This window comes from Clostridium chrysemydis, from assembly GCF_015234215.1.
GTDB lineage: Bacteria > Bacillota > Clostridia > Clostridiales > Clostridiaceae > Clostridium > Clostridium chrysemydis.
This window is the reverse complement of record NZ_JADEKP010000007.1, coordinates 1-93,012: the sequence shown is the minus strand read 5'-3', so window position 1 is coordinate 93,012 and position 93,012 is coordinate 1. Positions and strand designations below refer to the sequence as shown.

Annotated in this window: 87 protein-coding genes, 3 tRNA genes, 2 rRNA genes, 3 pseudogenes and 1 other annotated feature; of the genes and pseudogenes, 9 read left to right on the top strand and 86 right to left on the bottom strand. The window is 29.5% G+C overall.

Features of this window, described 5'->3' with window-relative positions:
* Window positions 1–515 (top strand): annotated as a pseudogene (locus INR60_RS14595) (hypothetical protein); the annotation flags it as partial.
* A gap of 292 nt (window positions 516–807) precedes the next feature.
* Here INR60_RS14595 and INR60_RS14590 read toward each other — a convergent pair.
* The 5 genes from INR60_RS14590 to INR60_RS14570 form a co-directional block, all read right to left on the bottom strand.
* Entirely contained in the window at window positions 808–1,227 is a 420-nt protein-coding gene (locus tag INR60_RS14590) for a YrvL family regulatory protein (protein WP_194192230.1), read from the bottom strand.
* A gap of 177 nt (window positions 1,228–1,404) precedes the next feature.
* A complete protein-coding gene (locus INR60_RS14585; protein ID WP_194192229.1) occupies window positions 1,405–1,623 on the bottom strand; it encodes a hypothetical protein in 219 nt (72 codons plus the stop codon).
* A gap of 324 nt (window positions 1,624–1,947) precedes the next feature.
* Window positions 1,948–2,430, bottom strand: a complete 483-nt coding sequence (locus tag INR60_RS14580; protein ID WP_194192228.1) for a DUF8426 domain-containing protein — start codon at window positions 2,428–2,430, stop codon at window positions 1,948–1,950.
* Window positions 2,431–2,538: 108 nt separating this feature from the next.
* The gene (locus tag INR60_RS14575; RefSeq protein ID WP_194192227.1) at window positions 2,539–2,964 is read right to left on the bottom strand and encodes a hypothetical protein; all 426 of its coding nucleotides are present in this window, start codon (window positions 2,962–2,964) and stop codon (window positions 2,539–2,541) included.
* Between the two features lie 126 nt (window positions 2,965–3,090).
* Entirely contained in the window at window positions 3,091–3,420 is a 330-nt protein-coding gene (locus INR60_RS14570; RefSeq protein ID WP_194192226.1) for a hypothetical protein, read from the bottom strand.
* Between the two features lie 404 nt (window positions 3,421–3,824).
* Here INR60_RS14570 and INR60_RS14565 point away from each other — a divergent pair, with 404 nt between their 5' ends.
* On the top strand, window positions 3,825–7,349 hold the full coding sequence (locus tag INR60_RS14565) for a polysaccharide lyase 8 family protein (protein ID WP_194192225.1): 3,525 nt from the start codon (window positions 3,825–3,827) through the stop codon (window positions 7,347–7,349).
* Window positions 7,350–7,393: 44 nt separating this feature from the next.
* Here INR60_RS14565 and INR60_RS14560 read toward each other — a convergent pair whose 3' ends face one another.
* From INR60_RS14560 to INR60_RS14525, 8 genes are all read right to left on the bottom strand, one after another.
* The gene (locus tag INR60_RS14560) at window positions 7,394–8,071 is read right to left on the bottom strand and encodes a TVP38/TMEM64 family protein (RefSeq protein ID WP_194192224.1); all 678 of its coding nucleotides are present in this window, start codon (window positions 8,069–8,071) and stop codon (window positions 7,394–7,396) included.
* A gap of 202 nt (window positions 8,072–8,273) precedes the next feature.
* Window positions 8,274–9,575, bottom strand: coding sequence for a HAMP domain-containing sensor histidine kinase (locus INR60_RS14555; protein ID WP_194192223.1), 1,302 nt, complete (start codon window positions 9,573–9,575; stop codon window positions 8,274–8,276).
* Window positions 9,572–10,249, bottom strand: coding sequence for a response regulator transcription factor (locus INR60_RS14550; protein WP_194192222.1), 678 nt, complete (start codon window positions 10,247–10,249; stop codon window positions 9,572–9,574). The genes INR60_RS14555 and INR60_RS14550 overlap by 4 nt, the downstream gene beginning before the upstream one ends.
* A gap of 1 nt (window position 10,250) precedes the next feature.
* Window positions 10,251–10,799, bottom strand: a complete 549-nt coding sequence (locus INR60_RS14545) for a class I SAM-dependent methyltransferase (protein WP_194192221.1) — start codon at window positions 10,797–10,799, stop codon at window positions 10,251–10,253.
* Between the two features lie 86 nt (window positions 10,800–10,885).
* A complete protein-coding gene (locus tag INR60_RS14540; protein ID WP_194192220.1) occupies window positions 10,886–11,707 on the bottom strand; it encodes an alpha/beta hydrolase in 822 nt (273 codons plus the stop codon).
* Window positions 11,708–11,757: 50 nt separating this feature from the next.
* Complete coding sequence (gene trpS / locus INR60_RS14535) at window positions 11,758–12,747, bottom strand: tryptophan--tRNA ligase (RefSeq protein ID WP_194192219.1); 990 nt, start codon at window positions 12,745–12,747, stop codon at window positions 11,758–11,760.
* Between the two features lie 384 nt (window positions 12,748–13,131).
* Complete coding sequence (locus tag INR60_RS14530; RefSeq protein WP_194192218.1) at window positions 13,132–16,530, bottom strand: FtsX-like permease family protein; 3,399 nt, start codon at window positions 16,528–16,530, stop codon at window positions 13,132–13,134.
* Between the two features lie 10 nt (window positions 16,531–16,540).
* Window positions 16,541–17,242: an ABC transporter ATP-binding protein gene (locus INR60_RS14525; RefSeq protein ID WP_194192217.1), complete on the bottom strand. Its 702-nt coding sequence runs from the start codon at window positions 17,240–17,242 to the stop codon at window positions 16,541–16,543.
* A 216-nt stretch (window positions 17,243–17,458) separates the two neighbouring features.
* On the opposite strand from INR60_RS14525, the gene INR60_RS14520 reads away from it, so the two are divergent.
* Window positions 17,459–18,016, top strand: a complete 558-nt coding sequence (locus INR60_RS14520) for a TetR/AcrR family transcriptional regulator (RefSeq protein WP_194192216.1) — start codon at window positions 17,459–17,461, stop codon at window positions 18,014–18,016.
* A 22-nt stretch (window positions 18,017–18,038) separates the two neighbouring features.
* Here INR60_RS14520 and INR60_RS14515 read toward each other — a convergent pair whose 3' ends face one another.
* From INR60_RS14515 to INR60_RS14220, 61 genes and pseudogenes are all read right to left on the bottom strand, one after another.
* On the bottom strand, window positions 18,039–18,596 hold the full coding sequence (locus INR60_RS14515) for a DUF6512 family protein (protein ID WP_194192215.1): 558 nt from the start codon (window positions 18,594–18,596) through the stop codon (window positions 18,039–18,041).
* A 105-nt stretch (window positions 18,597–18,701) separates the two neighbouring features.
* A complete protein-coding gene (locus tag INR60_RS14510) occupies window positions 18,702–19,529 on the bottom strand; it encodes a cysteine ABC transporter substrate-binding protein (RefSeq protein ID WP_194192214.1) in 828 nt (275 codons plus the stop codon).
* Window positions 19,530–19,549: 20 nt separating this feature from the next.
* On the bottom strand, window positions 19,550–20,278 hold the full coding sequence (locus INR60_RS14505; RefSeq protein ID WP_194192213.1) for an amino acid ABC transporter ATP-binding protein: 729 nt from the start codon (window positions 20,276–20,278) through the stop codon (window positions 19,550–19,552).
* A gap of 12 nt (window positions 20,279–20,290) precedes the next feature.
* Window positions 20,291–20,968 (bottom strand): amino acid ABC transporter permease, encoded by a 678-nt coding sequence (locus INR60_RS14500; RefSeq protein ID WP_194192212.1) that lies wholly within the window; start codon window positions 20,966–20,968, stop codon window positions 20,291–20,293.
* Window positions 20,949–21,614, bottom strand: coding sequence for an amino acid ABC transporter permease (locus INR60_RS14495; RefSeq protein ID WP_194192211.1), 666 nt, complete (start codon window positions 21,612–21,614; stop codon window positions 20,949–20,951). Before INR60_RS14495 ends, INR60_RS14500 begins: the two co-directional genes overlap by 20 nt.
* Window positions 21,615–21,678: 64 nt before the next feature.
* Window positions 21,679–21,894 (bottom strand) — a binding site (T-box leader).
* A gap of 151 nt (window positions 21,895–22,045) precedes the next feature.
* Complete coding sequence (locus INR60_RS14490) at window positions 22,046–22,393, bottom strand: DUF1048 domain-containing protein (RefSeq protein WP_194192210.1); 348 nt, start codon at window positions 22,391–22,393, stop codon at window positions 22,046–22,048.
* Between the two features lie 13 nt (window positions 22,394–22,406).
* Window positions 22,407–22,766, bottom strand: coding sequence for a DUF1048 domain-containing protein (locus INR60_RS14485; RefSeq protein ID WP_194192209.1), 360 nt, complete (start codon window positions 22,764–22,766; stop codon window positions 22,407–22,409).
* Window position 22,767: 1 nt separating this feature from the next.
* Window positions 22,768–23,091, bottom strand: coding sequence for a PadR family transcriptional regulator (locus tag INR60_RS14480; protein WP_194192208.1), 324 nt, complete (start codon window positions 23,089–23,091; stop codon window positions 22,768–22,770).
* Between the two features lie 149 nt (window positions 23,092–23,240).
* Entirely contained in the window at window positions 23,241–24,116 is an 876-nt protein-coding gene (locus INR60_RS14475; RefSeq protein WP_194192207.1) for an ankyrin repeat domain-containing protein, read from the bottom strand.
* 205 nt (window positions 24,117–24,321) lie between these two features.
* Window positions 24,322–24,945 carry an ankyrin repeat domain-containing protein gene (locus INR60_RS14470; RefSeq protein ID WP_194192206.1) on the bottom strand — a complete coding sequence of 208 codons (624 nt, stop codon included), beginning with the start codon at window positions 24,943–24,945 and terminating at the stop codon, window positions 24,322–24,324.
* Window positions 24,946–24,992: 47 nt separating this feature from the next.
* Window positions 24,993–25,559, bottom strand: a complete 567-nt coding sequence (locus INR60_RS14465; protein WP_194192205.1) for a hypothetical protein — start codon at window positions 25,557–25,559, stop codon at window positions 24,993–24,995.
* 25 nt (window positions 25,560–25,584) lie between these two features.
* Window positions 25,585–26,106, bottom strand: a complete 522-nt coding sequence (locus tag INR60_RS14460) for a hypothetical protein (protein WP_238480460.1) — start codon at window positions 26,104–26,106, stop codon at window positions 25,585–25,587.
* Between the two features lie 13 nt (window positions 26,107–26,119).
* Complete coding sequence (locus INR60_RS14455; RefSeq protein ID WP_338015017.1) at window positions 26,120–26,980, bottom strand: CbrC family protein; 861 nt, start codon at window positions 26,978–26,980, stop codon at window positions 26,120–26,122.
* 65 nt (window positions 26,981–27,045) lie between these two features.
* Window positions 27,046–27,414: a hypothetical protein gene (locus INR60_RS14450; protein ID WP_194192203.1), complete on the bottom strand. Its 369-nt coding sequence runs from the start codon at window positions 27,412–27,414 to the stop codon at window positions 27,046–27,048.
* 27 nt (window positions 27,415–27,441) lie between these two features.
* A complete protein-coding gene (locus tag INR60_RS14445; RefSeq protein ID WP_194192202.1) occupies window positions 27,442–27,939 on the bottom strand; it encodes a hypothetical protein in 498 nt (165 codons plus the stop codon).
* 218 nt (window positions 27,940–28,157) lie between these two features.
* The gene (locus INR60_RS14440; protein WP_194192201.1) at window positions 28,158–28,391 is read right to left on the bottom strand and encodes a hypothetical protein; all 234 of its coding nucleotides are present in this window, start codon (window positions 28,389–28,391) and stop codon (window positions 28,158–28,160) included.
* Between the two features lie 104 nt (window positions 28,392–28,495).
* Window positions 28,496–28,651 (bottom strand): hypothetical protein, encoded by a 156-nt coding sequence (locus tag INR60_RS14435; protein WP_194192200.1) that lies wholly within the window; start codon window positions 28,649–28,651, stop codon window positions 28,496–28,498.
* A 27-nt stretch (window positions 28,652–28,678) separates the two neighbouring features.
* Window positions 28,679–29,365, bottom strand: a complete 687-nt coding sequence (locus tag INR60_RS14430; protein ID WP_194192199.1) for a hypothetical protein — start codon at window positions 29,363–29,365, stop codon at window positions 28,679–28,681.
* Window positions 29,366–29,373: 8 nt separating this feature from the next.
* Window positions 29,374–29,907 carry a DUF4303 domain-containing protein gene (locus tag INR60_RS14425; protein ID WP_194192198.1) on the bottom strand — a complete coding sequence of 178 codons (534 nt, stop codon included), beginning with the start codon at window positions 29,905–29,907 and terminating at the stop codon, window positions 29,374–29,376.
* Window positions 29,908–30,013: 106 nt separating this feature from the next.
* Window positions 30,014–30,403, bottom strand: a complete 390-nt coding sequence (locus INR60_RS14420; RefSeq protein WP_194192197.1) for a hypothetical protein — start codon at window positions 30,401–30,403, stop codon at window positions 30,014–30,016.
* 338 nt (window positions 30,404–30,741) lie between these two features.
* Complete coding sequence (rlmD, locus tag INR60_RS14415; RefSeq protein ID WP_194192196.1) at window positions 30,742–32,112, bottom strand: 23S rRNA (uracil(1939)-C(5))-methyltransferase RlmD; 1,371 nt, start codon at window positions 32,110–32,112, stop codon at window positions 30,742–30,744.
* Window positions 32,113–32,228: 116 nt separating this feature from the next.
* Window positions 32,229–32,357: a hypothetical protein gene (locus INR60_RS17580; RefSeq protein ID WP_274380452.1), complete on the bottom strand. Its 129-nt coding sequence runs from the start codon at window positions 32,355–32,357 to the stop codon at window positions 32,229–32,231.
* 210 nt (window positions 32,358–32,567) lie between these two features.
* Complete coding sequence (locus INR60_RS14410; protein WP_194192195.1) at window positions 32,568–33,110, bottom strand: NADH peroxidase; 543 nt, start codon at window positions 33,108–33,110, stop codon at window positions 32,568–32,570.
* A gap of 624 nt (window positions 33,111–33,734) precedes the next feature.
* Window positions 33,735–34,370, bottom strand: a complete 636-nt coding sequence (locus INR60_RS14405; protein ID WP_207729585.1) for an ABC transporter ATP-binding protein — start codon at window positions 34,368–34,370, stop codon at window positions 33,735–33,737.
* Between the two features lies 1 nt (window position 34,371).
* Complete coding sequence (locus INR60_RS14400; protein WP_194192194.1) at window positions 34,372–36,489, bottom strand: DUF1430 domain-containing protein; 2,118 nt, start codon at window positions 36,487–36,489, stop codon at window positions 34,372–34,374.
* Window positions 36,490–36,668: 179 nt separating this feature from the next.
* The gene (pyk, locus tag INR60_RS14395; protein ID WP_194192193.1) at window positions 36,669–38,087 is read right to left on the bottom strand and encodes a pyruvate kinase; all 1,419 of its coding nucleotides are present in this window, start codon (window positions 38,085–38,087) and stop codon (window positions 36,669–36,671) included.
* A gap of 50 nt (window positions 38,088–38,137) precedes the next feature.
* Complete coding sequence (gene pfkA, locus INR60_RS14390; RefSeq protein ID WP_194192192.1) at window positions 38,138–39,097, bottom strand: 6-phosphofructokinase; 960 nt, start codon at window positions 39,095–39,097, stop codon at window positions 38,138–38,140.
* A gap of 514 nt (window positions 39,098–39,611) precedes the next feature.
* Window positions 39,612–41,105: pseudogene (locus INR60_RS14385) on the bottom strand (helix-hairpin-helix domain-containing protein); the annotation flags it as partial.
* A gap of 619 nt (window positions 41,106–41,724) precedes the next feature.
* Window positions 41,725–43,803: pseudogene (locus INR60_RS14380) on the bottom strand (DNA polymerase III subunit alpha); the annotation flags it as partial.
* A 39-nt stretch (window positions 43,804–43,842) separates the two neighbouring features.
* Entirely contained in the window at window positions 43,843–44,793 is a 951-nt protein-coding gene (gene whiA / locus INR60_RS14375; protein WP_194192190.1) for a DNA-binding protein WhiA, read from the bottom strand.
* Window positions 44,794–45,355: 562 nt separating this feature from the next.
* A complete protein-coding gene (mgfK, locus tag INR60_RS14370) occupies window positions 45,356–46,723 on the bottom strand; it encodes a gluconeogenesis morphogenetic factor MgfK (protein ID WP_194192189.1) in 1,368 nt (455 codons plus the stop codon).
* On the bottom strand, window positions 46,720–47,598 hold the full coding sequence (rapZ, locus tag INR60_RS14365; RefSeq protein ID WP_194192188.1) for an RNase adapter RapZ: 879 nt from the start codon (window positions 47,596–47,598) through the stop codon (window positions 46,720–46,722). Before rapZ ends, mgfK begins: the two co-directional genes overlap by 4 nt.
* A 139-nt stretch (window positions 47,599–47,737) precedes the next feature.
* Window positions 47,738–48,838, bottom strand: a complete 1,101-nt coding sequence (hisC, locus tag INR60_RS14360; protein ID WP_194192187.1) for a histidinol-phosphate transaminase — start codon at window positions 48,836–48,838, stop codon at window positions 47,738–47,740.
* Window positions 48,839–48,866: 28 nt separating this feature from the next.
* The gene (locus INR60_RS14355; protein ID WP_194192186.1) at window positions 48,867–49,187 is read right to left on the bottom strand and encodes a hypothetical protein; all 321 of its coding nucleotides are present in this window, start codon (window positions 49,185–49,187) and stop codon (window positions 48,867–48,869) included.
* Window positions 49,188–49,564: 377 nt separating this feature from the next.
* Window positions 49,565–50,473: a UDP-N-acetylmuramate dehydrogenase gene (murB, locus tag INR60_RS14350; protein WP_194192185.1), complete on the bottom strand. Its 909-nt coding sequence runs from the start codon at window positions 50,471–50,473 to the stop codon at window positions 49,565–49,567.
* A gap of 76 nt (window positions 50,474–50,549) precedes the next feature.
* On the bottom strand, window positions 50,550–52,433 hold the full coding sequence (gene uvrC, locus INR60_RS14345; protein WP_194192184.1) for an excinuclease ABC subunit UvrC: 1,884 nt from the start codon (window positions 52,431–52,433) through the stop codon (window positions 50,550–50,552).
* 316 nt (window positions 52,434–52,749) lie between these two features.
* Complete coding sequence (locus INR60_RS14340; protein ID WP_194192183.1) at window positions 52,750–54,219, bottom strand: peptidoglycan D,D-transpeptidase FtsI family protein; 1,470 nt, start codon at window positions 54,217–54,219, stop codon at window positions 52,750–52,752.
* A 1-nt stretch (window position 54,220) separates the two neighbouring features.
* Window positions 54,221–55,435, bottom strand: coding sequence for an FtsW/RodA/SpoVE family cell cycle protein (locus tag INR60_RS14335; protein ID WP_194192182.1), 1,215 nt, complete (start codon window positions 55,433–55,435; stop codon window positions 54,221–54,223).
* 16 nt (window positions 55,436–55,451) lie between these two features.
* The gene (locus INR60_RS14330) at window positions 55,452–55,892 is read right to left on the bottom strand and encodes an FHA domain-containing protein (RefSeq protein WP_194192181.1); all 441 of its coding nucleotides are present in this window, start codon (window positions 55,890–55,892) and stop codon (window positions 55,452–55,454) included.
* Window positions 55,893–56,037: 145 nt separating this feature from the next.
* Entirely contained in the window at window positions 56,038–58,860 is a 2,823-nt protein-coding gene (gene uvrA / locus INR60_RS14325) for an excinuclease ABC subunit UvrA (RefSeq protein ID WP_194192180.1), read from the bottom strand.
* A 268-nt stretch (window positions 58,861–59,128) separates the two neighbouring features.
* Window positions 59,129–60,448, bottom strand: coding sequence for a WG repeat-containing protein (locus INR60_RS14320; protein WP_194192179.1), 1,320 nt, complete (start codon window positions 60,446–60,448; stop codon window positions 59,129–59,131).
* Window positions 60,449–60,535: 87 nt separating this feature from the next.
* Entirely contained in the window at window positions 60,536–61,195 is a 660-nt protein-coding gene (locus tag INR60_RS14315; RefSeq protein ID WP_194192178.1) for a Pr6Pr family membrane protein, read from the bottom strand.
* A gap of 109 nt (window positions 61,196–61,304) precedes the next feature.
* Window positions 61,305–61,904 carry a hypothetical protein gene (locus INR60_RS14310; protein ID WP_194192177.1) on the bottom strand — a complete coding sequence of 200 codons (600 nt, stop codon included), beginning with the start codon at window positions 61,902–61,904 and terminating at the stop codon, window positions 61,305–61,307.
* Between the two features lie 55 nt (window positions 61,905–61,959).
* Window positions 61,960–62,382 carry a hypothetical protein gene (locus INR60_RS14305; protein WP_194192176.1) on the bottom strand — a complete coding sequence of 141 codons (423 nt, stop codon included), beginning with the start codon at window positions 62,380–62,382 and terminating at the stop codon, window positions 61,960–61,962.
* Window positions 62,383–62,449: 67 nt separating this feature from the next.
* On the bottom strand, window positions 62,450–64,420 hold the full coding sequence (gene uvrB, locus INR60_RS14300; RefSeq protein ID WP_194192175.1) for an excinuclease ABC subunit UvrB: 1,971 nt from the start codon (window positions 64,418–64,420) through the stop codon (window positions 62,450–62,452).
* Window positions 64,421–64,548: 128 nt separating this feature from the next.
* Window positions 64,549–65,946, bottom strand: a complete 1,398-nt coding sequence (locus INR60_RS14295) for a PDZ domain-containing protein (protein ID WP_194192174.1) — start codon at window positions 65,944–65,946, stop codon at window positions 64,549–64,551.
* Between the two features lie 26 nt (window positions 65,947–65,972).
* Window positions 65,973–67,217 (bottom strand): S41 family peptidase, encoded by a 1,245-nt coding sequence (locus tag INR60_RS14290; protein ID WP_194192173.1) that lies wholly within the window; start codon window positions 67,215–67,217, stop codon window positions 65,973–65,975.
* A 134-nt stretch (window positions 67,218–67,351) separates the two neighbouring features.
* Entirely contained in the window at window positions 67,352–68,242 is an 891-nt protein-coding gene (gene ftsX, locus INR60_RS14285) for a permease-like cell division protein FtsX (RefSeq protein WP_194192172.1), read from the bottom strand.
* Entirely contained in the window at window positions 68,232–68,918 is a 687-nt protein-coding gene (gene ftsE, locus INR60_RS14280) for a cell division ATP-binding protein FtsE (RefSeq protein ID WP_194192171.1), read from the bottom strand. Before ftsE ends, ftsX begins: the two co-directional genes overlap by 11 nt.
* Window positions 68,919–69,055: 137 nt before the next feature.
* Entirely contained in the window at window positions 69,056–69,910 is an 855-nt protein-coding gene (locus tag INR60_RS14275; RefSeq protein ID WP_194192170.1) for a YitT family protein, read from the bottom strand.
* A gap of 82 nt (window positions 69,911–69,992) precedes the next feature.
* Window positions 69,993–70,835 (bottom strand): YitT family protein, encoded by an 843-nt coding sequence (locus INR60_RS14270; protein WP_194192169.1) that lies wholly within the window; start codon window positions 70,833–70,835, stop codon window positions 69,993–69,995.
* Between the two features lie 102 nt (window positions 70,836–70,937).
* Window positions 70,938–71,882 (bottom strand): transketolase C-terminal domain-containing protein, encoded by a 945-nt coding sequence (locus INR60_RS14265; RefSeq protein WP_194192231.1) that lies wholly within the window; start codon window positions 71,880–71,882, stop codon window positions 70,938–70,940.
* Window positions 71,879–72,703, bottom strand: a complete 825-nt coding sequence (locus INR60_RS14260; protein ID WP_194192168.1) for a transketolase — start codon at window positions 72,701–72,703, stop codon at window positions 71,879–71,881. Before INR60_RS14260 ends, INR60_RS14265 begins: the two co-directional genes overlap by 4 nt.
* 374 nt (window positions 72,704–73,077) lie before the next feature.
* Complete coding sequence (locus INR60_RS14255) at window positions 73,078–73,440, bottom strand: type II toxin-antitoxin system PemK/MazF family toxin (RefSeq protein WP_274380451.1); 363 nt, start codon at window positions 73,438–73,440, stop codon at window positions 73,078–73,080.
* Window positions 73,441–73,448: 8 nt separating this feature from the next.
* Window positions 73,449–73,676: a hypothetical protein gene (locus tag INR60_RS14250; protein ID WP_194192166.1), complete on the bottom strand. Its 228-nt coding sequence runs from the start codon at window positions 73,674–73,676 to the stop codon at window positions 73,449–73,451.
* A gap of 96 nt (window positions 73,677–73,772) precedes the next feature.
* Window positions 73,773–74,930: an alanine racemase gene (gene alr / locus INR60_RS14245; RefSeq protein WP_194192165.1), complete on the bottom strand. Its 1,158-nt coding sequence runs from the start codon at window positions 74,928–74,930 to the stop codon at window positions 73,773–73,775.
* Window positions 74,931–74,961: 31 nt separating this feature from the next.
* Window positions 74,962–75,600 carry a germination lipoprotein GerS-related protein gene (locus tag INR60_RS14240; protein WP_194192164.1) on the bottom strand — a complete coding sequence of 213 codons (639 nt, stop codon included), beginning with the start codon at window positions 75,598–75,600 and terminating at the stop codon, window positions 74,962–74,964.
* 59 nt (window positions 75,601–75,659) lie between these two features.
* The gene (locus INR60_RS14235) at window positions 75,660–77,159 is read right to left on the bottom strand and encodes an NAD(P)H-hydrate dehydratase (protein ID WP_238480461.1); all 1,500 of its coding nucleotides are present in this window, start codon (window positions 77,157–77,159) and stop codon (window positions 75,660–75,662) included.
* Window positions 77,160–77,172: 13 nt separating this feature from the next.
* Entirely contained in the window at window positions 77,173–77,544 is a 372-nt protein-coding gene (gene acpS, locus INR60_RS14230; RefSeq protein ID WP_194192162.1) for a holo-ACP synthase, read from the bottom strand.
* Between the two features lie 67 nt (window positions 77,545–77,611).
* A complete protein-coding gene (locus tag INR60_RS14225) occupies window positions 77,612–77,944 on the bottom strand; it encodes a DUF6514 family protein (RefSeq protein WP_194192161.1) in 333 nt (110 codons plus the stop codon).
* Window positions 77,945–78,297: 353 nt separating this feature from the next.
* Window positions 78,298–78,648 carry a single-stranded DNA-binding protein gene (locus tag INR60_RS14220; protein ID WP_194192160.1) on the bottom strand — a complete coding sequence of 117 codons (351 nt, stop codon included), beginning with the start codon at window positions 78,646–78,648 and terminating at the stop codon, window positions 78,298–78,300.
* Between the two features lie 116 nt (window positions 78,649–78,764).
* On the opposite strand from INR60_RS14220, the gene galE reads away from it, so the two are divergent.
* Window positions 78,765–79,751: a UDP-glucose 4-epimerase GalE gene (gene galE, locus INR60_RS14215; protein ID WP_194192159.1), complete on the top strand. Its 987-nt coding sequence runs from the start codon at window positions 78,765–78,767 to the stop codon at window positions 79,749–79,751.
* A gap of 18 nt (window positions 79,752–79,769) precedes the next feature.
* Here galE and INR60_RS14210 read toward each other — a convergent pair whose 3' ends face one another.
* Window positions 79,770–80,627 (bottom strand): YihY/virulence factor BrkB family protein, encoded by an 858-nt coding sequence (locus tag INR60_RS14210; protein WP_194192158.1) that lies wholly within the window; start codon window positions 80,625–80,627, stop codon window positions 79,770–79,772.
* A 199-nt stretch (window positions 80,628–80,826) separates the two neighbouring features.
* On the opposite strand from INR60_RS14210, the gene INR60_RS14205 reads away from it, so the two are divergent.
* Complete coding sequence (locus INR60_RS14205; protein ID WP_194192157.1) at window positions 80,827–81,705, top strand: aldose 1-epimerase family protein; 879 nt, start codon at window positions 80,827–80,829, stop codon at window positions 81,703–81,705.
* Between the two features lie 43 nt (window positions 81,706–81,748).
* On the opposite strand, the gene INR60_RS14200 is transcribed toward INR60_RS14205, so the two are convergent.
* Together INR60_RS14200 and INR60_RS14195 are read right to left on the bottom strand one after the other, a co-directional pair.
* Complete coding sequence (locus INR60_RS14200) at window positions 81,749–84,028, bottom strand: ATP-dependent DNA helicase (RefSeq protein ID WP_194192156.1); 2,280 nt, start codon at window positions 84,026–84,028, stop codon at window positions 81,749–81,751.
* Between the two features lie 58 nt (window positions 84,029–84,086).
* Window positions 84,087–84,686, bottom strand: a complete 600-nt coding sequence (locus tag INR60_RS14195; RefSeq protein ID WP_194192155.1) for a DUF1836 domain-containing protein — start codon at window positions 84,684–84,686, stop codon at window positions 84,087–84,089.
* Window positions 84,687–85,187: 501 nt separating this feature from the next.
* Between INR60_RS14195 and INR60_RS14190 the strand changes: the two genes are divergently transcribed.
* The gene (locus INR60_RS14190; RefSeq protein ID WP_024614332.1) at window positions 85,188–85,427 is read left to right on the top strand and encodes an AbrB/MazE/SpoVT family DNA-binding domain-containing protein; all 240 of its coding nucleotides are present in this window, start codon (window positions 85,188–85,190) and stop codon (window positions 85,425–85,427) included.
* Window positions 85,428–85,490: 63 nt separating this feature from the next.
* Here the strand turns inward: INR60_RS14190 and rsmI are convergent, their stop codons facing one another.
* From rsmI to INR60_RS14175, 3 genes are all read right to left on the bottom strand, one after another.
* Window positions 85,491–86,333: a 16S rRNA (cytidine(1402)-2'-O)-methyltransferase gene (gene rsmI, locus INR60_RS14185; protein WP_194192154.1), complete on the bottom strand. Its 843-nt coding sequence runs from the start codon at window positions 86,331–86,333 to the stop codon at window positions 85,491–85,493.
* Between the two features lie 5 nt (window positions 86,334–86,338).
* The gene (locus INR60_RS14180) at window positions 86,339–87,091 is read right to left on the bottom strand and encodes a tRNA1(Val) (adenine(37)-N6)-methyltransferase (RefSeq protein WP_194192153.1); all 753 of its coding nucleotides are present in this window, start codon (window positions 87,089–87,091) and stop codon (window positions 86,339–86,341) included.
* Window positions 87,092–87,288: 197 nt separating this feature from the next.
* Window positions 87,289–88,572: a C40 family peptidase gene (locus tag INR60_RS14175; protein WP_194192152.1), complete on the bottom strand. Its 1,284-nt coding sequence runs from the start codon at window positions 88,570–88,572 to the stop codon at window positions 87,289–87,291.
* Between the two features lie 424 nt (window positions 88,573–88,996).
* Here INR60_RS14175 and INR60_RS14170 point away from each other — a divergent pair.
* Window positions 88,997–89,072: transfer RNA gene (locus tag INR60_RS14170), tRNA-Pro, on the top strand.
* Window positions 89,073–89,110: 38 nt separating this feature from the next.
* Here INR60_RS14170 and INR60_RS17575 read toward each other — a convergent pair.
* Window positions 89,111–89,239, bottom strand: a complete 129-nt coding sequence (locus INR60_RS17575) for a hypothetical protein (protein ID WP_274380450.1) — start codon at window positions 89,237–89,239, stop codon at window positions 89,111–89,113.
* A gap of 92 nt (window positions 89,240–89,331) precedes the next feature.
* Between INR60_RS17575 and INR60_RS14165 the strand changes: the two genes are divergently transcribed.
* Window positions 89,332–90,684: a [Fe-Fe] hydrogenase large subunit C-terminal domain-containing protein gene (locus INR60_RS14165; RefSeq protein WP_194192151.1), complete on the top strand. Its 1,353-nt coding sequence runs from the start codon at window positions 89,332–89,334 to the stop codon at window positions 90,682–90,684.
* A gap of 107 nt (window positions 90,685–90,791) precedes the next feature.
* Window positions 90,792–91,457 carry an HAD family hydrolase gene (locus INR60_RS14160; RefSeq protein WP_194192150.1) on the top strand — a complete coding sequence of 222 codons (666 nt, stop codon included), beginning with the start codon at window positions 90,792–90,794 and terminating at the stop codon, window positions 91,455–91,457.
* A gap of 46 nt (window positions 91,458–91,503) precedes the next feature.
* Here INR60_RS14160 and INR60_RS14155 read toward each other — a convergent pair whose 3' ends face one another.
* The 5 genes from INR60_RS14155 to INR60_RS14135 form a co-directional block, all read right to left on the bottom strand.
* The gene (locus tag INR60_RS14155; protein ID WP_194192149.1) at window positions 91,504–92,250 is read right to left on the bottom strand and encodes a peptidylprolyl isomerase; all 747 of its coding nucleotides are present in this window, start codon (window positions 92,248–92,250) and stop codon (window positions 91,504–91,506) included.
* A 236-nt stretch (window positions 92,251–92,486) separates the two neighbouring features.
* Window positions 92,487–92,562, bottom strand: a tRNA-Ala gene (locus INR60_RS14150).
* A 15-nt stretch (window positions 92,563–92,577) separates the two neighbouring features.
* Window positions 92,578–92,653 (bottom strand) — tRNA-Phe (locus tag INR60_RS14145).
* A gap of 7 nt (window positions 92,654–92,660) precedes the next feature.
* Window positions 92,661–92,777 (bottom strand): 5S ribosomal RNA (gene rrf, locus INR60_RS14140).
* A gap of 109 nt (window positions 92,778–92,886) precedes the next feature.
* A 23S ribosomal RNA gene (locus INR60_RS14135) occupies window positions 92,887–93,012 on the bottom strand; the annotation flags it as partial.

The window sequence follows — 93,012 nt, the reverse complement described above, 5'->3', positions numbered from 1 at the left end:
CTCATATAGTTACAGCTATGAGACATACTAAGTTTTTAGAAAACTTTAAGGGGCAAAAGACTCCCCCCGTTTGCACTATTTCTAGAAGAAAAAATATCTTTGTAGCTACTACTATTAACAAAAATAACTACTCTCTAGCTAAGATATCCTTTGATTCTATGAGCCCTACAAAAGAATCTATAGAGAATTTATTAAATGAGTTTAAACCTGTATTTAACACTTACTTTTTACCAGGAAAAGATAGATTCTCTTATCTTGTATCAAAAAGATTAAACTACTCTCTTCATAAAAAGAAAGAACTAGAAATTTCTAGAGAAGAAAGTGAAATTTTACTTAGTCACTGCTCTGATTTTATATTAAATTTAAGAAGATGGCTTAGAAAATTTAGAAGCGTTGCAACAAAATATCTGCAAGTTTATTTAAATTGGTTCGTTTATATTTACGAAGGCTCCTATGAAAAACATACTGTTTTGTCTAATTTAATAAGTTCTATTTTTTGTGTAAAAGTGATTTAATTTTCCTTAAAATAACTCCTAATATAGATCTATTTTAATAGCTTGTCCCTCTGAATTCTACTTGTCTACTACAACAAAATTTTTATAGTTTGTCTAAATAATTTTTACTTGTCCAAAATATCAAAAATTTATAGCAATATAGCGAAAATCCCTTGTACCAATAATATTTCGTAACAATGGTGTAGTTTTTTTTATTTTTAATTTTTTTATTACTTATATCCTATTAGTTTTTTAAAATAGATAAGTAGTTTGTCCCTTTATTTCTTAATTAAACCCAATCTATAAAGTATACTTACTCATTAAAATCTTTTATTGATAAAAGTGCTATCATAAACGATATTACCAATATAGATAAATCTGATGCAGATACACTTCCCATAAAATAATCAATTAAAGACATTGTAAACATTGTTGACAGTGTGTCTAATAAAATGAATAACATCTTTGCCCATTTAATAGTAATCTTATCTAGTGCTAATAGTGCTTTAGGAATTACTATTGATAGAATTTCTATTGGAAATCCTGCTATGGCTACTATAATAAAAAATATAATAATACTTTTTATAGAAGTATACTCGAAGCCAAATATCCTCATTATTCCGCCTCCCACTATAGCAATAACAGAAATAACCGCTATTAAAATTATAGATATAAATGCATAGCCTATAATGGGTTTTAATATATTTTTTAGTTTATTTATTATGTTAATCATCCCTTTCTAAATAAAACTTCTAGTTATTTCGCTTTAAAACAATTACCGATTAAATAATTACATTTATCCTCTCTTTTTTATTTGAAAAATCCTATTTCAAATTTATTATAACTAAAATTTTATATTTTCTATACATAAAAAAAGATAGCTTCAAATTTAAAGCTACCTTATTAGTTCCTATCTCACATAACCTGAATTTGTATCTTTGCCTTGGGCAATGATTCTATAATTAGCGCCTCCGCTAATTACTTCTCTAACATTTCTCATATCTTCTCTGCAGTATATAGATTTAGAACAGCATTCGCTAGTATAGCACCATGATCTTTCTCTTACGTCCTGACCTCCACATGCAAAATTTTCAACTCTCTTATCACAATTAGAATTCATTTGAAACATTTCAATGCCCCCTTCTTTTAATATATTTTTATTTTTAAGTAATTGATTTTTATTATACAGTATATTCCAAATATTGTATATATGTTTTTGTATAGATTTTGAATATTTATTCAAAATAGTTATGTAGATACTTAAATTTTTAACTATTTATTCATATCACAGTATATTTCTTCTGTCAAGGAAATTGAATATTTTATAATTTATATAATAATTTTTTAACTAATCCTAATATTAAATCGTTGTGATTAATTAAAAAATTATAACCTAATAAAAAAAGATGATACTGTTTTGTATCATCTTTAATATATCCTAAAACTTATTTTTTTATTCTATTTCTTTATTATCTTCATGGTACTTTAGAAGTATTTCTTCGCCTTTTTTTATCATAGGGTTGTCCTCTTCTAATTTTTCAATTTTTTCTAAAGCACCAGGCCCTACTGCAAGAATTTCTTCCTTAGGTACATACCATTTAACTCTTCTACAATGCTGAAGACCTAACCCTTCAAGTTCAACATCTGAAAATACAGGTTCATATCTATAAGGTCCTAAAACCTCTCCTACTGCAACTATTTCTGATGTGTCTTCTGTATTTAATTTCTTCCTTTTTAAAATTAATCTATCACCTATTTTTACGTCTTCTGCAAAAGTTTTTACTACTTTGCCACTAGTTCCTAGGTCTTTATATAATATTCTATTATCGAAATAATCGCCGTAATCTCCTGGGCCTTGTAAAGCTACATTAAGCTTTATAAAAATATCTGATAGATCTACACTTCCATCCCCTGCTGATATTTGCCAATATTTCATTTAGATACACTTCCTTTTAAAAATCTAATTATTAATTTAATTTTATCACTTTAAATATTTATAGTACCAAACTTCAAAAATACTTTTTGAAACTTTTACAATTGTAATTTATTCTTTTATACTTCCGTCTAAAGAATAGATTTTACTGTATGAATTATTATCTGGGAAAGAATATCCGCCTATAACTTTACCTTCACAAATCATAACACAAACCTTAGTATTTACTTTAAAATCACTTCTTAAAATGTGATTATCAACAACAAAAACATATAACGAAATATCTTTATTTAAATATTCCTCTGCCTTTTCTCTTTGCACATTCCAAACCATAAATTCATGCATACTTTTTAGTTTTTCTTTAGTTAAGGTGTATTCATAGACTTTATTAGAACTTTCAACTATGTTGTATCCTTTAGTTTCTAAATACTCCTTTGCAGTATTAAAATCTTGACTTGTAGGTTTCACATTTCTCTCAGTACATCCAACTAATAAAAACATACTTATTCCAATTAAAAACAAAAGAAATTTCTTCATAAAATCTCCTCCTCTGTAAACCTTTTCTATGTTTATTATATCACATCCTTATTTAAAAAGCTGTCATATAATTATGAATAAAAGTTAAAAGGGACTTTCTCTAAACTTAGAGAAAATCCCTTTTTCTTATCCTATTCTTTCACAAGTATATTCGTTTAATAATGTCATTAATTTTCTCCAATTTATAGGATATTTATTGTTTCCTGTCTTCTCAATAAATCCACCATCCTTAGGCTTAATAGAAACGTACCATCTTGTTCCATCACAGCCACTTCTATCTCTTGCATCAGTATCCCATGAATCGATGTTTATTAAGTAGATTTCTTCAACAAAATCATTAAAAACTTCCTCATCAATTTCTACTTCCTTATAATAGACCTTAGGGTCATCATCATAATTCATGTAGTCTCTTGATAAATCAATTCTTATACCACCTTCTGTTCTTCCATATTTCAATTTTTTATCATCTGCTTTACCATCAAGGTAAATAAAATGGGATCTACCAAAGTACCCTCCCATATAAAAATTAAACGTTAACATAACTTTCCCACCTTTGTAACAATCTATCCACTTAATATTATATACCTCTTTATATTGTAAATTAACCTATTTACACCAAATTTATTAATTTTATAAAATTTATCTTACAATTTTTACAATTCTAAAATTTAGTACATATTTTAATATTTTATAATTTCATAGTGTCTTATAAATTTTCTTTTTATTGTGATTTAATTCTATTCTGTTATATGACAGTTATTATTAATTTCCCAATTAGTATGGCTACACTTCATTTGGTATATTTCTTGCTTTTAATATTTTAAATTACTAATTTATTAAATTTAAGGAGTGAATTTATAATGGACAAATACAAAGGAAAATGCCTATCAAAAACAATCTTAGCTATAATGATAGCGAACACTATAATTACAGCTTTCCCTAGCTCAACTAACGCTATAGAGTCTAAAAATAAAACATCTACTGAATCGCCGCATATAATTTCTGTAAACGATTATATAGATATTAACGGTGATTTTGAAAATACGCATGTTATAACAGATGCTTTTAAAGATTTTTGGAAAGATTCTATTAAGCCACAAAAATGGGATCTAAGACATCACACTTCAGCTCCAAATAATCCTTTAGGCGAAGTTATAAAAGATGATGTGACTTCAAACTCTAACGCTGTAAAAATTTCTTTAGATAAAGCAAGTGGTTTCTTACTTCAAAGCGTACCTGTTAGTGGTGGACGTAAGTATACCGTATCTGCAGATTTAAAAACAGAAAATTTAAGTATTGATAGCACTAATCAATCCAATACCCCTTTTGAATTTAGAGTAGAAGAACTTAAAGGAGATACTGTTTTAACTAGACATTCTATTACTAAATTAAAAGGAACTAATAATTATAAAACTTATTCAAAAGAAATAACATTAAATCCTGATACTACTTCACTTAAATTTGTTTTTGCTTTTGATACTTATACTAAACTTGGTGCCTTTGGAAATGTTTTTATTGATAACGTATCTTTAAAAAAGGACGAAATCAAACCTACTTCAATTTCTTTAGATAAGAGTGAAATTAATTCTTCTACAGGTTCTAAAGGTTTATTAAATTATTCTATAGAGCCAAAAGATTCAACTTCTAAAGATGTTGTATTCACTTCAAATAATCCAGATATAGTATCTATTAATAATTCGGGTGAGTTTACATCTTTAAAAGAAGGAGAAGCTATAATAACTGCATCTCTTAAGGATTATCCAGAAATAAAAACAAATTGCAGCATTAAAGTTTTTGATTTTCTTCCTATAGATAAGATAGATTTTGATAAAAAAGATTACTCTATAGATTTAGGTAAAAACCTTATTATAAATCCTAAAATTTCACCAAAAGATTCAAATGAATCTTACTACTTCGACTTTAGTAATCCTAGTATATTAGAATATAAAGATGAAATAATAAAAGGAATTAAGCCTGGAAAATCTATTGTTTATGCTAAAAATAGTAGTGGAGAGGTTGTAGGTAAATTTAACCTTACTATTAAAGATTATAAGGAAGATAAATTTGATAAATTAGTAAATAGATATTACGATTCACTTGTACCTAACAACCTTTTAGATAAAAATAATCCATCTGATATGGAAGCTGTAGAAAGCATTTCAAACCAAGCTAGCGAGTATTTAAAATCTATGAATAAATCTCAAGATAGAACTTCTCTTTGGGATGAGTTTGAAAGTACTACAGCTTCAACTAACATAACAAAGTCCTTTGAAAGACTTTGGACTATGGCTAGAGCATTTTCTTTAAAAGGATCTAACTTAGAAGGAAATACTACCCTTCTTAAAGAAACTATTTCAGGAGTTAACTGGCTACTTGAAAATAGATATGATGGAAAAAGTTATTATAATAATTGGTGGGACTTTCAAATAGGAACTCCTCAAAAGCTTAACGACATATTAGTTATGCTTTTAGATTATCTTTCTCCTGAAGAATTATCTAAGGCTTTTAACTCTATAGATTTTTATGTTCCAAACGCTAGAGACCAATGGAGAGGAAATACAACTATTCCTGGACAAGTCGTAACTCAAACTGTTGGTGCAAATAGAACTGATATGTGCTTAGTTATAGCCCTTAGAGGTCTTTTAGGAAAAGATGAGAAAAAGCTTAATGAAGTTGCCCCTGATATGATGCAAGAACTTAAATATGTAGATAAATTAGATGGATTTTACGAAGATGGATCTATAATACAACATACCGCTCTTCCATACACAGGAACTTATGGTGCTATTTTATTAAGTGGAATTGGAAAAGTTTCAAGCTTACTTTCTGGAAGTGAATATAACATTCCAGAAGATAAAACTACTATGATGTATGATATTATTGAAAAATCCTTTGAACCTCTAATGCATAAAGGTTTACTTATGGACTCTGTAAGCGGAAGAAGTATATCTAGAGCTTCAGGACAAGACATAAATAATGGTGAAGGTTTAATGAAAACTATAGTAAAATATTATATCCCAGAAGCCTCACCTAAAAAAGCTACTGAACTTAAAGAAATGATTAAATATTGGTTAGTTTCAAACGACTCAAAAGATATACTTCAAACTACTAATGATTTAGAATTTAGGGCTTTAGCAAAGAATATAGTTAATGACCCTAAGGTTAAATTAAGAGGCGAACTTTTAGGAAATTGGAACTACGCAAATATGGACAGAGTAGTTCAAAGAAGCAAAGGTTTCCAAGCTTCTTTAAGTATGTATTCAACAAGAACATTTATGCATGAAGGTGGAATGAATGGCGAAAATCTAAAAGGCTACCATACAGCAGATGGAATGCTTTATATATATAATGATGATTTAGAGCAATTTAATAAAAACTTTTGGCCAACAGTTGATCCAAATAGGCTTCCTGGAACTACTGTAGATAAAACTAATCTTAAGAATTCTTCTGGTGGAGACAAGCAGCGTGGAAACTCTGATTGGGTAGGTGGAAGTTCTCTTGGTGATTTTGGTGTATCTGGAATGCAATTAGATAAAAAGAATCATAAAGATCACGGCTCTATGGATTTAAATGCTAAAAAATCTTACTTTTTCTTTGATAACGAAATTGTTTTATTAGGTTCAGATATAAATAGCACAACTGATACTAACATAGAAACAATTATAGAAAATAGAAGGCTTATAACTGGGGATGAAAAAGTTACTGTAGATGGAAAAGAAGCTATAAAAAATTCTGGTGATTCTATAGTTAAAGAAGATGCAAGCTATGTTCATCTAAATGGATCAAAAGAAAATACTTCTTTTGGGTACTACTTCCCTGAAAAAACTACTATAAACCTTTTAAGAGATTATAGAACTGGTTCTTACAAAGATATAAACACAGGACAATCAGATTCTAAAGTTTCTAATACCTTTATAACTATGACTTTAGACCACGGAATAAAGCCTAAAGAATCTGGATACTCATATGTTATCCTTCCAAATGCAACTGAAAAAGAAACTAAGGATTATTCAAAAAAACCTGATATAAAAATATTATCTAATACTAAAGATATTCAATCAGTTAAAGATAAAAACTTAGATGTTACAGCTGCAAACTTTTGGAGTGAAAACGGAGGCAAAATAGATAAGATATCTGTAAACTCAAAAGCATCAGTTATATATAAAGAAAAAGACGGTGTTTTAAAGGTCGGAATATCTGATCCAACTATGAAAAATAATGGCACTATAAGACTTGAACTAAACAAAAAATTTAAAGAACCTATAAAGTTAGATAAAGGTATGACTTTAGTTCAAACTAATAATTCTAAAATAATTATCGATGTAGATATGTCTAACTCAAAAGGACAAACAAAAATCGCAGAGTTTAAACTTCATAAAAATTAAAATTTTAGGCTTCTAAAGTATTAAACTTTAGAAGCCTATTTAAATTAAAATGATATATTATCTGGGTCTGGTCCTATTCTATTTGATTTTTTACTAATAATTAATTTTGTAATTAGCATACTAATCAAAACAGTCCCTAAAAAAACTTTTATTAAAATACTATCTAAAGAGTAAGCAAACATAAATACTGTTAGTAATTTTGATAAAATTGCTAATATAATAAATTTATAAACCTTTATATTTGAAAACCCTGAACCAATACATATAACTTCGTCTGGTAAGATTGGAATTATAAATAAAAAAACTATTACAAGCGCTTGATTCTTTTCAATATATCTATTGAATTTTTCTAAGCTTTTATCCTTAATAAAATTTTTAATTACTTTCTCTCCTATGAATTTAGATATAAAAAACATAGTTATTATCCCAAATATAGTTCCTAAAAAACCCAAAATTGCACTACTAAAATTCCCAAATATAAGGCTTCCAGTCATAATTATCAAAGGTTCAGGTAAAGGTAAAATTATAGGCTGTAAAAAACATATCACAAGGTAAAGAAATCTAACATCTACCTTTGATGCAAGAATTAAATCTTTAAATTCATTAATATCTGTTATTTTTAAGTATTTATAGAGAACATATAATAATATCATTACTAAAATACTAATTATAAAAATTATAATTGCTTTTCTTTTGTTTCTATTTTTAATTATTTTATCCATAATCCACCCTGCCTTTATATTAATGCCTAATCTTTTTGAAGAAATAATAAGCTATAATGCTTATTGATAATACAGCAAAAATAATCATCTATCCACTTCCTTATATCCTTTTCTTTAATATAATTTTAAAAGTATATCTTTAATAATCTAATAGGAAAACTTTTAATTTTTCTTAATAAATAAAAAAAGCATAACTTTTAAGTTACGCTTTTTTTAATAAAATATTGAATTTTATATAATCATTTTCTTTTTTTACATTTAAACTTCCGTTGTGTAATTCAATAATTCTTTTAGAGATATTAAGCCCTAATCCTGATCCTTCGTTTTCACTAGATCTAGCCTTATCTAACCTATAAAACTTATCGAATATTTTTTCTAAATCAGAATCTTTTATACCTTCGCATTTATTTTCAAAAGATATATTTATAAAATCATTACTTTCTTTAACCTTAACCATAAAAGTTGTATTTAAATCGCTATATTTTTCTGCATTTTTAACTAAATTTTCTATAGCTCTTGTAAATAATTTGCTATCAATTTCTAAGTATAATTCTTTATAAGGATTATCTAAAAGAACTTCCATATTACGCTCGGAAAAGGAAAGTATACTCTCTCCTACTATCTGATTTATTATATTTGATATATTAAATCTCTCTCTGTTTATAACTATATCGCTACTTGTTAGCTTAGTGTATTCAAAAAGCTCATTTACTAATTCTTTAAGCCTTAAGCTTTTATTGTACGCTGTTTTAGTATATTTATTTTTAGTTTCTTCATCTAAATCAGAACTATCAAGTAGTTCTAAGTATCCAACTAGTGCTGTAAGTGGTGTTTTTAAATCATGTGATATGTTAGTTATAAGTTCGTTTTTCGTGTTTTCTATCTCTTTTTCTTTATCTATCTTTTTTCTAAGTTCTATAGACATATCATTTATACTTTGGCAAAGCTCACCTAACTCATCTTTTCCTTTTACTTCAAGTGTCTTTCCAAAACCCTCATCCTTAATTTCTTTAACTCCTTTTGTCATATATTTTATATATTTAACTTTTCTATTAATAAGGAGCATAAATGTTAGTAGAAACATTCCTACTATTCCTACCCACATTATGTAAAATGCATTTATCGATACAAAATAATTTGTTGCGAGAATATCATAAAACCCAGGGTATAGCTTAAAAACTATTATCCCCATTAACATTATAAATTCTACTGCGCAAAAAATTGAAACTACAACTGCTAATATTATATAGATACTTAATTTATTTAGGTTTATATTCCTAAATTTTTTAGTACAAAATATTATAACAGTTAAAAGAAATACTATTATAGCTAATACCTTAAAAAATATTTCTTCTCCTAAAATTGATGGTGCTTTAGTAATTCCATTTTGTTGCTCGTTTAATACCAGTAATGCATACCCTTCTGATATTACTAATTGAGCTAAAAAAAATCCTAAAATAACTCCTATAATTATGTTATATCTTAATTTAAATTTCAGTTTCATATCTTATATCCTACTCCCCATACGGTCTTAATAAACTCAGGGTTTTTAGGATCTTTTTCAAGCTTTTGTCTTAGTTTAGTAATGTGAACCATTATTGATGTATCGCCAACTGCATATTTATTTTTCCAAATATTTTCGTATATTTCTTCAACGCTAAATACTCTATTTCTATTTTTGCAAAATAACTCTAATATCTTATATTCTGTAGGAGTTAGGTTAACTTCCTTGCCCTTAACAGTAACTATATGCTTTTCTATATCTAAAAGTAAATCTCCAATATTTATTATTTTATTATCTAAATTATTAAATACTGTATACCTTCTAAGCTGCGCCTTTACTCTAACTATAAGTTCCATAGAACTAAAAGGTTTTGCTATATAATCGTCAGCCCCTAAAGTTAAACCCTTAACCATATCTATCTCGTCGTTTTTAGCTGTTAAGAAGATAACTGGCATCTTATATTTTTTTCTTATTCTTATTAATGTTTCTATTCCGTCTATTTTAGGCATCATTATATCTAATATAACTAAATCATATGCTTTCTCTTCTATTAAAGATAATGCCTCTTCTCCATCTGATGCCTTATCTACTATATAACCTTCTGCTTTAAGATATGCCTCTACTAGTTCTCTAATATCTTTATCATCATCAACGACTAATATATTTTTACTCATATTACTCTCCTTCACATTCTAAAACGTAAGCTGGCGGTAAATTAATAAATACTTTTTTAAACTGAATTTTATTAAAGTATTCTTTTAAGTACTTTAGCTTAAATAGAGAATATTGAAAAGTTATAAACTTTGAATCCTCTTTTAGTATTTCAGATGTCTTTTTTAATATCTTATTTGATACTTCCCTAGGTAAAGATGCAAAGGGAAGCCCTGAAACTATACAATCTACTTTTTCTATAGAATATCTTTTTATTATACTATCAATATTTTCAGCACTATCATTTAAAATTATTACATTCTTTTTATGACCATAAGTATTTTTAAGTGTATTATAGAATTCAGTATTTACTTCAATTAATATAACTAAAGTGTCTTCTTTTACTCTAGATAAAATTTTCTCTGTAAATACGCCAGTTCCAGGACCATATTCCACTATACAATTAACTTTTTCAAAATCTATACTATTAATCATCTTATTTGATAAATTTTTCCCGCTAGGAGATATCGCTCCAACTGTTCTAGGATTTTTTATATATTCTAAGATAAACATTTAAACACTTCCTTTAATGATTTTTCTTAAGTTTAAAGGAAAATATTTAATTCTTACTCTATCAATGTTTTAAGATTTCTTAATATTTAGCAAAATAAAAATTCTATCATTTTAGGGAATCTTTTTCTCCAAGATACCTCTGAATGTCTTCCACCTTCATCTAGCAAATAATATAATTCTTTATCGAAACCTATTTCTTTTAATTTATCTCTTGTTCTCTCGTTGCAATCCATATATATTTTAGGGAAATCTTTGTTTTCTTTATCGCTTGTTTCGTCTGTTCCCACATCTAAATAGATTTTCATATTTTTATTTTTCCCTGTATCTTCTAAAAATTTCATAAACTTTTCCTCACAGAAATATATAGCTGAAGAAAAGGCTGCTATTTTTGAAAAGATATCTTGATACTTTATTCCTCCACAGATAGATATAAGTCCACCCATAGAGCTTCCACAAATACCAGTATTCTCTCTTCCTTTTAAAGTTTTATAATTAGAATCAATATAAGGCTTTAAAGTATTTACTAAAAACTCTAAATATTCAAAACCATCTCCCCCTAAATTACCTGTAGCTTTTGCGTGAGGTAAATACTCTCCACCTATTTTGCTATTCCAAGGGGAATACTCTGCATACCTAAAGCTTTCTCCATTATCTATCCCTACAACGATTATTGAAACTTTATATTTTTCATATATCTCATCTAGTGCATTTTTAACATCCCAAATTTCACCAAAGGTAGATGTTTCTTTATGAAATAAATTTTGAGCATCGTGCATATATAAAACCGGATACCTAGTATCAGACTCATCATAGTTAGGTGGTAGATAGATTCTTAAAGTTCTATATCTATCTAATTCTGGCATATAAAAATTATTTATAACTTCTACTTTTCCCTGTGTTTTTCCCATAAAATCTCTCCTTTATATACAATATATAGTAATTATACCACCATCTAATTTTATATTAATATATTCATAGCACTTTTAACTTCTTTAACTGTTTCGTTTCCTATTTTGTTTGCCTTTTCACTTCCTGAAATTATTATTTCTTTAACCTCTGATTTATGATTTTCATAATAATTACGTCTTTCTCTAAATGGCTCTAAAAGATTATTAATTTTATCTCCTAATATCTTTTTACAAGAAACGCAGCCAATGCTCGCATTTTTACACATATCACAAATATTTTTATACTCACCTTCATTAAAAACTTTGTGATACTTACTAACAGTGCAGATATCAGGATTTCCTTTATCAGAAACTTTAATCCTGTTTATATCAGTTTTAGCCGCCCTAACTTTTTTATTAACTTCTTCTATGCTGTCTGATAAGTATATTGCATTACCTAAACTCTTACCCATTTTTGCATTTCCGTCTAAGCCCATAAGTCTTGAATTTTTACTTAATAATATTTCTGGCTCTTTTATTATAATTTCACCTTTTCCATAAAGGTCATTAAATCTTCTAGCTATCTTTCTTGATTGTTCTATATGGGGGATTTGATCGTCTCCTACCGGAACTAAATCTGCCTTACAAAAAGTTATATCTGCTGTTTGACTTACAGGATACCCTAAAAATCCGTAGCTTAAATCATCATATCCGTACTGTTTTGCTTCTGTTTTTATAGTTGGATTATGTCTTAATGAATTCACTGACACAAGCATAGAATAAAATATAGTAAGTTCTGCTATAGAAGGTATCTTTGATTGTTGAAAAATAGTCACTTTGTTTGGATCAAGCCCTACTGATAGATTATCTATAGCAACATCATATATACTACTATTTATAAGTTCTGGTCTTTCAAAATGTGTAGTTAAAGCTTGAATATCTGCAAGTAAAATAAATGTATCATAATCCTCTTGAAGCTTTACTCTATTTTGAAGACTCCCTACATAATGTCCTAAATGTAATTTTCCTGTTGTTCTATCACCTGTTAAAATTCTTTTCATAATAAATCTCTCCTCTTAATAAATTTTTCTTATAAATAGCACCACCACTCAACTTCCATAAAACCATCTCCTTTATAAATAAAAAAACTTCCATCCCAAAAGGGACAGAAGTAAAAATTTCTGTTTTGCCACCCGAAAATAAGCAATAATTAAAACGTACTAACATACGCCTCCATCATAACGGTTAGGATTTCCGTAAGCACCTACTTGCAAAAAAAGCTTTAAGCACTTCCCTCTTAAGTCCATTCAATATATATTAAAATGCTATATTCACACCAAAACTAATAGCTCTCTGAAATTTTAAATCAATATATTTACTAATCTTAATCAACGGTTTATTTATATTAATTGCAATTATACTCTTCTAAAATTTATTAGTCAATCTTACTCATTTGATTTTAAAGCATCTATCATATTAACTTTTTTAAGTTTAATATGCATAAGAAGCATAACTACAACTGAGAAAAATATTGTTATTAAACCTGCAAAAATATAGCTAGTAAAAGCAATCTTAGGGTACATCATCATAGTATCTGTTTCTGATGTTATTATTATAAATTTATGAAGTAAGTTTCCAAGCACTCCCCCTGAAATTACTCCAAGTAAAGTTAGTATAATATTTTCCCTTAAGATATACATAGTTACTTCATCATCAAAAAATCCTAATACTTTTATAGTAGATAATTCTCTTATACGTTCTGATACGTTTATATTATTTAAATTATATAGAACTACAAAAGCTAAGCTTCCTGCTGATAGTATTATAACTAGCATAACTACATTCATATTTGCAGCTGATTCCTCTGTTGTTTTTTTCATATCGCTTACTTCTGTTACGTTGATTACATTTTTACAATCCATTAGTTTTGATGAAATCTCATTTTCATCAATAATTGAAGGATTAAAATTTATAAAATCTGTATTGTAGGTAGGCTTTTCTTTAAATACCTTTTCGTAATAAGTATCTGACATATAAACTGAGTGCATAATATAATTTTCAAATACTCCACTCACCTTTACTTTATAAGAATTTTCATCATCATCTTTAAATTCTATAGTATCACCTTTAGTTACTCCTAAAAGTTTAGCTAACTTTTCATTTATCATAACGCCATCATCTGGCAATCTATAATTTTCTTTTGAAACTATATCATTTAATACTACAAAATCACTTAATTTATCAGAATCCTTAGGAACATAAAGGTTTGCTACTTGCTTATTCATTCCTTCTTTAGTAAATGAAATAGTTCTGTTACTCATCTCTAAATTATTCTCATAACCTTTTAAGCTCTTCAAAGTTTTGTTATACGTATCTATTTCTTCTTTGGTTTGATCATCACTAAATATAACCATAGTTTCGTATTTCCAAAGCTTATCGAATTGATTTGTAACTATACCGTTATTTGAATCTTTAAGTCCAAAACCAGTAACTAAAAGTGCCATACACCCAGCTATACCAAATATAGTCATAAACATACGTTGCTTATATCTAAATAGATTTCTAAAAGTTACCTTTTGATTAAAGCTTAACCTTTTCCATAAAGGAGTTATCCTTTCTAAGAATATCTTTTTCCCAAGCTTTGGTGCTTTAGGTCTCATCAAGTTACAAGGTTTATCTTTAAGTTCAACCCTCACTACAAACATCGCTGCACCTACTGTACAAAGGATTGATATAACTAAAGATTGTATTATATATAAAGGATAATAATGTGTTTCTAATTTAGGTAATCCGTACACACTAGTATAGGCATTACTTATTATACTTGGAATTATATTACTTCCCACAAGAAGTCCTAAAAGGCATCCTAGCACGCTTGCAAGTGAAGCATAAACTATGAATTTTAAGGCTATATCAAAGTTTCCATACCCTAATGCCTTCATAGTTCCAATTTCTATTCTCTTTTCTTCTACCATCCTAGTCATTGTTGTTAAACAAATTAATATTGCAACTATAAAGAAGAAAACTGGAAGTACCTTTGCTATACTGTCTAAACTATTTATAGAATCTTTATATCCTAAGTAACCTTGGTTGTCTGTTCTATCAAATACTATATATTTAATATCTTTAATATCGTCTAAAACTGACTTTTCCTTTTCTTCTATATCCTTTTTAGAACTAGCTATCTTTTCTTTATTTTCTTTTATAGCTTTTTCTCCTGAAATAAGCTTTCTTTCAGAATCTTCTAATTTGTTTTTAGCTTTTAAAAACTCATCCTCCCCTTTAGTTTTTCCTTTCTCTAAAGAGTTTTTTGCACTTTCTATCTCTTCTGATTTTAGTTCTATTTGGTTTTGCGCAATATTTATTTTTTCTTTTCCAGAGTTTAATTTGTTTAATCCCTTTTCGTATTCACTCTTACCTAGTTTATACTCATTAACTGAAATTAAAGCTTTCTGAAGCTTATTCTTATTAAAATCAACTACTTTAATCTTTTCGTTTAAAGTAGATTCTATTAAATAGGCTAACTCCTTATTTTTAGGATCTTTTTCTAGATTTTCAAAAGAAGAATTTAATTCTTTCAAACCTAAAGTATTCCCTATCTGTTTCCAATATAATATCTTTTCTTTAGGTATTTCTTCTCCTTCTTTTAAGTTGTCTACTGTGTTTTTAATATCCTTTGAAAGTAAATTTAACCCGCTAGATAGCTTATCTAAATTTTCTATATTACTTTGGATTTCTTTAGTATCAGAATCTGGATCTATTCCTGATTTTAAAAATTCTTCTTTTGCTTTATCTAAATTTTCTTTTGCTAAGTCTAAAGACTTTTCACTTTCTATTATTTGTTTGCTTTTGTTTTGAAGCTCATCTTTTCCGTCTTGTAGCTTTCTTTCACCATCTTTTAGCTTAGCTTCATTTTTTTCTATATTTTCTTCAAACTCTTTTTTGTTTTTATTATATTCTTCTTTACCTTTTTCTAATTTTTCTCTAGCTTCTTTTAAATCTTTTTCTTTTTTATTTAATAGCTTTTCATTTTTTTCTATTTCTTCGTATCCAGTTTTAAATTCTTTTTTTATATCAGATTTAACTTCCTCTTCTCTTAATGGAATCCTACCTTTAAATAACTCTTCTAAGTATTTATTGTTTTCTTCAGTTAAATCCTTATATTCATCACTATAAGCATCAAGCCCTTGTACATTTTTGAATCTAATATAAATCTCAGTATAAGGTTTTAATTTTATATCCTCACTATTTAAGACTCCAAAGTAATCTATAGTTCCCTTACCAACATTAGTTACTCCTCTTGATTCTTTTTCTATGTACATAGGATTTTTTACTTTTCCTACAATCTTATACTTTTCTTTTTTAAAGTTTTTCATTGTATCTTTGTCTGATTTTATTACAAAATTATCGCCTATTTTTAAATCCTTATTAAGCTTAAATGCTTTTTCATCTAATGCAATTTCACCTTCATTTTCTGGAAGGCGCCCCTCTAAAACCTCAAAATTATTTATATTATTATTCTTATCATATTCCATAAACCTTACTACATTACTCATATTAGTAAGGTTTGCATCTATAGTATGACTTCCGTAATAATCTAATACTTTATCATCATTTTTAAGTACATTTAGATCTTCCTCACTTAAACCTAAAGTTGATACAATTTTACTATCCATAAGGTTTTTATCTTCATAATACTTATTAATAGTTTTATTCATATCAGGTCCTGCTGATTTTATACCAGAATAAAATGCAACACCTAAAAATATGATAACCATAATAGAAAAGAATCTTGCTTTAGATGATAGAATTTCACGACCTATTGATTTTCTATCTGCTCTCATATCTTAACTCCTACCATTCAATATCTTCTACTGATATTGGATTTTTGTTTTCTAAAACTTCTCGAACCTTTGCATCATTTATTTTTATAACCTTATCTGCCATAGGTGCTATAGCTGAATTATGAGTTATTATAACAACAGTAGAACCCATCTTTCTTGATGCATCTTGAAGAATTTTTAAAATCTGTTTTCCCGTTTTGTAATCTAAAGCACCAGTTGGCTCGTCGCAAAGTAAAAGCTTAGGATTTTTAGCTATAGCCCTCGCTATAGAAACTCTTTGCTGCTCCCCACCTGATAACTGAGATGGAAAGTTATCTTTTCTCTTATCTAACCCTACCATCTTTAAAGTTTTATCTACATCTAATGCATCATCTGTAATTTGAATTGCAAGTTCTACATTTTCCTTTGCAGTAAGATTTTGAACTAAGTTATAAAACTGAAATACAAACCCTACATCATCTCTTCTATATTTAGTTAATTCCTTGTTATTAAAATTCGATATATCTGTTCCATCTATTATTATTTTTCCTGAATCTAAGCTATCCATTCCCCCTAAAATATTAAGAGTCGTAGATTTCCCTGCGCCGCTTGGCCCTAAAATAATAACAAATTCCCCTTTTTCTATTGAAAAGCTAACCCCGTTATTAGCTACAATTTCACTATCCCCTACTTTATATCTTTTGTGTATATTTTTCACATCTATATATGCCATAGTAACCCTCCTCTAGTTAATAATCCCCTAAATTATACTTTTAGTTATTAAATAGACACTTTGTATATTTAATACTATAATCAAAGTATAAATTATTAGTCTAACTTAGACAATAATCACATAATTTCTAACCGTTATTAAATGTACACTTTTTCATAAAATGTCTATTTAATAACATTTTATATTAAATTAACTAAATTTAGAGGAGAATTTTAAATGGCTGGTATTAAAGGAAATCGTAGAACAATCTATACAAAGAAAGTAATAAAAGAAAGCTTAATTGAACTTCTTAAAACTAAAGAGATTCATCAAGTTACTGTTACAGATATATGTAAAAAAGCTGATATTAACCGCGGAACTTTTTATACTCATTACAAAGATGCTTTTGATTTACTTAGTTCTATGGAAGATGAATTATTTACTCAAATACTTATTTATATAAGTGAAATTCCAGCTAAAGAATATAATAGCTTGCTTTTACTTAGAGTATTAGAATTGATTAAAGAAAATAAAGATCTTTGCAGAGTCTTATTTTGTAATCAAAGAGATAATAGTATTTTAAATAGAATAAGTGAAATTGCAAATGCTATAGATGTAAGTAAAGTTTTTAATAATAGTAATCTAGAAAATAAAACTTTAGCAAATTATTATATGAGATATTCTGTAGGTGGTTGTTTATCTATTATTGAAACTTGGCTTTTAAACGACTTACCTGAGTCTCCAAAGGAACTTGTAGTTATAATAAATAAAATAAATAAGATAAATCTAAAATAAAACTTCTAAAATTTTAGAAGTTTTATTTTTTATATTCTATCCCATACTTTTTAGTTATACTATCTCTAAACATTGGTATTTTAGGAGGCGATAGAGTAAGAAAAATATACCCTCCTATTATTAAAATCAATATTACGCTAACTAAATTATGGTTTATTCCTTTAGAAGAATATCTGTATATATGAAGAGCTAAACTTTGCCCAAAGGCTATAGCTAAAAATAAGATCAAAATATCACAAACTATACTCTCTATCCCAAAGGCAGAAGTATAAAAATAATACAGCATAGGTATTGAAATAATAGAAGTTAATAAGGACACTAAAAGACTAGTTAACCACTTGTCTTTGTTTATTTTGTGCTTCTTAGAGAAGACTAAATAATAAATTAAAAACCAAGCTATTATAGGAAGTAAAACCATTTTTGTATGTTCCCAAATACTTTCATTTACTGCGGCAAATAAGCCTACTAAAAATTTATTTCCTGTAAATTCATATATAGAATGCCAAAGTGAACCTATTATAAAAAGTACAGGTACTCCTATAATAATCCACCTTTCTTCTTTTAATAATCTTCTTTTCATAACTACTCCTTTAAATCTAAATTTAATTATAGTTATTATATGTATTCTACTATTTAAATATAAATTAAAGACATCATTAAACTAATTTAATGATGCCTCTATTTTTTAACTAACTATTATATCCTCAGCTTTTATTGAATCCCCATAAGCTGGTTTTAAAGTTTTTTCATAAGCTTCTTTTATAACTCCTTCTTTTTTAAGTTTAGTCAAATCTTCATTTATCCAATTTAATAATTCAGTGTTGCCTTTTCTAACTGCAGGTGCAATCATATCTTGCTCCCCTAAAGATTTAATTCCAACTTCATATCCTGGATTTTGTCTAGCCCAAGCTAAAACTAAAGTGTTATCGTGTGCTAAAGCATCGCCTCTTCCATCTAGTAAAGCTTGGAAAGTTTCTGTGTTTTGTTCAAACTTTAAAAGCTCTATATCTTTATAATTTTTAGTTAAATAGCTCTCTGCTGTAGTCCCTTTATTAACAAGGACCTTTTTACCTTTTAAATCATCTATTGATTTTACTTTTCCATCTTTAGATACTACCCCAAGACCTACTTTCATATATGGATCTGCAAAATCTACTTTTTCTTTTCTTTCATCTGTAACTGTGAAATTTGCTAAAATAACATCAACCTTATTAGACTCTAAATACTCAACTCTATTTGCAGCTTCTACTAAAACAAACTCTGCTTTATTTTCATCACCTAATAAATCCTTAGCTAACCTCTTTCCTATTTCAACGTCATAGCCTTGGTTTTCACCATTACTATCAACGTATCCAAAAGGCGGTTTGTCGCTAAACACCCCAATTCTTATCTTACCTTTTTCTTTTATTTCTTCTATAGACCCTGATTCCTTTGAATTACCACAACCTACAAAAGCTCCTGCAACTACACCTACTATTAAAACTAGCCCTAATAATTTTTTAATTTTTTTCATATTTAATGCCCCCTTTTTGTTTAATACTTAAAGATATTTAAAAAGCTTTTAGCTCTTTCACTCTTAGGATTTTCAAAAAACTCTTTTGGATTTGAAATCTCTTTAATTTCTCCCTCATCCATAAAAACTATCTTATCTGCAACTTCTTTTGCAAAGTTCATTTCATGAGTAACTATAACCATCGTCATACCGCTTTTTGCAAGTTCTAATATAACATCTAAAACTTCTCTAACCATCTCAGGGTCAAGTGCTGCTGTAACTTCATCAAAAAGCATTATCTCTGGGTTTAAACAAAGTGCTCTAACTATAGCTATCCTTTGTTTTTGCCCTCCCGATAGTTGCCTTGGAAAGGCAAGTTCCTTATCAGAAAGGTTAACTCTCTTTAAAAGTTTTAAAGCCTCTTTTAAAACTTCATCTTTATCTCTTTTTTGAGATTTTATAGGTCCTAAAAGTATATTATCTATAACATTTAGGTGCGGGAATAGTTCATAGCTTTGAAAAACCATCCCTATCTTCCCTCTTGCATTTCTCCAAGATAAATCTTTTCCAAGTTCTTTATCATCTAAAGATATTTTCCCACCTGAAAATTCTTCAAGGCCGTTTATACATCTTAATAAAGTACTCTTACCACAGCCTGAAGGCCCTAGCACTACTATAACTTCACCTTTTGAAACTTCTAAAGAAACATTTTTTAAAACTTCAGTGTCATCATACTTTTTTACTAAATTATCAATCTTTAATAAACTCATTAATCCCCCTCCTTAATATGCCCATCTTTTCTCTAATTTTTTTGATAACAATGATAGTGGATAACAAATCATAAAATATAAGAAAAATATAAATCCATACACCCAAAAGGTAGCCATAGGTGATTTAACTGCTGATACTTCTATTACTTGCTGTCCTACCTTTACTACTTCAACTACTCCTATCATTATTACAAGAGAGGTTGTCTTAATCATCCTAGTAGAAAGATTAATAGCAGATGGAGTTACTCTTTTTAAAGCCTGCGGAATTATTATATATCTATAGATTTGAGTTTTGTTTAGTCCTATTGCCATAGCTGATTCTTCTTGAATTTTAGGTATAGATTTAATTGCGCCCCGCATTAAATCTCCCATTTCAGCTATTCCCCAAAGTGAAAATACAACTATAGAAACAACAACTCCGTCTATATGAATATTAAATAATCTTGATATCCCAAAATATCCAACAAACAACCAAACTAAGATAGGTATTATCCTAATAGCCTCTAAATATATATTTGAAATAATTCTAATAACTTTAGACTTTGAATTCATAACTACTCCAAATATAGTTCCTAAGATTAATGCTATAACTACTGAAATAAAAGCAATTTCAGCTGTTACTAGTAATCCACCTAAAAGTCTTAGAAAGTTTTTTCCCTGAAATATTACATCATACCCCATATTCAGCATACCTTCCTCTCTTTTCTAGATATCTTATAAATATAGAAATCGGTAATAGTATTATTAGATAAGCTATAATTAGCATAACTAAAGCTTCGCTTGTTTTGTATTGCATACCTATTATGTCTTTAGTAACAAACATAAGCTCAGCTACTGCAATAGATCCAACTATAGAGGTTTCTTTTATTAAAAACAAACTATTAGCTCCAATAGCTGGTATTGCTATAGAAAATGCTTGTGGAAGAATTATTAGTCTAAATATTTGAAATTTACTAAGTCCTATGCTAATACCAGATTCAATCTGCCCCTTTGGTACTGCTTCAAGACCTGCCCTAATACTTTCAGACATATAACTTCCCCCTAAAAATGATAACCCTATAACTCCACACTCAAATCCTGAAAAACTAATTCCAAACTTAGTTAATCCGTAATACAAAAAGAATAATTGGATTAATAAAGGTGTGTTCCTTGAAAGTTCTATATATATTTTTGATATCTTACTTAAAACTGGGACTTTAAAATAAATTAAATTACTTGTTATTATTCCTATTATCAATGATAAAACTATTCCTAAAAAAGCGATTTCTAGAGTTATTTTCATAGCATCTAAAAATACTGAAATGTTTTTTATCATAAAATCTATGTCTAATCCCATTTTTATCCCCCCTTTTTATTTACTTAAAGCGAATTTTGGATATAAAAAAAAGCCTCGTCTCTTAATAAGAGACGAAGCTAAAACTCCGCGGTTCCACTCTAGGTTAGACAATATGTATTGTCTCTCTTTCAAGGCTATATAGGGCTCCCCTTATCTTCTACTACTATTTCAAAGATTAGCTCCAAAGTGCACTTCATATTTTTCTTCATCAAAGGTTCTCAGCTACTCCTTCTCTCTGTAGACTTCTAAAAAATATTACTCTCTTCTTCAACGCTATTATAACTATTCCGATAGGATTACTATGATTTATAGTATACAATATGGAAAATAATTGTCAATATTTTTTTATAACTATTTTTATTAATAATCTGTTAATAGGAGCTGTTTTAATATTCTATTTTACTTATTAATAGTTAAATCTATTGATAATTTTATTTATTGTCTTTCTTAGCATTATTTATAATTTCTTTATTTAATCTTTCAGCATACCTGTCAGTCCACTTTTTACTACCACTTAAAAGCTCATCTGAAAATCCAATAACATCATCCCCAGTTACCTCTAAAACCTTTTTACCTTCTAATGCACTATATTCAAATAAATCTAATAAGTCACCTTGTACTTTTAGCATTTCAGATCCGTCTCCTGAAGCAAATCTCCAAATATACTCTTGTATTTTATCAAAGACAAATTTATAATCCTCTGGTAATTTTTCTTTTCTTTCCATTTGATTTTTATATTCTTTTTTGTCATTGATCATTTTTTTAATAAATTTAATCAAAGTTACCCCTCCTTTATTTAAGTTTTTCTTTAATTTCCTTATTTATTTTTTCTTTTATAGTTTCTGAATTATCGCTAAAAGCTTCCATAAATTCATCACAAAACTTACTAACATCATTTCCTACAACCTCTGTCACAGGCTTTTTATCAAATGCGCTAGTTTGAAATAACCCGATTAATTCATTAAACATATTTAAGTCTTTAAATATGCTTATATCACCGTTTGGCGCTCCTACTGTGTACATATATTTTTGAATTTTCTTAAAGGCAAATCTATAGTCTTCCGGAAGTTCTTCAACTCTTTTCATCATCTGCTTGTATTCACGTTTTTCATCTAAATCACCAATTACTAATTTTATAAATTTATCAAACATATTAAATCCCTCCCTTTAGTTGATTTATCTTTCCTGAAACAAACTCCCACTTTTCCCAAAAGTTTTTTAATTCTTCTTTTCCTGCATCATTTAAGGTGAAGAACTTTCTAGGAGGCCCCATCTCCGATGGCTTTTTAGTAGTTTCTACTAATTTATTCTTTTCAAGTCTAACTAAAATAGTGTAGACAGTTCCATCTACAACATCTTTAAATCCAAGTGCATTTAGCCTCTTTGTAATCTCGTATCCATATATCTCTTCATGGCTTATTATTTCAAGGACACAACCTTCTAGTATCCCTTTTAGCATTTCTGTTATATTTTCCAAATAAATCACCTCATCATTTTTTCATTTTACTATTTAGTATTACTTACTACCTCTATATAGTATTACTAAGTAGTATGACTGTCAATATAATATTTTATTTAAACGAAAAAAAAGTGGCTTTAGCCACTCTGTATAATATCTATTTATTTTTAAAGTTCTCCAACTGGAATCCTTTTATTTTTATATTCTTCTATCAATTCTAAATTCTTAGCTATAAATGTATCTTCTGGATATTTAGAAAGTCGTTCCTTAGCATATTCATAAGGACTTAGTTTTGTTTTTTCAAGAGTAAGAGTCGTTACTACTCTTACAGGTTCCGTTTTAAAATCAGCACCAGCCTCAAGAAGAATTTTGATTGTTTCTCTTCTATCACCACGATTATCAAGCACTAAAGTATCGTGATAAAGTGACTTGTAAACACCCTTACAGCTTTTATACATCGAATCTAAATCAGCTCCCAGTTCTATTAGATAACTTATTGCTTTTGGTGCATTATAAATAATTGCAAAGCAAAGTGATTTATTTAAATTCGCTAAGTCTATGCCATTTTCCAATAAAAAAGCTATTGCATCACAGTTATTGGTTATCGCTGCATCTTCTAATAGGGGTGTCTTATCTACTGAAGTTGAATTAACTAAACATCCCTTCTCTACTAAAAACTCTGCAAAGTTTTTATCCCAAGCATATAGTATCAACTGACTTAGCGCATTTCTGTTTTGGCATCCCTTTTTATTAACATTTGCACCCTTTTCAATCAAATATTTCGCTATATCTAATTTTCTTTCTTCTATACAAGTAAGTAACGGACTATTTTTCATAAAATTCCCTTTTTCTATATCTGCACCAGCTGATAATAAAAGATCAATCGCTTCTATATTTCCATTTTTAGCAGCAGCATGCAATGGTGTACCTGTTTCTATAGTACTCTTTTTTAATTGAGCAGATGTTACACCTACTATTCTCTCTTTAATCAAATCCATATCATTTATATAGCATGCATAGAGCAAAGAGTTATCTTTTTCCATAATTAAACTCCTCTCTTAAACAAGACATCAAGATTTTTATCTATTTCCTCTTTACTCATTAAAGATACATATATTCAAACCTCATATTTATCATTGCCTCTCTATAAATATCACTATTTAAGTAGCCTCTTTTACCAATCTGATTTTTTATAGTTTGTATATTTCTCATAAAATCTCCTTCTAAATTTAGCAATCTAAGTACATATTATTTAAGCCTAGATATTAAATCTGAATATTTATTATTAATTAGGTTAAATATTTTTTCATAAGAAATTTTTAAATCTGATATATCTCCATCTGTTAGTAATTCTATTATTTCTATTGCTGTTATTTCTTTTAAGTTGTCATTTTTTAAAACAGTTACTACAGGTAGCAACTCATCATCATAATTATATTCTAATATAATTGCATGTAATATCTCTTTTGAATCTAACTTTTCTATTTTTGAGCATATATCCTCTATGTCCTCATTATATAAAAGCTCTTCTAATATATTTTCTTCATCCTTATTTAAGGTTAACCTTATAGCTCCCTTTGTTTCTGATAATATATCCGCAATTTTTTTATTTTTACGAGCAAAAAACCAAGGAGAATCTTCTATATTTTCGCTTTGAATATTGACCCCATTTTTAATTAATAACTCTACTACATCCACCCTTTTAAACTTTATAGCTTTTTTAAGTGCAGTATCCCCTAATTTATCTTTTAACTCTAAATTCGCACCAGCCTTTATTATAGACTCTATTGAATCTACTTGCTCTCTTTTAACTATTGAGTTTATAAGTAGAGTCCTTCCTCTACTATCTTTTTCATCTATATTTTTCCCCATAAATTTAATCTCCTATTATTTCAACCTCTATCATATATTCTGTTTAACTAATCAATATCTACAACCTTGAATTTATTAAGAAACTCTTGAGTATTATCAGCCACTATACCATATGGATTATCAGAAAATGTATCAAAATTTCCATATCCAAAATCTACCCATTCAAATTCTCCAGTATCATTATTGAAAAGAATGGATACTTGACCTATATTAATAAAAATTTCACCTACATATGCTCTATCTCCAAAGTCATTTCCACCTGTCCATTCTCCCCTAAATGCCTCGTAAATAAAGTCTAAAATATATTTTTCATTTGTTTGCTCTAAAAGACAAAGGGTAAACTCTGCATAACTGTTATTACTATTTGCATCATCTAGCCAGTTTTCTTTATTTGCATATCTTTTTACAAATTCAATGGGATTAAATTTTATTATTCCAGAAATAATACCTGATTTATTTTTACTGCCTAGTATTCTATTTTTACTACCTAGTATTCGTGAATAAAAGTCTTTTAGATTATCATGTAATTTAAAACCAATTTCCTCCTCAACTAAGTTCCAATCAAGCTCTATCGTTCCACCTGCGGTTTTTTGAAATTTATTCATTTTTGACATAGTTATACTCCTCTTAATATTTATATTAATACTCGCTAAGCATATTTTTTATCCACTCTTCCATCGGCCTAGAAATAATACAATTAGATTTTTTTATAACATCATTTTCTTTAAAAGTTCTCTTATACTGTGGTTCTCGTGTCCCTGCATTATAAAATTTTTTTAGTGTAGTATCATATATAGAATAATCAACAGAAAAACCTAACTCTTTTGAAATTTCCTCTTTTACACTATCCCAATCGTATATGCCAATAGAATTAAAATCATCTCTATATTGTGCTTCAATAGCTTCAGCACACTTTTTAAGAGAAATATCGTCTTTGTAAATATCATCAACCAAGAAATCCTTAAAACAGGGGCAATTAATTAATAATCCAAATAATTCTTTCATATTTTCTGCTATACGACCTATCTCTCCCTCTGAACTGTTGAAACCAATAGTTCCGTCTGATAACGAAACAAATTCACCACCAGCTGCATCAGATCCAAATGCCATTCCATCAATATTCCAAGTCATATGTCCAAAAATATCTTCAGGCTTTCTCATTTTATAGCTTCCGTTAATCCGCATCTACCCAAATTTGGTATTTGCCACAATGAAGGCAACGAAATAAATATCCACAAAGCGAGCCATCCTTTACCAGATATTCTTCAATACACTCAAACTCGTCTCGTGTAGCATACTCAGCAAAAACCTTATCGGCGATATCCATAACTTTTAGCTCCCTTGTTCCTACTGTACCTAAATAAGCGCAGTAATCGCCACAGCAGGAAAGCCAGTGTTCCCCCTGCCAGCTTAAATACCCTGGAGTACGGTTAAAAAGCTCATCATCCTTTTCGTTATCTATCTCACCTACCCACTCGGCATCTTGAACAAAGCTGGCATCATATTTTTTTGCTGCTTCGCCGTTTGCAATGCAAGTGGGGCAGAGGTATTCAACCGTTTCGATGCAATATGGCATGATGCAATAATAAACTGTGCTCTTATTACCACAACAAGGGCAAACTCTCGCCTCTCCCTCCTTAAAAACGCCTGTCCCAAGCGGATTAGGATGATATCGAAACTTTGGCAAGTGTTTTAATCGCTCCTTATATTCCGTTTGCTCACTTTCTATCTCAGAGCTTGGCAAAGCATATTTGTCACCATCACTTTTGCAGAGCTCTTGCAGTAGTGCAAGCTTTTTCATTTGTTTCTTATTACTTTGCTCTATAATAGTCAAAAATAAGAGGTACGCACTTTTCATCATTCCTAACTGTTGATAGACATCAACTAATACACTTTTTGCTTCTGTCCCCTCAATTACTGAAAGTCTGTCCTTAAATTCATAAAGTGCAAGCACACTTGTGCTATCCCCGCCCTGACGCTCGTAATTCTTTTTTAATGTTATATATTCTTTAAGGTACTTATTAATTTTTATCACCTCATTTTTTAGTTAAACATTTCGTAAAAAATCCTGATTTCACCTAATAATAAATTTTTACAAGTTTACTTTTCAAGTATAATAGAAAGCGATAATACATCCCCCATAATATCAACTTGCCCTTGAATATTAATACTTTTATCTGTTATTTCTAACGTACCTATAAAATCGTTGTACTCCATCATATAAAGGGAGACATCATATTTGTAGCTAAAATCTTCATCTATCATTATTTTTTTATCCTCATACGGAATATCATATAAATAAAATTTCGGAGGATATAACGCAAAGCTCCATTCGCTATCATAATCCTCTGTTAGTTTATCAAAAACATCTTTGTTCCCGTTAACCTCAAGACTCAATAGGCTTTTTTCAATAGAAAATTGAATATCACCTGTTGAAAATTCTGTATTTCCAATTTTAAAAGAATTCATAAAAATATCTCCTCTACTTCCAATTTGTTATAAAATCGGATAATACTTAAGGTCCATTGGCTTTTTATCAATATCTTTCATCATATTATAAGAAAGAAGTACTGTGTTTTCTTTTTTTACATCTGACCCATAATTACTTCCAATTAAAATACTATAAATATAATTAAAAGAAGGATTACAGAAGTTCTTTTTTGGAGAAACTACTCCACACATAGAGTCTTCCTCTGTTTTTCCAAACACTTTCCAGCTCCATCCATAACTAATTTTAAGTGAATGCCCATATAATGCGCCAAGTGCTATACATACTTCATCAAGGCTTTGGTATTCTTTTGGGAAATCCCCTGTTTCTAAAATTCTATCTATAAAGCTTCTTACTTCACTTGCAATGGTTTCACTATCATTTAAATCACTAATGCAAAAAGCTTTACCTGCAACTAATATCGTTTCTTCTAATACCTTTTCCGTATTGTCATCTAAATCTGCTATATACTCATAATATCTTTCATTTAAATCTACTTTACTCATAATATTCCTCCTAGTTTTTTTATTTTCACCTATTAATTTTTAGAAAAATATTCTTCAGGTAAACCTAATATTTTTCTAAGAATAATAGCATTATCACAAGTCATATCAATTCCTACTTTAGTATCAGTTATAAAAGGCTCTGTTCCCCATGATTCTAAGCCGCTGCAAGCTATTCCAACATAATTTGTGATATAACTTTCAAAGCTAAGTCCTAAGACCTACCCGTGCTCTTTAGCATCATCGTGACTAAGGTAAGCAACATTTGGATCCTCTTTATCGCTTAATAAATCAAAGGCTATTACATCACCATTACCAACACTCATAAGCCCTAGTTTGTTATGCCAAACCTTATCATAATCATCTTCTAGATTAGAGAAACATGTATTTATCCAATTTTCTTTATTATCCTCTGCATCTATAACACCTTCTAAACTTAAGTTTAATTCAAACAATCCAGTGTTAGCTAACTCCTTATTTTTTTCTAATTCTTTAAGTAATGTTTCATCAATGTCTATAAAAAAATTTATATCCTTAGATACAGTTAAAAAGAATTCTTTTAAGCTTCTAGGCAGTTTTTTCCAACCTCTCGTTCTGTTTCTTCAATTTCTGCCTTTGTTGCTGGAACGTCTACATTAAATAAAACTCTGCTCTTTGAAGAACTAAGATTTTCTTTAATTAGTTCTAATGATTTTATTAGTTTACTATAATTCATTTTACCCCCCTAAAATATAATATAAATTTATAAGTAATCAGAAATATTTATTTGATTTTCCTCTATATTATCTAAGTTATACCCTTTGTATTTTAAATCTGACCATTCCTTAGCTTTAGATGTAAATCCATAGCTTTCAAGGGATTTAAATCCTTTGATATATTCGTATTGTTCATCAGTAATTTTTGCAAAATTTATTAATTCATCATTTATAAACTCAGAAACAAATCCATAATTAAAACTACCACTATCATCTCGCATAAAGCCAAGAATAAATAAACTGTTTTTTTCAAAATCAAATTCAATATGATCTAATACTATAGAATCATCCTCTGTAAAAAGATATTTTACTACTTCAAAACTGCTTGTATCATATATCCCTAAGCGTGTTTTAAAGCTAGATATATTACGCTCTATATTGTAAAAATATTTACCATCTTTAGAAAAGCAAAAACCATCATCTTGTGAGTTACTTACCTTTGAAAAACGAAATTTACGGAGCAATTTTAATTCAACTAATGAATATATCGCAAGCATACCATTAGTTGATTTAACGACGAATATATCTTTACTCGGACAAAACATAGCCTTATAACCGTATTTGATATCTTTAAACTTAGCTATCTCTAAATCATTTTCATAAATATATACCGTTTGCCCTGTACACCCAACCGTAATATTTGATTTTTTTGCAATACCCCAAAACTTTTTCATTATATTAATTATCTCCTCCCATATCTCATTAAAAAATCTTTAGCCAAATCTTTAGGTGTCATTTTAATAACAGATTGGTTTTCTAACTCTTCCGCCATATCATCATCTGTCATAGATACAAAGAAAGTTATATCTTCTTTTGATTGTCCATACTGCTTAAAAATTTCTGAATCAGTACCAAGCACTGTTTTAGCAATGATTTCAACTATATTATCTTTATAATCAGATACGTTTTCCGTAGAATTTAGAAGCTTATAAATATGGTTAAAGTGCGAGTTACCATATTTGAATTCAGATAAACACCACCTGTAATAAATTTTATCTTCCTGACTGTTACATAGCCCCTCATTTTCCATATCGGTTATATGTTTTTTAAGGGATTCCTCTGTATTAATTGCAAGAAAAAGAGTACAAAAATCGCTATCTGTTCCAAACGCACAAGCATATACCTTTTCATTACTTATTTTTTCAAGAAGATTTTTGATATCGTTATAAAATTCCTGTCTAAATTTCTCTTCAAATTCCTTTAAAAAATTTATCATTATATAATTCTCCCTTGTTATATCTATACCATCTTAATTGTTCTTATTCAGCCCCATACTGTAAGCTTCTCACTTTACGTATTTACAACAGCTTTGATTGTACTATTTAAGTCTCGTCCATAAAAACATCTACTTTAATAATCTGTTTATCTTTTAAGAATAAATAGCCTTCAGAATTTCTTATATAATCAAAGAAGTTTCCACTAACCTCTTCACTCCATATAGATTCTGAAGGTAAATTGTTTCTTGTATCTATTTTATATCTAATATCTAAATGCAGCTGGATATATTCTTCATCTTCATTTGGGAACTGCCTAACTAATGAAAAACAAGTCCAAGACTTACCTGAAAATCCCTCTACTTCAAATAAGATCATATCCTCCTCTTCATCCACTCCATTGATTTTTATTTTACACATCTTTTCAAAGGCATTTACTAGTTCTACAAGATTCATCTTTTCTCTTTTTATACCTTTTAATAACTCTAAAATTTCCATAGTGCCCTCCGCACTTCATAACCTAAATTTAGAACTTTTCTTACTATGACTATATCATATATTATCTTTTCTATTTAAACTTATAACACAAGTAGTTATTTTAGATTTTAATTTTTATATAAAAAGACAGCAAATTAATAAATTTGCTGTCTGCTTTATTTATATCTATTTAATTTTAAAAACTATTAAGTAGTTTATTCTAAATTAATCGTCACTATCGTTCCTTGATGTGTGGAGTTACTGTTCTCAGCAGTAAGTTGATTCCAATCGCCCTTCTCTGTCGTTCGGCCTCTTGGTCAACTCTTGCATGGAACGTACTATATTACTTCTCTTCGTCACTATCGTTCCTCGACAAGCAAAGCTACGTTCTCAATGTGGCTTGTTTGTGGGAACATGTCTACGGGTTGTATTTCTTTAGTTTTGTAGCCTTGTGTTTCTAGTATTTTTAGATCTCTAGCTAGGGTGCTTGGGTCGCATGATACGTATACTACTTTCTTTGGCTTAACTTTTCCTATAGCTTCTAAAAGTTTTGCGTCGCAACCTTTTCTAGGTGGATCTACTACTATAACGTCAGCTTTTACTCCTGATTCTATAAGTTCTGGAATAACTTCTTCTGACTTTCCTACTAAGAATTCTGCGTTTTCTATTTTATTTATTTTTGCGTTTTCTTTTGCGTTTATTATTGCAGGTTCTATTACTTCTACACCGTAAACTTTTTTAGCTTTTTGTGATAGGAATAGTGTTATAGTTCCTGTTCCGCAATATGCATCAAATACTACTTCGTCTCCTGTTAGATCTGCGTATTCTAAAGTTTTTCCGTATAAAACTTCTGTTTGAATAGGGTTAACTTGGAAGAATGATAAAGGAGATATATTAAATTTAAACTCTCCTATATAGTCTTTTATAGTATCATTTCCATAAATAGTTTTGCAGTTATTGCTTAAAATAACGTTAGTGTCTTTGTTATTAACATTTAATATAACACTTTCTAAACCGCTTAATTCTTCTTTTAATCTATTAACTAAATCATCTAAATGAGGTACGTCTTCTTTAGTCGCGACTAAGACTACCATAACCCCACCTGTTTTAAAGCCTTTTCTTATCATTATGTGTCTAACTAAACCTTTTTTATCGAACTTCCCATCAACAAAAGCAGGTCTTATATTAAACTCTTCGATCCATTCTTTAGTTATCTTTGAAACTGTATCTGCATCTTCCTCTTGGATTAAGCATTTATCTATATCTATAATGTCGTGACTTCTCGGTGCATAGAATCCTACATTTACTTTTCCATTAACTAATCCTATAGGTAATTGAACTTTATTTCTATATCTATAAGGATTCTCTTCCATTCCTAAAGGATATTTAACTATACTTTCATCTAAACCGCCAATTTTTCTTACGCAATCTTTAACTCTTTCGAATTTAAAGTCTAATTGTGTTTTGTAATCCATATGTTGAAGTCTGCAACCACCACATCTTTTATAATATTTACAAGCAGCCTCTACTCTACCTTCTGATTTTTCTAAAACTTCAATTAATCTTCCATACGCGTAATTTTTTAAAGCTTTAACTATTCTAATCTTAACTTTTTCGCCTTTTAAGGCACCTTCTACAAATATAGGGTAGTTATCAATTTTAGCTACTCCTTCGCCTTCATAACCTTCTGAAATAATATCTAATATGTATTCTTCATTCTTTGTAACCATAGAAATCCGTCCTTTTCTTCTTTTTATCTGCTTAATTATAGCATAGGTGATAGGAAAATAAAAAGGAACTTACCTTTAAAGATAAATTCCCAAAACAACTCTAAAATTTTTAAGTATTATTTTTTTAATTTAGTAGCTAAAAATATTGCCCCTCCAAGTCCTACTATAGCAAGTGCACTTACTCCTATTAACTTTCCTAAGTGGTCCTTATCACAATTTTTAACTAATGCTTTTACATCACACATACTAGCTACCTCCTATATATAAACGTTTACTCTATAATATGATTGTACACCTAATCTTGTACTCTTTTCTACAAAATAAAACAAATTTAAGGTTATTTTAAACTTGTTAAAATAAGTACAATTTCATAAATTTAAAAGCTGTTATATCAAATCTGATATAACAGCTTTTTTCTTATCATATTAGGGAATATTAATAAGTTTTTCTATATCCTAAGCAAAGTATCTTTCTAATAAACCTTTGAATGCTTTTCCGTGTCTAGCTTCATCTTTACACATTTCATGAACTGTGTCATGGATAGCATCTAGGTTTAATTGTTTTGCTAATGTAGCTAATTCTTTTTTACCTTGGCAAGCTCCGTATTCAGCGTCTACTCTTTTTTGTAAGTTTAATTTAGTATCAGCATCAACTACTTCTCCTAAAAGTTCAGCGAATTTTGAAGCATGTTCAGCTTCTTCGAAAGCTATTCTTTTATAAGCTTCTGCAACTTCTGGGAATCCTTCTCTATCAGCTTGTCTTGACATTGCAAGGTACATTCCAACTTCTGTACATTCTCCCATAAAGTTAGCTTGTAATCCTTCAACGATTCTTGGATCTACGTCTTTAGCAACTCCGATTCTGTGTTCGTCAGCCCAAGCCATTTCTCCTACTTGTTCTTGGAATTTATCAGCACCTGCTCCACAGATTGGACATTTTTCTGGTGCTTGTTCTCCTTCATAAATATATCCACAAATTGTACAAACAAATTTTTTCATAATTACCGTCTCCTCTTAAATAAAATTTATATAAAATCTTTTTCACACACATTTATTATGTATTCAAGTTTTTGTTCTCTTCCTGAATACAATCTTATTATATAATAATTATTATTAGTTGTAAAGTACTTTTTGTTAATTTATATTATTAAGTTTTTAAACTCTTTGTTAACTACTTATGGATATTTGGACAAAAAAAGTGCACCCGTTAGGGTGCGGAATCAGTTGCCAAAAATTTCAAAACATATATATATTATACACATATATATTTATTACTATTCATTATACAACAAATTTATAAAAAATTTTGTTAAATCTAGCTACTTTAATAAAATTTTATTCTTTTATATTCAAAATCCCGTAATTATTTATATATATAAACAGAAAAAAGCTTAAAGTATTTATAAATTCACCCAGCAAATACCTTAAGCTTTTTCTCTCTCTAATTCTCTTAACCTTTTATATTGTTTTGTGTTTTTTTGATTTATGAGTACATTCTTATAGTACACCTTTGTTAAATCGTTTTCAAGATGAAATGCTTATTGTTTATTTTTTGTTTACTTTATTCCTAGTACAAGAAAGTAACTTTTATAAGATTAAAAAGAGCAGAGAAAAATCTGCTCTTTATATCTTTATTATTCTATCACACATTTTAGCTAGTTCTAAGTCGTGAGTAACTATAACTATAGTCTTGCCTTTAGAGTTCATATCTTTTAGATGTTTAAAAACCATATCTCTATTTAAAGTATCTAAAGAACCAGTAGGCTCATCAGCAAGTACTATCTTGCTATCTTTAAGTAAGACTCTTGCTATAGAAACCCTTTGTTGCTCTCCTCCACTTAGCTGATATACTTTCTTATCTTCTAGACCTTTTAAGTTAACTTTTTCAAGCGCTTCTTCTATAAGTGCCTTTTTTTCACTCTTTGATTTTTTTAAGTATTTTGTAGCTATCTCTAAATTAAAGGAAACAGTTTTATTTTCAACTAATGCAAAGTTTTGAAAAAGATAACTTATTTTATTTCTTAAGTTTAAGTTTGCTTTTTTTGAATTTATACTTATATTTTCTTCTCCATCTATTATAAGTTTTCCAGAATCAAAGCTTTCTAATAAACCTATTATATTCATAATAGTAGTTTTACCCTTACCGCTATTACCTATTAAAGCAACCATTTCTCCCTTATCTATTTCTAAAGATAAATCTTTTAAAACTACCTTTTCACCATACCTTTTGTTAACTTTCTCAAGTTTAATTATCCCCATCTTACCAATCTCCCTTTAATACCTTTAAAAGATGTCTTTTATTTATTATTATCAATAAAACTAATGCAATTAGTATTTCTAAAGTAATCCCAGTAATTAAAATAGTTAACCCTACTTTTAAATTAACCCTAATTATTAACATAAATAAAGCTATAAAGCCGTAAGTTTTTAAGATAAAATAAAAATACTCTTTAAATTTTTCTAAATTGCTGTATCCGTGAAAACTTCTAACAAAAATCAGCTTTTTATTTTGATTGAAGTAATTATTTATGCTTTGAATTATTATTACAAAAATAATTGTAACTCCACTTATTAACCCTAAAACTAAGTTCTTAAAGTAATTTTTATATTCATTTATTTTAAACTGCACTTCTTCATTTGCATAATTTACTCTTAAACTAGATGAATCTATCCCTGAAGATTTAATAATATCCTTGAATTGCTTATGCAACGGTTTATCTTTATCTACCTTTGCTTTTAAGGGGTTCCCGTCTGCATTAAAAATATAATGATTCCACCCTTTAAATAAACCATCCTCTGTTCCAACAAACATAACAGGGTCTAAAACTTTATTTCCTTCTGTACTTACATTCATATTATACGAAAAGTATTCTTGGCTAGGTTTAGTCCAAATTATTTCTATTTTATTGTTATCTCTGTAAGTGGACTTCCAGTTATTAAAGTATTCTTTAATTTCCTTTATATCTTTTTTATACTGGGTAGGTATTAAAATCACCCAATTTTTATTTCTTTCTGAAACTACAATCTCATTATTAAATTCATCATAAATTTTATGTTTATTTAAATAATTAGGGTTTATATAGCAAACCTTAGAATAGTATTTACTATCTTTATTTAAACTAGAGTTTAAATCATTAAAAATAGAAAACTCTGCATAAATTGCTCCCTCTTTATTTAGCTTTTTATATAATTTATCTTGTCCTTCTTTAAATTCTTCCGAATCAAAAACAGTAGGATCTAATGAATCTAAGTTAAATGTCACATAGTCCTTAGCTTCTTCCCAGCTGTTATATTTACCATTATAGATTTTTTTAACTTCATTAAGTTTCTCTAATTGGTTACTTATTATAAAAGTAAACCCTAAAATTAAAACTATTTTAATCACTGTATTAAAATATAGGATTTCCTTAGTGTTTCTCATATTTTTAATAACTAAATTAATCTTTATTTTTTTCAAATATAAATAAGGTATTGAAACAAAGATTATAGTAATTATTAGCATTATTAAATATATAAAAATCATATTCTTTAAAAATATAATATAACTACCATTAAACCTATTTATAAATATCTTACTTAAAACTATAATAGTTGCTATATTTGATATAACTTGAACTAATACTATACTCTTTAATTCTTCTTTCCAAATATCTAAATCAGAATATCCTAATAATTTTTTAATTACAAATTCCCTATATGAATTTATTATGTTATAAATTAAAATTATTATAATTAAAAAATATAAAACTCCTAGATAAAAAAAGCTTATTGAATCCTTTTTACCTATTGTTTCACTTTTACTATAACTTAAATCTTCCACGTCAAATATATTGCATATATCCTTTATCTTTTTATCTATATCTTTATTATTTTCAAAACTAATAGTTACAAACCCCGTAAAGCTCATTCCATCTTTAATCATCATTTTTAAAGGTTTTATCTGTAATATATAATCATCAGAAAGTACTTTAATAATTCCAAGTTGATTCTCATACTTAGAATTTTCAGTAGATAAAATTTGATCCTTATTCATAGAGTCTTTATTAAGCTTCACTCCACTATCTAAATCTATCTTCTCCATATATCTATCATCATTTAAATATGTATACTTTATAATTTTTTCTTTATCATCATCCCTATCTACCCTTGTGAAAAATATTGATGAGTTAGTTTTTTTAGATATTTTTTCAAATGCTTCGTATTGCTTTTCCCTATCTAGCTCAGCTAAATTTGCTGGAATCATAATATCATAACTATTTTCTAAATTGTTCTCTATATTTTTAATATTAAAAATCTCATCACTTTCAAATTCTTTTAAGTATATGAAAAAAGATAATACTGAAATAATTATGACTAATAATTTAATTAACTTTTTCAAAGCTACCCCCTATTTAATTTTTAACTGTATTCTAATCATTTGATTTAAATAGATTTCCCCCTCTATTTATAATTACATATTTTTATAATTATGTAAATTAAAAGAATATCGTTTTAAAATTAAATAAAAAAAAAGATGGATTCCTAAGAATCCATCTTTATATATAATCAAAGTTTTGATTATTCTACTTCTGTAACTTTCATTAAGTTAGTTGTTCCAACTTTTTCTACAGGTACTCCAGCAGCTATTACAACTGTGTCACCTTTCTTAACGAAGTTTCTAGCTTCAGCTATTTCAACTGATTTATCCATCATTTCATCTGTTGAAACGAATTTATCAGCTACCATTGGGTATACTCCCCATGAGAATGCTAAAGTTTTAGCAACTTTCTCGTCTGGTGTTATAGCTAAAATTGGGCAGTGTGGTCTGCATTGAGAAATTCTCTTAGCAGTAGCTCCGCTTTGAGTTGAAGTGATTATTGCAGCAGCTTCTAATTCATTAGCAGCGTTAACTGTAGCTCTGCTTATTACTCCAGCAACAGCAGGGATGTGTTTAGTAGCTTTTGATACTGCTACTTCGTGTGATAATTGCTTTTCAGCTTCTGTTGCTATTCTAGCCATAGTTCTAACAGCTTCTAATGGGTAGCTTCCGTTAGCACTTTCCCCTGATAACATTATAGCGTCTGTTCCATCTAATATAGCGTTAGCTACGTCTGAAACCTCTGCTCTAGTTGGTCTTGGGTTTCTGATCATTGAATCTAACATTTGAGTAGCAGTTATTACTGGCTTACCAACAGCGTTACATTTTTCGATGATCATTTTTTGTACTGCAGGTACGTTTTCTATTGGAATCTCAACTCCTAGGTCTCCTCTAGCAACCATGATTGCATCTGATTCAGCTAAGATTGAGTCGATGTTATCAACACCTTCTTGGTTTTCGATTTTTGAGCAGATTAAGATGTGCTCTCCACCGTTTTCGTTTAATAATTTTCTGATAGCTCTTACGTCATCAACTTTTCTGATGAATGAAGCAGCGATCATAGTAACTCCGATTTCACAACCGAATTTTAAGTCTGAAGCATCTTTTTCAGTTAATGCTGGTAATTGGATGCTTACTCCAGGAACGTTAACTCCTTTGTGAGTTCCAACTAAACCTGTGTTCATAACTTCACAGATAACTTTGTTTCCTTCAACTTTTCTAACTTCTAATCCAACTAAACCGTCATCTATTAAGATTGTGTTTCCTGGAACAACGTCGTTAGCTAATCCGTCGTAAGTTACTGAACATTTAGTAGTGTCTCCTACAACTTCTTCTTGAACGTAGATAGTGAACTCAGTACCTTTTTGTAATTCAACCTTGCTTGGTTCGAATTTACCAGTTCTTATTTCTGGTCCTTTTGTATCTAAAACGATAGCAACTTCTTTGTTTAATTCTTTTGCTAATCTTTTAACTTTCTCGATTCTTCCACCGTGCTCTGCATGGTCTCCGTGTGAGAAGTTATGTCTTGAAGCGTTCATTCCTGCTTCAATTATTTGTCTTAAAATATCGTCGTTTTCACTTGCTGGTCCTATAGTACAAACCATTTTAGTCTTTCTCATTGTAATAACACTCCCTCTTTGTTTTAATAATTCAAATCTTGTTTAAATTATTATTTTGATAATACTTCAGCTAATTTATACATATCTTCATCGATAGTTCTTTCTTGAGCTAAAGCTTCATCTATATCTAAATCAACAATTTGATTGTTAACTGATCCAATAACTCTTGAAGTCTTACCTTCTAATAATACTTCAACAGCTTTTCCACCCATTCTAGAAGCTAACACTCTGTCGAAAGCACTTGGGCTTCCTCCTCTTTGAATGTGTCCTAAAATAGTAGCTCTTGTTTCTATTCCTGTAACATCTTCTAATTCTTTAGCAAGTTCGAATGCTCCACCTATACCTTCTGCAAGCATAACTAGGTTGTGCATTTTTCCATTTTGCTTTCCTTCTAAGATTGTTCTAGCTAATTCGTCTTTGTCGAATCCCTTTTCTGGAGTAATGATTGCTTCTGCTCCACCAGCTAATCCTGTGTAAAGAGCGATATCTCCGCAATTTCTTCCCATTACTTCTACAACTGATACTCTCTCATGTGAAGTTGAAGTATCTCTAATTTTATTTATTGCATCTAAAACTGTGTTTTGTGCAGTATCAAATCCTATAGTATAGTCTGTGTAAGCTAAATCGTTGTCGATTGTTCCTGGAAGACCTACAGTTTTTACTCCTAATTTTGATAGAAGTTTTGCTCCCATGAATGATCCATCTCCACCGATAACAACTAGTGCGTCAACACCGTAAGCTTTTAATATTTTAACAGCTTTTTTTCTTACTTCTTCTTGTTTGAATTCAGGGCATCTTGCAGTTCTTAAGATAGTTCCACCTCTTTGGATTATATCTGAAACTGAAGTTCTATTCATTGGGAATAACTCACCATTTATAAGTCCGCTATATCCTCTTTGAACTCCCATAACTTCAATACCTGCTGCTAAAGCTGATCTTACAACCGCTCTGATGGCAGCGTTCATTCCAGGTGCGTCTCCGCCACTTGTTAAAACAGCTATTTTTTTCATCTTTACTCCTCCTTATTAACCATAGGGGCTTGTAAAGTCCCACTGGTTTCAAAACTTCCCATGTTTATATGACCGAATATTATTGTACATAAATTACTTTAATTTATCAATCTATATTTATAACATATTTAATTTAAGTTAAGTAAGTTTTCAGAAATTTGATACAAATTTATTATACCCTATCAAAACTAAAATTATATATTATTGCAGTCTTTTTATAGAATTAATTTATGTAAAATTTTTCATTTATTATTTGTTTAATAAACATAGGTATTTTTAATAATTTATTAATAAATAAACTTATTTATTTGCAATTTAATTTTTACATTCTTAAAAAATGCGACTTTTTTTTATAAAATTCGCATAAAATTAGATTTTAATCATATTATAATTATCTACTGTATCGATATAAATATCAAGTCAAATCTTGTCTAAATTACTATAATTAATATTAATTTAATCAAAAAAACTGTAATTTTACTATTGTAAATAATTACAGTTTTTTTAAATTCACTTATTTTTCTACTATTTTTACATTTCCTTCTCCATATTTCTCTTTAAGTGCAGAGATAATATTACTTTCTGTATTTATCCAAGTATCTCTAGATAATCTATAGCTTTTTCTATCTTTTTCATTAAATAAATATATAGCTGTATCACCTTTATACTCACCATAATTATATTTTAAATCCTTGTTAGCTATACTCATCTCTACAGTATCTTTAACTCTTATATATACTTTTTCTGAATTTACTTTTTCTAATCCTTCAACTTTTTCACATAAAAGTTTAGGTTCTTCGTCTTCTTTTAAGCTTATTCTACCCTTTATTGTAACTAGGGCGTCTTGTACTACTGAATCACGAACCCTATCTAACGTTTTAGGGAATATTACAACTTCTATTTCCCCGCTTAAATCTTCAAGTTTTGCAAATGCCATAATAGTATTATTTCTTGTTACTTTTTGATTTACTTCTGTTAAAATACCACCTAAGATTACAGTTTGGTTATCATGAATTTCTATATCATCTAAGACCTCATCTTCAAGTCCATTTTCAGAAGTTTCCTCTAAAATTTTGTGAGCTTCTAATATAGAATTAATCTCTGTTGTAGTCTGCATTTTAAGGCTTTTAACATAATCATCTAAAGGATGCCCTGAAAGATACATTCCAGTCATTTCTTTTTCCATAGCTAGAAGGTTTCTCTTATTAAATTCTTTAATGTTTGGATAGTCTACTTCTGGTAAATCTGTCTTATCCTCTTCTAATGCGAAAAGACTAATTTGCCCATCTATATTTCTCTTTTTCTCGTTTGCTACTCCATCCATAAGTTTTTCAAAAACCGCAAGCAGTTTAGATCTATAAACTTTAAAACAATCTAAAGCTCCCGCTTTTATTAAACTTTCAACAGCTCTTTTATTTATAGCTGATAAATCTATCTTGTTTATAAAATCCATTATAGATGTAAATTCACCTTTTTTATCTCTAGCATTTGTTATCCCTAGAACAGCATTAGCTCCAACGTTTCTTATAGCTGCAAGCCCGAATATAATCTTATCTCCTTCAACTGTAAATCTAGCATAACTTTTATTAACGTTTGGGGGTACAACCTGTATCCCCTGACTTTCTGCAAATTTAATGTAGTGTGCTACCTTTTCTGATGTACCTATTACAGAGTTAAGCATGGCTGCTATCATCTCTACAGGGTAATACCTCATAAGGTACGCAGTTTGGTAACCAACTACACCATACGCCGCTGCATGACTCTTATTAAAGGCGTAACTTGCGAAGTCCATCATCATATCGTATATCTTATTTGCTGCGTCTTCTGAAATTCCATTTCTTACACAACCCGGAACTTCTACATCTCCATCTTTATCAACGATACCGTATATAAAGTTCTTTCGCTCTTCTTCCATTACTTTATGTTTTTTCTTAGACATAGCTCTTCTTACAAGGTCACTACGTCCCATTGAATATCCTGCAAGTTTTCTAACAATTTCCATTACCTGTTATAGCGATAGGTAAGCTACCTCTTCATCATTACTGTTAAGTTTCGCTTTTCCCCCGCTTCACACCGTACGTGAGACTTTCACCTCATACGGCGTTCCATCAAAATAAATTGACTATGCCCCTTCGCTCCATAAGAATTACCTTACTTCATAACTACTACGGGCTGCTGCCCTACATGTTAAACAGTCATTTCCTACTGTCTAGGTTTAATTTTAAACCTCATGTAGTTCACTTGTTCCGTTTATTTTAGCTTTACATACTTCCTTAGATTTTGCCTACACTCCGCTAACAACAATAAACTATTGCATCTATTTTTTAGATATGAAATTATAACCAAGATATAATCTCACTGTTAGGATATGAGTTGAATTCCTCACCGTAATGGTTACGAAGCTTAAAGCAATTCCTGTTCGTAATCATAGAAGTTTTTTAGCCACCCCATTAATTCGCTAACCACTTCTCAGGTCTGCTTTTCATGGACTTTACCGTGCTTTATACATTTTAAAATGCATAACGGAGTTTTAGTGAAGCTTACGCTTTCAAATAAACAGTTAGGTTATCACCCTCCAATTTTGTAATTCATCTCTGAATTTTTTATATTTGGAAACAAGTCGCACCTTGATAAACCATTACTCCATAAGTAACATTTAGGATATCCTCCAGTTCAGGTGTTAAATATTCAACCTTATCTGGGTTTCTTTTTCTTTCTATATATCTTGGAATCTCAGCCATAGGTCCCGGTCTATAAAGTGATATCCCGGCGATTATATCCTCTAAGTTATCTGGTTTTAATTCCTTCATGAAAGAAACCATACCAGCTGATTCTAATTGGAATACCCCTGCTGTTTTCCCTGATCCTATCATCTTATAAACTTCTTTGTCATCCATATCGATTTTATCTAAATCAATATCAATTCCTTTGTTATACTTAATCATCTTAACTGCATCTGCCATAACAGTTAATGTTCTAAGTCCTAAGAAGTCCATCTTTAAAAGACCTAATTCTTCTAAAGTAGTCATTCCAAATTGAGTTACTATCATCTCATCATTTTTCTGAAGTGGCACATACTCAACTAAAGGCTTTGAGGCTATTACTACACCAGCTGCGTGAGTTGATGAATGCCTTGGAAGACCTTCTAAATCCTTACTTATATCAATTAAGCTTTTAACTCTTTCTTCTGAGTCATAGGCTGCTTTTAATTCTGGATTTAAATCTAAAGCCTTTTCTATAGTTATGCCTAGCATAGTTGGGATCATTTTTGCAATCCTATCAACTTCAGCATAAGTATAATTCATAGCCCTTCCTACGTCTCTAATACAAGCTCTTGCTGCCATAGTTCCAAAAGTAATAATTTGAGAAACATTCTTTTCTCCATACTTTTCAACAACATAATCTATAACTTCCTGCCTTCTTTCATAACAGAAGTCAGAATCGATATCTGGCATACTTACCCTTTCAGGATTTAAGAATCTCTCAAAAAGTAAGCTATATTTAATCGGGTCAATTTTTGTTATATCTAAAGTATATGCAACTATAGACCCTGCAGCTGAACCCCTTCCTGGGCCTGTTGGTATACCATTTACAACAGCATATCTTATAAAGTCCCAAACTATAAGGAAGTAATCAACGTATCCCATTTGATTTATAACTCCAAGCTCGTAATTAAGCCTATCTATTATAATCTTAGCTTCTTCATTTTCATCAGCAAAAGCATTTACTTTTTCATAATCATATTCTTCACTTCTAAACTTTTCTAAAACATCATATCTTTCGATAAGCCCCTTAAAACATACATCCCTTAAATAAGTAAAAGGATCTGTGTTTTCTGGAAGTGGAAATTTAGGAAGTTTTGAAACGTGGAACTCGTAATCAAAGTTACATTCCTCTGCAATCTTTACAGTGTTTTCTAAAGCTTCTTCAACGTAAGAAAACATATCATACATCTCTTCTGGAGATTTTAAATAAAACTGATCTGAAGGATATCTTCTTCTATTTGGATCTTCTACAGTTTTTCCAGTTTGAATACACATCAAAATATCGTGAGATTTAGAATCTTCTCTATTTATATAGTGAACGTCATTTGTTGCAACAAGTGGAATTCCAGTCTCTTTTGAAAGTTTAATGTTAAGTTCATTAACCTTTCTTTGTTCTTCCATATTGTGATTTTGAAGTTCTAAATAAAACCCGTCTTTAAAGATATCTTTATATTCTAAGGCCACTCTCTTAGCTTCATCATAATTATCATTAAGTAAATGCCCTTGAACTTCTCCTCCAAGACAAGCACTTAAAGCTATTAACCCTTCACTATGCTTTCTTAAATAATCGTGGTCTACTCTAGGTTTGTAATAAAACCCTTCTATAGATGCATCTGATGCTATCTTCATAAGATTTTGATAACCTATTTCATTTTTTACTAAAAGAACTAAGTGGTTAGTCTTATTTTCTTTATCTACCCTTTTAATATCCATAGACTTACTTGCTACGTATATTTCAGAGCCAAGTATAGGTTTTATACCTTCATCCCTGCAGGCCCTATAAAAATCGACACAACCGTACATAACACCGTGGTCAGTTATAGCTATGCTATCCATCCCTAGTTCCTTAGCTTTTTTAACTATCTTTTTTATCTTTCCAGAACCATCAAGCAAACTATATTCTGTATGAAGATGTAAGTGACAAAACTTTTTGTTATCCATCCATTCACATCCTTTCTTTTTAATAAAGTTATAAGGCCATTAGTATGAACCTGACCTTATCTCTTCTGCAATCTTTTCAATTTTTCTTAATCTGTGATTTATACCTGATTTTCCAACAGGTGGATTTAGCATTTCTCCAAGTTCTTTTAAAGATTCCTCTGGGAATTCTAATCTTAAATTAGCTATTTCTTGAAGGTTCTTTGGAAGTCTTTGAAGACCTATGCTAGATTTTATTAAATTAATGCTTTCAACTTGTCTTACTGCTGCATTTACAGTTTTTGAAAGGTTTGCTGTCTCACAGTTAACAAGTCTATTTACATTATTTCTCATCTCTTTTTTAATTCTAATGTTTTCTAGCTCTAAAAGACAAGTATGAGCTCCTAATATACTTAAAAGATCTACTATTTTTTCTCCTTCTTTTAAGTAAATAATATGGCTATTCTTTCTTTGAATAACTTTAGAGTTTAAACCATATGTATTTATAAGTCTACTTAAATCTATAGCATATTCTTCACTGTGAGTTACAAACTCTAAGTGATAAGTTTTTTCTGGGTTACTAATACTTCCACCACCTAAAAAAGCACCTCTAACGTAGGCTCTTTTAGTCATCTCATCACTAACCATAGAATCCTCTATACCGTAATCTAAACTCATAACTCCATCAACTTCTTTAAAGATTCCAGTCTCTTCAAGAAGTCCACGAACACCCATATCCTCTTCTATAACAACCATATAAATGTTGTTTTTCTTAAGCGAATTACTCTTTTTAACCATAAGCTTAGAGTGAATATTAAAATGTTCTTTTAAAAGTGTAAAAATTAATCTTGCACTTGCTGGGTTCTCTGTAGTTATCCTAAAGCCTAATCCTTTACCGCTAAACGCTATAGTTCCACTAACTTTCATAATAGCGGAAATCTCAGCTAAAGCCTCTTCCCTACTAATATCAGCGTATCTACATATCTCTCCCTTAACCTTTGCTGAAAATGACATGCTAAGTTCTCCTTCTATCTATTATATAATTCTTTTTTTCGATTCTTTATCTCTACGACAATTCATTATATCATAGATTAAATAACTTATGATACACTCGGCTCAATTTTCGACCTTTTTTTCAAAAAATCAGTGTGTCACCAAGCAAAAAATTGCTCTTATTTAAGCTTTAGAATTTAAGCAGTTACGTAAAAGCACCTCCCTAAAATAAACTCTAACTCTTTGCCTTAGCAAATTTAGAGTTTTAGGAGGTGCTTGAAATTCACTTCTATATTTTTATCTTTAATAAGCTAATCAATTCTAAATTGGTGAGAACCACATACAAAAATAAAATGAGTAGTTTAATAATAATATGGAGTGAATATCGTATATAAACTTTAGAATTTGTTTAGTTACGTAGTGTTTTTTCGTTAATAAACTTAAACCTTTTGCCTTAGCAAATTTTAAGTTTTAGAAAAATAAACGAAGTAACTATTACAAATCCTTAGTGAAATATAATAATTCACGGAGTATATTATAAACTACTCATTTTCAAAGAAAACCAAATCTCACCAATTTAGAATTAGCTCTCACCCTTACTCATTGCGGCTCTTTTAGTTTTTTTCTCACTCTTATCACGCTCTTTTATACGCTGTGATAAATACATATACTCAATGATTTTCTTTCTATCATAAAGTAATTTTTTCTCCATAATAGTTTCAACAAGAACTTGAGCTAAATAGTCTGAATCATGTTTAACAGTTCCGTCTTTAGTTCTAGCTATGTTTCTTTCTACTACTTCTATATCTTTAAGGTTTTCTCTATCTATTTTTACTACATCTGAATTCTTTTCTTTATACTTAGCTTTCATATCTTCACTTATAACGCCAGTGTTTGCAATTACGCATTCAACTATATCACGACCAAAATATTTTCTTAGTATTTTTACGTGATCTGAAACGTTAAAGTTATCAGTTTCTCCAGCTTGAGTCATTACATTTGAAATGTAAATCTTAAAGGCATCAGATTTTTTAACTTCGTTTGCTATTCCTTTTATTAGAAGGTTTGGCAGTACGCTAGTATAAAGGCTTCCAGGCCCCATAACTATAGCATCAGCTTCTTTAATTGCGTGAAGTGCCTCTTCTAAAGGTTTAGCATCGCTAGGGTTAATAGATAATTTCTTTATAGGTGATTTTTGCTTAAATGCCTCTTCTGGAATTTGGGATTCACCTTCTATTATGTTCCCATTTTCAAGTTCAGCAATAAGTTGCATATCATCTAAAGTAACAGGCAATACTTTTCCTGTTACAGCTAAAACTGAACTCATCTTTTGAACTGCATCTTCAAAGTTTTCAGATACACCATCCATAGCTGCTAAAAAAAGGTTTCCAAAGCTTTGGTTTTTAAGTCTTCCGTCTGGAAATCTGTACTGAAGTAAATCTTCCATTAAAGGCTCAGTATCTGCTAGAGCTAAAAGACAGTTTCTTATGTCTCCTGGAGGAAGCATCCCTAAGTCTTCCCTTAAGTCACCAGAACCTCCCCCATCATCTCCAACAGTAACTACAGCTGTTATGTTTGAAGTATAGTATTTAAGTCCTCTAAGCATAGTAGAAAGACCAGTCCCTCCACCTATAACTACGATTTTAGGACCTTTAACTAAAAGTCTCTTTTCACTTATAAGACTTTCTATTTTTCTACTATCTAGAGACATTTTTATATATCCTCTATTCATTAAAGCTATAATAGATTTTACACCTTCACTAACAGATATATAAATAACGAATACACCTGTTATATTTAAGCACATATAAAATACTTTGTAGTATGCATCATATAATCTATGATTAACTAACTCTGTAAATCCAAGTGCAATTAAAAGCACTCCAAAAAGCCCAGCAAAAAACCATCTCTTAACTCTTATCCCTGGCTTTAGCCAGTCAGACAGCCTCATAGTTTCTTAGCCCCTCTGTTTACATCCTCAGAAATATCTCTATGTTCTATTCCTGTCTTATACCCTTCTTTTGATAATAAATCATATAGTTCGTTTGCTATTGCAACTGATCTATGTCTTCCACCTGTACATCCTATTGATACAATAAGTTGTCTTTTACCCTCTTGAGTATAATTTGGAATTAAGAATCTTAGCATATCCATAAGTTTCTCTAAGAAACCTTCTGTTTCTTTTTGCTCTAAAACATATTTTCTAACTGGTTCATCGCTTCCTGAAAATGCTTTAAGTTCTGGAATGTAGAATGGGTTTGGGATGAATCTAACATCGAAAACTAAATCCGAATCTACTGGAATACCATATTTAAATCCGAAACTTAAAACTGTAATAGAAAGTTCTTTGTCTGGTTCTTCAGCGCTTCCATAAAATTCATTTATCTTTTCTCTTAAATCTCTAATCTTATATTTTGAAGTGTCGATTATTTGATCGGCTCTATCTTTAACTTCTCTTAACTTATTTCTTTCTTCGCTGATTCCAGTTAAGACTCTTGAATTAGGTGCTAGAGGATGACTTCTTCTAGCCTCTTTAAATCTCTTAACTAAAACTTCGTCTGAAGATTCTAAGAATAGTATTTCGTATTTAAAGTCATTATTTTTTAGATAAAGTAAGCTTTCGAATAAATCATCAAAGAATACTCCCCCTCTGATATCTGTTACTATCGCTACTTTCTCTACGCTGCCATTATTACAAGCTTCTGCAAACTTTGGTATTAATTTTGGTGGTAGGTTATCAACACAAAAATATCCTAAATCCTCTAAACTTCTTGTTGCTTCTGTTTTACCCGCTCCTGATAATCCTGTTACTATAACAAATCTCATAATAGCCTTACCTCCTTATAAACATTTATATAATTATATCATAATATACAAATTAAACTAGGTTGGTTAATTTTAAATTAAAAAAAGTTAATTTCACTTTAAAAAGTACAGGGTACCTAAATAATAGGCACCCTTAAACTTAATTATCTCTTTTATTTATAGCTTCTTCTAATAGATCAATTAACTCTTTATTATCATCTTCTTTACCAAAGCTAATTCTAAGCCAGCCTTTCATTCCTAAAAGGAAACCAGGTCTAACTATAAATCCATTCTTTAAAAGATATTCGTAGATAGGTTTATCGTCTCCATTTACATTTACCATTATAAAATTGGTGTGCGATGGAAGGTATTTTAAACCCATCTTCTTAAATTCTCTCATAAAGTATTCTCTCTCTACTTTATTTAAACTTACTACTTTATTTAAATAATCTGAATCTTTTAAAGCTTCAAGTGCTGCATTTTGAGCGAAAAGATTTGAATCAAAAGGATTTATTACTCTATTTAAATATCCTACTATCTCTTCACTTGCTATTCCGTATCCAAACCTTAAAGATGCTAAGCCGTAGGCCTTTGAAAAAGTCCTAAGAACTATAACGTTTTTTCTAGTTTTCATAAGTTCTAAAGAGTCTACAACATCTAAAGTATCTTTAAATTCCATATAAGCTTCATCCATAACTATAATAACATCCTCAGGAATTTTATCTAAAACCTTCATAAATTCAGTTTTTGTAAATAATGTTCCTGTTGGATTGTTAGGATTGCAAAACCAAATTATCTTTGTTTTTGAAGTGATAGCTTCTACCATTTTCTCTATATCTAACGCATTATTTTTCATAGGGATTTCTATAGCTTCCCCTCCTGATAATATAACGTTACTTTTATATCTTGGGAAAGTTATCTCACCCATTATAGATTCTTCGCCTTCTTTTATAAATGTTAGACATATATCTTTTATAAGAGAATCAGATCCTGCCCCACAAAATATGTTCTCGTTTTTTATATTTAACATTTTAGAAAGTTCAGTTTTGAAACTATATGATATAGAATCAGGATAAATATTAGTATCTGAAACTGTGTTTATAAGAGCTTCTATTGCTTTTTTCGAAGGTCCATAAGGATTTTCGTTAGATGCAAGTTTAACTACTTTATTTAATCCAAGCTCCCTCTTCACTTCTTCTATAGGTTTCCCTGCTATATAAGGTGATAACCTAGAAACTTCGTTTCTTATAATTTTTTTCATTTAATCGCCCCTCTTTATTTAACTAAAATTAGTATTTGCCTATTTTAATTTTTCTATCTATACTTCCAGTAAAAGATGACCACAAAAGTGCTCCTAATATTAAAATTGCAAGCCCTACATAAGTTCCCACCTTACCTAATAGTAAACCTAAAAGATATGGCATAAGGCAAGCTACTCCTAAAAAGAACAGATGCACTGACACATCTCTTGTGAATATATCTTTTTTTCTAACTTTTTTAATCTGTACCTCTGTAATTGATGGTGCTATATTAATTTTCTTTAATACCCCTACTAAAAAAGCTAATACAGTAAATAAAATGAATCCCCCAATTGAAACTAAAAATATCATAAACTACCTCCACTCCCCTTTATTTACATATATTATAGCATATAAGAAAAATTTAAAAATAGCTAGACTTAATAAAGCCTAGCTATTTAACTAATATTTATCTAACCGTTAAATTTATAAGTACACTAATTACAACAAATATTTCTATAACACTTGCATGTCCTATTGCTTAATCAAAACTAAATTTAACTACTACGATTAAAATTTCATATATTATATCTTAACTTAGAGGAAAAAACTTAACTTAAGATAAATATTAGCTTCTAAATCTATTATATATCTTTTGGAATAAATTGTAAATTGTTTTTTAAAATATTTTACTTTCTAATTAAAAAAGGTGTAAGACTTATAAATCTTACACCTTTTAGAAGTTAGTTTTACTTTTCTTCTTCACCTATTATTCTAACTTCTGTATCTAATTTAACTCCAAATTGTTTCATAACTTCATCTTGAACGTGATGAATAACATCTAAGATATCCTTAGCTGAAGCTCCACCTTTATTTATAACAAAGCCTGAATGTTTGTTAGAAACGCAAGCCCCACCTATAGAGTAACCTTTTAAACCTGCATCTTGAATAAGTTTTCCTGCAAAGTATCCTTCAGGTCTTTTAAAAGTACTACCTGCTGAAGGATATTCTAAAGGTTGCTTTGATTCCCTTTTTTCAGTTAAATCATCAACTCTATTTTGTATTGTCTCTTTCTCTCCTTTTTTAAGCGTGAAAGTAGCTCTTAAAATGATTCCGCCTTCTTTCATAACTTTTGAAGATCTATATCCAAGTTCTAATTCTTCTTTATTTAAATCTTTAATTTCTCCATCTCTAGTTAAAACTTTTGCGCATTTTATAACTTCTGAGATTTCTCCGTTATATGCCCCTGCATTCATAAATACAGCACCACCTACAGAACCTGGTATTCCGCAAGCAAATTCGAAGCCTGTAAGTTCATTTTGAACTGCAAGTTTAGACACATCTTTAAGTAAAACACCACAATCAGCTGTAATATCTTCACCTTCTGATGAAATTTTATTTAGTTCTGTTAGTTTTATAACAACACCTTTCATTCCACCATCTTTAACTAAAAGATTTGATCCATTACCTATAACGTAATAAGGAATCTTATTTTCCTTACAAACTTCTATAGTTTTTACTACTTGTTCGAAATCATTAGGAACAACTAGCACGTCTACAGGGCCTCCAACCTTAAAATATATATGTTCACTCATATTTGAATTAAGCTCTATTTGATTTTCTAAATATATGTCCTTAAATAACTCTTTGTAATTCATAACAAACTCCTTCAAAAATTTTCACTAAATAGTATATTCTATATATATTATTAAAACAAGTACAAAATAGTTAAAATTACTCTTCACCCGTATCTTCATTATTGTCACCAAAGTAATTAATTATACTCTCCGCTGATTTTTTATCTATACTCGGAGTGTCTAATAGCTCTTCTAGAGTAGCTTTCTTTATATTATCAACACTTTTAAACTTCATTAAAAGCTCTTTTCGCCTCTTAGCTCCAACAAAAGGAATATCATCTAATATAGAATGTAATGTTCTTTTATCTCTAAGAGATCTATGATATGTTATTGCAAATCTATGCACCTCATCTTGTATTCTTCTAATCATTTGCATTAGATTAGAACTTCTATTTATAATAATTTCTTCGTTATTATAAATAATCCCCCTAGTTTGGTGCTTATCATCTTTTACTAATCCACACACAGGAATTTCTATATCTAAATCCTTTAATACTTCTAATGCGATATTTATTTGACCTTTTCCACCATCCATCATTATTAAATCTGGAAAGCTTGAAAACTTCCCATTAGAAAACTTAAGGTTTCGCTCCTGTATCTCTTTAATTTCTTTAAGACCGTGCTTAAATCTTCTTTCAAGTATCTCTCTCATACTGTCGTAATCATTAGCACCTTTTACAGTCTTAATTTTAAACCTTCTATAATCACTATTTTTAGCCTTACCATCTTCAAATACAATCATACTCCCTACCGAGTCTACCCCTTGTATGTTTGATATATCATATGCTTCTATTCTATAAGGTAAATCGTCTAATCCTAAAACTTCTGCAAGTTCTGTTAAGCTAACCCTGTTTATTTCTTTTTCTTTTAAGATTTTATCTTTAAATTGTTCTAAGGTTATCTTAGCGTTTTCACGAACCATATTAAGCATTTTTTGCTTATTTCCCTTTTGAGGAATCTTTATAAAAGATTTAGCCTCTCTTTTTATAGATAAAAATTCTTCTAACGCTTCTTTATCTTCTACTCCATTACAATAGATATTTTTAGGAATCTTAGATGCACCACTATAGAAATTAACTATAAATTGGCTGACTATCTCTTCTTCTGAATATTCTAAAGTGTTTTGAAGCATAAAATGCTCTCTTCCAACAATCTTTCCATCTCTTTCGAAGAAAACTTGAATGCAAGTATCTTTTTCATCTTTATAAAGGTTTATAAAATCTTCATCTGTATCCGTGATTTTAAACATCTTTTGCTTTTGAACTAATGCCTCTATTGCTAAAATTTTATCTCTAAAAGATGCAGCTTTTTCAAATTGAAGGTTCATTGACGCTTCTTCCATTTGTTTTTTAAGCTCACCTAATATATGCTTATCTTTTCCATTTAATATATCTATAATTTCATTTATCATTGCACCGTACTCTTCTTTTGTTGTAAAACCTTCACAAGGTGCAGTGCATTTTTTTATATGATAATTTAAACAAGCTCTAGTTTTCTCACCACCTACAGTAATAGATCTCTTACATGTTCTAAGTGGAAAAACCTTTCTTATTAAATTTATAGTTTCATAAACGGCAGCCCCGTTAGTGTAGGGACCAAAATATTTATTTCCATCCTTAGCAAAGTTTCTTGTAACAAAAACTCTAGGAAAATCTTCATTTATAGTTATTTTTATAAAAGGATAAAACTTATCATCCTTAAAGGTAATATTGTATTTAGGGCTATATTTTTTTATAAGGTTACACTCAAGTATAAGTGCTTCCATCTCAGAATCTGTAACTATGTATTCAAACTCTGAAATATTTTTTACCATGGCCCTTACTTTTTCAGTATGATTTTTTGAATTTTGAAAGTACTGTCTAACTCTATTTTTTAAAACTTTCGCTTTACCAACATATATTATTTCGCCTAAGGAATTTTTCATAAGATAAACTCCAGGTTTATCTGGTAAAATTTTTAGTTGATATTCAAAGTCAAACATAAGCAAACCTCCCTTTCAAAAGCTTCTCTTACCTAAATCATTTATCCCATTTTTTATATTATCGCATTTAATGGGACTTGTAAATTTTTTAACGAAAATTAGTTTAATTTTGTAATTATAATCCATTTATTTCTATAATTTAATATATAAAATTAATATTTTCATTATATTTAACAATAATATTTTACTATTTATTTATTAAGTTTGTATTACAAAACAATTATTTATTTTTACTATATTAAAAATAAAAGACTGTCTCACCTCTTATATAGTGCGACAGCCTTTTTAAATCTATCTATTTGTTACGTTTATTATTCTATCTTAATGCTGCATTTATTACTTTTCCAGCAACTGATGCTGCTTTTATAGCACCGTATCCACTATTTTCTGCAATAACTGCTACTACTATTTGTGGATCATTTGCTGGAGCCATTCCTACAAACCATGAGTGTGGTTTTGCTGGTGAACCGTCTGGATTGTTATGATCCGCTGTTCCTGTTTTACCAGCAACATCTAATCCATTAAAGTATGACCAACTTCCATCTTCTCTTGATTGTACAAGGTCTCTCATGTAACCTTTTATTATTTTTGCGTCAGACTCTGACATAACTTTTTTGTATTCTTCTGGTTTGATTGTTTTAACTGTTTCTTTGTTAGCATTAACTACTTTGCTTACTAAAGTAGGCTCCATAATAACACCGTTATTTGCAACAGCACAACCTACTAAAGCCATTTGCATAGGAGTAGCTAAAATACTACTTTGACCTATACCACTTCTTGCTAAATCTCCAAGCACCTGTTCGTCTTTAGGGTATTTACTAGGTGTAATACTAAATCCATCTGACGGAACTTTTTGATTAAAGCCAAACTTTTCAGCTGTATTTTTCAAATCTTTTCCTAAATCCATAGCTAAGTTACCATATACAAAGTTACTTGAAGCTACGAAAGCTCTATTTAAGTTTATGTTACCATTTGCTTCGTTACTATCGTTATTAAGATTTTTTCCATCTTTAAACTTAATAACTCCTGTATCGTTCCAAGTTTTGTTTTGAACACCTGGTATATTATCAAGTGCACTTGCAGTAGTTACTATCTTAAATACTGACCCTGGTGGATATAGTCCGTTAATAGCTCTGTTTATAAGAGGGCTATTTTCAGCGCTTCCCTTATTAGCTTTTGCCATTTCTGAATCTAATTTGTTAGGGTTAAAACTTGGTTTAGAAACCATAGCTAAAACTTCACCATTTTTAGGGTTTATAGCTACAACTGCACCTCTTGAATCTCCTAGTGCATCATAAGCTACTTGCTGAAGGTTAGTGTTTAGAGTAGTTACTACTCCATTACCTATCTTTTTCTGAGTTTTATCTCTATCATCAAAAGCTTTTTTAAATCCTTCAGTACTAAAATCTTTCATTAATGTCTTAAGCCCTGTTGTCACTTCGTTGTAAGTAGTTAATTCTTTATCGTATGCTTCTTCTAGACCTGTAATTCCGAATCTGTTGCTTGCATACCCTAACGGATGGGCATATAAGTCTCCGTAGATATACTCTCTCTTTTGAGTAGTTGCAGATTCTTTTGATGTTTTTGTTAAAGGCTTACCATCTCTATCATAAATAGTTCCTCTTAAAACTTTGTTTCTCTCTATCCACAATCTTTGATTTCCTGGTTTCTCTGCTATTTCTGGAGCTTTAAAAGCTTGGAAATAAGCAATATATGAAATCAATGCAATCAAACAAAATAAGAAGACTATCATTACATTCCTTACATTCTTTTTTATGTCGTTCATGTTAGCCCTCCTCTGATATTTTTTGTAGTATTCCAAGAGCTAAGAAAGTTGTTACCATTGAAGTACCACCATAACTCACTAGTGGTAATGCTATACCTGTTAAAGGTATTACAGCAAAAACTCCACCGATTATAACTAATACTTGACATACTATCATAGTACTAAATCCAACTCCTGCAAGTTGTGAAAAAGAATCATCACTTACAAACGCTGTTCTTATAGCTCTATAGAATAATAGGAAGTATATTATCATTACACCTATTCCAAATACCATACCAAGTTCTTCACATATTGCTGCAAATATGAAGTCTGTAGTTGGTACTGGCACAAGCGTTGGATGTCCTTGTCCAAGACCTGATCCAAACATTCCACCTGATGAAATCGCATAGAAACCTTGCACTAATTGATATCCTTGATCATTTGCGTATTCCCAAGGATTCTTCCAAATTAAAACCCTTCTTCTAACGTGGGCAAATAATTTGTACGCTACTACAGAACCTGCTCCAAACAGTCCAAGAGAAGCAAAAACGTACTTCTTCTTAGAAGTTGCAATATACAGCATAGTAACTGCAATACCGAAGAAAATAAGTGCTGATCCTAAGTCTTTTTGTAAAACTAAGAATATTAAACTAAAACCTACAGCAAAAGCTGGTTTTATAAGTGTTTTAAATGCGTGATCACTTGCTTTAGAATAATCCTTTAGCGTTGCTGCTAAATAAAGAATAAGACAAATCTTACCGAACTCAGAGGGTTGGAATCCAAATCCTCCAATAAATACCCAGTTCTTTGCCCCTAATTGCTCGGTCCCTATAACCATAGCCATAGGCATAAATGCAATTACTCCAATGAAATAAAGCACTTTAAATTTAGAAAAGCTTTTAAAGCTTGGGAAAAGCCTCACAACTACTATAAATATAGCAATACCAGCTATAAACCAAATTAATTGTTTTTTACCTACTGAAGGATCTAATCTATAAAGCATCGCTATACCTATTGTTACAAGCAAACTTGAAAATAGTAGTATAAATCGATCTCCATCAGGATCAAATTTTCTAATTATAAGATATGCTACACTAATAACTACACAAATAAGCAATCCTATATATATGGCATTCTTATCTATAGGATCTTTTAAAATAGCTAAGTTTGTAAATAATGCCATGCATAATATATAAATAAGTACTAGTAGCATTACCTCACTTCTATTTTTCTTCATTTCTTCACCCCTGTTCCTAAGTTAAAACCTTAAATACAGCAGTACCTATTCTAATTTCATCACGTGTAAATAATTTAACTTTGTTTTGTATTTTCTGTCCATTTAGGTAAGTTCCGTTAGTACTACCTAGGTCTTCTAATATAAGTACATTATTTTTTACCAATATCCTAGCGTGCTTACCAGATACGTATTTATCTGTAAGAATTATCGTATTATCATCTGTCCTACCTATACTCATATAAGTCTTTATAGGTATTATAGTACCTACTTTTAAGTTATTATTTTCTCCGCTAGCAATCACTTCAATCCCGTGATGCTTATGGCCGACTGGTCGCTTTTTCTTTTCGCCATTTTTAACGTCTTTCGCCATTATTTTTAACGCGTAAAAAATTATAAAGTACAAGATTACGATGAAAATTATTCCGAATACGCCCCCAATTATTTTTGAAAAACTCATATCTTCACCTCAAAATATTTACTTTATCCTTGTAATTATACACTAATTTTTGCCTTAATTCATTCTTTAATATTACAAATAAATTAAAGATATCTAATAACTGGCTTTACACCAAGGTCTAAGCCAGTTATTTATTTCTCGAACCTTATAGCATCTTCTTTAAATATTTTCCTGTATAAGATTCTTTTACTTTTGATATTTCTTCTGGTGTACCTTCTGCTACTAACGTACCACCTTTGTCTCCGCCTTCTGGCCCTAAGTCTATAATATAGTCAGCACATTTTATCATATCTAAGTTATGTTCTATAACTATAGCTGTGTTACCTGTATCTACTAATCTTTGAAGTATTTGAACTAACCTATTAACGTCATCTATATGCAGCCCTGTTGTAGGTTCATCTAAGATGTATAAAGTTTTTCCTGTACTTCTCTTTGATAACTCTGTTGCTAATTTAATTCTTTGTGCTTCCCCTCCTGAAAGTTGAGTTGAAGGTTGACCTAGTCTTATATATCCTAAACCAACATCAAAAAGTGTTTGAAGTTTGTTTTTGATTCTTGGAATATGTTCGAAGAATTCTAAAGCCTCTTCAACTGTCATATTTAATACGTCATCTATACTTTTGCCTTTATACTTAACTTCAAGAGTTTCTCTATTATATCTTTTTCCTTTACATACCTCACAAGGAACGTAAACATCTGAAAGGAATTGCATCTCTATTTTGATTATTCCATCTCCAGAACAAGCTTCACATCTTCCGCCCTTAACATTAAAACTAAATCTTCCAGGTTTATACCCTCTCATTTTAGCTTCAGGAGTTTGAGCGAAGAGTTCTCTTATTATATCGAATGTGCCAGTGTATGTCGCAGGGTTTGAACGAGGTGTTCTTCCTATAGGACTTTGATCTATATCTATTATTTTATCTATATTTTCAAAGCCTGTTATCTCTTTGTGAGCTCCAACTGAGTTTCTGCTTTTATTTACTAGTTTATTAAGACCCTTATAAAGTATTTCATTTACTAGAGTACTCTTTCCTGACCCTGAAACTCCAGTAACCATAGTTAAAGTTCCTAAAGGGAAACTTGCTGTTACGTTTTTAAGGTTATTTTCTTTTGCCTTAACTACTTTTATAAAGTTTCCGTTTCCTTTTCTTCTTTCTTTAGGAACTTCAACTTTCTTTCTTCCTGTTAAATAATCAGCAGTAAGAGATCTATCTGATTTTTTTATTTCTTCAATAGTACCACAAGCTACTATTTCTCCTCCGTGTTCTCCCGCTCTAGGTCCAATGTCAACTACATAATCTGCCTCTCTTATAGTATCTTCATCATGTTCAACAACTATTACAGTATTTCCTACATCCCTTAAATTTTTTAAGGTTTCTATAAGTCTGTCGTTATCTCTTTGATGAAGCCCTATACTAGGTTCATCTAGTATATATAAAACTCCCATAAGTGCAGATCCTATTTGAGTTGCAAGCCTTATTCTCTGAGACTCCCCTCCTGATAACGTTCCTGAAGCTCTAGAAAGATTTAAGTAATCTAAACCTACGTTTACTAAGAACTCTAACCTACTTTTTATCTCTTTAACTATCTGTTCACTTATTATTTTATTCTTTTCTGAGAATTCTATGTTATTTAAATAATCTAATTCTTCTCTAATTGGTAATTCTGTAAATTCAAAAATATTTTTTTCGCCAACAGTTACTGCTAAAGCCTCTTTTTTAAGCCTAGCCCCCTTACATTTAGGACAGAATTTGTTGCTCATATACTTTTCGATTTCACCTTTTATAGTATCTGAGTTAGTTTCTCTATATCTTCTTTGAAGAGCATTTATCTCACCTTCCCAAGCTGAGTTATATGTCGCTTTAATCCCTTCTTTAACGTAATTTACCTTAACTCTTTTTCCGTTACTTCCATAAAGTATAAGATCTATTACATCTCTATCTAAATCTTTTATAGGTGTATTTAAATTAAAGTTATATTCTTTACTTAATGCCTTTAAAAATGCAAATGTCCAAGAATCATCTTTAGTTCTTCCTTCTCCCCAAGGTGCTATAGCCCCTTCCATTATACTTAGATTTCTATCTGGAATTACTAAATCTTCATCTATTTCTATAAGTGTTCCAAGTCCATCACAATAGTCGCACTTACCAAATGGAGAGTTAAAAGAAAATAATCTAGGTGCTATTTCTTCAATACTAATACCACAGTCAGGACAAGAGAATTTTTCACTAAATAATCTATGTTCTCCTCCTATTTCATTTACTATAACTAATCCGTCCGCAAGTTTTAATGCAGTTTCTATAGAATCTGATAATCTTCCTTCTATTCCTTCTTTTATTACAAGTCTATCTACAACAGCTTCTATATTGTGTTTTTTATTTTTATCTAATTTGATTTCCTCTTCTGTTATCTCGTAGATTTCTCCATCAACTCTAACTCTTACAAAACCGTTCTTTTTGATGTTTTGTAGTACTTTTTCGTGAGTTCCTTTTCTTCCTCTTATAATAGGTGCTAATATTTGAACCTTTGCTCTATCTTCTAGACTCATAACACCATCTACTATTTGGTCTACAGATTGCTGAGATATAACTTTCCCACATTTAGGACAATGGGGAATTCCAACCTTTGCATACAAAAGTCTTAAGTAATCATATATTTCCGTTATAGTACCAACAGTTGACCTTGGGTTTTTACTTGTAGTTTTTTGATCTATTGAAATTGCAGGTGATAATCCTTCTATATATTCTACATCCGGTTTATTCATTTGACCTAAGAATTGTCTTGCGTATGCTGAAAGAGATTCAACATATCTTCTTTGCCCTTCTGCGTAAAGAGTATCAAAAGCAAGTGAAGACTTTCCTGAACCTGAAAGACCTGTAAATACTACGAGTTTATCTCTTGGTATTTCTAAATCTACATTTTTTAAGTTATGTACCTTAGCACCTTTAATTATTATTTTATCTTTCATAATCTACGTACCTCTCCTTTTTATTATCTATATTTTTAGCTTATATTATCAGATTAATTCTCGAACATAAGTTCCCATTATATATATAATAATTTTAACTTGTCCACTTGTCAAACTTTCTAATTAATATGTATTATTAAATAATAATCCAATTCTATCATATTGGCATGCATTTAAAAAGAAAAAAACTTATAATATTTCTTAAGAATTATTATAAGTCTTAGCTGTGTACTGATTATTAATTTTTTATATTATTTAACTTAAAATACTAACTAAACTTCTTCATATTTTTATTTAAATATATTCTATCTTTAGGACTACCCTCTTCTAACGTTATTATTTCCCCATCATATTTATAAGTGAATTCTCCCTTTTCTTTATAAATTTCCTTTAAATCTTTATTGTAAATACTAATATAATCTTTACTTCTTTCAATTAATATATCATCATATAATTCGTATAAATTATCCTCTTTCTTTTTTAAAAAATCGCCTTTATTGTTATAAATATAATAGTTTTCTTCGTCTTCAAAAAACTCTTTAGTGACTAAAAATGTTTTATTTACACCTAAAATATATAAAAGTTCATCACTTGAAGATCTACTTTTAATTTTATTTATATCTTTTCCTGTTTTATCCTTAATAATAATATTTGAATAATCATTTATTATTATATATCCATTATTTATAGAAATATTAAAAGACTTATCCCCTTCATAAATTAGCTTTAGATTGTAATCATACACTCTAACTGCATGGTTTTCATCTGAAAGTAATATTAGACCATCATTAAAATACACATTATTATATTTAAAATCTATCTTTTTTTCATTTAAGTAATTATCAGTAAGTCTTTCCTTATAGATTGCAATATTATTTTTATAATCAAATAGCTTCACTTCTTCATTTATTTTATAACCATTTAAGTTATATATATCATTTTCAGTAATAATCATACCATCAAAAATATCAGGCTCTACTAAATTATCTAATATAATATTCCCTTTATAATCTATTATTGTAGATTTAGAATCTAAGGTTATAACTGCCCGCCCTGATTCGAATCCTCTATATATGCTTGTATAAAATCCACTAAGGCATGTTATATCCCCATTTAAACTTAAAATATCTATATTACCTCCCTTTAACCCTAAAGCATACCCTTCATTAAAGTCTGTAATATCATCATATTCTAATTTAAATATTTCTCTTCCATTTGAATTTATAACACCTACTTTATCGCCCTTTGAAACTATAGCTACTCCCTCTTTAAAATCTCTTCCGTAGTCGTAAGTATTAGGTTTTATAACAGTTTTAAATTCTTTATCGATATAGCTTAATTTATTATTTTTCTCTACTCTATAAAGGCTATTTGAATCTCCTTTTATAATTTCTTTATAATCATCATTTCCCGATTTTTTTATAGAACTCGTATCTCCTGATTTGAAGACACCTTTTATAGAATCAAGTTTTATATTATTTATATCTAATAAAGAAAATATTAAAGAAATCACTGTTACAACTATAACTGTACCAAAAGAAAGAAACAATATAACCTTATACGGTATATTTACATTATCTTTACCCATAAACTCACCCCACTATAATTATACCATTTTGTACCATGAAATATTAAAAAGGTTATGCCTAAATTTATACAGCATAACCTTTTTAAATTACCTAAATGATATATTATTAATTTCAGTAGCCTTTTTAGCTTTAAATCTAAATTTATCTATAAAAACTATAGCGCTAGATAGCATAAGGAATGCTATCACTAAGAAAAATACATTTACTATTAATCCTTCTAAGGATAAAACATTCATATCTAAAAATGAATAAGGATATACTCCTATAACATTTCCTACAGCTAAAGCCCAGAATAAATATACTATAGGGAAAACTACCCAGCCTAATATATCTTTGTATTCATAATTTGATTCCTTTTCTAAAATAAGCCAATCAAATAATATTGCAAGAGGTGCAAAACCGTGAAGTATATACGTTTGAAACTTTTCTATACCTGTTTGTTTCCACTCGCTATTTAATATTAAGAAAAATACAAGTCCAGCAACGCAGATATATAAAGTTATAGCACCCTTTATACTTCTTTTATTAAGCCATTCTATTTTTCTATTTAGAATTGAGTTATTTAAAAATAGAAGCATCACTAAAATATTCGCAAATTCAGTAAAATAAGAAAAGAATCCTAAAATCCTTCCAAAATATCCATCTATATCATTTGACATCATTTGAAGTGTAAATGATAATATCATACCTATTAAAATTAGGATTCCTGCAAACCCTCTAAAATACTTTTTATTTATTTCTTTCATATAATCACCTTTCAATTTATAATTCCGAATTAGATTATATCTCATTTTATTTTGATTATCAAACTATTTGATTATTTAATAAAAATAATAGCAGAATCATTAGACTCTGCTATTTTGGTATAAACAATGTTGATAATTCGTAATTTATTATATCTGGAGTAGCATAAGAGTTATTCCCAAAGAAAAGAGCTGGATCTCCTTCTAATCTATTTAACATAAGTAATATATAAAAATTTGTTTTGCTTATAATAAAATTTGCAGTATATAAAGATAATATTGCATTAGAATTTGAAATAGTATATATAATACTTGGTACAAAAACTTGTGTAACTTCTTCTTCTTTAACGTTTAAAGTTTCTTTAATGAAGTTATCAACTTTATCATTCTCATGAATTTTCCCACAAGTATTTAAATCTATTTCTCCCTTTTGAACAAGATTTATAAATAAACCTATTAAAAAGTCATGAAAAGAAATTTGAATATTTCCTATTGCTGAGTTAGTAAAGGTATTTGGGTCACAAGGATTATATTTAGGCTGATTGTTTAACTGCTCTGAAAAAGATAAAAACCAATATATCCTGTTATAATTCCTAAATATCTCCCGCCCATTTTTTATGAACGGATTGTAATTACCTAAAAACTCTGCACAAGGAGGAAGAGTCGTATCACTCCAGAAATCACAATTATAAATCTTTTTTCTTCTACTCAAAAACTCACTCCTCCTAAATAATCACTTTCTATATTTTATACTAATATTTTTAACGTTAAGGTATTGATCTCGCATTTGGTTGAGTTTTGCTAAAAATCTCTATAAGTTCTAGCATCTTAATATTTGCAATTAAACTAGTCATTACACATTGATGGAAAGTATAATATCTATCAACGTTAATATTTTTATCTAATAACATATTCATAAGTATTATTTCAATATATCTATAATAAGTTGTATAAGCATATATACCTATAGCTATAACTGAAATTTTTTGTCCTTGTGATGATAATTCAAATAAATTAATATCAGTTCCATCTATTTCTCCTAAAATTATCCCCACATTAATTTTATTTATGTTTATGGAATATAAATTGGCCATTGCAAGAAAAGATGCTGCTTTTATTTCTAAGTCAATTAAAAATAAATTGTATGCATCAAAATACTCATTTAAAATTTCAGTAACTTCTGGATCCATAAATATATCCCCCTTAAACTACTTATATTTAATATATGTTTAAGAGGGACTATAGTTAGTTAATTTATTATTTTTTTAATTTATCTATCATATCACGAAGTTCAGCCGCTCTTTCGAATTGAAGATTTTTAGCAGCGTCCATCATTTCATCTGTGTACTTTTTAATTAGTTTTTTCTTATCTTTTGGAGACATATCCTTAGGTTGATTTTCGAATTCTCCTCTAGTTTCTTCTTCTGAAGCTTTTGTCGCCTCAATTACATCTCTTATATCTTTTATTATAGTTTTTGGAGTAATTCCGTGTTCTTCGTTATACTCCATCTGAATCTTTCTTCTTCTTTCAGTTTCACTAATAGCTCTTTCCATAGATCCTGTTATCTTATCTGCATACATAATAACTTTACTATCTGCATTTCTAGCAGCTCTACCTATAGTTTGAACCATTGAAGTTTCAGACCTTAAGAACCCTTCCTTATCAGCGTCTAAGATAGCAACTAAAGCAACCTCTGGAATGTCTAACCCTTCCCTTAAAAGGTTTATCCCAACTAAAACATCGTATTTACCAAGTCTTAAATCCCTAATTATCCTCATTCTTTCCATAGTATCTATATCTGAATGCATATAAGTAGTCTTTACGCCAAGTTCTATTAAGTACTTAGTTAAATCTTCTGCCATCCTCTTAGTTAATGTAGTAACTAATGTTCTATATCCATTTTCATTTGTTTTTATAATTTCTGAATATAAATCATCTATTTGATTGTTTACAGGTCTTACTTCTATAACTGGATCTAAAAGCCCTGTTGGTCTTATTATTTGCTCTGCTATAACCTCTTCATGTTCTCTTTCGTAGGCTGCAGGTGTTGCACTTACAAAGACTACTTGATTTATCTTTTTTTCGAATTCTTCAAACTTCAAAGGTCTGTTATCGTAAGCGCAAGGAAGTCTAAATCCGTAATCTACTAAAGTGTTTTTTCTAGACCTATCCCCTGCATACATAGCCCTAACTTGAGGAAGTGTAACGTGACTTTCATCTATAAACATCAAATAATCCTCAGGGAAGTAATCTATTAAAGTTTTAGGAGGAGTTCCTGGATCTCTTCCATCTAAAATTCTTGAATAGTTTTCTATTCCACTACAGTAGCCCATTTCTCTCATCATTTCTATATCAAAGTTAGTTCTTTGCTTTAACCTTTGAGCTTCTAATAATTTCCCTTGAGCATTTAATTCTTTTAATCTATCTTCTAATTCATCTTCTATTTTTGAAATAGCCTTTTCAACAGTTTCACTTGAAGCTGCAAAGTGGGAAGCCGGATGGATTTGAGCGTGATTTCTTTCACCTAAAATCTTTCCAGTTAAAACGTCAAATTCTCTTATTCTTTCGATTTCATCTCCAAAGAATTCAACTCTTATTCCTTTATTTGAAGAAGATGCTGGAATTATATCTAAAGAATCTCCTCTTACTCTAAAAGTTCCCCTTGAAAAATCTATATCGTTTCTTTCGTATTGGATTTCTATAAGTTTTTTTATTATTTCATCTCTATCTTTTTCCATACCCGTTCTAAGGCTTATAGTAAGATTTTTGTACTCTTCCGGGTTACCAAGACCATAAATACAAGATACTGAAGCCACTATTATTACATCTCTTCTTTCAAATAATGCTGATGTTGCCGAGTGCCTTAACTTATCTATTTCATCGTTTATAGAAGCGTCTTTTTCTATAAATGTATCCGTTTGAGGTACGTAAGCTTCAGGTTGATAATAATCATAGTAGGAAACAAAGTATTCTACTATAGCATCTGGAAAGAACTCTTTAAATTCTGCACAAAGCTGAGCTGCTAAAGTTTTGTTGTGTGCTAAAACTAAAGTAGGTCTATTAGTTCTTTCTATTATGTTTGCCATAGTAAAAGTTTTACCTGAACCTGTTACTCCAAGAAGCGTTTGAAATTCATTTCCCTTTTCTAATGATTCTACTAATTTATCTATAGCCTTTGGTTGATCCCCTGTAGGCTTAAATTCTGATTTTATTTTAAATTCACTCATTTTTTCACCTCTCTTATGTTATTTTTCATATTAATGTAAATATACCACTTTTCAAAAATAAGTAAAGTATAGGTATTTTAAAATTAATTAGGGCTACTATACTTAAAAAGTTTAGTAGCCCTAATTAATTATTTTTTTATTTTTTTCTCTTCTATTACTTCTATATCTTTTATTTCATCGATTACCTTATCGATTTCTTTTCTTTTTTCTTCATCAGATACTATTTCTTCTTTTTCAATATTTTTCTTTTTAGCTTCTTCGTTTAGTTCTATTTGTTTTTCTTTTATCTTGCATAAAAGATCTTTAAAACTTTTACTTTCAACATCAATCTTAGAATCATCTTTAACCATTATTGGAACTAAAACAAGTCCTAACCTTTTATCTTTTTGAAACTTTAATTCTACATCAAAAGTTTTACCTTTTCTTCTTACTAAAAGCATGCAGCTTCCAACTTCTCTTCTTGATAACCCATAAACATCTTTTTCTGAATTTATGTAAGTTTCATTAACTTTTATTATATCGTCCCCTACTTTAATACCTGCTTCATATGCTGTAGTATCTGGTACGACTTCTAAAACTTTTATTCTTCCTTCTTCACTATAAAATATAGGTTCTCTCTTTTCTTCTAATTTTTTACTATAATTTAGCATAAGTTCGTGTAGAAGTGGTGCTAATATTAATACTATAATCTTACCAGCTAGTCCAAAATTAGCTAAACCTGATATTAAGCATAAACAAGCTCCGTAAATGGATATCATAATACCAGAACTTCTAACCTTTTCTTTTCTACTTCTAGTAAATGTGACAGTGCTATAACTTAACATCCCCATAAATGGAATACTCATTAAAGCTGCACCACTTAAAAGTACGGTACTATTACTAATTAAAGGCCAAAAGCTAGGTGTGTTAACACCGGCTATTAAATTTGAACTGCTATCTATATTTTCTAATGCTATAAAGATAGCTATAGGTAAAACCCAATACCTTCGCATTGCATATCCACCTAATATTTTTCCATCTTTTTTTGTAAATACAGGTATAGAGCCTCTGCTCCCATCAAAGGTTACTAAAAGTCCTTCAATAATATGCAAAACACCTACAAGAACCATCAGACTTACTATGTCAATATTAAGCCATCCTTTTTCTGGATATAAATATGTAACTATTAAGCTTAAAAAACCTAATACCGCCCCTGAATATGAAAAACATATAAATCTTGGTTTTACAACCATAAGTAGCAAGGATACTATAAAGATAAATTGTATTCCTGATGTTTTTGAAAATACTACTCCTAAAGACGTAAGAATAATACTTCCAAGTATTCCCCCAATTAACCCAAAACAAATTTGGGATGCTGTTAGCTCTAAGGGAGAATTTATACTCTCCCCAGCTATCATTTTTTGCATTATTGATATCTTCCTATTTCTTAGATAAAATACTAAAGCTAATACTACTAATATCAAGGCTAAAGTGGGGTCAACTATTACAAGTGATAGTGATTTTAAAGTCTGAATTATTAATTCCATTACTTAGCCTCCTTAAATTTAATTAGTTATTTATCGTGTAGATCTTTTTTCATGATTTTTAGTGCCTCGTTAAATTGAGGATCGTCTTTTCTATTATAAGGTTTATTTAAAAACTCTTCAGAAAGCTCAACTTTAACATCTGGTTCTATTCCTTTTTCGTTTATATTTAATCCGTTAGGAGAATAATATCTTGAAATTGTAACTTTTAAAGCACTTCCATCTTTAAATTCTATAGGTGCTTGAACTACACCTTTTCCATAAGTGTTAGTTCCAACTATAGTTGCAATTTTATAATCTCTAAGTGCCATAGTTAAAAGTTCAGATGCTGATGCACTACCTTTATCTACAAGTAACACTACAGGCATTTTGTTAAGTCTTCCATCGCCTATAGATTTTTCGTATGATTTATTATCGTACTTATCTATAGTATACGTTATAGTTTCACCTTTAGGTATGAATTGTGATGCTATTTTTACAGCTTCACTTAAAAATCCTCCTGGATTTCCTCTTAAATCTAAAATCATTCCTTTCATACCTTTTCCAGATAATTTATTTACTTCTTCTATAAATTCGTTTCCTACTCCTTCTTTTGCAAAAGTAGAAAGTCTTATATACCCTATATTTCCATCTATAATTTCACCTTTTACAGAGTCAGTTTTAATAATATCTCTTTTTATCTTAACATCAAAATCTGATTTTTCACCTTTTCTTCTTATAGTTAAAGTTACTTCCTCACCTCTTTTTCCTTTGATTAAATTTGCTGCCTTCTCTGTGTCATCTTTTATAGTTTCTCCATTAATCTTAACAATTATATCTCCAGACTTTAATCCTGATTTCTCAGCTGGAGAACCTTCAACTACTGATGCTATCTCAGTCACTCCTTCTTTAGGAGAAATCATAACTCCAATTCCCATAAATTCACCAGAATGTTCTTTGTTGAATTCTTTGTAATCTTCTTCATTCATATAAACTGTATATTTATCGCCTACAGCTTCAGTCATTCCTTTTATAGCACCGTCTAAAAGTTTATTATCATCTATATTACCATCATAATTTTTATAAATTGCATCTCTTACAGTAAGTAATTTATTATATTTTTCTGTATCTTTAATTTCACCAAGTTCTCCTTGAACTTTCAAATTCGTCTTTCCTAGAACTAATCCGTTAAGTGCTGCTTTATTACCTAAGTAAAAGCTAACAAAGATAATTACTATAACTAATAGACTTAATAGTAATGGAAAGAGATATCTTCTTTTTTCGTTATTTTTCATTTAACCAACTCCCTCTTAAACCACATTTTAACATAATTGCTAGTTTGGATAATATATTTTTTTAAAAATTAAACTCAGCAGAAAATACTGCTGAGTTTATATACTCTTTTATATTCTATTCAATTAAATATTTTTTATACAATTAAGAACTTTCTAAGTGAAGCGTAACTTGCAACTCCACCTACAACTAATCCACCTAAAGCGAATTGCCATAACATAGTTGTATATACATATGATATTGGTGCTAAGTTAATAATTAATACCTTATCAACTATCCAAGAATAGAACATGTTGTATCCACCTAAAACAACTATTACTGCTAAAAGTGATCCAACTAAACCTATTATCATACCCTCGATTATGAAAGGCCATCTTATGAACCAGTCAGTAGCACCGACAAACTTCATAATTCCAATCTCTCTTCTTCTTGAGTAAACTGTAAGTTTTGTTGTATTCATAATTAAGAATATTGCAACACCTACTAGTATTACGAATAATCCAAATCCTATAATTTTTACTATGTTAACTAATTTAGTTATTGTTTTAATTAAGTCTTGTTGGTTACCTATGCTTTCAACTCCAGGCATATTTTGAATTGCATCTGTTATTGCTTTAGCATATGATGGATCTTTTAATTTAACTACAAATGATGCTGGGAATGGGTTTTTATCTAAACTATACCCTTCTAATAATCCCTTGTTTTCTTTTGTAGCATCTTGGAAGTTTTTAAATGCATCTTCTTTTGATTCATAAACAACTTCTTGAACACCATCTAATTCATTTAATTTTATTTCAACTTCTCTTTGCTCGATAAGTTTAATATCATCTTTTAAGAATACTTTTAATTCTACTTTTGATTGTATGTCATCTAACGCTAATCCAACGTTCTTTGTCACTAATAAGAATGCTCCTAGTACAAAGAAAGTTATAAGAACTGTAAGCACTGATGCAAAACAGATTGTTTTATTTCTCTTTAAACTTTTTAAGGCGTCAGAAATAAAATGATTAACCGTATTAATTTTCATCTTCGTAACCACCTCTCTTAACATCTCTAGCAATTTCACCTTTTTCGATTGCTATAACTCTCTTCTTCATGTCATCAACTATCTCTTTAGCATGTGTTGCCATAAGTACAGTTGTTCCTGCCTTATTGATATCATCTAGTAGATCCATGATTTCATTTGAAGTCTCTGGGTCTAAGTTACCTGTAGGCTCATCACAGATAAGAACCGATGGATTGTTAACTATAGCTCTTGCTAAAGAAACCCTTTGTTGTTCTCCCCCTGAAAGCTCACTTGGGAACATTTTATATTTGTGTGATAAACCAACTAGTGATAAAACCATTGGTACTCTTCTTCTTATTTCTTTTGGTGATGCTTCAACAACCTTCATTGCAAATGCAACATTTTCATATACGTTTAATGTAGGTATTAGTCTGAAATCTTGGAAAACCATACCTATTTTTCTTCTATAATAAGGTGTTTGCTTTCTTGTGATTTTTGCTAAATCTTTTCCAGCAACCTCTATTTGACCTGTTGTAGGTTCTACTTCTTTTAATAGCATTTTAATTAATGTTGATTTACCAGCTCCTGAAGGTCCAACTAAAAACACGAATTCTCCTGCTTCTATTTTGACATTTACATCTGATAGAGCTTTTACATTATTATCATATATCTTAGATACATTTTTAAATTCTATCATTATTTTACACTCCTTACGTCCTTGGACATTAACTATAAACCCCTTGTCCATTGTACTTTTACATTATATCACAAGTTTTAACATATATTATATAAGAATTTATTAAATTTTAGTCCTAAAAAGGTAAATTTTAGATTTTAATCTTTATTTATGTCTTTAAAACCTTCACCTAAAACTTCGTGAACTTCACCTACTGTTATAAACGCTCTAGGGTCGACTGAGCGAATATGATTTTTAAGTTTTATAAATTCATTCCTATTTAATATAGTATAAATTATATAATTGTCTTCTTTTTTATAACCTCCAAATCCCTTTATAAAAGTTGAACTTCTTTTAAGCTCTTCTATTATAAATTTATTTACAGCATCTGGAGTATTACTTATAATCATAACTTGTTTTGAAGTATTAAAGCCTTCTATTATTTTATCTACTGATATTCCTAAAATTATTACACTAAGCATTGAATAAAAACCTTTATCTAAACCAAATACATAAGCGCCAGCTAAAGTTATAACAAAATCTACTATTAAAAGTGATTTTCCTATATCTAAATGAAGAAACTTATTCATAATCTTTGCTAAGATATCAGTCCCTCCTGTTGAAGCGTTGTTATTAAATACAATAGCCATTCCTATAGCTGAAATTAAAGTACCAAAAATAGTAGCAATTATTAAATCAGTAGTAATTGCATATGGATTAAACCATTTTTCTATAATCCACATAACTACTGATAACATAAGACTTGCATAAATTGTTTTACCTCCAAAATTACCGTCAATAAACAAAAATGCAGCAACAAATAGAACCGCGTTTATAATTAAGGTTAACGTACCTACTCCAACACCCGGAAAAAAGTCATCTACTACAATCGCAAGACCTGTTACCCCTCCTGCTGCAAGTTCGTTAGGCGCAAAAAAATACTCCACAGAAATTGCAACTAAAATTATCCCAAATGTTATTAATGAATACTCTTTTAAAATTTTTTTATTCATACGTAAGCACCCCCAAATTATATTCTATCCTCTATTTTATACTATTATGATACCTCTCTTCTAATTGCATTATTCAACAATTTTATTCAATCTTTCCAAATCCTTTTCCTAGTACATCATGTGCTTCATTAACAATAACGAATGCATCTTTATCATTATCTTTTATAAAAATTTTCACTTTTATAAGTTGAGAACGACCTAAGACACAGTATATTACATCTTTTTTTTCGTTTGTATAACCGCCTTTTCCATTAAAGACAGTACATCCTCTATCTATTTCTTTTAAAATATAGTTTTTAATCAAATCCGTATTTTGAGTAAATATAACTACTTGATGACATATAGATGTTCCCGAAATAACTTTATCAATTACTATTCCATTTATAAGAACACAAATTGCAGCATAGATCCCTTTTTCTACACCGAAAGTTAATCCACTAAACAAAACAACAATTATGTCAACCATCTGCATCCCTTTTCCCATATTAATATGGAGAAATTTGTTTAGGATTTTTGCTATTATATCTGTTCCACCTGTAGATGCATTTTGAGTAAAGACAACTCCAAGTCCTACTCCAAGTAAAATACTCCCTGCAATAGTTGCAAGCATCGGATTATTTAAAATCCCAACAGGTTTTATAAACTCTTCTGAAAACCAGTTCATAAAAGAAAGTCCCATAGCTGCATATATTGTCTTTCCTCCAAAGCTACTTCCTATAACCATAAAAGCTAAGATAAAAAGAAATATATTCATTATCCCCATAAGAATTCCTAGATTTGCACCCGGTATATAATGATTTATAACTAATGCTATTCCAGTTACTCCGCCACCAGTAATATTATTTGGAACATAAAAATACTGTATAGCTATACTAACTAAAAAAATCCCAAAAGTTATTATCCCATACTCTTTAAACTTTTTCATTTTCCCCTCCGCTATTTAATTTTAAGATATTTTTTTGCATAAAAAAATAACAGTATAGATCCCCTCTATACTGTTATATCACATTTATTGTAATTTTTGCTATTATTTTTTCATATTTACTGCTTTTTTAGCTTTTTCTGCTATATCAGCCCCTGTTAATCCATAAGCTTTTAATAACTCGTCAGGCTTTCCACTTTCTCCAAATACATCCTTAACTCCAACTCTTAAAACTGGAACTGGGCATTCTTCTGAAACTACTTCAGCAACTGCTGAACCAAGTCCTCCGATTATGCTGTGTTCTTCTGCTGTTACTATAACACCAGTTTCTTTTGCAGCTTTTAAAACTAATTCGTTATCTAAAGGTTTGATAGTGTGGATGTTTATAACTCTTGCATTTATTCCATCTTTAGCTAAGATTTCTGCTGCTTCTAAAGCTGCATCAACCATTATTCCTGTAGCTATTAATGTAACATCGTTACCTTCTTTTAAAGTAACACCTTTTCCGATTTCGAATTTGTATTCTGGTCTATCGTTTATTATATTAACTGCTGCTCTTCCAAGTCTTACATAACAAGGTCCGTTCATTTCAGCAACAGCTTTTATTGCAGCTATAGCTTCAACTCCGTCTGAAGGATTTATAACTGTCATGTTTGGTATACTTCTCATAAGTGAAATATCTTCTATAGCTTGGTGAGATGCTCCATCTTCACCAACTGTTAAACCTGCGTGAGTTGCGCAAACTTTAACGTTTAGTCTTGGATAACAAATTGAGTTTCTTATTTGCTCAAATGCTCTACCTGCTGCAAACATTGCAAAAGTACTTACAAATGGGATTTTCCCACAAGTTGACATACCTGCTGCAACTCCCATCATATTAGCTTCTGCTATCCCCATGTTGAAGAATCTATCTTCTGCAACACTTTTGAATTCTGCTGTTTTAGTTGACTTTGAAAGGTCCGCATCTAAAACTACTACTTTATCATTTAATACTGCTAATTCTTTTAATGCTAATCCATATGCTTCTCTTGTTGCTTGTTTACTCATTATTTGTTTCCTCCAATCTCAGCTATTGCTTGTGCACATTGTTCTTTAGTTGGTGCAGCTCCATGCCATCCTGCTTGGTTTTCCATAAATGAAACACCTTTACCTTTAACAGTTTTACAAACTATTGCAGTAGGCTGACCTTTATGATTTTTAGCTTTTTCTATAGCTTCTAGTATTTCGTCATAGTTGTGTCCATCTATAACTAATACATTCCATCCGAATGCTTCGAATTTTTTATCTATTGGAGAAGGGTTCATAACTTTTGTTATATCTCCATCTATTTGTAATCCATTGAAATCTATGAAAATTGTTAAATTATCTAATTTGTAATGAGCTCCAGCCATAGCAGCTTCCCAAACTTGACCTTCTTCAAGCTCACCGTCTCCTAATACTGAATATACTCTATATGATTTGTTATCAACTTTTCCAGCTAAAGCCATTCCAACTGCAACTGAAATTCCTTGACCTAATGATCCTGTTGACATATCTATTCCTGGAAGATCATTCATGTTTGGATGTCCTTGTAAGTTTGATCCGAACTTTCTTAATGTTTTAAGTTCTGCTGGATCAAAGAATCCTCTTCTAGCTAATGCACTATATAAAACTGGTGCAGCGTGTCCTTTTGAAAGAACGAATCTATCTCTTTCTTCCATCTTAGGATTTTTAGGGTCTATATTCATTTCGTTAAAGAATAAAGTTGTAACTATATCAGCCGCTGATAAAGATCCACCTGGATGCCCTGAAGCTGATTCTGTTAACATTTCAACTATATCTTTTCTAATAATTTTAGCTTGTTCCATTAGCTCTTGTTTATTCATTTTCATTATTAATATCCTCCTAGCTTTAACAATATAATTCGTAATTAGATTTCTAGATTAATAATTGCCGTTTTTTTCATTTGTAATTCTATCATAAATTTTAAACTTTGTATACACTATTAACAAATTTCGAATTAAATAGTAATCATATATAATTAAATAGCATACACTATTTAATACGTTTACTTAAGCTTCTTCATTAATCTACATATCTTTTAAATCCACTGTATACATTTTCCCCTAAAATTTTAAGGTTCATACAATACTATTTCTAAAAAAAGATAGCATACTTAAACTTTTTTAGTTTTTTGTAAACATTTAAATAACCATAAAAAAATAAGCCAAACTTTTTAAAAAAGCTTGGCTTATTTTACTAAATATTAATTTGCTATATTTAAATTTAAACTTATCAATAGAGATCTATTGACCTTTTTCATATCGTCGTCTGTCATATGTCCAATTTTCTCTTTAAGCCTTTTTTTATCTAAAGTTCTAACTTGCTCTAAAAGAACTACAGAATCGCGGTTAAGACCATACTCCTCTGATGAAATTTCAACGTGAGTAGGTAATTTTGCTTTATTTATCTGAGAAGTTATAGCCGCTACTATAACTGTTGGACTATATCTATTTCCAATATCATTTTGAATAATTATAACAGGTCTAATTCCGCCTTGTTCCGACCCTATAACAGGACTTAAGTCAGCATAGAATATATCCCCTCTTTTTACTAACATAGTAGTCATTAGAATTATCACTCTCCGCACAGCCATGTCTCATATTCATTAACATCATTTAATTCATTTTCTGTCATTGAGGCTAGTTCTAAATTAATTAAAGACATTTCTTCATATCCTTGTCTCATTAATTCTATAGTCTCGTCACTTAATGTGTCATTAATATATAATATTACATTATCGCTATTATATTTACTAGATTTTTTAAATTCGTTAAATTTTTTTACAACTACCTGACATGCCATGATAATTCCTCCTATAATACTACAGAATTATGTATATTTAAATTATATATATTTTAACATCATTCTGTCAAAGTATTTGTATTTTTTCTTTGGATTTTAGACATAATTTCTTGTTTTAATCACTTTTCCATTATGTTTGTAGACTCTTGGAACCCTTCTTCCAATCATACATATAATTTCATAATTTATAGTACCTAACATCTTAGCTAAGTCATCAGCATCATTTTTAATGTTACCATCTTTCCCTAAAAGTATAACTTCGTCTCCAACTGAAACTCCATCTATATCAGTAACATCTACCATGCATTGATCCATGCATATCTTTCCTACTACAGGTGCTAATTTACCTCTTATTATAACCTTAGCTTTTCCGTTAAGGAGTCTAGTATATCCATCTGCATATCCTATAGGTAATGTTGCAATAGTTCTCTTTCCTTCGGTTACGTAACTTCTTCCGTAACTTATGTAAGTCCCCTCTTCAACAGTTTTTAAATGAATTATATTACTTTTTAATGTTAATGCTGGCCTTATTTTTATTTTATCTTTTTTAACTTCATTTGATGGATAATAACCATAAAGTATTATCCCTGGCCTAACAGCATCGAAATAGTACTCTTCTAAATCAATTATAGCTGCACTATTTGATACATGTTTTATCCCTGTGTTTACCCCTCTTTTATCTAATTCGTCTACTATTTTTTTATATTTTTCAACTTGTAATTTAGTATATTCTTTATCCTCTTCATCTGCTGTTGAAAAATGTGTAAATAGACCTATAATTTCTATTCCCTGTAATTTGCTTATCTTTTCAATTTTATCTATGCTCTCTTCGTTTGGCAAAAATCCTATTCTTCCCATACCCGTATCTATTTTGATATGTATCTTTGCTTTCGTGTTATTTTTGATAGCAAAATCCGATAACTCTTTAGCATATTCTAAATTAAATACTGTTTGTTCGATATCATATTTCACTAAATCTTCTTTAAAACTTAATGGAGTATATCCTAATATCATTAGAGGTTTAGTAATTCCATTTTCGCGAAGTTCTATAGCTTCACTTATAACTGCAACCGCTAATCTATCTGCTCCATTTTCTAAAAGGATACTAGCTGTATCTATAGCTCCATGCCCGTAAGCATCAGCTTTAACTACTCCTATTATCTCCTTATCTTTAACTATCTTTTTAATTTCTTTTATATTATCTTCAATTGCATCTACATCTATTTCAGCCCATACTGGTCTAATACCATTCATCTTGTGCACCTCACTCTAGTATTTTTATATCCTAGCTATCTTTACTTTTGCATACATCCTTTTTACTAAACTCTCTATATTCAATATTAACTCTTTGATTGCTCTTATCGTCAAACATTTTTATTAATATTGGTGTTTTATCTTTTTTATTTATATAAAGAGTCGCTCTGTCTAAATGTTTATTCATACCTTCTAGGTTTAACTCTATCTTTATATATTTTAAATCTCCCCACTCTTCTTGACCTTCTGATATAGAAGTTATAGGACTTTTAAAAATTTCAGATAAAAAAGCCATAGGATATACAATATCCATATCTCTTCCTACTTCGTAAGCTTCACCTTTTTTATTATACTTCATAATTATTTTGTCATCTTTATAGACCTTAGTTAAATCTTCACCAAAATCTATTTTCATTTCATCTTTACAATAATTAATATGTGCCTTATTAGTATATTCTCCCCTTGAATTTTTTATAGTATATTCAACGATTGAATTATAATTTTTTAAGTTTTTCACACTATCAATTACGTCCTCTGTAGTAGGCATAAATGTATGTCTAAACATTATAACTAACATTATGGATATAAACGGTATTAAAATTAATGCTCCAATTTTAAGTTTCTTTTTTAAGTTTTTCTTTTTTTCTTTTACATCGTTAAAAAAATTCATGACTCCTCCACTATTAATTGTTCCTATAATACTAATATTAAATAGTGGATAATTTTATTCTACTTTTCACATAATTTTTCTAATGTTTTAGGTAATTCTAAAATTATGTCTCTTGCATTAACGATATATCTACTTTCACCTAAACTATCACCAATATATCCATGTACGTATGCTCCTAAAAGAGTAGCCTCTAAATTCGGTAGGTTTTGCGAAACTAAAGACGTTATAATTCCAGTTAAGCAATCACCCATACCTCCTGATGCCATTTTACTACACCCTGTTTTATTAACATAGGTACACTTCCCATCAGATATTACCGTATTGTGGCCCTTTAGTAGTACAACTACCTCGTTTTCTTTTGCAAACTCTCTTGTTACATCGATTCTATTAGATTCAATATAACTTATACTTTTACATAGAAGTCTACTCATCTCTCCAGGATGTGGAGTAATGATGCTTCTTCCTTTTATAAACTCAATTAGATCTTTTCTTTCTGAAATAATGTTAAGTGCATCTGCATCTAAAACTAAATTACATTTACTGTTTTTAATAATAAATTCTAAAACATCAGCGCTTAACTTAGACTTACCTATCCCAGGACCTAAGGCAATAACATCATACTTATCTAAATTAACTACATCCTCTACAGATAAATAGCCAAAAACCATAGACTCTATAGATTTTGATTTTAAAACATCTTCTGAGTCTTTGTGAATTAAAAGAGTTACAAGTCCTGAGCCTGTTCTTATAGCAGCTTCAGTTGTTATATATGCAGCTCCCGTATATTCAGAAGATCCTGCCATAACAAGAACTTTTCCATAACTCCCTTTATTTCCTATTTTATTGCGTTTTGGTACTAAAGATTTATAAAATTCCTCTGATAATATGTACATATCCTCTGAATTTTTTCTTTTAATTTCTTCTAGGATATCAATACTTATTAAATTAACCTCCCCTAAATATTCTATAGCTTTAGTATTGAAAAATCCTTTTTTCATAACTTCAATTGTAAAAGTAATATCAGCTTTAACAGCTATGTTTAATACTTCACCAGTATTTGCATCTATTCCTGATGGAGTATCTAAAGAAATTGTAAAAATTTTGCTATCATTAATTATTTCTATTATTCTAGCATAAATTCCTTCTATCTTTCTATTTAATCCTACTCCAAATAACGCATCGATTAGACAATTACTGCTATCAATTTTTATTTTAAGTATATTTTCTTTTATTTTTTTATTAAAGTTATGATTATTTAAATTAAGTATGTCTAAATTAAGCTTTTTTAAAACCTCAAAGTTTATTTTAAAATCTTCTGTTCCTTTTTCAATATCTCCAACTATTATAACCTTAACATTTTTATGTAAGGCCTTTAGTTTTCTAGCTATTACTAGCCCGTCTCCTCCGTTATTACCTATACCACAAACTATAAGAAAGTCATCTAGTTTTAGAATTTCTTTTGATATTCTTTCCCCTGCAATCTCCATTAAAACAATTGATGGCACTCCAATTTCATTTATAGTTTGTTTATCGATATTTTTGCAGCCTTCTTTACTCATAATATACAAAGGGCTACACCTCCTCAATTATAACAAATGCTATAGCAGATGAATTATCATGAGAGATACTAACATTTATTCTGTAACCTTTTAAATTCATAGTATCTTCTATATTCTTTGAAATCTTCCCCAAAGGTTTACCAAGGCTATCTCTTAAAATTTCAATTTCATTAAAATTAAATCCTCTAAAACCAGTACCAAGCGCCTTGCTCATAGCTTCTTTAGCTGCAAAGTTACCTGCTATAGTCTGAGGACTAAATTTTCTTTCTTTAAAATATTCTATTTCATCTTCACTAAACATTCTTTTTAGAAAGTTATCACTTCTTGAAATAGCCTTTTTAATTCTTTCTATTTCTATTATATCTGTACCTATTCCAATAATCATTTTACACCTCCATATCTTAATATCTATTGTACTACATTAAGAATTATTAAGGCATATATTTATATTATTATACCGTCATTGCATAGTTAAAGTGTTCTACACCTTCAAAGTCATTAACACATTCGTCTATAAATTCCCCTGCTATGTCAATTAAATGTATTGGAGAAACCCCATTTTCATATAACATATTTAATAACCCTTTTACTTTTTCTTCATTTGGCGAAATCAATTCAACAGCTTCACTATATGAGTTGATTTTTATTTCTCCTTTGTAATCTAATCTTTCAATCTCTATTCCAAATACTTCGTCTATTCCTAAAACTGATTTAATTAACTTGTAATTATAGATTCTTTCTATCCCATTTGTCACTCTTTTAAAAACTAATTTTTCTTTTATCATTGTTCCCCACCTCACAATTATCCTTACACTTCGAAATATACCATATATATATTGCGAAGTATGTAGAATAATGCCTTGTTAAAATGTTTTTTTACTGACATTTATTTCACTATTACTTCATTCTACATAGAAAATACACACTTTCGACATAAAGTTTTGCTTTAAATTGTAAATTCTGTGTCGAATAGTAAAGAGGAAAAGAAAAAAGAACTACTTTTAGTAGTTCTTTTTTTAAAACTTCGACCTTTATTTTAATTTTGAATTTTTTTATTTTATTTAAATTCATATAATTTATCTTTAAAAAAACTTTTTAAATACAAATTCAAAGGTTTGTCTTTGGAAATTTAAAAGACTTATTCTAATTCTGAATCACTAGTAGCTTCTCTTCTACTTCCTACAAATTTAAAGTCTTCAACTACAACTTCTGCTCTAAATCTTTTAACCCCGTCTTTGTCTTCATAGCTTCCGGTGCTTAACCTACCACTAATACTTATTTGATTTCCTTTTTTCATATATTTGCAGATTACCTCTGCTTTTTTACCCCAAGCTATTACAGGTATTAAATCAGAATGTCTTATTCCATCTGACGATTTAAAACTTCTGTCAACAGCAATGATAAATTTTGTTCTTACTGTATCATTATTTTGAACTACTACAAGTTCAGGGTCTTTAATTAATCTTCCTATTAATACTATTTTATTCATTATTTGCACCTCCTGACTAATTACACCTTAAATTATTTCCTTTATTTCGGAAATTATTCATCTTTTATTATTTTTGATGTTATAATGTTTACAGAATGAATTTAAGGAGGGGTATTATGTCTATTTTAGTTTGCGGTGGCGCAGGTTATATAGGTAGCCACATGGTTGCTGAACTTTTAGAAAATGGAAAAGATGTAGTTATATTAGACAACTTAGAAAAAGGACATAAAGAAGCCATTTTAGGTGGAAAATTATACATAGGAGATTTAAGAGATCGAAAAATATTAGATAAAATATTTGAAGAAAATGATATTGAAGCTGTTATCGATTTTGCTGCTTATTCTTTAGTTGGTGAAAGTATGACAGAACCTTTAATGTATTTTAATAATAATGTTTCTGGTACCATAAATCTTTTAGAAGCTATGAAAGATCACAATGTAAAATATATTGTTTTCTCTTCAACAGCTGCAACTTACGGTGAACCAGAAAGCACACCAATCTTAGAAACTGATAAAACAATTCCAACTAACGCTTATGGAGAATCTAAATTATTAGTAGAAAAAATATTAAGATGGTGCGATAGCGCTTACGGAATAAAGTTTACTACTCTTAGATATTTCAATGCAGCTGGAGCTCATATAAACGGTAAAATCGGTGAAGACCATTCGCCAGAATCACACCTTATCCCATTAATTTTACAAGTTGCTCTTGGAAAAAGAGATAAGATAATGATGTTTGGAGATGACTATAACACTAAAGACGGTACTTGTGTAAGAGATTACATCCACGTATCAGACTTAGCCTCAGCTCATTTATTAGCATTAGATAGATTGATGAGTGGCGGAGAAAGTAGGATTTATAACCTTGGTAATGGTACAGGCTTTACAGTAAAAGAAATGGTTGAGATAGCTAGAAAAGTAACTGGACATCCTATTCCTTCTGAGGTAGCACCTCGTAGAGCTGGAGATCCTGCAATTTTAATTGCTTCAAGTGAAAAAGCTATGGAAGAATTAAACTGGAAACCTAAATTCAATTCAGTTGAAACTATAATAGAAACAGCTTGGAACTTCCACAAAAATCATCCTGATGGGTATAACGAATAAAATAAAAAGAGCATCTAATTATCTAGATGCTCTTTCTCTATTTCTTTCAAGAACAGAATTAACTTCTACCCCGAAAATAAATATCATAGATGTTATAAAAAGCCAAGTCATAAGAACAAACACAGTTCCTAGGCTTCCATAAATCCTTGAATAGTTAGCAAAATTATTTACGTAATATGAAAACCCTAAAGATGCAATTATCCACCCTACGGTTGTAACTATCGCTCCAGGTATAGTATTTCTAAGCTTAACTTTTCTATTTGGTGCTACTTTATAAATAATTGCGAAAACCAATATCATCATTACTATAATAATTACATACCTTAAAATGTCCCAAATAAAATTAAGTACGTGCTCAAAAGGGAGCAGATGACTTAAATAATACCCTATTTGATCACCGAATACGAGCATTGCCAAAGTACAGATTACTGTAAGGGCAAGTGCAAGTACGCTTATCATACCTATAATAGAAATCTTTATAAAAGATCTCCTCTCTGTAACCTCATACGCCTTATTTACACCTTTTATTACGGCTCTAAATGCAGAAGATGCACTCCAAATCGTTAACACTACAGATACCCCTAATATCCCTGTGTGTTGATAATCTACAACTTCTACAACCGTGCTTTGTGTCAATTCATAAACACTAGTAGGGACTATTGTTTTTAGTCCATCTAACACTTCCGTAGAATCAAGGTTACTAAAACCTACTAATGTTATTAGAAATATTAAAAACGGGAAAAATGATAATACCATATAATATGCTAGCTGCGAGGCTAAAGCAAATATATCATCTCTCTTAACTTTAACTATAAGATATATCATAGTATCTAAGAAAGATTCGTTATTGTTATTATTTTCTTTATTATTTCTCATAACATCTCCAAATTTAATCTTTAATTACTTTTAAATATAGTACCATATATAGAATTTTTTATCAAAATACTAGTTATACTACGTCTTATGTTTACCACTTACTATATAAATATAGTATAATTTCATATATAAGATAATATACTTAATTTTCTATATTAAATATATTATACTATTTTAATTATGAAAGGGTGCACTTAAAATGTTATATTCTTTAGAAAATGAATTTGTAAAGATAACAGCTCATCCCCACGGTGGAGAGCTTCACAATTTAATATCAAAAAAAGAAAACACTGAATTTTTATGGAATGGGAATCCAGAATATTGGAAATATCATGCTCCTATACTTTTCCCTATAGTTGGTAAAGTTAAGGATGGAAAATATAGAGTTTCTGGAGAAACTTATGAATTACCTCAACATGGACTTGCAAGAGTATCAGATTTTGAAGTTGTCGAAAAAGAAAAGGATTTTATAACTTTTAGCTTAAAGTGGGATAAAGATACTTTAAAAGTATACCCTTATAAATTCGAACTTTTAATAACATATACCTTAATAGAAAACTCAGTTAAAGTTACTTACACTGTACGAAACTTAGACGATAAAAAAATATACTTTTCAGTAGGTGCTCATCCTGCTTTCCTTTGTCCTATTATGAAAAACGAAACTATGGAAGATTACTATTTCGAGTTTAATCAAAAAGAAGACGCAAAAATAATGCTTTTAGGGTCTGACGGTTTATTTATACACGAAAAAGAAGATTACCTTAAAAATGAAAATAAAATCCATTTAAGTAAAGAAGTTTTCAACAATGATGCTTTAGTATTTAGTGACTTAAAATCTACGAAAATATCATTAAAATCTACAAATCACAACAAAACTTTAACTATGGATTACGCTGGTTTCCCATACCTTGGATTATGGTCAATGGCAACTGGCGCTCCTTTTGTTTGTATAGAACCTTGGTGTGGACACGCAGATTTTACTGACTTTAATGGTGAATTAAAAGATAAGCCTGGAATAGTTAGTCTTGAGGAAAATGAAGTATTTGAACGTTTCTACACTCTTACAGTTACAGAATAAATAAATACGGCTTTGCACTAAACCTTAGTGCAAAGCCGTATTTTTATATTTTAAAAGATTCAGGAAGTAATCTTTTATATTTTTTTGTTAAATACCTATCGTCTACAAGAAGTGCTCTTCCCCTATCTTCTTCAGTACGTATTACCCGTCCTACAGCTTGAAGAACTTTATTTACTCCAGGATATATATAAGAGTAATCATATCCTTTTTCATCATAATAGTCTTTAATTATTTCCTTTTCCATAGATATCTTAGGGTAACCAACCCCAACTACTACAGAACCTATAAGTGATTTTCCAGGTAAATCTATACCTTCTGAAAAAACTCCACCTAAAACTGCAAAACCTAAAACATTTCTTTCTTCTTTAAATTTATTTAAAAATAAACTTCTATCTTCTTCGTTCATAACTCTATCTTGAATAATTATTTGAAATCTACTTAGACTTTCTTTATCTAAATTTTCTAAAGCTAATTCTAAATAGTCATAAGATGGAAAAAATACGAAATAATTCCCCACCTCACTATTTACAAAGTCTATAACTTTTTTAAGCAAATCATTTATAGTTAATTTTCTCTTTAAAAACCTAGTGTTTATAGGTGCCACTGACACTTTAAGATTTTCCCTATCAAAAGGTGATTCTAATCTTAATCTATATGATTTCTCATTTCCTCCTAAAAGATCTATATAATAATCTATAGGAGATATTGTTGCTGAAAATATAACTGTTCCAGATATCTTATCTATAATACTTTTTAGTTTTTTTGAAGGGTCTATACAAAATAAAGTTACAATTAAATCTTTACCTACGTTTTCTACATAAGTTACATATTCATCTGAATATAGTTCGCTTATGGATATAAATTTATTTATATCAAAATATACATTCATATATTCCTCATAAAAGCTTTCTTTAGGCAGTCTTGGTAAAAACTCTTCAGATTCGCTTAAAAACCTTCTAAGGTTTTTATATAACTTATCTGGTTCTTCTTTAAAATAAATTGAATCTTTTCCTTCAGATTCACATTCGTGTCTAAATTCTACAAAAGATTTATTTATTGTTCCAAGTATCTTATATATGTTAGTAATCTTACCTTTTAAAACTTTTCTAAGATTTAAAATACTTTCTTTATTTAATGATGCTGAGTACATATTTCTTCCTCTATCTACTAAGTTATGACCTTCATCAACTAGTAAAATTAAATCATCACGCACATCTTCAACTACCCTTTTAAGTCCAACCCTAGGATCAAATATATAATTGTAATCACATATTATACTATCCGCCCACTCTATTAAATCAAGAGAAAGTTCAAAAGGGCATAATCCTTCTTTTTCTCCTATTTCTTTAAGTTCTTTTTGCCCTAGATGTACCTTATTTTTCATAATATCAAATATAACATTTCTGCTTTTATCATAATAATTTAAAGCGTAAGGACAATCCTCAGGATTACAGCTTACTTTTTCATTTAAACACATCTTTTCTTTAGCTGTGATAGTAAGTGTTCTAAACTTCAATCCTTTTCCTCTTAAGATATCGTAAGTCTCTTCTGCAACTTTTCTATTTACGTTTTTCGCAGTTAAATAAAATATTTTTTCTTTTAATCCTTCACCTATAGATTTAACTGAAGGAAAAATTGTAGAGATAGTTTTTCCTATACCTGTTGGTGCTTCAACAAATATAAGCCCTTTATCTCTTATAGTCCCATAAACAGCTCTAGCAAGCTTTAATTGGCCTTCTCTGTAGCCTTTAAAAGGAAATTCTAATTTTTTTATACTTTTATTTCTTTTCTCTTTATGCTTAACTAATACTTTTACATATTTTTCATATCTATCTATAATCTCAAATACAAAATCACCGAGCTCATCTAAAGTATACTTTCTTCTAAAGCTTTTTACTTCATCAGTGTTTAACTGATAATAGCTAAGCTGAATATAGCCTTCATTTATACCTAGTTCTTCAAAATGAATAAAACCATAAAACTTAGCTTGAGCCCAGTGCAACTCATTTTCATCTGTGATTTCTATTAACTCTCTATAAGTTGATTTAATTTCTTCAATGATTACTTTATCATCTTCGATTATTATTCCATCCGCTCTTCCTTCAATCTTTAATATAAAGTTATCTAAATCAAAATCTTTAGTTAAATATACTTCTTTTTTATAATCTGTATATATCTCTTCATTACTCTTTTGAAGTTTTTGATGAGCCCTTGTTCCTTCTAATGCTCTTTTATTACTTACAAATCTATTATCGATACTTCCGCTTCTTAAAATAAATTCAACAATACCCCTAACAGATTCTTGGATAATTTCTTTTTTCATAATTATCTCCTAAACAAATCCATAGTTTTTAATAGAAAAATAGAGCTAAATCTTAGCTCTATTTTTCATCTTTTTTATGATATTCTTTAACTATTTTTTGAACTAATTTTTTAATAACACTAGCTTGCGCTATAAGTGAAAGAACTAATAAGAATGTTCTTATTTGATCTTCATCATCTGAGTCTAATTTTAAAGTCTTTACAACTTCATCTAACTTTTCTTCTGTTTCCATAGATGTAGCTAAAAACTTTTCTAAACTTTCTTCTTGAGTTTCTGCAAAAACTTTATAAGCTGTTTCCCAAGATATTATATCGTCCGTTCTATCATTTATTTCATTAAAAGCTAAACTAAATACTTTTTTTATTTCTTCTGTAGTTAAAATTGGCCTCATATAGCTTAATAATACTAGTTGAACTAAATGAATTTTAGTATAACCTCTTTTTTTACCATCTTCAGGTTTAGTGATTACTTCGCTTTTGATGTAATTTTGTACTATATTATTTGTATATTTATCATCCGTAAATTTATCATTTAAATAATCAATAACTTGTGATAAAAATAAATCATATTGTGGCAATTCATCATATGAAATCATACTATTCTTTGACATTTCTTCTGCTAGTTCGTTAATATAATCAGCATTAACTTTCTTTTCCATACTTCTCCACCTTTACTTATTAAACTTAATCCGAAATTAATCTTTTAATAATATTATATAGTATTTGTAAACTTATTACAAGTTATTTCTAAATCTATTAACTGTTATAGAAAATTGAGAAGTTTCTTTTTTTACATAATATCACATAATTCTACTTTTTATTCTATAAATTTCTTTACTAATTTGTTAACAAATTAAAAAAACTCTTACTTTTTTCATTTTTCCCCAATAAACTCTCTTTAAACCCTTGCATTTAAGCGGTTTTTGAATGAGAATATTCCTATTTACTTTTTAAAATGTCAACTATTGACATTTCTATTTTTTGGTAGTATATTATTGGTATACTATTTATTGAAAATTTTGTTGTTAATTAAAAGTTAACATTTCGAAGTTGACTTTTAATTACAATTTTGGTAAGATAGCATAGTAAATTGTCGAACGTTGTCGTAATTGAGTGGTTTTCACACGTTCAGACTAGTTTCAATTTGAGGAGGAAAGATTATGAAATCAACAGGAGTAGTTAGAAGAGTAGACGAATTAGGAAGAATAGTTATACCAATAGAGTTAAGAAGAACTTTAGATATAGCTGAAAAGGATGCTTTAGAAATATATGTAGACGGAGAGCAAATCATCTTAAAGAAATATGAGCCAGCTTGTATTTTCTGTGGAGATGCTAGAGATGTTGTAAACTACAAAGGTAAAAACATCTGCAAAAACTGTTTAGCAGAATTAAAAAAATAATTTCTAAATTAAACATATAGCTATTTATTTATATAAAAAGTCCGATATTAAATATCGGACTTTCTATATTTCTGTAGAATATTTATATATTACACTTTTAGGTTCATTTCTATCTTTCGCTACTTTCTTAATAGCGTCTTTTTTACTTAAACCTTCACTTATATATTTTCTTATATGATCTTCAATACTTAGATCTTCAAAGGCTTTTCTTTTATCAATTTCTATTTCTTCATCTGTAAGTCCACTTAAGACTAATACAAACTCTCCTCTTGGAGCTTTTTCTTTAAAGAACTCAATAACTTCCCCTATAGTTCCTCTAACTATCTCTTCATGTAATTTAGTTAATTCTCTACATGCTGCTATCTTTCTATCTCCAAAAGATTCTTTTAAGAAAGTTAAAGTACTTAAAAGCCTATGAGGTGCCTCATAAAAAATAAGCGTTTCTCTATGATCTTTAATATCTTCAAGGAGAGCATTTCTCCCTTTGTTATCCCTTGGAATAAATCCTCTAAAAGAAAACTTAGAAGTATCTAACCCCGAATGAATTAAAGCAGTTGTAAAAGCTGACGCGCCAGGTAAAACTTCGAATTTAATACCTTCTTCTATACATTTACTTACTATTACACTTCCAGGGTCTGAAATTCCAGGCATTCCAGCATCGCTAACTAAAGCTATATTTTCACCTGATTTTAATCTATCTATTATTTCTCCGCTTTTCCCTTGCTCATTATGCATATGGTAGCTTATTAAAGTTTTCTTTATATCAAAGTGATTTAAAAGTTTTAATGAATTTCTAGTATCTTCTGCCGCTATAACATCAGCACTTTTTAAAACTTCTAAAGCCCTTAGGGTGATATCTTTTAAATTTCCTATAGGTGTTGGAACTAAATATAATTTCCCATACATATATTTTAGACCTCTCTTCCGTATATTTTGTTAATTTGGTCTGAATAAGTACCATCTTCGTTATAGACAAATAAAGGTTCATCCCACTTTAAGAAAGCTCCTCCATCTCTTTGTCCTTCTACTAAAACTATGTTAGGTGCTTTGTTTTTATTTGGGTGCACCATTCTTATTCTCTTTGGCTCAATTTTATGTTTTCTCATAAGAGTTATTATATCTGCAATCCTTTCAGGTCTATGTACCATAAAAACTCTTCCGTTATCTTTTAAAAGTATCCTAGTTGCAACTATAACATCTTCTAAGTTACACATAACTTCATGCCTCGCTATAGCCATCTTATCTTTAGGATTAACTATACCTGCATTATTTAATTTATAAGGAGGATTAACAGTAACTACATCAGCTTTTTCTATAGATTTTAATAATTTCAAATCTTTTAAATCTCCATTAATAAAACTTATGTTACCTACTGAATTAATCTTTACGCTTCTATTTGCCATTTCAACCATATCTTCTTGAATTTCTAGCCCAAGAATAGATTTAGGTGAATATTTACCATAAACTAAAAAAGGTATGATTCCTGTTCCTGTACACATATCAATTACTCTATGCTTAGATTTTACATTTGCAAAATCAGCTAAAAGAACTGCATCTACACCAAACTTAAATCCATCTAATTTTTGAATTAAAAATAAATCTTTAAGCTGTAAGTCATCTACACTTTCATCTTCGTTTATTTTAATATCTCTAAATTTTTTCATAAAAAACATCCTATCTTTATAAATTATATATTCTTCATTATACAGTAAAGGATTTTCCATTACAATTTATCATTCTCTATAATAATAATTTTAATCTAATCATCTGCCTTTTTTAACGTACAAACTAACTATAAATTTATAATTAGTTTGTACGTTAAAAAAGGCCTTAGATTGCTCTAAGACCTCAATAATTCTTCTTAGTTTATTATTCTTCTAGCTGCGTAGAAGTTCCAAATTGGAGAAACTTTAACTACATCACCTGTTTGTGGTGCGTGAATTATGTTACCTCCACCAACATAGATACCTACGTGACCTGCACTTGGGAATACTAAGTCTCCTGGTTGTAATTCTCCTCTTGAAACAGGACGTCCAACATTTACTTGGCTAAAAGTAGTTCTTGTTATATCTATTCCTGCTGCTTTTCTATAAACATAGCTTGTGAAACCTGAACAGTCAAATGAATTTGGTCCAGTTGCACCCCAAACATAAGGTTTTCCTAAATGTTTGTAAGCTTCACTTATTATACCTTGTACATTTCCTGAAACTGTTGGTGTTCCTCCACCATTATTTGGTGATCCTGAATTTGAAGAAGATCCTGAATTTGAAGCTGAACCTCTGTTAGCTTCTTGTTCTCTCTTTTCTGCTTCTTTTTTAGATAAGTTATCTTTACCTTTTTCAATAGCATCATTTATTTCTTTTTTAACAGTTGGAGATTTAATTTGTGCATCTCTTATGTCTCTGATTTGGCTTAAAGCAGATTTTAAATCATTAATAGAGCTATTTGAACTCTTTAATGTATCCATTTGAGGTTTAACTATTTCTCTCTCAACTTGTGCTAAGTAACCAGAATCGAATTTATCCCTTTCAGCCTTAGCTTGTTTAGATAATTCTAATTGCTCTTTTTCTAATTCTTTGAAGCTTGCTAATTCTTTTTCAGTTTCAGCATTTAACTCTTCAATTTTTTTGCTCTTCTCTTGTAAAGAAGTTACTTTCTCGTTAAGACTTTTTTGGTTTGCAGTAAGTTCTTTAACGACTTTTTTATCGATATCTACTAATCTATTAGCAGAGTCTAATCTTCCTACTAAATCACTAAAACTTTCAGCTCCTAAAATAACTGATAGGTAGCTAGTTTGTCCACCTGACTTATATAATTCTCTAAGTCTTCCACCTAAAACTTCTTCTTGTTCAGCTATTTTAGCTTTAGTTTGCTCTACCTCTTTTTGAGTTGTAGCAATCTCGCTTTTAGTCTTGTCCATTTCTTTTTTATTTTCTTCTACTTTGTTTACTAGTGGTTCTATTTTAACGTTTAAATCTGATATTTTGCTTTGTATATTATTTATGTTTTCTTCTAATTTAGCGTACTTTTGTCTTGCATCCGTAACCTCTTTTTGATCCGGAGTAGCAAATGCAGGCATTGCTGGCATAACTGTACTTAGCGCTAACGCTCCTACTATCACTGCTGATATAATTCTTTTTTTCATGGTTATCCGGTTCCTTAGAACCTACCCCCTTTCAAATTGTGTAATTCCTTTATATTACTAGAAATACATTAACAATTATAACACCTTGTCCACCCTTACACAACATAATTTATAACAAAATTCTTACAATCAACTTTATTTTTCAAGAAATTTATTACATTTTTATACTTTCCCATACTCTTACTTGTGAGATGCTGATAAGGTTTTCTTAAAATGTTACTTCTATATACAAATAGGTAATATTAATATATTCTAGAAAATAACTGTTTTAATAGTAATTCTCTTTTCTATCTCTAGTTATATAATTATTATTTTCACTACAATATATATAATAACACATTTGATTACATTTTTGTAATGTTTTTTAATAAACAGTAAACAAATTTGACTTTTTATCTTTTTGCACTTATAATAAATTTGCTAACGGGGTGTGGCGCAGATGGTAGCGCGCATGGTTTGGGACCATGAGGTCGCAGGTTCGAGACCTGTCACCCCGACCAAGCAAAAAGAGATTATCCAATTTGGATAATCTCTTTTTTTATGCATTTTTATCTTCTATATCTTTTAAATGCTTTTCTATATATTCATCAGCCTTTTTAGCAGCCTTGCATAAAGATAAAGTAACTACGACGACCAATACATAAATTAAAACAAAAATTATTTTCATAAATATACCTCTATCTATTTCCTACCTTTTAGTATTATTATTGCCACTTTTATGAATAATATTTATATATACTATTTTAGGAGGAATTTCTCATGAATAAAGATTATAAAAATCTATTAAAGAAACTTATAAAATCCTACTACGATGATAACTTCTACGAAGAAGTTTCAAATCTACAAAAAGAAACAAACTTTAACGAAGAAGAATTTAAAGCAATTATATCTTCACTTTGTGGAATAAAGCTAGAGCAAAATGATAATCTTATAGAAACCTTAAGAAAAGGAATAACAAACTACAAAATAAGTGCAAAACTTGTTGAAAAAGTTCACAGTTGTTCTGATAGTTGCAAAGAAGAAAGCTCAAAACCTAGAAAATGCGTAGCCTCTTGTCCTTTTAACGCTATAGTAGAAGATCCCTTAAGTCATAACCTTTTGATAAACTCAGACCTATGTTCTGATTGTGGAGTTTGCGTAAACGTATGTGAAGAAGGTAGTTTTTTAGAAAAGATAGAATTAATCCCTTTATTAGAACTTTTAAAAAACAACAAAAACGTAATAGCTATAGTAGCCCCAGCTATTATTGGACAATTCGGTAAAGATGTAACTATGGATAAACTTAGAACATCATTTTTTAAAATAGGATTTAAAGATATGATAGAAGTTGCTTTTGCCGCTGATATGCTTACATTAAAAGAAGCAGTTGAATTTGATCACCACGTAAAAAATCCAAACGACCTTTTGATAACTTCATGTTGCTGTCCTATGTGGATTGCTATGATAAAAAAAGTTTATCACTCATTAGTTAAAGATGTATCACCTTCTGTATCTCCTATGATAGCAGCAGCTAGAGTTTTAAAATTCTTAAACCCTGAAGTTAAAGTTGTATTTATAGGACCTTGCATAGCAAAAAAAGCTGAAGCTAGAGAAGCTGATTTAGTTGGAGACGTGGATTTAGTTCTCACTTTTGATGAACTAAAATCAATATACGATACATTAAGCATAAATCCTAAAGATTTAGAAGAAACAGTTTCAGTAGAATATGCATCTAAAGGTGGAAGAATATATGCAAGAGCAGGCGGTGTATCTATAGCTGTAGGTGATGCTATAGAGGAATTATTTAATGAAAAGCATCACCTATATAACCCTAAGAACGTACACGGCGTTAAAGAGTGCAAAGAAATACTTAAAGATATTCAAGAAGGCAACAAAATAAATGCAAACTTTATAGAGGGTATGGGATGTATAGGCGGCTGCGTTGGAGGGCCTAAAAGAATTATTTCTAAAGAAGAAGGTTTAGAATCTGTAGATAAGTTTGCTTTTTCCTCTCCAATAAAAACACCTAATAATAGCGAATTAATTTTAGATTTATTTAAAAGATTAAATATAAATTCTTTTGAAGATTTAACTGATCCTAAAAAAACTGAAATATTCCATAGAAAATTTTAATTTAATATTTATTTAAAAACATCCTTTTATAAAATGGATGTTTTTTATTTTTAAATCTACTCCCCTTTTTATGTAACATACTGTATTATATATAAGGGGGTGGTTATATGTTAAAGAATATAGATGCCGCAATTTTTGATCTAGATGGAACATTAATAGATTCTATGTGGGTGTGGAATAAAATCGATACAGATTATTTAACATCTAAGAATATTGAAGTTCCTGAAAATTTAGAAGAAGATTTAGGACACTTAAGCTTTATACAAACTGCAGAATACTTCAAAAAAAGATTCAAAATTGAAGATTCAATCGAAGAAATATGTAACACGTGGAATAAAATGGCCCAAAGCCACTATTCTAACGATATCCCATTAAAACCAGGTGTAGCTGAATTTCTAAGCTTTTTAAAATCACAAGGAATAAAGATTGGACTAGCTACTAGTAATTCTACTCACCTATTAGAAGCATCACTTAAAAATCATGGAATATATGATTTATTTGATGCTATAACAATAACTGATGAAGTTGGTATTGGGAAACATAGACCTGACGTATATCTTTTAGCTGCAAAAAAATTAAATGCAGATCCTTTAAAATGTGTTGTTTTTGAAGATATACTTCCTGCGATAAAAGGCGCTAAGCTTGGAGGAATGAAAGTTGTAGCAATTGAAGACGAAGCATCTATTAATGATAGAGCTACTATTATTGATGAAGCTAACCTTTATATTAAAGATTACAACGAACTACTAAATGAAATTCAAATAACAGCATAAAATAAAGAAGATGCAAAAGCATCTTCTTTTTTTATAAATTCATATGTTATTTTCTAACAACACCAAATTTAGTTTCTAATTCTTTAATAGCTTTTAAGTAAGCTTCTTGTTGTTTTTGTTGAGTTAATTGTTGTTTTATTCCATCTTTAACTTCATCAAATGATTTTTCGCTTGCTCCGTTTTTAGCTTCAACTTTGATTATGTGGTAACCAAATTGAGTTTTAACAGGTGCAGTTACTTCACCAACAACAGCATCAAATGCAGCAGCTTCGAATTCTGGAACCATCATTCCTTTTCCGAATGCTCCTAAGTTTCCGCCAGCTTCTTTTGAAGGACATGTTGAATATTTAGCAGCAGCTTCTTCAAAAGTTACATCTCCAGCTTCTATTTCTGATTTTATTTTGTTTGCTTCTTCTTCATTTTCAACTAAGATATGTTTAGCTGAAACTGTAGGTTGCTCAACAAAGTTTTCTTTATTTTCTTCATAGAATGCTTTAACATCTTCATCAGTTACTGTAACCTTTGATAAAACTTCTCCCATAGCCATTTGAGCTAATAATTCTTTACCAAATCTTTCTAATGTTTCTTTGTATTCTACTCTCTCATCTAACTTTTCTTCTTTAGCTTGTAATGCCATTACCTCTAAAGCTATCATTTGCTCTAAAAGTTGTTTTTTTGCTTGATCATTATCAAACATCATTTGTCTTTCTTGAGGTTGGTTAGCTATTACATTGTTTAATTCTGCTTCTGTTATTTCAACGTTTCCAACAGTTGCTAATACTTTATTTTCCATATTAGTTGTCTCCTTTACATAAAAAAAATAATATCTATATATATATTACCATATATCGATATTATAACAATCATATTAATATAATTTTATATTATTATCCACAATTTTATATAATTTTGTGGATTTTATACACAAAATTAATTTACTTTTGTGTATAACTTTAATTTTATTTCAATTTTAAATGAAATATTCTTAATTAAAATAAAAAAAGATGTTCTAAAATGAACATCTTTTTCTGGTGGAGGTAAGGAGATTCGAACTCCTGACCCCCTGCGTGCAAGGCAGGTGCTCTCCCAACTGAGCTATACCCCCAGAAATAAAAAAAAATGGTGGCTCGAGCAGGAATCGAACCAGCGACACGAGGATTTTCAGTCCTCTGCTCTACCGACTGAGCTATCGAGCCACACCATACTTGGCAACGTCCTACTCTCCCACACAGTCTCCCGTGCAGTACCATCGGCGCTATAGAGCTTAACTTTCCTGTTCGGAATGGGAAGGAGTGTTTCCTCTATGCCATCATCACCAAATAAGTAATTCTCCAAATCTTAGATTTGGTAAGAAGAACTTATGCAAATTATTTAAAATTTGTATTCATTGTTCTCTTAAAATTGCACATGAATTATAGTTAACAAATAATTGGTCAAGCCCTCGACCTATTAGTATCAGTCAGCTGAATGTGTTGCCACACTTACACTCCTGACCTATCAACCTTGTGTTCTTCAAGGGGTCTTACTAGCTTACGCTATGGGAAATCTAATCTTG

Bases quoted from the DNA above. Each gene is read 5' to 3' on its own strand.
- INR60_RS14590 (WP_194192230.1), bottom strand. From the start codon at position 1,227: ATGATTAACATAATAAATAAACTAAAAAATATATTAAAACCCATTATA.
- INR60_RS14585 (WP_194192229.1), bottom strand. From the start codon at position 1,623: ATGTTTCAAATGAATTCTAATTGTGATAAGAGAGTTGAAAATTTTGCA.
- INR60_RS14580 (WP_194192228.1), bottom strand. From the start codon at position 2,430: ATGAAATATTGGCAAATATCAGCAGGGGATGGAAGTGTAGATCTATCA.
- INR60_RS14575 (WP_194192227.1), bottom strand. From the start codon at position 2,964: ATGAAGAAATTTCTTTTGTTTTTAATTGGAATAAGTATGTTTTTATTA.
- INR60_RS14565 (WP_194192225.1), top strand. From the start codon at position 3,825: ATGGACAAATACAAAGGAAAATGCCTATCAAAAACAATCTTAGCTATA.
- INR60_RS14560 (WP_194192224.1), bottom strand. From the start codon at position 8,071: ATGGATAAAATAATTAAAAATAGAAACAAAAGAAAAGCAATTATAATT.
- INR60_RS14555 (WP_194192223.1), bottom strand. From the start codon at position 9,575: ATGAAACTGAAATTTAAATTAAGATATAACATAATTATAGGAGTTATT.
- INR60_RS14550 (WP_194192222.1), bottom strand. From the start codon at position 10,249: ATGAGTAAAAATATATTAGTCGTTGATGATGATAAAGATATTAGAGAA.
- INR60_RS14545 (WP_194192221.1), bottom strand. From the start codon at position 10,799: ATGTTTATCTTAGAATATATAAAAAATCCTAGAACAGTTGGAGCGATA.
- INR60_RS14540 (WP_194192220.1), bottom strand. From the start codon at position 11,707: ATGGGAAAAACACAGGGAAAAGTAGAAGTTATAAATAATTTTTATATG.
- trpS (WP_194192219.1), bottom strand. From the start codon at position 12,747: ATGAAAAGAATTTTAACAGGTGATAGAACAACAGGAAAATTACATTTA.
- INR60_RS14530 (WP_194192218.1), bottom strand. From the start codon at position 16,530: ATGAGAGCAGATAGAAAATCAATAGGTCGTGAAATTCTATCATCTAAA.
- INR60_RS14525 (WP_194192217.1), bottom strand. From the start codon at position 17,242: ATGGCATATATAGATGTGAAAAATATACACAAAAGATATAAAGTAGGG.
- INR60_RS14520 (WP_194192216.1), top strand. From the start codon at position 17,459: ATGGCTGGTATTAAAGGAAATCGTAGAACAATCTATACAAAGAAAGTA.
- INR60_RS14515 (WP_194192215.1), bottom strand. From the start codon at position 18,596: ATGAAAAGAAGATTATTAAAAGAAGAAAGGTGGATTATTATAGGAGTA.
- INR60_RS14510 (WP_194192214.1), bottom strand. From the start codon at position 19,529: ATGAAAAAAATTAAAAAATTATTAGGGCTAGTTTTAATAGTAGGTGTA.
- INR60_RS14505 (WP_194192213.1), bottom strand. From the start codon at position 20,278: ATGAGTTTATTAAAGATTGATAATTTAGTAAAAAAGTATGATGACACT.
- INR60_RS14500 (WP_194192212.1), bottom strand. From the start codon at position 20,968: ATGCTGAATATGGGGTATGATGTAATATTTCAGGGAAAAAACTTTCTA.
- INR60_RS14495 (WP_194192211.1), bottom strand. From the start codon at position 21,614: ATGGGATTAGACATAGATTTTATGATAAAAAACATTTCAGTATTTTTA.
- INR60_RS14485 (WP_194192209.1), bottom strand. From the start codon at position 22,766: ATGTTTGATAAATTTATAAAATTAGTAATTGGTGATTTAGATGAAAAA.
- INR60_RS14475 (WP_194192207.1), bottom strand. From the start codon at position 24,116: ATGGAAAAAGATAACTCTTTGCTCTATGCATGCTATATAAATGATATG.
- INR60_RS14470 (WP_194192206.1), bottom strand. From the start codon at position 24,945: ATGGGGAAAAATATAGATGAAAAAGATAGTAGAGGAAGGACTCTACTT.
- INR60_RS14465 (WP_194192205.1), bottom strand. From the start codon at position 25,559: ATGTCAAAAATGAATAAATTTCAAAAAACCGCAGGTGGAACGATAGAG.
- INR60_RS14460 (WP_238480460.1), bottom strand. From the start codon at position 26,106: ATGAGAAAGCCTGAAGATATTTTTGGACATATGACTTGGAATATTGAT.
- INR60_RS14450 (WP_194192203.1), bottom strand. From the start codon at position 27,414: ATGAATTCTTTTAAAATTGGAAATACAGAATTTTCAACAGGTGATATT.
- INR60_RS14445 (WP_194192202.1), bottom strand. From the start codon at position 27,939: ATGAGTAAAGTAGATTTAAATGAAAGATATTATGAGTATATAGCAGAT.
- INR60_RS14435 (WP_194192200.1), bottom strand. From the start codon at position 28,651: ATGAATTATAGTAAACTAATAAAATCATTAGAACTAATTAAAGAAAAT.
- INR60_RS14430 (WP_194192199.1), bottom strand. From the start codon at position 29,365: ATGAAAAAGTTTTGGGGTATTGCAAAAAAATCAAATATTACGGTTGGG.
- INR60_RS14425 (WP_194192198.1), bottom strand. From the start codon at position 29,907: ATGATAAATTTTTTAAAGGAATTTGAAGAGAAATTTAGACAGGAATTT.
- INR60_RS14420 (WP_194192197.1), bottom strand. From the start codon at position 30,403: ATGGAAATTTTAGAGTTATTAAAAGGTATAAAAAGAGAAAAGATGAAT.
- rlmD (WP_194192196.1), bottom strand. From the start codon at position 32,112: ATGGTTACAAAGAATGAAGAATACATATTAGATATTATTTCAGAAGGT.
- INR60_RS17580 (WP_274380452.1), bottom strand. From the start codon at position 32,357: ATGTGTGATGTAAAAGCATTAGTTAAAAATTGTGATAAGGACCACTTA.
- INR60_RS14410 (WP_194192195.1), bottom strand. From the start codon at position 33,110: ATGAAAAAATTTGTTTGTACAATTTGTGGATATATTTATGAAGGAGAA.
- INR60_RS14405 (WP_207729585.1), bottom strand. From the start codon at position 34,370: ATGGGGATAATTAAACTTGAGAAAGTTAACAAAAGGTATGGTGAAAAG.
- pyk (WP_194192193.1), bottom strand. From the start codon at position 38,087: ATGAGAAAGACTAAAATGGTTTGTACTATAGGACCAGCAAGTGAAAAC.
- pfkA (WP_194192192.1), bottom strand. From the start codon at position 39,097: ATGAAAAAAATAGCTGTTTTAACAAGTGGCGGAGACGCACCTGGAATG.
- whiA (WP_194192190.1), bottom strand. From the start codon at position 44,793: ATGTCATTTTCAGCAAAGGTTAAGGGAGAGATATGTAGATACGCTGAT.
- mgfK (WP_194192189.1), bottom strand. From the start codon at position 46,723: ATGAGGCTGTCTGACTGGCTAAAGCCAGGGATAAGAGTTAAGAGATGG.
- rapZ (WP_194192188.1), bottom strand. From the start codon at position 47,598: ATGAGATTTGTTATAGTAACAGGATTATCAGGAGCGGGTAAAACAGAA.
- hisC (WP_194192187.1), bottom strand. From the start codon at position 48,838: ATGAAAAAAATTATAAGAAACGAAGTTTCTAGGTTATCACCTTATATA.
- INR60_RS14355 (WP_194192186.1), bottom strand. From the start codon at position 49,187: ATGATATTTTTAGTTTCAATTGGGGGATTCATTTTATTTACTGTATTA.
- murB (WP_194192185.1), bottom strand. From the start codon at position 50,473: ATGAATTACAAAGAGTTATTTAAGGACATATATTTAGAAAATCAAATA.
- uvrC (WP_194192184.1), bottom strand. From the start codon at position 52,433: ATGTTTGACTTTGAATATCAACTAAAAATTTTACCAGATAAACCTGGA.
- INR60_RS14340 (WP_194192183.1), bottom strand. From the start codon at position 54,219: ATGAACGACATAAAAAAGAATGTAAGGAATGTAATGATAGTCTTCTTA.
- INR60_RS14335 (WP_194192182.1), bottom strand. From the start codon at position 55,435: ATGAAGAAAAATAGAAGTGAGGTAATGCTACTAGTACTTATTTATATA.
- INR60_RS14330 (WP_194192181.1), bottom strand. From the start codon at position 55,892: ATGAGTTTTTCAAAAATAATTGGGGGCGTATTCGGAATAATTTTCATC.
- uvrA (WP_194192180.1), bottom strand. From the start codon at position 58,860: ATGAAAGATAAAATAATAATTAAAGGTGCTAAGGTACATAACTTAAAA.
- INR60_RS14320 (WP_194192179.1), bottom strand. From the start codon at position 60,448: ATGGGTAAAGATAATGTAAATATACCGTATAAGGTTATATTGTTTCTT.
- INR60_RS14315 (WP_194192178.1), bottom strand. From the start codon at position 61,195: ATGAAAGAAATAAATAAAAAGTATTTTAGAGGGTTTGCAGGAATCCTA.
- INR60_RS14305 (WP_194192176.1), bottom strand. From the start codon at position 62,382: ATGGATCCAGAAGTTACTGAAATTTTAAATGAGTATTTTGATGCATAC.
- uvrB (WP_194192175.1), bottom strand. From the start codon at position 64,420: ATGAGTGAATTTAAAATAAAATCAGAATTTAAGCCTACAGGGGATCAA.
- INR60_RS14295 (WP_194192174.1), bottom strand. From the start codon at position 65,946: ATGGAATTAATAATTCAGACTTTAAAATCACTATCACTTGTAATAGTT.
- INR60_RS14290 (WP_194192173.1), bottom strand. From the start codon at position 67,217: ATGAAAAATAACGAAAAAAGAAGATATCTCTTTCCATTACTATTAAGT.
- ftsX (WP_194192172.1), bottom strand. From the start codon at position 68,242: ATGAAAATTAATACGGTTAATCATTTTATTTCTGACGCCTTAAAAAGT.
- ftsE (WP_194192171.1), bottom strand. From the start codon at position 68,918: ATGATAGAATTTAAAAATGTATCTAAGATATATGATAATAATGTAAAA.
- INR60_RS14275 (WP_194192170.1), bottom strand. From the start codon at position 69,910: ATGAATAAAAAAATTTTAAAAGAGTATTCATTAATAACATTTGGGATA.
- INR60_RS14270 (WP_194192169.1), bottom strand. From the start codon at position 70,835: ATGAAAAAGTTTAAAGAGTATGGGATAATAACTTTTGGGATTTTTTTA.
- INR60_RS14260 (WP_194192168.1), bottom strand. From the start codon at position 72,703: ATGAAAATGAATAAACAAGAGCTAATGGAACAAGCTAAAATTATTAGA.
- INR60_RS14255 (WP_274380451.1), bottom strand. From the start codon at position 73,440: ATGACTACTATGTTAGTAAAAAGAGGGGATATATTCTATGCTGACTTA.
- INR60_RS14250 (WP_194192166.1), bottom strand. From the start codon at position 73,676: ATGGCATGTCAGGTAGTTGTAAAAAAATTTAACGAATTTAAAAAATCT.
- alr (WP_194192165.1), bottom strand. From the start codon at position 74,930: ATGAATGGTATTAGACCAGTATGGGCTGAAATAGATGTAGATGCAATT.
- INR60_RS14240 (WP_194192164.1), bottom strand. From the start codon at position 75,600: ATGAATTTTTTTAACGATGTAAAAGAAAAAAAGAAAAACTTAAAAAAG.
- INR60_RS14235 (WP_238480461.1), bottom strand. From the start codon at position 77,159: ATGAGTAAAGAAGGCTGCAAAAATATCGATAAACAAACTATAAATGAA.
- acpS (WP_194192162.1), bottom strand. From the start codon at position 77,544: ATGATTATTGGAATAGGTACAGATATAATAGAAATAGAAAGAATTAAA.
- INR60_RS14225 (WP_194192161.1), bottom strand. From the start codon at position 77,944: ATGATAAAAGAAAAATTAGTTTTTAAAAGAGTGACAAATGGGATAGAA.
- INR60_RS14220 (WP_194192160.1), bottom strand. From the start codon at position 78,648: ATGAATAAAATAGTATTAATAGGAAGATTAATTAAAGACCCTGAACTT.
- galE (WP_194192159.1), top strand. From the start codon at position 78,765: ATGTCTATTTTAGTTTGCGGTGGCGCAGGTTATATAGGTAGCCACATG.
- INR60_RS14210 (WP_194192158.1), bottom strand. From the start codon at position 80,627: ATGAGAAATAATAAAGAAAATAATAACAATAACGAATCTTTCTTAGAT.
- INR60_RS14205 (WP_194192157.1), top strand. From the start codon at position 80,827: ATGTTATATTCTTTAGAAAATGAATTTGTAAAGATAACAGCTCATCCC.
- INR60_RS14200 (WP_194192156.1), bottom strand. From the start codon at position 84,028: ATGAAAAAAGAAATTATCCAAGAATCTGTTAGGGGTATTGTTGAATTT.
- INR60_RS14195 (WP_194192155.1), bottom strand. From the start codon at position 84,686: ATGGAAAAGAAAGTTAATGCTGATTATATTAACGAACTAGCAGAAGAA.
- INR60_RS14190 (WP_024614332.1), top strand. From the start codon at position 85,188: ATGAAATCAACAGGAGTAGTTAGAAGAGTAGACGAATTAGGAAGAATA.
- rsmI (WP_194192154.1), bottom strand. From the start codon at position 86,333: ATGTATGGGAAATTATATTTAGTTCCAACACCTATAGGAAATTTAAAA.
- INR60_RS14180 (WP_194192153.1), bottom strand. From the start codon at position 87,091: ATGAAAAAATTTAGAGATATTAAAATAAACGAAGATGAAAGTGTAGAT.
- INR60_RS14175 (WP_194192152.1), bottom strand. From the start codon at position 88,572: ATGAAAAAAAGAATTATATCAGCAGTGATAGTAGGAGCGTTAGCGCTA.
- INR60_RS17575 (WP_274380450.1), bottom strand. From the start codon at position 89,239: ATGAAAATAATTTTTGTTTTAATTTATGTATTGGTCGTCGTAGTTACT.
- INR60_RS14165 (WP_194192151.1), top strand. From the start codon at position 89,332: ATGAATAAAGATTATAAAAATCTATTAAAGAAACTTATAAAATCCTAC.
- INR60_RS14160 (WP_194192150.1), top strand. From the start codon at position 90,792: ATGTTAAAGAATATAGATGCCGCAATTTTTGATCTAGATGGAACATTA.
- INR60_RS14155 (WP_194192149.1), bottom strand. From the start codon at position 92,250: ATGGAAAATAAAGTATTAGCAACTGTTGGAAACGTTGAAATAACAGAA.